The 109,766-nt window shown below is 63.9% G+C and carries 118 protein-coding genes, 1 tRNA gene and 1 pseudogene (1 of these 120 running past the window's edge); 51 read left to right on the top strand and 69 right to left on the bottom strand.

Annotation, left to right across the window (positions count from 1 at the left end; translation table 11 throughout):
• The first annotated feature begins 168 nt into the window (after positions 1–168).
• Complete coding sequence (locus NDI54_RS00005) at positions 169–990, top strand: YqcI/YcgG family protein (RefSeq protein ID WP_310894449.1); 822 nt, start codon at positions 169–171, stop codon at positions 988–990.
• A 1-nt stretch (position 991) separates the two neighbouring features.
• On the top strand, positions 992–1,549 hold the full coding sequence (locus NDI54_RS00010; protein ID WP_310894450.1) for a cysteine hydrolase family protein: 558 nt from the start codon (positions 992–994) through the stop codon (positions 1,547–1,549).
• A 48-nt stretch (positions 1,550–1,597) separates the two neighbouring features.
• Here the strand turns inward: NDI54_RS00010 and NDI54_RS00015 are convergent, their stop codons facing one another.
• The gene (locus tag NDI54_RS00015) at positions 1,598–1,861 is read right to left on the bottom strand and encodes a winged helix-turn-helix domain-containing protein (RefSeq protein WP_004514919.1); all 264 of its coding nucleotides are present in this window, start codon (positions 1,859–1,861) and stop codon (positions 1,598–1,600) included.
• Positions 1,862–1,986: 125 nt separating this feature from the next.
• Here NDI54_RS00015 and NDI54_RS00020 point away from each other — a divergent pair, with 125 nt between their 5' ends.
• Positions 1,987–2,283, top strand: coding sequence for an EMC6-like membrane protein (locus tag NDI54_RS00020; RefSeq protein WP_406600159.1), 297 nt, complete (start codon positions 1,987–1,989; stop codon positions 2,281–2,283).
• Between the two features lie 2 nt (positions 2,284–2,285).
• Entirely contained in the window at positions 2,286–4,115 is a 1,830-nt protein-coding gene (locus NDI54_RS00025) for a ribosome biogenesis/translation initiation ATPase RLI (RefSeq protein WP_310894451.1), read from the top strand.
• Between the two features lie 41 nt (positions 4,116–4,156).
• Here NDI54_RS00025 and NDI54_RS00030 read toward each other — a convergent pair whose 3' ends face one another.
• A complete protein-coding gene (locus tag NDI54_RS00030; protein ID WP_310894452.1) occupies positions 4,157–4,372 on the bottom strand; it encodes a hypothetical protein in 216 nt (71 codons plus the stop codon).
• Between the two features lie 69 nt (positions 4,373–4,441).
• Entirely contained in the window at positions 4,442–4,963 is a 522-nt protein-coding gene (locus tag NDI54_RS00035) for an archaemetzincin family Zn-dependent metalloprotease (protein ID WP_004514915.1), read from the bottom strand.
• 30 nt (positions 4,964–4,993) lie between these two features.
• Here NDI54_RS00035 and NDI54_RS00040 point away from each other — a divergent pair, with 30 nt between their 5' ends.
• From NDI54_RS00040 to NDI54_RS00060, 5 genes are all read left to right on the top strand, one after another.
• On the top strand, positions 4,994–5,407 hold the full coding sequence (locus NDI54_RS00040; protein WP_310894453.1) for a UPF0146 family protein: 414 nt from the start codon (positions 4,994–4,996) through the stop codon (positions 5,405–5,407).
• A gap of 19 nt (positions 5,408–5,426) precedes the next feature.
• A complete protein-coding gene (locus NDI54_RS00045) occupies positions 5,427–6,299 on the top strand; it encodes a TIGR01548 family HAD-type hydrolase (RefSeq protein ID WP_310894454.1) in 873 nt (290 codons plus the stop codon).
• Positions 6,300–6,377: 78 nt separating this feature from the next.
• A complete protein-coding gene (locus tag NDI54_RS00050) occupies positions 6,378–6,767 on the top strand; it encodes a hypothetical protein (RefSeq protein WP_310894455.1) in 390 nt (129 codons plus the stop codon).
• Positions 6,768–6,820: 53 nt separating this feature from the next.
• Positions 6,821–7,489 carry an NADPH-dependent F420 reductase gene (npdG, locus tag NDI54_RS00055; RefSeq protein WP_310894456.1) on the top strand — a complete coding sequence of 223 codons (669 nt, stop codon included), beginning with the start codon at positions 6,821–6,823 and terminating at the stop codon, positions 7,487–7,489.
• Positions 7,490–7,884: 395 nt separating this feature from the next.
• Positions 7,885–8,637 (top strand): response regulator, encoded by a 753-nt coding sequence (locus tag NDI54_RS00060; RefSeq protein ID WP_310894457.1) that lies wholly within the window; start codon positions 7,885–7,887, stop codon positions 8,635–8,637.
• Positions 8,638–8,686: 49 nt separating this feature from the next.
• Here NDI54_RS00060 and NDI54_RS00065 read toward each other — a convergent pair whose 3' ends face one another.
• Positions 8,687–8,953 (bottom strand): thioredoxin family protein, encoded by a 267-nt coding sequence (locus tag NDI54_RS00065; RefSeq protein ID WP_310894458.1) that lies wholly within the window; start codon positions 8,951–8,953, stop codon positions 8,687–8,689.
• 115 nt (positions 8,954–9,068) lie between these two features.
• Here NDI54_RS00065 and NDI54_RS00070 point away from each other — a divergent pair, with 115 nt between their 5' ends.
• Genes NDI54_RS00070 through NDI54_RS00080 form a run of 3 tightly spaced genes read left to right on the top strand, consistent with a single transcriptional unit; the run spans position 9,069 to position 11,046 of the window.
• Positions 9,069–9,230, top strand: coding sequence for a preprotein translocase subunit Sec61beta (locus tag NDI54_RS00070; RefSeq protein WP_137683819.1), 162 nt, complete (start codon positions 9,069–9,071; stop codon positions 9,228–9,230).
• 44 nt (positions 9,231–9,274) lie between these two features.
• Complete coding sequence (locus tag NDI54_RS00075; RefSeq protein ID WP_310894459.1) at positions 9,275–9,649, top strand: DUF7532 family protein; 375 nt, start codon at positions 9,275–9,277, stop codon at positions 9,647–9,649.
• A complete protein-coding gene (locus tag NDI54_RS00080; RefSeq protein WP_310894460.1) occupies positions 9,646–11,046 on the top strand; it encodes a DUF402 domain-containing protein in 1,401 nt (466 codons plus the stop codon). Before NDI54_RS00075 ends, NDI54_RS00080 begins: the two co-directional genes overlap by 4 nt.
• 30 nt (positions 11,047–11,076) lie before the next feature.
• Here NDI54_RS00080 and NDI54_RS00085 read toward each other — a convergent pair whose 3' ends face one another.
• Together NDI54_RS00085 and NDI54_RS00090 are read right to left on the bottom strand one after the other, a co-directional pair.
• Entirely contained in the window at positions 11,077–12,495 is a 1,419-nt protein-coding gene (locus NDI54_RS00085) for an LVIVD repeat-containing protein (RefSeq protein ID WP_310894461.1), read from the bottom strand.
• A 43-nt stretch (positions 12,496–12,538) separates the two neighbouring features.
• Entirely contained in the window at positions 12,539–13,120 is a 582-nt protein-coding gene (locus tag NDI54_RS00090) for an LURP-one-related/scramblase family protein (protein ID WP_310894462.1), read from the bottom strand.
• A gap of 134 nt (positions 13,121–13,254) precedes the next feature.
• Here NDI54_RS00090 and uvrA point away from each other — a divergent pair, with 134 nt between their 5' ends.
• The 4 genes from uvrA to NDI54_RS00110 all read left to right on the top strand — a co-directional run bounded on the left by uvrA (position 13,255) and on the right by NDI54_RS00110 (position 20,405).
• The gene (gene uvrA / locus NDI54_RS00095) at positions 13,255–16,236 is read left to right on the top strand and encodes an excinuclease ABC subunit UvrA (RefSeq protein ID WP_310894463.1); all 2,982 of its coding nucleotides are present in this window, start codon (positions 13,255–13,257) and stop codon (positions 16,234–16,236) included.
• Positions 16,237–16,317: 81 nt separating this feature from the next.
• Positions 16,318–17,085, top strand: coding sequence for a hypothetical protein (locus NDI54_RS00100; RefSeq protein ID WP_310894464.1), 768 nt, complete (start codon positions 16,318–16,320; stop codon positions 17,083–17,085).
• A 173-nt stretch (positions 17,086–17,258) separates the two neighbouring features.
• A complete protein-coding gene (locus NDI54_RS00105) occupies positions 17,259–19,391 on the top strand; it encodes a pentapeptide repeat-containing protein (protein ID WP_310894465.1) in 2,133 nt (710 codons plus the stop codon).
• A 39-nt stretch (positions 19,392–19,430) separates the two neighbouring features.
• A complete protein-coding gene (locus NDI54_RS00110; RefSeq protein WP_310894466.1) occupies positions 19,431–20,405 on the top strand; it encodes a beta propeller repeat protein in 975 nt (324 codons plus the stop codon).
• A 40-nt stretch (positions 20,406–20,445) separates the two neighbouring features.
• Here NDI54_RS00110 and NDI54_RS00115 read toward each other — a convergent pair whose 3' ends face one another.
• Positions 20,446–20,832 carry a hypothetical protein gene (locus tag NDI54_RS00115; RefSeq protein ID WP_310894467.1) on the bottom strand — a complete coding sequence of 129 codons (387 nt, stop codon included), beginning with the start codon at positions 20,830–20,832 and terminating at the stop codon, positions 20,446–20,448.
• A gap of 132 nt (positions 20,833–20,964) precedes the next feature.
• Between NDI54_RS00115 and NDI54_RS00120 the strand changes: the two genes are divergently transcribed.
• Together NDI54_RS00120 and NDI54_RS00125 are read left to right on the top strand one after the other, a co-directional pair.
• Positions 20,965–22,047: a geranylgeranyl reductase family protein gene (locus NDI54_RS00120; protein ID WP_310894468.1), complete on the top strand. Its 1,083-nt coding sequence runs from the start codon at positions 20,965–20,967 to the stop codon at positions 22,045–22,047.
• Between the two features lie 98 nt (positions 22,048–22,145).
• Entirely contained in the window at positions 22,146–23,150 is a 1,005-nt protein-coding gene (locus NDI54_RS00125; RefSeq protein ID WP_310894469.1) for an AI-2E family transporter, read from the top strand.
• A gap of 16 nt (positions 23,151–23,166) precedes the next feature.
• Here NDI54_RS00125 and NDI54_RS00130 read toward each other — a convergent pair whose 3' ends face one another.
• On the bottom strand, positions 23,167–23,961 hold the full coding sequence (locus tag NDI54_RS00130; RefSeq protein WP_310894470.1) for a sulfurtransferase: 795 nt from the start codon (positions 23,959–23,961) through the stop codon (positions 23,167–23,169).
• Positions 23,962–24,226: 265 nt separating this feature from the next.
• Here NDI54_RS00130 and NDI54_RS00135 point away from each other — a divergent pair, with 265 nt between their 5' ends.
• The 3 genes from NDI54_RS00135 (at position 24,227) to NDI54_RS00145 (ending at position 27,375) form a co-directional block, all read left to right on the top strand.
• Positions 24,227–25,087, top strand: a complete 861-nt coding sequence (locus NDI54_RS00135) for a sulfurtransferase (RefSeq protein WP_310894471.1) — start codon at positions 24,227–24,229, stop codon at positions 25,085–25,087.
• A 357-nt stretch (positions 25,088–25,444) separates the two neighbouring features.
• The gene (locus NDI54_RS00140) at positions 25,445–25,729 is read left to right on the top strand and encodes a hypothetical protein (protein ID WP_310894472.1); all 285 of its coding nucleotides are present in this window, start codon (positions 25,445–25,447) and stop codon (positions 25,727–25,729) included.
• Positions 25,730–26,139: 410 nt separating this feature from the next.
• Positions 26,140–27,375, top strand: coding sequence for an MBL fold metallo-hydrolase (locus NDI54_RS00145; RefSeq protein WP_310894473.1), 1,236 nt, complete (start codon positions 26,140–26,142; stop codon positions 27,373–27,375).
• Positions 27,376–27,391: 16 nt separating this feature from the next.
• Here NDI54_RS00145 and NDI54_RS00150 read toward each other — a convergent pair whose 3' ends face one another.
• On the bottom strand, positions 27,392–27,571 hold the full coding sequence (locus tag NDI54_RS00150; RefSeq protein WP_310894474.1) for a ribbon-helix-helix protein, CopG family: 180 nt from the start codon (positions 27,569–27,571) through the stop codon (positions 27,392–27,394).
• A gap of 155 nt (positions 27,572–27,726) precedes the next feature.
• Here NDI54_RS00150 and NDI54_RS00155 point away from each other — a divergent pair, with 155 nt between their 5' ends.
• Together NDI54_RS00155 and NDI54_RS00160 are read left to right on the top strand one after the other, a co-directional pair.
• Positions 27,727–28,959 (top strand): hypothetical protein, encoded by a 1,233-nt coding sequence (locus NDI54_RS00155; protein ID WP_310894475.1) that lies wholly within the window; start codon positions 27,727–27,729, stop codon positions 28,957–28,959.
• 130 nt (positions 28,960–29,089) lie between these two features.
• Positions 29,090–29,293: a cupin domain-containing protein gene (locus NDI54_RS00160; protein ID WP_310894476.1), complete on the top strand. Its 204-nt coding sequence runs from the start codon at positions 29,090–29,092 to the stop codon at positions 29,291–29,293.
• 5 nt (positions 29,294–29,298) lie between these two features.
• Here the strand turns inward: NDI54_RS00160 and NDI54_RS00165 are convergent, their stop codons facing one another.
• The 3 genes from NDI54_RS00165 to NDI54_RS00175 all read right to left on the bottom strand — a co-directional run bounded on the left by NDI54_RS00165 (position 29,299) and on the right by NDI54_RS00175 (position 32,222).
• Positions 29,299–30,081, bottom strand: a complete 783-nt coding sequence (locus NDI54_RS00165) for a hypothetical protein (protein ID WP_310894477.1) — start codon at positions 30,079–30,081, stop codon at positions 29,299–29,301.
• Between the two features lie 39 nt (positions 30,082–30,120).
• Positions 30,121–31,197, bottom strand: a complete 1,077-nt coding sequence (locus NDI54_RS00170; RefSeq protein WP_310894478.1) for a hemolysin family protein — start codon at positions 31,195–31,197, stop codon at positions 30,121–30,123.
• An 83-nt stretch (positions 31,198–31,280) separates the two neighbouring features.
• The gene (locus tag NDI54_RS00175) at positions 31,281–32,222 is read right to left on the bottom strand and encodes an oxidoreductase (RefSeq protein ID WP_310894479.1); all 942 of its coding nucleotides are present in this window, start codon (positions 32,220–32,222) and stop codon (positions 31,281–31,283) included.
• Positions 32,223–32,306: 84 nt separating this feature from the next.
• Between NDI54_RS00175 and NDI54_RS00180 the strand changes: the two genes are divergently transcribed.
• Positions 32,307–32,561, top strand: a complete 255-nt coding sequence (locus tag NDI54_RS00180) for a glutaredoxin family protein (protein WP_310894480.1) — start codon at positions 32,307–32,309, stop codon at positions 32,559–32,561.
• Here NDI54_RS00180 and NDI54_RS00185 read toward each other — a convergent pair whose 3' ends face one another.
• From NDI54_RS00185 to NDI54_RS00235, 11 genes are all read right to left on the bottom strand, one after another.
• On the bottom strand, positions 32,562–32,843 hold the full coding sequence (locus tag NDI54_RS00185; protein ID WP_310894481.1) for a flagellar motor protein MotB: 282 nt from the start codon (positions 32,841–32,843) through the stop codon (positions 32,562–32,564).
• Between the two features lie 9 nt (positions 32,844–32,852).
• The gene (locus tag NDI54_RS00190) at positions 32,853–33,227 is read right to left on the bottom strand and encodes an ArsR/SmtB family transcription factor (RefSeq protein WP_310894482.1); all 375 of its coding nucleotides are present in this window, start codon (positions 33,225–33,227) and stop codon (positions 32,853–32,855) included.
• Between the two features lie 124 nt (positions 33,228–33,351).
• On the bottom strand, positions 33,352–33,987 hold the full coding sequence (gene thiE, locus NDI54_RS00195; RefSeq protein WP_310894483.1) for a thiamine phosphate synthase: 636 nt from the start codon (positions 33,985–33,987) through the stop codon (positions 33,352–33,354).
• Positions 33,988–34,077: 90 nt separating this feature from the next.
• The gene (locus NDI54_RS00200) at positions 34,078–34,422 is read right to left on the bottom strand and encodes a DUF5615 family PIN-like protein (RefSeq protein WP_310894484.1); all 345 of its coding nucleotides are present in this window, start codon (positions 34,420–34,422) and stop codon (positions 34,078–34,080) included.
• Positions 34,415–34,717: a DUF433 domain-containing protein gene (locus NDI54_RS00205; RefSeq protein ID WP_310894485.1), complete on the bottom strand. Its 303-nt coding sequence runs from the start codon at positions 34,715–34,717 to the stop codon at positions 34,415–34,417. Before NDI54_RS00205 ends, NDI54_RS00200 begins: the two co-directional genes overlap by 8 nt.
• A gap of 69 nt (positions 34,718–34,786) precedes the next feature.
• Positions 34,787–35,848: a PhoU domain-containing protein gene (locus NDI54_RS00210; protein ID WP_310894486.1), complete on the bottom strand. Its 1,062-nt coding sequence runs from the start codon at positions 35,846–35,848 to the stop codon at positions 34,787–34,789.
• Positions 35,849–35,850: 2 nt separating this feature from the next.
• A complete protein-coding gene (gene phoU / locus NDI54_RS00215; RefSeq protein WP_310894487.1) occupies positions 35,851–36,528 on the bottom strand; it encodes a phosphate signaling complex protein PhoU in 678 nt (225 codons plus the stop codon).
• A 3-nt stretch (positions 36,529–36,531) separates the two neighbouring features.
• Positions 36,532–37,473, bottom strand: a complete 942-nt coding sequence (gene pstB / locus NDI54_RS00220; RefSeq protein WP_310894488.1) for a phosphate ABC transporter ATP-binding protein PstB — start codon at positions 37,471–37,473, stop codon at positions 36,532–36,534.
• Positions 37,466–40,120, bottom strand: coding sequence for a phosphate ABC transporter permease PstA (gene pstA / locus NDI54_RS00225; RefSeq protein ID WP_310894489.1), 2,655 nt, complete (start codon positions 40,118–40,120; stop codon positions 37,466–37,468). Before pstA ends, pstB begins: the two co-directional genes overlap by 8 nt.
• Entirely contained in the window at positions 40,117–41,238 is a 1,122-nt protein-coding gene (gene pstC / locus NDI54_RS00230) for a phosphate ABC transporter permease subunit PstC (RefSeq protein WP_310894490.1), read from the bottom strand. Before pstC ends, pstA begins: the two co-directional genes overlap by 4 nt.
• A gap of 59 nt (positions 41,239–41,297) precedes the next feature.
• Positions 41,298–42,461, bottom strand: coding sequence for a PstS family phosphate ABC transporter substrate-binding protein (locus NDI54_RS00235; RefSeq protein WP_310894491.1), 1,164 nt, complete (start codon positions 42,459–42,461; stop codon positions 41,298–41,300).
• A 332-nt stretch (positions 42,462–42,793) separates the two neighbouring features.
• Between NDI54_RS00235 and NDI54_RS00240 the strand changes: the two genes are divergently transcribed.
• Positions 42,794–43,798, top strand: a complete 1,005-nt coding sequence (locus NDI54_RS00240; protein WP_310894492.1) for a PhoU domain-containing protein — start codon at positions 42,794–42,796, stop codon at positions 43,796–43,798.
• Between the two features lie 55 nt (positions 43,799–43,853).
• Here the strand turns inward: NDI54_RS00240 and NDI54_RS00245 are convergent, their stop codons facing one another.
• From NDI54_RS00245 to NDI54_RS00285, 9 genes are all read right to left on the bottom strand, one after another.
• A complete protein-coding gene (locus NDI54_RS00245; RefSeq protein WP_310894493.1) occupies positions 43,854–44,639 on the bottom strand; it encodes a DUF7260 family protein in 786 nt (261 codons plus the stop codon).
• Between the two features lie 522 nt (positions 44,640–45,161).
• Positions 45,162–46,427 (bottom strand): Fic family protein, encoded by a 1,266-nt coding sequence (locus NDI54_RS00250; protein ID WP_310894494.1) that lies wholly within the window; start codon positions 46,425–46,427, stop codon positions 45,162–45,164.
• A gap of 421 nt (positions 46,428–46,848) precedes the next feature.
• Positions 46,849–47,232, bottom strand: coding sequence for a rhodanese-like domain-containing protein (locus NDI54_RS00255; RefSeq protein ID WP_310894495.1), 384 nt, complete (start codon positions 47,230–47,232; stop codon positions 46,849–46,851).
• Between the two features lie 38 nt (positions 47,233–47,270).
• A complete protein-coding gene (locus NDI54_RS00260) occupies positions 47,271–47,813 on the bottom strand; it encodes an NUDIX hydrolase (RefSeq protein ID WP_310894496.1) in 543 nt (180 codons plus the stop codon).
• Positions 47,810–48,223: a hypothetical protein gene (locus NDI54_RS00265; protein ID WP_310894497.1), complete on the bottom strand. Its 414-nt coding sequence runs from the start codon at positions 48,221–48,223 to the stop codon at positions 47,810–47,812. The genes NDI54_RS00260 and NDI54_RS00265 overlap by 4 nt, the downstream gene beginning before the upstream one ends.
• Positions 48,223–48,636: a DUF5809 family protein gene (locus NDI54_RS00270; RefSeq protein ID WP_310894498.1), complete on the bottom strand. Its 414-nt coding sequence runs from the start codon at positions 48,634–48,636 to the stop codon at positions 48,223–48,225. The genes NDI54_RS00265 and NDI54_RS00270 overlap by 1 nt, the downstream gene beginning before the upstream one ends.
• Positions 48,637–48,659: 23 nt before the next feature.
• Positions 48,660–49,124, bottom strand: coding sequence for a DUF5810 domain-containing protein (locus tag NDI54_RS00275; protein ID WP_310894499.1), 465 nt, complete (start codon positions 49,122–49,124; stop codon positions 48,660–48,662).
• Positions 49,125–49,219: 95 nt separating this feature from the next.
• Positions 49,220–49,717: a ribosomal protein S18-alanine N-acetyltransferase gene (rimI, locus tag NDI54_RS00280; RefSeq protein WP_310894500.1), complete on the bottom strand. Its 498-nt coding sequence runs from the start codon at positions 49,715–49,717 to the stop codon at positions 49,220–49,222.
• 653 nt (positions 49,718–50,370) lie between these two features.
• On the bottom strand, positions 50,371–52,344 hold the full coding sequence (locus tag NDI54_RS00285) for an aconitate hydratase (RefSeq protein WP_310894501.1): 1,974 nt from the start codon (positions 52,342–52,344) through the stop codon (positions 50,371–50,373).
• A gap of 102 nt (positions 52,345–52,446) precedes the next feature.
• On the opposite strand from NDI54_RS00285, the gene NDI54_RS00290 reads away from it, so the two are divergent.
• Positions 52,447–52,962 carry a deoxyuridine 5'-triphosphate nucleotidohydrolase gene (locus NDI54_RS00290; protein ID WP_310894502.1) on the top strand — a complete coding sequence of 172 codons (516 nt, stop codon included), beginning with the start codon at positions 52,447–52,449 and terminating at the stop codon, positions 52,960–52,962.
• Between the two features lie 127 nt (positions 52,963–53,089).
• On the opposite strand, the gene NDI54_RS00295 is transcribed toward NDI54_RS00290, so the two are convergent.
• Entirely contained in the window at positions 53,090–53,533 is a 444-nt protein-coding gene (locus NDI54_RS00295) for a type IV pilin N-terminal domain-containing protein (RefSeq protein ID WP_310894503.1), read from the bottom strand.
• 297 nt (positions 53,534–53,830) lie between these two features.
• Here NDI54_RS00295 and NDI54_RS00300 point away from each other — a divergent pair, with 297 nt between their 5' ends.
• The 3 genes from NDI54_RS00300 (at position 53,831) to NDI54_RS00310 (ending at position 55,799) form a co-directional block, all read left to right on the top strand.
• Entirely contained in the window at positions 53,831–54,490 is a 660-nt protein-coding gene (locus tag NDI54_RS00300) for a helix-turn-helix domain-containing protein (protein WP_310894504.1), read from the top strand.
• Between the two features lie 580 nt (positions 54,491–55,070).
• A complete protein-coding gene (locus NDI54_RS00305; RefSeq protein ID WP_310894505.1) occupies positions 55,071–55,349 on the top strand; it encodes a HalOD1 output domain-containing protein in 279 nt (92 codons plus the stop codon).
• A 66-nt stretch (positions 55,350–55,415) separates the two neighbouring features.
• A complete protein-coding gene (locus NDI54_RS00310; protein WP_310894506.1) occupies positions 55,416–55,799 on the top strand; it encodes a methylglyoxal synthase in 384 nt (127 codons plus the stop codon).
• A gap of 36 nt (positions 55,800–55,835) precedes the next feature.
• Here NDI54_RS00310 and queC read toward each other — a convergent pair whose 3' ends face one another.
• Genes queC through NDI54_RS00325 form a run of 3 tightly spaced genes read right to left on the bottom strand, consistent with a single transcriptional unit; the run spans position 55,836 to position 57,785 of the window.
• On the bottom strand, positions 55,836–56,534 hold the full coding sequence (gene queC / locus NDI54_RS00315) for a 7-cyano-7-deazaguanine synthase QueC (RefSeq protein ID WP_310894507.1): 699 nt from the start codon (positions 56,532–56,534) through the stop codon (positions 55,836–55,838).
• Positions 56,535–56,553: 19 nt separating this feature from the next.
• Positions 56,554–57,336 (bottom strand): 7-carboxy-7-deazaguanine synthase QueE, encoded by a 783-nt coding sequence (locus tag NDI54_RS00320; RefSeq protein WP_310894508.1) that lies wholly within the window; start codon positions 57,334–57,336, stop codon positions 56,554–56,556.
• Positions 57,336–57,785 carry a 6-pyruvoyl trahydropterin synthase family protein gene (locus NDI54_RS00325; protein WP_310894509.1) on the bottom strand — a complete coding sequence of 150 codons (450 nt, stop codon included), beginning with the start codon at positions 57,783–57,785 and terminating at the stop codon, positions 57,336–57,338. The genes NDI54_RS00320 and NDI54_RS00325 overlap by 1 nt, the downstream gene beginning before the upstream one ends.
• Before the next feature lie 88 nt (positions 57,786–57,873).
• On the opposite strand from NDI54_RS00325, the gene NDI54_RS00330 reads away from it, so the two are divergent.
• Positions 57,874–58,566, top strand: coding sequence for a hypothetical protein (locus NDI54_RS00330; RefSeq protein ID WP_310894510.1), 693 nt, complete (start codon positions 57,874–57,876; stop codon positions 58,564–58,566).
• 462 nt (positions 58,567–59,028) lie between these two features.
• Here the strand turns inward: NDI54_RS00330 and NDI54_RS00335 are convergent, their stop codons facing one another.
• Positions 59,029–60,357, bottom strand: coding sequence for a M28 family peptidase (locus tag NDI54_RS00335; protein WP_310894511.1), 1,329 nt, complete (start codon positions 60,355–60,357; stop codon positions 59,029–59,031).
• 64 nt (positions 60,358–60,421) lie between these two features.
• The gene (locus tag NDI54_RS00340; RefSeq protein WP_310894512.1) at positions 60,422–60,754 is read right to left on the bottom strand and encodes a hypothetical protein; all 333 of its coding nucleotides are present in this window, start codon (positions 60,752–60,754) and stop codon (positions 60,422–60,424) included.
• Positions 60,755–60,865: 111 nt separating this feature from the next.
• Between NDI54_RS00340 and NDI54_RS00345 the strand changes: the two are divergent.
• Positions 60,866–60,991, top strand: a pseudogene (locus tag NDI54_RS00345) (alcohol dehydrogenase); the annotation flags it as partial.
• A gap of 98 nt (positions 60,992–61,089) precedes the next feature.
• On the top strand, positions 61,090–61,326 hold the full coding sequence (locus NDI54_RS00350) for a hypothetical protein (RefSeq protein WP_310894513.1): 237 nt from the start codon (positions 61,090–61,092) through the stop codon (positions 61,324–61,326).
• 86 nt (positions 61,327–61,412) lie between these two features.
• Here the strand turns inward: NDI54_RS00350 and NDI54_RS00355 are convergent, their stop codons facing one another.
• The 4 genes from NDI54_RS00355 to NDI54_RS00370 form a co-directional block, all read right to left on the bottom strand.
• On the bottom strand, positions 61,413–62,315 hold the full coding sequence (locus tag NDI54_RS00355; protein WP_310894514.1) for an NAD-dependent epimerase/dehydratase family protein: 903 nt from the start codon (positions 62,313–62,315) through the stop codon (positions 61,413–61,415).
• A gap of 68 nt (positions 62,316–62,383) precedes the next feature.
• Positions 62,384–63,268, bottom strand: coding sequence for an NAD(P)H-binding protein (locus NDI54_RS00360; RefSeq protein WP_310894515.1), 885 nt, complete (start codon positions 63,266–63,268; stop codon positions 62,384–62,386).
• Between the two features lie 351 nt (positions 63,269–63,619).
• Entirely contained in the window at positions 63,620–65,125 is a 1,506-nt protein-coding gene (locus NDI54_RS00365; protein WP_310894516.1) for a phosphoenolpyruvate carboxykinase (ATP), read from the bottom strand.
• A 422-nt stretch (positions 65,126–65,547) separates the two neighbouring features.
• On the bottom strand, positions 65,548–65,895 hold the full coding sequence (locus tag NDI54_RS00370; RefSeq protein ID WP_310894517.1) for a hypothetical protein: 348 nt from the start codon (positions 65,893–65,895) through the stop codon (positions 65,548–65,550).
• A 471-nt stretch (positions 65,896–66,366) separates the two neighbouring features.
• Between NDI54_RS00370 and NDI54_RS00375 the strand changes: the two genes are divergently transcribed.
• From NDI54_RS00375 to NDI54_RS00390, 4 genes are all read left to right on the top strand, one after another.
• A complete protein-coding gene (locus NDI54_RS00375) occupies positions 66,367–67,902 on the top strand; it encodes an alpha-N-arabinofuranosidase (protein ID WP_310894518.1) in 1,536 nt (511 codons plus the stop codon).
• Positions 67,903–68,045: 143 nt separating this feature from the next.
• Positions 68,046–68,666 carry a helix-turn-helix domain-containing protein gene (locus NDI54_RS00380; protein ID WP_310894519.1) on the top strand — a complete coding sequence of 207 codons (621 nt, stop codon included), beginning with the start codon at positions 68,046–68,048 and terminating at the stop codon, positions 68,664–68,666.
• A gap of 39 nt (positions 68,667–68,705) precedes the next feature.
• Positions 68,706–70,217: an alpha-N-arabinofuranosidase gene (locus tag NDI54_RS00385; RefSeq protein ID WP_310894520.1), complete on the top strand. Its 1,512-nt coding sequence runs from the start codon at positions 68,706–68,708 to the stop codon at positions 70,215–70,217.
• Positions 70,218–70,337: 120 nt separating this feature from the next.
• Positions 70,338–71,879, top strand: coding sequence for an alpha-N-arabinofuranosidase (locus tag NDI54_RS00390; RefSeq protein ID WP_310894521.1), 1,542 nt, complete (start codon positions 70,338–70,340; stop codon positions 71,877–71,879).
• Positions 71,880–72,375: 496 nt separating this feature from the next.
• On the opposite strand, the gene NDI54_RS00395 is transcribed toward NDI54_RS00390, so the two are convergent.
• From NDI54_RS00395 to gnd, 3 genes are all read right to left on the bottom strand, one after another.
• Positions 72,376–72,448, bottom strand: a tRNA-Arg gene (locus NDI54_RS00395).
• Positions 72,449–72,497: 49 nt separating this feature from the next.
• The gene (locus tag NDI54_RS00400) at positions 72,498–73,082 is read right to left on the bottom strand and encodes a 2Fe-2S iron-sulfur cluster-binding protein (RefSeq protein WP_310894522.1); all 585 of its coding nucleotides are present in this window, start codon (positions 73,080–73,082) and stop codon (positions 72,498–72,500) included.
• A 125-nt stretch (positions 73,083–73,207) separates the two neighbouring features.
• A complete protein-coding gene (gene gnd / locus NDI54_RS00405) occupies positions 73,208–74,107 on the bottom strand; it encodes a phosphogluconate dehydrogenase (NAD(+)-dependent, decarboxylating) (protein ID WP_310894523.1) in 900 nt (299 codons plus the stop codon).
• Positions 74,108–74,447: 340 nt separating this feature from the next.
• Between gnd and NDI54_RS00410 the strand changes: the two genes are divergently transcribed.
• Entirely contained in the window at positions 74,448–75,545 is a 1,098-nt protein-coding gene (locus NDI54_RS00410) for an aminopeptidase (protein WP_310894524.1), read from the top strand.
• 268 nt (positions 75,546–75,813) lie between these two features.
• Here the strand turns inward: NDI54_RS00410 and flaJ are convergent, their stop codons facing one another.
• From flaJ to NDI54_RS00495, 17 genes are all read right to left on the bottom strand, one after another.
• Positions 75,814–77,562 carry an archaellar assembly protein FlaJ gene (gene flaJ, locus NDI54_RS00415; RefSeq protein ID WP_310894525.1) on the bottom strand — a complete coding sequence of 583 codons (1,749 nt, stop codon included), beginning with the start codon at positions 77,560–77,562 and terminating at the stop codon, positions 75,814–75,816.
• Between the two features lie 2 nt (positions 77,563–77,564).
• Positions 77,565–79,238, bottom strand: a complete 1,674-nt coding sequence (locus NDI54_RS00420; protein WP_310894526.1) for a type II/IV secretion system ATPase subunit — start codon at positions 79,236–79,238, stop codon at positions 77,565–77,567.
• Positions 79,239–79,252: 14 nt separating this feature from the next.
• Positions 79,253–80,014: an ATPase domain-containing protein gene (locus NDI54_RS00425; protein WP_310894527.1), complete on the bottom strand. Its 762-nt coding sequence runs from the start codon at positions 80,012–80,014 to the stop codon at positions 79,253–79,255.
• The gene (locus NDI54_RS00430; protein WP_310894528.1) at positions 80,011–80,457 is read right to left on the bottom strand and encodes a flagellar protein G; all 447 of its coding nucleotides are present in this window, start codon (positions 80,455–80,457) and stop codon (positions 80,011–80,013) included. The genes NDI54_RS00425 and NDI54_RS00430 overlap by 4 nt, the downstream gene beginning before the upstream one ends.
• Position 80,458: 1 nt before the next feature.
• Positions 80,459–80,893: a flagellin gene (locus NDI54_RS00435; protein WP_310894529.1), complete on the bottom strand. Its 435-nt coding sequence runs from the start codon at positions 80,891–80,893 to the stop codon at positions 80,459–80,461.
• Positions 80,877–82,529 carry a FlaD/FlaE family flagellar protein gene (locus tag NDI54_RS00440; RefSeq protein ID WP_310894530.1) on the bottom strand — a complete coding sequence of 551 codons (1,653 nt, stop codon included), beginning with the start codon at positions 82,527–82,529 and terminating at the stop codon, positions 80,877–80,879. Before NDI54_RS00440 ends, NDI54_RS00435 begins: the two co-directional genes overlap by 17 nt.
• A gap of 273 nt (positions 82,530–82,802) precedes the next feature.
• The gene (locus NDI54_RS00445) at positions 82,803–83,324 is read right to left on the bottom strand and encodes a chemotaxis protein CheD (RefSeq protein WP_310894531.1); all 522 of its coding nucleotides are present in this window, start codon (positions 83,322–83,324) and stop codon (positions 82,803–82,805) included.
• On the bottom strand, positions 83,324–84,541 hold the full coding sequence (locus NDI54_RS00450; RefSeq protein ID WP_310894532.1) for a chemotaxis protein CheC: 1,218 nt from the start codon (positions 84,539–84,541) through the stop codon (positions 83,324–83,326). The genes NDI54_RS00445 and NDI54_RS00450 overlap by 1 nt, the downstream gene beginning before the upstream one ends.
• Positions 84,542–84,901: a chemotaxis protein CheY gene (gene cheY, locus NDI54_RS00455; RefSeq protein WP_310894533.1), complete on the bottom strand. Its 360-nt coding sequence runs from the start codon at positions 84,899–84,901 to the stop codon at positions 84,542–84,544. It abuts the gene before it with no gap.
• Positions 84,902–84,975: 74 nt separating this feature from the next.
• The gene (locus tag NDI54_RS00460) at positions 84,976–87,027 is read right to left on the bottom strand and encodes a hypothetical protein (RefSeq protein WP_310894534.1); all 2,052 of its coding nucleotides are present in this window, start codon (positions 87,025–87,027) and stop codon (positions 84,976–84,978) included.
• On the bottom strand, positions 87,024–87,506 hold the full coding sequence (locus NDI54_RS00465) for a hypothetical protein (RefSeq protein ID WP_310894535.1): 483 nt from the start codon (positions 87,504–87,506) through the stop codon (positions 87,024–87,026). Before NDI54_RS00465 ends, NDI54_RS00460 begins: the two co-directional genes overlap by 4 nt.
• 46 nt (positions 87,507–87,552) lie before the next feature.
• On the bottom strand, positions 87,553–88,122 hold the full coding sequence (locus tag NDI54_RS00470; RefSeq protein WP_310894536.1) for a DUF7500 family protein: 570 nt from the start codon (positions 88,120–88,122) through the stop codon (positions 87,553–87,555).
• Positions 88,123–88,212: 90 nt separating this feature from the next.
• Complete coding sequence (locus NDI54_RS00475) at positions 88,213–88,836, bottom strand: archaellin/type IV pilin N-terminal domain-containing protein (RefSeq protein ID WP_310894537.1); 624 nt, start codon at positions 88,834–88,836, stop codon at positions 88,213–88,215.
• 328 nt (positions 88,837–89,164) lie between these two features.
• Positions 89,165–89,440 (bottom strand): DUF7521 family protein, encoded by a 276-nt coding sequence (locus NDI54_RS00480; protein ID WP_008307830.1) that lies wholly within the window; start codon positions 89,438–89,440, stop codon positions 89,165–89,167.
• Positions 89,441–89,523: 83 nt separating this feature from the next.
• Complete coding sequence (locus NDI54_RS00485; RefSeq protein ID WP_137683703.1) at positions 89,524–89,859, bottom strand: ArsR/SmtB family transcription factor; 336 nt, start codon at positions 89,857–89,859, stop codon at positions 89,524–89,526.
• 156 nt (positions 89,860–90,015) lie between these two features.
• Positions 90,016–90,741, bottom strand: a complete 726-nt coding sequence (locus NDI54_RS00490; protein ID WP_310894538.1) for an RAD55 family ATPase — start codon at positions 90,739–90,741, stop codon at positions 90,016–90,018.
• 88 nt (positions 90,742–90,829) lie between these two features.
• A complete protein-coding gene (locus NDI54_RS00495; protein ID WP_137683701.1) occupies positions 90,830–91,264 on the bottom strand; it encodes a chemotaxis protein CheW in 435 nt (144 codons plus the stop codon).
• Positions 91,265–91,434: 170 nt separating this feature from the next.
• On the opposite strand from NDI54_RS00495, the gene cheB reads away from it, so the two are divergent.
• The 9 genes from cheB (at position 91,435) to NDI54_RS00540 (ending at position 100,728) form a co-directional block, all read left to right on the top strand.
• Complete coding sequence (cheB, locus tag NDI54_RS00500; protein ID WP_310894539.1) at positions 91,435–92,541, top strand: chemotaxis-specific protein-glutamate methyltransferase CheB; 1,107 nt, start codon at positions 91,435–91,437, stop codon at positions 92,539–92,541.
• 2 nt (positions 92,542–92,543) lie between these two features.
• Entirely contained in the window at positions 92,544–94,535 is a 1,992-nt protein-coding gene (cheA, locus tag NDI54_RS00505) for a chemotaxis protein CheA (RefSeq protein WP_310894540.1), read from the top strand.
• A complete protein-coding gene (locus tag NDI54_RS00510; RefSeq protein ID WP_310894541.1) occupies positions 94,532–95,341 on the top strand; it encodes a CheR family methyltransferase in 810 nt (269 codons plus the stop codon). Before cheA ends, NDI54_RS00510 begins: the two co-directional genes overlap by 4 nt.
• A 6-nt stretch (positions 95,342–95,347) precedes the next feature.
• Positions 95,348–96,580 carry a HEAT repeat domain-containing protein gene (locus NDI54_RS00515; RefSeq protein WP_310894542.1) on the top strand — a complete coding sequence of 411 codons (1,233 nt, stop codon included), beginning with the start codon at positions 95,348–95,350 and terminating at the stop codon, positions 96,578–96,580.
• A gap of 59 nt (positions 96,581–96,639) precedes the next feature.
• Positions 96,640–97,503 (top strand): CheF family chemotaxis protein, encoded by an 864-nt coding sequence (locus NDI54_RS00520; protein ID WP_310894543.1) that lies wholly within the window; start codon positions 96,640–96,642, stop codon positions 97,501–97,503.
• 83 nt (positions 97,504–97,586) lie between these two features.
• Positions 97,587–98,861, top strand: a complete 1,275-nt coding sequence (locus NDI54_RS00525) for a response regulator (protein ID WP_310894544.1) — start codon at positions 97,587–97,589, stop codon at positions 98,859–98,861.
• A gap of 64 nt (positions 98,862–98,925) precedes the next feature.
• Positions 98,926–99,315, top strand: a complete 390-nt coding sequence (locus tag NDI54_RS00530; RefSeq protein ID WP_310894545.1) for a 30S ribosomal protein S6e — start codon at positions 98,926–98,928, stop codon at positions 99,313–99,315.
• Positions 99,316–99,320: 5 nt separating this feature from the next.
• Positions 99,321–99,749: a DUF7112 family protein gene (locus tag NDI54_RS00535; protein WP_310894546.1), complete on the top strand. Its 429-nt coding sequence runs from the start codon at positions 99,321–99,323 to the stop codon at positions 99,747–99,749.
• Positions 99,750–99,849: 100 nt separating this feature from the next.
• A complete protein-coding gene (locus NDI54_RS00540; RefSeq protein WP_310894547.1) occupies positions 99,850–100,728 on the top strand; it encodes a CheF family chemotaxis protein in 879 nt (292 codons plus the stop codon).
• Between the two features lie 22 nt (positions 100,729–100,750).
• On the opposite strand, the gene NDI54_RS00545 is transcribed toward NDI54_RS00540, so the two are convergent.
• Complete coding sequence (locus NDI54_RS00545; RefSeq protein WP_310894548.1) at positions 100,751–101,170, bottom strand: dCTP deaminase/dUTPase family protein; 420 nt, start codon at positions 101,168–101,170, stop codon at positions 100,751–100,753.
• A gap of 115 nt (positions 101,171–101,285) precedes the next feature.
• Between NDI54_RS00545 and NDI54_RS00550 the strand changes: the two genes are divergently transcribed.
• Positions 101,286–101,717, top strand: a complete 432-nt coding sequence (locus tag NDI54_RS00550) for a DUF5807 family protein (protein ID WP_310894549.1) — start codon at positions 101,286–101,288, stop codon at positions 101,715–101,717.
• A 1-nt stretch (position 101,718) separates the two neighbouring features.
• Here the strand turns inward: NDI54_RS00550 and NDI54_RS00555 are convergent, their stop codons facing one another.
• The 3 genes from NDI54_RS00555 to NDI54_RS00565 all read right to left on the bottom strand — a co-directional run bounded on the left by NDI54_RS00555 (position 101,719) and on the right by NDI54_RS00565 (position 104,054).
• Positions 101,719–102,114 carry a hypothetical protein gene (locus NDI54_RS00555; RefSeq protein ID WP_310894550.1) on the bottom strand — a complete coding sequence of 132 codons (396 nt, stop codon included), beginning with the start codon at positions 102,112–102,114 and terminating at the stop codon, positions 101,719–101,721.
• A gap of 340 nt (positions 102,115–102,454) precedes the next feature.
• Positions 102,455–103,546 carry a DHH family phosphoesterase gene (locus NDI54_RS00560; protein WP_310894551.1) on the bottom strand — a complete coding sequence of 364 codons (1,092 nt, stop codon included), beginning with the start codon at positions 103,544–103,546 and terminating at the stop codon, positions 102,455–102,457.
• 43 nt (positions 103,547–103,589) lie between these two features.
• Entirely contained in the window at positions 103,590–104,054 is a 465-nt protein-coding gene (locus NDI54_RS00565; protein ID WP_310894552.1) for a universal stress protein, read from the bottom strand.
• Between the two features lie 119 nt (positions 104,055–104,173).
• Between NDI54_RS00565 and NDI54_RS00570 the strand changes: the two genes are divergently transcribed.
• Positions 104,174–104,605, top strand: coding sequence for a universal stress protein (locus NDI54_RS00570; RefSeq protein ID WP_310894553.1), 432 nt, complete (start codon positions 104,174–104,176; stop codon positions 104,603–104,605).
• Here NDI54_RS00570 and NDI54_RS00575 read toward each other — a convergent pair.
• Positions 104,602–105,123 (bottom strand): GNAT family N-acetyltransferase, encoded by a 522-nt coding sequence (locus NDI54_RS00575; protein ID WP_310894554.1) that lies wholly within the window; start codon positions 105,121–105,123, stop codon positions 104,602–104,604. The genes NDI54_RS00570 and NDI54_RS00575 overlap by 4 nt on opposite strands.
• Entirely contained in the window at positions 105,120–105,491 is a 372-nt protein-coding gene (locus NDI54_RS00580) for a universal stress protein (protein ID WP_310894555.1), read from the bottom strand. Before NDI54_RS00580 ends, NDI54_RS00575 begins: the two co-directional genes overlap by 4 nt.
• 115 nt (positions 105,492–105,606) lie before the next feature.
• On the opposite strand from NDI54_RS00580, the gene NDI54_RS00585 reads away from it, so the two are divergent.
• Both NDI54_RS00585 and NDI54_RS00590 read left to right on the top strand, forming a co-directional pair.
• A complete protein-coding gene (locus NDI54_RS00585; protein WP_310894556.1) occupies positions 105,607–106,335 on the top strand; it encodes a DUF5806 family protein in 729 nt (242 codons plus the stop codon).
• 9 nt (positions 106,336–106,344) lie between these two features.
• Positions 106,345–106,770, top strand: coding sequence for a hypothetical protein (locus NDI54_RS00590; RefSeq protein WP_310894557.1), 426 nt, complete (start codon positions 106,345–106,347; stop codon positions 106,768–106,770).
• Between the two features lie 16 nt (positions 106,771–106,786).
• Here NDI54_RS00590 and NDI54_RS00595 read toward each other — a convergent pair whose 3' ends face one another.
• A complete protein-coding gene (locus tag NDI54_RS00595; RefSeq protein WP_310894558.1) occupies positions 106,787–107,311 on the bottom strand; it encodes a DUF7529 family protein in 525 nt (174 codons plus the stop codon).
• A gap of 85 nt (positions 107,312–107,396) precedes the next feature.
• On the opposite strand from NDI54_RS00595, the gene NDI54_RS00600 reads away from it, so the two are divergent.
• A protein-coding gene (locus tag NDI54_RS00600) for an ABC transporter ATP-binding protein (RefSeq protein ID WP_310894559.1) crosses the window boundary here: on the top strand, positions 107,397–109,766 show its 5' portion. 297 nt of this gene lie beyond the right edge of the window; only the first 2,370 of its 2,667 coding nucleotides appear in the window; it begins with the start codon at positions 107,397–107,399; the stop codon falls past the right edge of the window.

The raw sequence follows: 109,766 nt of genomic DNA on the forward strand, positions 1-109,766 counted from the left end.
AACGTCTCGGTCTCCGCGACATTGAAGAACGACTCTACCGAAGGCTCATTCTGCAGGGTCGCTGAGTCCATACCACCTCAGCGTTCACCCTGCTCTTTGGTGTGGTAACCGTTCTATGACACCCTCGGAAACGACAGCTAAATTCCGGGGGAGCCCGACCACTCGACCATGACCGACGCAGTCGTCGGTAACGTACAAGACCAGGCGACACTGGCCGCCCGGGTAGAGCGCGGCGACGCGCCCGACTGGGTTGGGGCCCACTGGCGGACCTTCCGCGAGGGGCTGACCGGTGAGCGAAACGGCTCCCCGTTCCCCTGTTTCTTCGGCGCGGAATCGGTTCGAGACGGTGAGCCGCTGTACACGGCTGTGCCGTCGATGAGCGACGCCGACGCACTGTTCGACCTCGGCCAGACGGTCCTTGAGTATCTGGACACCTATCAGGACCACAGCGAACGGGCGTCGCTGGTGACGTTCTTCCGGCCGCCCGACCGACCCCTGACAGAGGCTGAGTACCACGACCGGCTCTGGCACATCCTCCAGTTCCTCCACGTCCACGACCCGGAACCGTGGCCCGAAGATATCCCGACCGATCCCGAGGACCCCTACTGGGAGTTCTGTTTCGGCGGCGAGCCGATGTTTCCCACGTGTCGCGCACCGTTCTACGACACGCGAAAGAGTCGCTACTGCCCGGTCGGGCTGGAGATTACCTTTCAGCCCCGGGCGCTGTTCGAGGATCTGAACGTCACAGCCGACACCGAGACTGGCCAGCAGGCCCGCGATGTCATCCAGGGACGGCTGGAGGAGTACGACGGTGTCTGTCCCCACGCCGACCTGGGCGACTGGGGCGTCGACGGCGACCGCGAGTGGCCCCAGTACATGCTGTCGTCGGACGAGGACGCGTCGCCCGACGAGTGCCCGATCACCGTAACGCGCGAGCATCCGAAATCGAAGTGGCTCATCGAGACACCCGAGCCGGAGCCGGCCGACTGAGATGGTTCGTCTTCCCGATGAGCCGGTGCTCGTCCTCGTGGACTTCCAGCAAGGCTTCGGCGAACCGCTGTGGGGAACGCGGAACAACCCCGACGCCGAGACGAACGCGGCGCGCCTCCTCGCGGCGTGGCGAGAGCGTGGGCTCTCGGTCGCTCACGTACGGCACAACTCGACGGAACCGGACTCGCCGCTGCGACGTGGCGACCCCGGGTTCGCGTTCGTTCCCGAACTGGAGCCCGAAGCGGGAGAAGCGACGTTCGAGAAGCGCGTCAACGGCGCGTTCGTCGACACCGGATTAGAGGCGTGGCTCCGCGAACAGGGCCACGGGACGCTCGTCGTCTGCGGGCTGACGACCGACCACTGCGTCTCGACGACGGCGCGGATGGCCGAGAACCGCGGGTTCGACGTTGTCGTTCCGGGTGATGCAACGGCGACGTTCGACCGCACGCTCGATGGCGAACGCTTCGAGCCGGCCCTCGTCCACCGGACGGCATTAGCGCATCTGAACGGTGAGTTCGCGGGGATCGCGACGACAGACGACGTAATCGCATCGCTGTGAGCGGCGGCTGCGTGATCGCCGTGCAACACAGCCTGGGGAGAAGGCGTGTCAGTCCGAGACGGCGGCGTCCGCTTCGGCCGGTTGGTCGATGATCTCGTAGAGGTTCTGCCGTGCGTCGGCGAAGTACACGTCTTCTTCGATGACACCGACTTCGTCGAGTCGTTCCAGAGCGTAGCGAACGGTTCGGGCCGAGAGCATCGACTCCTCGACGATGCCTTTCTGTGTCAGCGGGCCGTCGTACTCCAGAACCTTGTATACGAGCTTTGCGCTCGGCGGAAGGTCTGCGATGGCCTCCCCATCAGAGTCCGTCATTACCCGTAATCACAAGCGCCGGGCGCATAAAGATTGAGGAGTCCGTCTCGACGGCACGGGCGCTCGCGGCCGCGTCACAGTGCCGAACCGCGCACCTTTTGGTTGCGGGTAGTGGAAGGTGTGGTATGGCTACGGAAACGGCGGACGGGATGAGCTCTCATATGCGAGGGCTCACTGTCACGACGCTGACGGCCGTCGCTGGCATCGCCGCCGCGTTCGGTTCTAACGCGTTAGCGACAGCGCCGAGCGACCCGCAAGGCGTGCTGGTCGTCGCGGTCGCTATCGCAGCACAGTTCCCGATCCTGCGGGTGATCGGCATCGACACGGACGACCTCTCGGCGAAGGACGTGCTCTACATCGGCTTCATGACCTTCTCGCTGTGGTTCGTCTCGTGGGGCATCCTGCTGACGACGGGAGCATAACGATGGCCGAGGACAGCATCGCAGTCGTCGACCTAGAGCGGTGTCAGCCCGACCGCTGTAACTACGAGTGCATGAACTACTGCCCGCCAAACCGTAGCGGGAAAGAGTGCATCGTCAAGCGCGAAGACGAATACGAGGAGGACGAACCCTTCGAGGGCCAGCCCGACCAGGTCCGCATCTCCGAGGAGATCTGTCTGGGCGAATCTTGCGGGATCTGCGTGAACAAGTGCCCGTTCGACGCCATCGAGATCATCAATCTCCCACAGGAACTGACCGACGAGCCGGTCCACCGCTACGGGGAGAACGCCTTCGCGCTGTACGGGCTCCCGAGCCCAGCCGAAGGGCAGGTCACCGGGATTCTCGGCCCGAACGGCATCGGGAAGACCACCGCCGTCCGCATCCTCGCCGACGAGATGCAGCCCAACCTGGGCCAGTACGGCGAGGAACCGAGCTGGGACGAAATCCTCGACGAGTACCGCGGGACTGCCCTGCAGGAGTACCTCGAACAGATGCGCGACGGCGACGTGAGTGTCGCCCGTAAGCCCCAGTACGTCGACCGGATCCCGGACCAGTTCGACGGCAAGGCCATCGAACTGCTGGACCAGACCGACGAGCGCGGGGACCTCGACTACCTCATCGAGCGAACCGGCATCGAGCCGGTCGTCGACAATCACATCGACGACCTCTCGGGCGGGGAACTCCAGCGGGTCGCACTCGTCGCCACGCTGGCGCGGGACGCGGACTTCTACTTCCTCGACGAGATCACACCGTATCTGGATATCGGCCAGCGGATGACCGCCGCGCGGCTCATCCGCGAACTCGCCGAGGAGGAGGACCGCTCGATGCTCGTCGTCGAGCACGACCTCGCCATCCTGGACCTGCTTGCCGACAACATCAACGTCGCCTACGGGACCCCCGGCGCGTTCGGTATCATCACGCCGCCCAAGTCGACGAAGAAAGGCATCAACGAGTACCTCTCGGGCTACCTCGAAAACGAGAACATGCGAATCCGCCAGACGGAAATCGAGTTCGAGGAGCACGCGCCACGGAGCGCTTCCACCGGCGACGTGGTCATCGAGTACCCCGAACTCCAGAAGAGCTACGGCGACGGCGAGTTCTCGCTCGATGTCGAGGCCGGGACCATCCGCGAGAGCGAGGTGCTTGGCGTCGTCGGCCCGAACGGCATCGGGAAGTCGACGTTCGCGAAGATGCTCGCCGGCCGGCTCGAACCGACTGCAGGCGAAATCGACACCCGCCTCGACATCGCCTACAAGCCTCAGTACATCGAGATCGACCAGCCGATGCGGGTCGACGCCTTCCTCGCGTCGATCACGGACGACTTCGGCAGCTCCTACTGGAACACCGAAATCGCACAGCCGCTTCAACTGGAGTCGGTGATGGAACAGCAACTCACCGACCTCTCGGGCGGGGAGCGCCAGCGGGTCGCCATCGCGGCCTGCCTCTCGAAGGACGCCGACCTCTACCTGCTGGACGAGCCCTCGGCCCACCTGGACGTGGAACAGCGGGTCATGGCGACTTCCGCCATCCGGCGCTACGCCGAGAACCACGACGCGACGGCGATGGTCATCGACCACGACATCTACATGATCGATCTGTTGGCCGACCGCCTGCTCGTCTTCGACGGCGAGCCGGCCAAAAACGGCCACGCTGCGCCGCCACAGGGCATGCGCGAGGGGATGAACGAGTTCCTCAAGAACCTCGATATCACCTTCCGACGGGACGAACGGACCTCCCGGCCGCGAATCAACAAGCCCGACTCGCAACTGGACCGCGAGCAGAAAAACGCCGGCGAGTACTACTACTCGCCGTAGACCGTCCGAACAGGGAGAGGCCGCGTGCCAGAATGCCGTCGTCAGGCCGCAGGATCACTGTCACCGCTCGGCTCGGACCCCGCAACCGCATCATCGAGACCGTCGGGGACTTCCGTCGGATCGAACTCCTCGTCAGGGTCGAGTTCGCGGTCGGTCTGCTCGTCCGACTGGGATTCAGTGACCGATTCGTCACCGGTGACCGTCACGAAAATGTCTCGCAGTTCCGCAACGCGTTCGGGGGACTGACTCTTGCTCATCGCGTCTGTGTACAAGTACCACAGAACTGTAGGTGCTGTACCGAATCAGTTTGGTACCGATTAGCAAACTTACAGCACGTTTCGCTGGCAGGAACCACACAGCGAGACTTCTTTTACGTCGACTTGCCGGACAGTGGGGGAGAAGTTCATCACACAGCGCTTGTTGTCACAGTGCTCCAGTCCGAGCGTGTGGCCGACCTCGTGGACGACCTCCTTGCGAACTCGCTGGGAGAAGATTTCGCCGGCCGAGCGGTTCGAGAAGCCGCCGTCGGAGGATGTCTGGAGCCGATACGTGGAGATGACACTGCCGGAGCCGCCGAGGTACGCGAGCCCGAAGACGTAGTTGCGGCGGCGGTAGAAGAGGTCCTTCGGTGTGATAGCGATGTTCTTGCCGCCGGAGCCGACCCGGCGGGCCAGGTCGATGAACTCCTCGGCGCGGTACTGGTCGCGGTCCCCATCGTACGCACCGGCGGGGATGGACTGTGGCTCGTGCATCGAAACTTCACAGTCGTAGACGGACCGGAGTCCGTCCGAGGCCTCGCGTTTGACCTGGGCAGAGACCTCGCCCACCGGCACGATGTCGACGTGCATGGGAACGCATATGCGCCCACATCTCATAAATTGTACGACGTGACCGACACCACCGAGGCGCTCGTCGACCGACTGGCGTCCGTCGATTCCGTCGTCGAAGTCGGCATCGGAAACCACCCTGACATAGCCGGCCGTCTGGCCGATCAGGGCGTTGACGTGACGGCGACGGATATCGTCGAGCGGGAGGTCCCCGACGGCGTCGCGTTCGTCGTTGACGACGTACTCGACCCAGACCACTCGGTGTATGCAGGGCATGACATCGTATTCGCTCGGAATCTGCCGCCGGAACTGCATCGACCAACGTTGACGGTTGCCAACGCCGTCGGGGCGGCGTTCTGGTTCACGACGTTGGGCGGCGACCAGCCGACAGTCGCCGTGAGCCGGGAACAGCTCCCGGGCGGGGAGACGCTGTACCGGGCGAGAGATAGCAAGGCGCTTGAATAAGGACCCCGTTCGCCCGCCTATGCAAGTCGACGCGGTCGTCCTCGACATCGACGGCGTGCTGGTGGACGTGGCCGACTCCTATCGCCGAGCCATCGTCGAATCCATCGACCGGGTGTACGGCGACACAATCGAGAAGGCGGCGGTCCAGCAGTTCAAGGACGCCGGCGGGTTCAACAACGACTGGGAGCTGACCGACGCAGCCGCGCTGTTCGTCCTCGCCGGGCGGGAGTCAGCCGTCTCCGATCTGGCGGCCTTTACCGACGCCATCGCCGAGCGTGGCGGCGGCCTCGACGCGGCCGAAGCCGTGGTTCGTGACCTGCTCGACGACTCGGTCGAGAGTCGCGTCTTCGACGCCTGGGACCCCGAACAGCTCCGGGACGTGTTCCAGGCGCTGTATCTCGGTACCGACCTCTATCGGGATATCGAGGGCGGCGAGCCGCCGTTCGACGCGCCGGGGTACATCCACGACGAGCCGCTGCTGGTCGATGACGAAACACTGACGGACCTGCAGGAGCGCTTCGCCGTCGGCGTCGTCACCGGCCGCCCCGCCGCCGAGGCCGACATCGCGCTGGAGCGCGTCGGCCTCGACCTGCCGCCGGAGCACCGCTTCACCATGGACGACTGGGAGGAAGGCAAGCCCCACCCCGCCGCCCTTATGACGCTTGCCGAACGGTTCGACGCCGAGCGGGTCGCTTTCGCCGGGGACACCCTCGACGACGTGGCGACGGCGGTCAACGCCGACGAAGCCGACGACGACCGCGTGTACTACGGCATCGGCGTGCTCACCGGCGGGCTGACCGGCGACGCCGGCCGTCGGACGTTCGCCAACAACGGCGCGAGCGCCGTCGTCGAGTCGGTCACCGACCTCCCGGACCTGCTCGACGCCGCGTAGCCGGCGTCGTCGGTTCTCCAGCGACATCGCTCGACCGCAAACGGCAACGGTTTCACCGCCGAAACAGAGTCCCCGAATATGCGACGACTGCCGACCTTTGGTTGGGCGTTCCTGGTGAGCATCTGGGCCGGGCTCGTCGGGGGCGCGATCATCCGCGAGCCGTCGGTCGACTTGGTGCCGCTGTACGCCATTACCTGCCAGCTTATCGGCCTGGGCGCGGCCTACTGGACGATGCGCAACCACGGCGACATCCTCGAATCCATCCACCGGCCGGGCCGCGTCGGGATGTTCATCATCGTCCTGTTTTTCGTGACGGTGCCGCTCTCGACGGTCTTCGATTTCGCGCTCGGACACACCTCCGCCCTCGGCGTTGGAACCCAGTGGCTCAGCTATCTGGTCGGGCTCGGGAGCGCGCTGTATATCACCTTCGCCGGCGGGTTCGACTGGGCTTGGGAAGAGTACACCTGATCGAGTGAACCTGTCACACAACGTTTATTCAGTGGTCGGCCTACGCCGTAGATATGGACATCGCGTTGCTTGGCGGTACCGGAGACATCGGCCAGGGCCTCGCCCTCCGCTGGGCCGAGGATACGAACCACACGATCATCATCGGTTCGCGGAAGGCCGAGAAGGCCGCGAACAAAGCCGAGGAGTACGAGACGGAACTGGCCAGTCGCGGCCGCGACGACGTGACAATCACCGGTCTGGGTAACGAGGACGCCGCGGCCCGCGCCGACGTGGTCGTCGCCGCTGTCCCCGCCTACCACCTCACCGACACCGTCGAGGCCGTCGCCGACGAACTCGACGACAGCACGCTCGTTGCCCCTGCCGTCGGGATGCAACGCGACGAGGACGGCTTCCACTACAACCGGCCCGGTGCCGGCAGCGTCACGCAACTCGCCGCCAACGCCGCCCCGGACGACACCCCCGTCGTCGGCGCGTTCCACAACCTCGCGGCCGGCCGCCTCGCCAACCTCGACGCCGACCTCGACTGGGACACCATCGTCGTCGGCGACGACACTGACGCCAAAGACACCGTCTGTGAACTCGCTGAAGGTATCGAGGGGATTCGGGCGCTGGACGGCGGTCCGCTCGCCAACGCCGCCGAAATCGAGGGACTGACCCCGCTGCTCATCAACGTCGCCCGCCACAACGACGGCCTGCACGACCTGGGCGTCAAGTTCCAATAGTACCTTTTTACGTCACCCCCTCTCCTCGCGCGCTCTGTGAGCGCGCTGTGGGCACCACTCTCTGCTCACGGGCGCAAAGCGCCCGTTCGCACGGCCAGCGGGACCGTCGGTCCCGCTCGGCTCGCAAAAATCTACGCTAAAAACGACCTCCGAGTCGCGGCCTGCGGCCGCGCTCGGAGTGAAACCGCGCTCGCTCCGCTCGCGCGGTATGCCTGCCGCGACTGCACAGCCGCCGGCAGCACTGTCATCGCTGGACCGACTTCGGTGGCAGCCCTGCCCGTCCCCGACGCCACCGACGGGACACTGGCGCGGCCCGTGGCTGATCGCACAGTTAGTTATCAAATACTACAAAGTAGCCGCTAACTACTTGCGTATTCTATTCCTGATAGTAGAGAATGGAGTCAGAAGCCCCGCTCTCAATCCTCCATGTCGACGACGATGCGGCGTTGGGAGCGCTCGTCGAACTGTATCTCGAACGAGACGACAGCGGCCTCGACTGTACCGTCACGACCGAGACAAACCCCGAGACTGCACTGTCGCTGATCCGGTCGTCGGAGACGGACTTCGACTGTGTCGTCAGCGATTACAGCATGCCGGAAATGAACGGGATTGACTTCCTCGAAGCCATTCGGAAGACCAATCAGGAGTTGCCGGTGTTGCTGTTCTCCGGCGAGGAAACCGGGGATGTCGCCGCCGAGATCATCCAGGCCGGCGTCACCGACTATCTCAAGAAATCGGTCGGGACGGACCAATACACGTCGCTCATCCGCCGGGTCGAACACGCCGTCGACTCGGACGGGAGCTTCGAGACGGACAGCGAGGTCAAACTCAGCGGCGTCGGCGTCATCGGGACGGACGAGCGCTTCGAGCGAGTCGACGAAACCTACGCCTCGTATTACGGCTACGAGTCGGAGGAACTCGTCGGCACGCACTGGTCGGAACTCCACCCGAGCAACGAGGTCCAGCACATCAGGACCCACGTCATTCCCGTCGTCAAAAGCGGTGGGAAATGGACCGGCCAGAGCAAAGGGTTGCGGGCCGATGAGACCACCTTCACCGAGTCGAAGATGGTGACGGCGCTCGACGGCGGACGGATGCTGATCGCCGTCGACGAAATCGATGACACGGGGCTGTCCGAGCAGGAGTAACCCAGGGGCCGCTATCGGGACGTGTGACGAACCGCAAAAAGCAGCTACGTTACGCCGAGGCCTGCTGCAGCGCGTCGTCGATGTCGTCGGCCTGCGTGACACCGACAAAGCGCTCGACGATACCGTCGTCGTTCTCGATGATGAGCGTCGGCAGGGAGCGGACCTGGTACTCGTTGGCAACGTCCTGTTCCTCGTCGACGTTGATTTTCTCGAACTCGACATCTCCCCACTCCTCCTCGAGGTCCTCGAGGATCGGGTCCTGCGTTTTGCACGGGCCGCACCAGTCTGCGTAGAAGTCCTTCAGTGTAACCGTCATAGTACTCTGTTCGTGTTAGCCCGTGGGATCTGATAAGGGTTGTCCATGTGTACTCGGCACATGCAATCGCGGGCGACCCGAAAGGCTTAGTGTCGGTGCTACGCGACTCTGAGGTATGAGTGGCAGCGACGGCGGCGGACTGATGTCCAGTGCCGGACTGGTCCGATATTTCGACGCCGAAGACCAGAACACGATCCGAATCGACCCCCGAACAATCGTCGCGACCGGCGTCCTGTTCGGGCTGTTGATGCTCGTGCTGAACGCGATGATCGTGTAGGCGATTCCGCACTGTTTTCCTCCCCCCGCCACTGACTCGCGGGTATGCACTTCACGCAACGCGAACAGCAGGCGCTCCGCGATGCCGGCGTCGACCAGGACACTATCGAAGCGGCCTCCGACGCGGTGGTCGCAGCCACCGACGACGCGGCCGCGGACCTCGAAGCCTTCTTCGACGGCCGCGAGACGGTGTACTCGAATATGGACATCGCCCACAGTGCCAGCGAGATTCAGGAACACACCGTCGAGTACTGCGACCTATTCACCCACGCCGACGACATCCGGGGCTATCTGCGCTTCGACACCTGGGGCGTCCCGGTCGAGGGCGGTCGGGTCCTCAGCGACGAGAAAGTAGAGCTCTCGCTGGGGCCGACGGTCCACGGGCGGGTCCGCTTCGCCGCCGACGAGGACGCGCTATGACCGTCCGGGTCAGGGGCATCTACGCGACGGCGCTGACCCAGTTGCTGCAAGATGCGGGCCACGAAGTCGTCCAGGCGTCGGGGCCCATCGAGGACCGCTTCGACGGGGAGTTTGCCGACGAGCGAGCGGCGGTCACCGTGACGACGACGGGCGATCAGCAGGGCGTCGGCGTCGTCGGCGACAGCGACATCGCCGACACAATCACGGACCGCCTGACCGCGGTCGGTCGAGACACGCTCCACTGGACGGACCCGACGCCGGAGGGCGCTATCTACGCCGGCACCGTGACCGAGACGCTGGGGAGCGGCGCTGTCGTCGACCTCGGCGACGGCGAGGGGTTTCTCCCGTACTCGTCGTCGGACGAGCGCGTCGAAACGGACGATGCGCTCCGGGTGCAGGTCGTCGAGGCGAGCGCACCCTGGACGGACGGCCGGCCCGTGCTGGACACGACCGTCGCCGTTCGGGGGTCGCTGCTGACGCTGGTGCGTGGCGGGACCGCCAGCACACCGGCGACCGGCGGCCCGGCCATGCTGGACCTCATCGCCGCGGATCCCCGAGAGGGATGGAGCGTCTCGTGGGAGTCAGCGAGCGATGACGCGAGTTTCGACGCGCTGGCCGAGGCCCTCGACGCCGCCAACGACCGCGGGACGGCCATCGACGACGCGCTCGACGGGGCCGACGACCCAGCGGACTGCGCCCCCGCCTGTCACGACGAGGGGCTGGCAACGGCGTGGCTGTGGTTCGGCCGCGAGAGCCGGTTCGCCCTCGACGAGGCCCGCCGCGCGGTGACGGCGACGATGCCGGGCCACCACCGCGTGAAGGCCGGCGACCGCGCCGCCAGCGCCGCCGTCGACTACGTGGAGGCGTTATGTGACGACCTGGAAACCGGCGAGACGGACTTCCCCTTCGCCGTGACGGCCCGGCAGTTCGGCCCGCAGGTCGGCGGGTCGCTGTCGCTGGGCCACGGCAAGCCCGACGGCCGGCTCATCACGCTGGGCAGCGGCGAGGTCCAGTCCGTCGACGACGACGGAACAGTGACTATCGAGCGCGAGATGCACGCCGGCGGCTCCTACGACGGCCTCGGCGTCCCAAAGGAGGCCGGCGACATCGCCGAGACGAAGGTCAAGGAAGGGCGGTGGTGGTACCCGACGGTCTACCGCGACAGCGACGGCGAAAAGAAAGGGACCTACGTCAACGTCTGTACGCCCGTGGAGATATTCCCCGACACGGCCCGGTACGTCGACCTCCACGTCGACGTGGTGAAACACGCCGACGGCACCGTCGAACGGGTCGACGACGACGAACTCGACGCGGCCGTCGAGCAGGGGCACATCTCCGAGCCGCTGGCCGAGCGCACCCGGAGCGTCGCCGCCGCTGTCAAAAGCGCGCTGGAGTGACGGAGCGAGGGTCAGTCACGTGACGCGGCGTCAGTCATCTCGGCATCGGGCGCGCCAGGCTGCGAGTCCGACCGCCGCGACCGCCGACCCGACGCCGAAGCCGGGGCCGCCGACACCGAGAGAGGTGCCATCAGTGTCGGTCGCGCTGCCGGCCTCGTCGCCCGTGCCCGACGGGTCCGCCGTCGGCGTTTGAATCTGTGGGTCCGGAAACGTGTACAGCCCGGGCTGGACCTCCGTCCCCTGGCTCGCGTTCGTGCTTCCGGCGACGAAACAGCCGGCGGCCCGCTGGGCGGTCCAGAACGAGGTCGCGTCGGTGTTTCGCCACTCGAAGACCTGTTCGGGGGCCGCCGGGTCCGTCAGGTCGTGGACCCGGACGCCGCCGTTGTACCACGCGGAGTAACAGCGGTTGTCGGTCAGTTCGAAGTTGTGCGCCGTCGTGAGGATGCCCCCCGGCGACGGGTCCGAGGTCGGCGGCGGGTCGAGTGTGGACAGCAGTCGGGCGTCGTCCGGGTCGCTGATATCGTACAGTTCGATACCGCTCGGGCCGCCGCTGTCATCGTCGCCCAGGTCCCACGATTCGCCGCCGACGCCCAGCAGCGACGCGTCCTCGTTGACCGTCACGAAGTGATCGTTGCCCGGCGGTTCGCTCCGCTCGGTCCCTGGGTCCTCGATGGCGGCGAGGGCTTCGGGAGCCCGACCGCGGATCTTCGCTACCAGTGAGATGTCACCCGGGTCCGACACGTCGATGATCCACGTCCCGCCGTCCCAGTACGCCAGATACGCGCGGTCGTCCTGCACCCACACGTCGTGCAACGGCCAGAGACTCGTCGGCACGTCGCTCCAGGCGTCACCGGCGTCGAGCAGCGACCACTCGCCGGCTTCCTGCTCAGTTTCAATGTCGACGACGAGCAAGGGGTTGCCGTCGCGGTCGTTCGCCGTCAGATAGGCGTAGCGACCGTCGAAATGACAGTTGTGGATACGCGTGTCCAGTTCGAGGCCCGCGATTCGCTCCGGGTCCTGCCGGTCGCTCACGTCGAAGACAACGAGGCCGTGGGCTCCGTCAGCGGGGTGAGCGGGGCCGGCGGCAAGCAGCCGCGAACCGCTGACGGCGAGGTCCTGTACGCGCTGTATCGGGCCGTCGTCACTCTCGGCCAGCAGGTCCGTCTGTTGGCTGAGCAGTCGCGGACTGGTCGGCGTGACGAGGTCGACGAGCGCGATGCCATCGCCCGTTGCGACGTAGGCTGTGTGGCCGTCGGGGCTGGTAACGACCTCGTACACCGTCTCCATCTCCAGCACGCCAAGCGGGTCCTCGCCGGTCGGGGTGTCGGAGGCCCCGGGCTCGGCCGTCCCGTCACCGGTGGGCGTCGGGTGACCGCGGGTCGTTCCCGTCGCGAGGCCGACACCTGTGCCTGCGAGGGCGAGTCGTCGGAGGACCGTCCGGCGGCGCATAGCCGTCCCTGGGGGAGCCAGGGCAAGAAGGATTCCGGTGGCGTCAGTTCCCCTGGATCGCGTCGATGACCATCGCCGCCGCGATGATCGGCTCTTTGGGGACCGTACTGGCGTCGTCGATAGTGATTTCGTAGCGGTCTTTCAGCGAGAACTGGCCGTCGATGTTGCCGACGTGGTTGCCGTCCTGGTCGGTGATCTCGTACTTGTGGGGGATCCACCCGCCGAACGGGACGACGTTGCGAGCGATGGTCACGAGCGCGCCCTGGGAGTTGATTTCGGCGATTTTGGCCTCGGTGCTGGCGTCACGGATCTTCCACGTGTCCTGGAAGATAGAGTAGTCGTTGTCGAGGATAACGATGTCCTCGCCGGTCTTGGAGTCCGTGAGGACGTAGTTGCCGGCCACGTCGATGATGCCACCGGCGTTGACTTCGAACACTTCGTCGCCGTTTCCGTCGACGAACGGGAACTGTTCTTTCATTTTCAGCATCTTCTGTTTCCCGCGGAGGACGACGTTCCCGGCGGCGTCCATCGCTTTGTACTTGTTGCGTATCAGGCTCTGCTCGACGGTGTAGCTGTCATCAGAGAGGTCGATCCCCTTGATGTCGTAGTCGCTCGTCGTGCCCATACCAATCTCATATCCAATATTCGTGGTAAATCTTTCGCCACACTGTTCAAAATAAAAATAGCCCAGCACGGGGAATCGTTCACCGGGACCGGAACCGACAGGGTTTCCCCCCTGCCGGCCAAGTAAAATCCAAGATGAGCAAGGATATAATCGAGGTCCGAGGGGCCGAGGAACACAACCTCAAGGACGTCGACGTGGAGATTCCCCGCGAGGAACTGACAGTCGTCACCGGGCTGTCGGGGTCGGGCAAATCCTCGCTCGCGTTCGAGACGGTGTACGCCGAGGGCCAGCGGCGCTACATCGAATCGCTCTCCGCCTACGCACGGAACTTCCTGGGCCAGATGGACAAGCCACAGGTCGAGAACGTCGAGGGCCTGTCGCCAGCGATCTCTATCGACCAGAAGAACGCCGCCAACAACCCCCGCTCGACGGTCGGGACCGTCACCGAACTGCACGACTACCTCCGTCTCCTGTACGCCCGCGTCGGCACGCCACACTGTCCGGAGTGTGGCCGCGAGGTCGGCGAGCAGTCCGCCCAGAACATGGTCTCACGGATTCTCGAACTCCCCGAGGGCACCCGCGCCAAACTGTGTGCGCCGGTCGTTCGCGACCAGAAGGGCGCGTTCGAGGACCTGTTCGATGACCTCGTGAGCGACGGGTACAGCCGCGTCGAGGTCGACGGCGAGGAGTTCGACCTCACGCTGGACCGACCCGAACTCGACGAGAACTACGACCACACAATCGACGTGGTCGTGGACCGCGTGAAGATCTCACCGGATGCCCGCTCGCGCATCACGGACTCGGTCGAGACCGCACTGGAAGAGGCCGACGGCACGCTGAAGGTCATCCTGCCGGACCCGCCAGAGGGTGCAGCCGAGACCCTCGGCGGGTCCGACGCCCGGGCAACGGGAGACCTGGCCGACGGGGACGAGGACGGCGACGGGGCCGCCTCGGACCGCCTCGTCGTCGAACTCTCCGAGGACCTCGCCTGTACCCACTGTGGCATCGACATCTCCGAGATCGAGACGCGGTCGTTCTCGTTCAACTCACCGCACGGGGCCTGCCCGGAGTGTGAGGGGCTGGGCGAAACCAAGGAGGTCAGCGAGGACCTCGTCATCACCGACCCGACGAAGCCGCTCAAGCACGTCTTCGAGCCCTGGAGCTACGACCGGACGTACTACTCGCGGCAACTGGACAACGTCGCCGAGCACTTCGGCGTGGACCTCTCGACGCCGTTCGAGGAACTGGACGAGTCCATCCAGCGGCAGTTCCTCTACGGGACCGACCGCATCGTCGACTTCCAGTGGCGGACCAAGAACGGGACCCGCGAGAAGAGCGAGCGCTTCGAGGGCGTCATCCCGAACCTGGAGCGGCGGCACGTCGAGACGGATTCGGACCGCGCCCGCGAGCACATCGAGGAGTTCATGGCGACAACGACGTGCCCGGCTTGCGAGGGGACGCGACTCAAATCGGAGTCGCGGGCGGTACTCGTGGACGGGACCTCGATCACCGAGGTCAACGAGATGTCCATCAGCGACGCGCTGGCACACTTCGAGGGGATGGAGGAGCACCTCTCGGCCCGCGACCGGAAGATCGCCGAGGAGATTCTGAAGGAAATCCGGGCCCGTCTGGGCTTCATGACCGAGGTCGGCCTGGACTACCTGACGCTGGACCGCGAGGCGTCAACGCTCTCGGGCGGCGAGAGCCAGCGGATTCGCCTCGCAACCCAGATCGGCAGCGGCCTCGTCGGGGTGCTGTACGTCCTCGACGAGCCTTCGATTGGCTTGCACCAGCGGGACAACGACCGCCTGCTGAACACGCTCGAAGAGCTCCGGGACCTCGGGAACACGCTGCTCGTGGTCGAACACGACACCGAGACGATGCGCCGGGCCGACCAGATAATCGACATGGGTCCCGGCCCGGGCAAACGCGGCGGCGAGGTCGTCGTCAACGGCCCGATGGACGAACTCATCGACACCGAGGCGTCGGTGACCGGGAAGTACCTCTCGGGCGAGCGGACGATTCCGGTCCCCGAAAGCCGCCGCGAGGCCGACGGCGAACTCACGGTTCGGGGCGCTCGCCAGCACAACCTCGCGGACCTCGACGTGTCCATCCCGCTGGGGACGTTCACCGCCATCACGGGCGTCTCCGGCTCGGGCAAGTCAACGCTGATGCACGACGTGCTGTACAAGGGGTTGGTCCGTCGGATGAACGACACCGACGTGAACCCCGGCGAGCACGACGCCATCGACGGCCTCGACGACATCGAGACGGTGCGGCTCATCGACCAGTCGCCCATCGGCCGGACCCCCCGCTCCAACCCGGCGACCTACACCAACGTCTTCGACCACATCCGCGAGCTGTTCGCCGAGACCAGCCTGTCGAAGCAGCGCGGCTACGAGGTCGGCCGGTTCTCGTTCAACGTCAAGGGCGGCCGCTGTGAGGGTTGTGGCGGCCAGGGAACAGTCACCATCGACATGAACTTCCTCTCGGACGTGACCGTCCCCTGCGAGGAGTGTGGCGGCGCGCGCTACAACGACGAGACGCTGGACGTGACCTACAAGGGCGCGACCATCGCCGACGTGCTCGACATGACCGTCGAGGAGGCCTACGACTTCTTCGAGAGCCACGGCGGCATCCGCCGCCGGCTGGAACTCCTGAAAGACGTGGGCCTGGACTACATGCGGCTGGGCCAGCCATCGACCACCCTTTCTGGTGGGGAGGCCCAGCGCGTCAAGCTCGCCGAGGAACTCGGCAAGAAGGATTCGGGCGAGACGCTGTACCTGCTCGACGAGCCGACGACCGGGCTCCACCCGGAGGACGAACGCAAGCTCATCGACGTGCTTCACCGGCTCACCGACGACGGCAACACCGTGGTCGTCATCGAGCACGAACTCGACCTGGTGAAAAACGCCGACCACATCATCGACCTCGGACCGGAGGGCGGGGAGAACGGCGGCCAGCTCGTCGCCGAGGGCACCCCGGAGGACGTGGCTCGGACCGAGGCGTCCTACACCGGGCAGTACCTCCGTGACCTGCTGCCGAACGTCGACCTGGAGGGGCCGCGGACGGACCGTGAATCGGCGGCCGAGCAGCCGGCGGCAGACGACGACTGAGGGCGTCTGGACCGCGAGAGCGGCGAGATCCCAAACGGCCACCAACGTTTTTGATGCCAGAGCAACCTGATAGAGCCAGCTATGGCGCAGTCAACAGCGGACCGCGTCGAGCGGAAACGGGGTATCGGTGGCCTGGCAAAGCAGGCGAACCCGGCTTTTGCCGCGGGAGCGGTCGCCGTCCCGCTCATCGCCTTTGCGGGGGCTCTCGCCAGCGGCAACATCCGGGCGCTGACCTACGTCCACGTGATGGCCGGGGTGCTGTGGACCGGCATCGACCTGTTCATGGGGCTCGTGTTGGGACCAGTGCTCGGCGGTCAAGAGCCCGAGGCACGAGCCGACTTCTTCGCGTCGTTCACGCCGAAGATGACGTTCCTGATGCCGACGCTGGCGACAGTAACCATCTCCGGCGGAATCCTGCTGGCGCTCCGTCTCGGGAAGTTCCCCAACGCCGACCCGTGGCTGGCGCTTTTGACCGCCGCGACGCTGATTCCGGTCATCCTCCTCATCGGCTCCCAGTTCGATGCGCTGACCGACCCGCGAACCCTGGGCGTCCTCGGCGTCGCCGTCCTTGGCTCCGGCGCGTATCTCGCAACCACACTACCTGCCTTCGCGATGACCTCGTGGTGGATCGTCGCCACGCTCGCTATCGTGACCCTGCTGTCCGTGCAGGGCTTCGGCGTGATCCTTCCCGGTGAAATTCGCATCTATCGGCAGGTCGTCTCCGAGAACCCCGACGTTGATCTCGTCTCCGAGATCGGGATGCGAAACGCCAAACTGGGCGGCCTGCAGGGGCTGCTGCAACTGGCTATCGTCTTCGTGATGGTCGGCCTGCGCTGGTGGACGCCATAACGGCATCACGAACCGAGGTGAGCAGACGGGGTCGGAAAGGGCCTCCCAGGAAACCCGACGCCGATCTGGCAAGGTAGGCTGAGTGGCTGTCGGGCGACTGGAGGTGTCTTCCGATCACGACTGCGGGGGTGTAGAAGCGCTTATCACCCTGTCTGTCAACCGTTTCTTGCAAGATGGTCTGGTCGGGACGCGCCGAGCGCCGCTGTACATTCACGTACGACCGCACAGCGGTGGGCGGCGAGCACGAGCAGGGGTGGGCGTGTCCACACGGCGCTCTCGCGAACAACGAGTGCTGCCCGTTTCACTGTCGACCCGAGGCGGTCCCCGACGACGTAGACGTTTCCGAGGCGTTCCTCGACGCGATAGCCGCGGGAGACGACGGGAGCCGACAGGACCGCAAGCGAGCGAAGCAGTTCGTTGGAGCCACAATCGACGTACTTGACCTATCCAGCGCGGTCGTCGACGCTGCCGACAACCATCCGGTCGACCTCCGCGGGGCGACGCTCGGTCGGCTGGATTGTACCGACAGCGAGTTCGGCCAGCGGCTGGCCCTCCGGGGCGCGACGATCACCGGGACCGCGCGGTTCGATGGCCGGTACCACGAAATCGACGCGAGGGACGCCGAATTCGAGGCGGCGGTGTTCACCGGGGTGACAGCGGACCGGGTCGATCTCCGGGACGCACACCTGAACACCGCCGGATTCGAGAGCGCGACGCTGTCCGAGATTGATGCCCGGGACGCAACGATTGGGACCGCGACCTTCGACCGTGCGTCGGTGACCGACGCCGCCTTCGACCGGGCGACCGTCGAGGAGGGATCGTTTCAGCACGCCACGCTGGAGATGGCCGACTTCGACGAAGCGCAGTTCGGAACGGGGGACTTCTATCACGCGAGTTTCGACGAGGCGGACTTCCGGTGGGCGGCGTTCGGGACGGCGCGGTTCTACGGCGCGACGTTCAGCGGCGGGTACTTCAACGGGACCAGCTACGACGAGGCCGTCTTCGAGCGGGTCGAGGCCGAGCGGCTCTACCTCCCGGACGTGCGGTTCACCGACGCGACCTTCGTCGACGCGGCCGTTTCGATGAAACTCGTGGTCCACGACTCGGTGTTCGTCGGCACCGACTTCGCCGGTGCGGACATCGGGCGACTCGACGCCACGGACACGACACTGGTCGGGGCGTCGTTCGCCGACGCGACCGTCGCCGACCTCCAACTGGACGGGGCAACGCTGGCGAGTCCGAAGTTCGAGGACAGCGAAATCGACCGGCTACGCGCGGCGGACGTGACCTGTCTGGGCACCGTTCGAATCCGCGACTGTACCGTCGGCACGGTCGACCTGAAACCGGCGGCCGTGGGGCCGGGCGAGGTCGCGGTCGTCTCGCTTGCCGAGACGACGGTCGAGGACGGCGCGTTCGGCCAGCCGGGCGCGGGAGCCGCCGTGTACGACCTAGAGCGGGCCACGCTTGGCACGGTCCGATTCGAGAGCAACGGAACCGGCACCGTCCTCGACCGGGTCGCGTTCTACCGGACGCGGTTCGCAGGCTTTGACTTCCGTGATGACGACGAGCTCGACCTGGAGACGGCGAACTACCGTCTGCACGAACTCGACAGCGAGCTACGGGACGGGCTGCGGACGGCACTGGCGTATCCGGCCGCGCTCGACGATGCAGTCGAAACCGTGGCCAGTGATGCGGCTCAACCGGCCGACGAGACGCCGACGGTGACCGAGCGTGCAGCCGAGCAGGCTGGAAGCCGGACGCTCGAACCGGACGCCAGCGTGACCTTCGAGCGGCTTTCGACGGCTACGGCGGGGCGAATCGAGGCCGCCGCCGGCGAGGTGACGTACCTCCGGGCGAAAAACGGCGCGAACGATATCGCTGACAACACCGCGGCCTCCGAGTTCTTCATGTCCCAGCTGGCCTACCGGCGGCGCTGTCAGTCCCAGCGCGTCCGCGATAGTGGGGCGTCCCTGCGAGAGCGGGGACGGGCGCTCGCCCGCTGGGGGATGAACGCGTTCCTGTTTGTGACGACCGGCTACGGCGAGCGAGCGTCGTACACACTCGCGTCGTCCGCGGCGCTCATCGCCGCCTACGCGGGCCTGTACCTCGCTATTGCGCCCGACCTGTTCGGGAGCGTGGGGCAGTACGCACAGCTCAGTCTCGGATCGTTCATCGCCTTCTTCCTCGGCGGCGTCGGCGAGGTCAGTGATCCCACCGTGAGCCTTCTCGCCCAGTCCGAGGCGTTCCTCGGCGGCTTCTTCGTCGCGCTGTACGTCTTCGCGCTGACGCGGTCGGTCAGTCGGTAACACCGCCAGCTTTCTTCGCCCTGCGCCCGTAGTGCAGATATGCACACCGCCTACGCCGCACTCGGAGACCGCGTCCTCGTCGGCGACGGCGACAGCGCGTGGCACGACCGTCTGCTCGGTTACGACATCGAATGCGTCGCCGCGGGCGGCGTCGAACCGGAGCGTGCCTTCGTGGGCACCGTTGACGCTGGTCTCCAGCGGACCACCGACAGCGGCGCGACGTGGACGCAAGTCCTCGATGCCGGCGACCGCATCACGAGCGTCACGGTCAGCCCACACGACGCCGATGTGGTGTGGGCCGGGACGGAGCCGAGCGCGGTCTACCGGTCGACCGACGGCGGGGAGACCTGGACCGAGCGCCCCGGTCTGACCGACCTCGAATCGTCGTCGCGGTGGTCGTTCCCGCCGCGGCCCGACACTCACCACGTCCGGTGGATCGCCCTCGCGCCGGACGACCCGGACCAGGTGTACGCCGCCATCGAGGCCGGCGCGTTCGTCCGCAGTCGCGACGGCGGCGAAACGTGGGTCGACCATCCCGAGGGCGCACGGCGGGACAACCACACGCTGGCGACCCACCCCGACGCCCCGGACCGGGTGTACACCGCCGCCGGCGACGGCTACGCACTGTCGACCGACCGCGGCGAGACGTGGACCCACCCACAGGACGGATTGGCACATCGGTACGTGTGGGGGCTGGCTGTCCATCCCGATGACCCGGACCGCGTCGTCGTTTCGGCCGCCAGCGGCCCCCGGTCGGCCCACAGCACCAGCGGCGAAAGCTACGTGTATCGATGGGAGGGCAACCGGTGGCGACAGTCGATGGACGGCCTGCCGGGACCAGCGGGGCTGGCCCGGCCGGTTCTCGCGTCGGACCCGGCCGACGGCTTTCTCGCGCTGACGAACCACGGCCTGTTCCAGTCGAAGCGCGGGGAGACGTGGAGCCGTCGGTGGCCCGACGGTACGGATTGGCCGGCCGACTACGAGCAGGTTCCGAGCGGGCTAGCCGTCGTGTGAGGAGCGGCCGAACGAGAGACGGCGCGGAATCCGTCCACAGCTACAGCAGTCGGAGAAAACCGGCTCCGAGGCCGCTCGTCACGGCCGTCGCAACGGCAGCCAGCAGGAGGATTTTCGCGGCCTGTCGCCGGTCAGCGCGGACGGCCTCGCTCGCATCGACACGGCCGCTGGCCCCGCCCGACCCCGAGAGATCGTAGCGGGCGAGCGCGCCGAAGGCGACACAGAACCGGAAGTAGTCCTGAAATGCGCCGACGAACCCGCCGAAAATGAACGGAACAGTCGCCCACAGCATCGTTCCCGGTATCGCGCTGAGTGCAACAGCGAGCACGATACAGACGGCGACCGCAAACGATGCGACGGCCGACAGTCGACGGGCGCGGCGCTGGTCGGCACCGATGTTACACACTCCGGGCTGGTACTCCGCCATGGGCAGTACCAGGGGTTAGACCGACAAATACGCCCTGCTTCGGCTGGTGGCCCCTCGGTCGTCTCGGAGAGCAGTGACACCACCCCGTCTGAATCGAGAAGCTATTTGGTTCGTGACACCGAGAGAACGTGTATGCACGATGTTGTGGTGGTCGGCGTGGGTCCGGCTGGGTCCCGGTACGCGCGCCAGGCGGCGAGTCGGGGGCTTGACGTGGTGGTGTTCGAACAGGGAGAGATCGGCAAGCCGCTGGCCTGCTCGGGCCACGTGAGCACAGATATCTGGGAGTTTACCGAGGACGCCCGCGCGGAGCTGTTCCAGAACGAGATCTCGGGCGCGCGGTTCCACACGGGCGGTCCCGGCAGCCAGGACCACCCCTTCTACAAGGACGAGGCCATCTCGAACGTCATCGACCGCGTCGGTCTGGATAAGCACCTCGCGGGGCTGGCCCGCGACGCCGGCGCAGACGTTCGCGAGGAGCATTCGGTCGTCGGCGTCACCGAGGACAGGGACGGCGTCACCGTCGAGGTCCGCGGCCCCGACGGCGTCGAGACACACCGGGCGAAGATGGTCGCGGGCTGTGACGGCCCAAAGAGCCGCGTCCGGCGGGAACTCGACCTGCCCGAACCCGACGAACTGCTCCACGGCGTGCTCGGGTTCAGCGACGAAGTAGACCACAGTGATTTCGTCGACGTACACCTCACCGTTCCGCGGTTTTTCGCCTGGCGCATCCCGCGGGGCGAGGCCGGCGTCGAGTACGGGCTGGCGGTGCCGCCGGGTGACGACGCCCGCGGTCGCTTCGAAGAGTTCGTCGACGGCTACGGGGTCGAAACCGACCGCCGCTGCTCGGGGCTCATTCCCATCGGCCCGCCGAAGCGGGTCACCGGCCGGCGGTCGTTCCTCGTCGGCGACGCCGCGGCCCAGACCAAGCCCTTCACCGGCGGCGGCATCCGCTACGGCATGACCGCGGCCGACCACGCGGCCCGTGAAATCGACCCCGAAGACCCGGGGACGCTGGGCGAGTACGAGCGAGCGTGGCGCGACGACCTCCGGCAGGAAATCCGCCTCGGCCACGCGGTTCGGGCCGGCTACTCCGCGCCGGAACCGATACAGAAAGCCGGGATGAAAGCCTTCGAAGGCGAAATCGGCGTCCACATGGACCGGCCGACGACGCTGTTCTCCCGTGAGCAGCTGGCGGCGTTGTTTTCCCGCTCCTGAACGACCGATGGCGGTGACTCCGTTCCGAGTTCCCGTAACGTGTTAGCGACTTGGCGTCTGCAGATAACGTTTTTACCGACCGATAGAAAAGGACGGGCGTGGCAACACGTCGACGGACCTACGTCCTCGCTGGCTTGCTCGTGCTCACCGGCTGCCTGACGACAGTCCTGCTGGCGCGGGTCCTATCGACGATTTTCTTCGCAATCACGGTCGCATACGTGCTGTTTCCGGTCTCGGAGTGGCTCGTCGGTCGCGGGCTTCACAAGCGACTCGCAGCAGGGGTGACGACGACCGTCGCCTTCGTCGGCGGCACGCTCGTGTTCGTGCCACTGGGTGCCGTCCTCTACCTGCGCCGGCGCGACCTGTTTACGTTCTTTCAACAGCTCCCCCCGACGGTGACCGTCGAACTCGGCGAGTTCAGCTACGCCATCGAAATCGCTCCGACGCTGCTGTCGGCCCGTCGGGCGGTGACGGATTTCGCAGTCGGGCTTGCCGCCGAATCCCCCGTGCTAGCGCTGAAAGCCGTGCTGTTTGCGATTCTCGTCTACGCGATGCTCTGGCAGCCACAGGCACCGAAAGATGCGGTCTACCGGACGGTGCCGTCGTCGTATCACGATATCATCGACCGCCTCCACCGGCGGCTCCGGGGGACGCTGTACGCCATCTACGTCCTGCAGGCGGCGACGGCGTTCGGGACCTTCGTCGTGGCGTGGGTCGTGTTCTGGTCGCTGGGGTATCAGGGCGCGTTCGCGCTGGCAGTCGTCGCCGGTATCCTGCAGTTCATTCCGGTCATCGGCCCCAGCGTCGTGGTGCTCGCCATCGCCGCCGCCGACCTCATCAACGGTGACATCACGGGGGCGATACTGGTGACTGTGTTCGGTCTCATTTTCGTCGGCTTCCTGCCCGATGCGGTCATCAGGCCGCGGCTCGCCCGCTCGACGACGGGGTTGCCGGCCAGCCTCTACTTCGTCGGTTTCACCGGCGGCGTGCTCACGCTCGGCGTCATCGGCTTCATCGCCGGGCCGGTCATCATCGCGATTCTCGTCGAGTTGGCGTCGCTTCTGGCGACCGCACAACATCCGGAGCAGCAGAAACTGGGCTGAGGCGGTCGCGACAGCGTCAGTTCGTCTCCAGGGGCCGCCCCTGTGCTTCCCACTCGGTGAGGCTCCCCTCGTAGAAATCCACCCGCTCGAAGCCGAGATGCCGGAGGACGACGTACGTGTGGCTGATCCGCCGGGCGGTGTTGCAGTAGAGGACGACACGTTTCTCGGGGACGATGCCCGCACGTTCGAGCACGGACAGCGCTTCCTCCCGCGGGAGCAGGCCGCGCGTCTCGTCGTCGACGAGGTCCCGCCAGTCCAGCAGGACCGCACCGGGGATGTGGCCCGCGTCGTACTCCTCGTCCTCGCGGGTATCGACCAGCACCGCGTCGGGGTCGTCCCCCGCGTCGGCGACCACGTCCGGGCCGACCAGTGGCGTCGAATCGGGTCGTGTCACCCCGTAGTCAGTGGGTTCGACGGCCGGCGTCTCGCTCGTCGTTTCCCGTTCGAGTTGCCAACTGGAGAAGTCGCCGTCGAGGAGGTGCAGGCGCTCGGGGTCGTGACCCAGCAGTTCCGCGGTGACCAGAAACCGCGCGGCGAAGACGCCGTGGTGGTCGTCGTAGGCGACAATCTCGCTCTCCGGCGTGATGCCAGCCTCCGAGAGCAGCTGTGCCCAGTCGTCCTCGTCGGGGAGCATCCCGTCGCCGTCGTCGGACTCCGCGCCGTGTTCGTCCGCACGGAACGAATCGAAGGGGACGCTCACCGCACCGGGGAGGTGACCCAGCCCGTCGTACTCCCAGGCGTCGCGCACGTCGACGATTCGGATGGCCTCACCCTGGCTGGCTACCCACTCCGCGGAGACGAAATCAGTCATTGTCGTGGCGTTGCCGCTCCGGTCGCTTGAACGCTCTCATCGCCTCCGGTCGAAGGTGGTTGCAAATATTGCTTGTTCTTGCGGGGAGGTTGCCCGATACGCGGTCGGACATGCCATTCCATGGTTTCGTGTCCGCGACACCGGCGACGTGTTATATTTCTATACTTTCCAGTAGGGGCAATATATGCCGTCAGGGTGGACGAGTGGCCGAACATGCCGAAAGTCGTGGTAATATATGTCTGGTAGACTTACGCTTCGATGCATTATGACTGAATACGCTAACGACGTGCTCGTCTCGGCCGACTGGGTCAGCGAGCACCTGGACGAGTTCCAGAGCGACGACCCCGCCCACCGACTGGTAGAGGTGGATGTCGACACGGAACTGTACGACGAGAGCCACGCGCCCGGCGCGATCGGCTTCAACTGGGAGACGGACCTGCAGGACCAGACCACACGGGACATCCTCGACAAGGGCGACTTCGAGGACCTGCTCGGGTCTCACGGCATCAGCGAGGACTCGACGGTCGTCCTCTACGGTGACAACTCCAACTGGTTCGCCGCCTACACATATTGGCAGTTCAAGTACTACGGCCACGACGACGTGAAGCTGCTCGACGGCGGCCGCGAGTACTGGGTCGAGAACGACTACGAACTCACCGACGAAGTGCCCGAGTTCTCCGCGGTCGACTACGAAGCTGCCGGCCCGCGCGAGTCCATCCGCGCCTACCGAGAGGATGTCGAGAACGCCATCGAGCGCGAATTGCCGCTCGTCGACGTTCGCTCGCCTGAGGAGTTCTCCGGCGAGATCCTCGCACCTCCTGGACTCCAGGAGACCGCCCAGCGCGGCGGCCACGTGCCCGGCGCACAGAACATCTCCTGGGCGGCCGTCACCAACGACGACGGGACGTTCAAGGACTACGACGAACTCGAAGAGCTCTACGCCGAGTACGGCATCGACGGCGACTCCACGACGGTCGCCTACTGCCGCATCGGTGAGCGCTCCTCCGTTGCCTGGTTCGCCCTGCACGAACTGCTGGGCTACGAGGACACCATCAACTACGACGGCTCCTGGACCGAATGGGGCAATCTGGTTGGTGCGCCGATTGAGAAGGGCGAGGCTGAGTAAGCGAAGCGCACGAAGCCTCGAATCGAAGCGGCGACCAACGGGAGCCGCGGAGAAAGGCGAGGCCGACTCCGTCGCTCCGCTCAGTCGTCGACCTCGTAGTGGAACGGGGAGCCCACAGGGCGACCCGTGAAGCAGAGCGAAGCTGAGTAAGCGACACCGCAGTCAGCCCGGTTTCGAATTTTTCACCGCGTTCGGGCAGCGGCGTAACCGCAGCGCCGGTAGCAGAGCGCAGTAAGACGGGCCGGTCGGTAGCAATGACGCGGCGCTTTCCAGCGGTTCAAGCCATCAGCTACGACGGAACTACTAGCTCGCTGACCAACCGTACATTCAAGTCAGACGAGCATCTTACACCCGGTTGTGGACCGAAAGGAACTCGAACGGGAACTCCGCGACGCCTTCGACGCCGACCCCGACATCGTTACCGTCGTGGCCAGGCAGGCACGGGACCTCTCGGAGGCGGATCAGTTCGTGACCGATTTCGGCGCGGAGCTGACGGTGGAAGATGTTCTCGACAACCTCGCGGACGCGCCCGAGGACTATCGACTCGCCGAGCGATGGAACTGGTGGCTGGGTGCACTGGACCTCTCACACGGCGGCTACGCGCGGTTCAGCGTGCGAGAGGACATCGACAAGACCTCCTGACGCGTCGCTGTGTGCTGTTTCTGCGTCTAAAAAAACGGCGTGACGCCAGTCAGTGTACGCTAAGCCCGTGTGCCTCTCGTGCGTGTTCAAGGAGTTCCTCCGTCGTGTCAAACTCCTCACCGCAACTGCACGTGTGGTACGTCGTCGGTGTTTGCTGGCGTGTCGCCATGACAGATAGACTATCGATCCGGAGTATAATAATTGTTTATGCTAGTGTGGTAGCACTGCCCAACCGACATGTTACGCACACACAATGTGATATTCGAGAATATCGTTCTGACTGCGCATGGCCGCTACAGCCCGATATACCATGGTGTTCTAATTCATGAATATCCCGGCCGACCGGGGACGGTCGACGTAGCCCGGGCAAACCGACGGACGGAAACGGACAGGTCGCCTCCGCTCGTATAATGGATGTGCAGTTTCTCGGCGGCGCGGGTGAGATCGGTCGGAGCGCCGTCCTCATCAACGAGTCACTTTTACTTGATTTCGGGATGCTGACCGACTCGCCGCCGCAGTTCCCGGTTCGAACGCCGTCGCCGGACGCCGTCGTCGTTTCCCACGGCCACCTCGATCACGTTGGGAATATTCCGGCGCTGGTGTCGGGCGATGCGCGGCCGCCGATTCACTGGACGCCGCCGACCTACGAACTGGCGATGACACTCGCGCGGGACACGCTCAAACTCCACGGCGGGACGCTCAACTGCCCGTTCACCGAGACCAACGTCAGACGGGTCACGCAGGTGTCGGAGACCCACGGCTACCGGGAGTCGTTCGAGGCCGCCGGCTACGAGGTCACGTTCTACAACGCCGGCCACATTCCGGGGAGCGCACACGTCCTCGTGGACGACGGCGAGACGCGGCTCCTCTACACGGGCGATTTCCACACCGACGACCAGCGCCTCGTCTCGGGGACGACGGCGCGCCCCGATGCGGACGCGATCATCTGTGAGAGCACGTATTCCGATGTCGAGCACGAACCCCGAGAGACGGTCGAGGACCGATTCGTCGAGAGCGTCGAAACGACACTCTGGGAGGGCGGGACAGTCGTTGTCCCGGCGTTCGCCATCGGCCGGACCCAGGAGATGCTGCTCATCTGCGAAGCCCACGACATCCCGTGTTACGTCGACGGAATGGGCAAGGAAGTGACCGAGATGCTCGGGCAGTACCCCGCGTTCGTCCGCGACGCGGACGCGCTCCAGCGGGCGAAATCCCACGCCCGGTTCGTCACGGGCAAGGACGGCCAGCGCAAGCGCATCACCGACCAGAAGGCGGCAATCGTCACCACCAGCGGGATGCTCTCGGGCGGCCCGGCGATGACGTACATCCCAGAAATCCGGGCCAATCCGATGAACAAGATCACGATGACCGGCTACCAGGTCGAGGGGACGCCGGGACGGGACCTCATAGAGACCGGCAGCGCCGAAATCGACGGCCGGGTTATGCCCGTCAGCGCGCGGGTCGAACAGTACGACTTCTCGGCACACGCCGACCGCGACGGCCTGCTGGAGTACCTCGAAAGCTACCGTGACACGCCGGTAGTCGTGAACCACGGCGACCGCTGTGGGGCGTTTGCAGAAACGCTCCGCGAGGACGGCTACGACGCGACAGCGCCCGAGGTCGGCGCGACCGTCACGGTATACTAAACGGCTACAGGCGTGTTCAGCTGCTCTCGTCGCCGTCGTCGGCGGCACGCTGTTTCAGCCATTCGTCGAGCAGGTCCCGGACCGCGGCGTCCCGGTTGTCGCGGTGGTCGGCGAACGCCTTCTCGTCGATCGCATCAAGCACCTCCTCGTCCAGTTCGACTTCGATCGCTTCGAGGTCCAGAAACGCTTCGTCCATTGATTACGGGGAGTGGGACGGCCAGAGAGATATATCCTCGTCAGACAGTCGTCAGTCAGTCGCGTGACAGCGGCCGCACGAGCAGAACGCAGCGGGCAGGGTGGCAGGAAACCGCCATGCTTTGATTACGGCTCGAGTCGTATCCCGATCCAGTGATGGTTTCGCTACAGTCTCTCATCGGCCCCCACCGCCTCGACGCGCTCGGTGCATGGACGGTCACCGGCGTTCTCGTGGGTGGCGTCGGACGGTTCGCGGCCGGCGGCGAGTTTGATTGGGCAGTACTCACGGCGCTCCTCGTTGCTATCGCAGTCGGGGTTCCGTTCGCCACGCGAGACCTTGAGACGACGGTCCCTGCGGAGTTGCTCGGCCTGGTCGCGGTGCCGGTGCTCGTCCGGGTGTTCGGCGGCTTCCCGCAGGTCACGCCGTTTCTCGTGATCGCCGGGGTCGCGCTATTGCTGGCCGTCGTTCTCGATGCGTGTACCTCGCTGACGATGACGCCGCGGTTCGCAACCGTGTTCGTGGTCGTCGTGACGATGGCCGTCGCCGGCGTCTGGGCGGTCGGTATCTACGCGGCCGATACGCTACTGGGGACCGCGTTCCTCGACGGACAGACCGAGTTGATGTGGGATCTCGTCACCGCAGCAGCCGCCGGTATCGTCGCCGGCGTCGTGTTCGAACTGTACTTCGAGCAGTCGGACCGTATCGCCCGGCTGCGCGTGTCGAAACCGGATTCCTCGGCAGGTGACCACTCAGGAGCATCTATTCCCGGAGACGGCCAGCACCACCGCCTCGCGGTCCGGGCGCTACAGGCTGTTCTGGGGGCAATAGCCGTATTCGCGCTCGTTCGGGGCAACGCGACGCTGTTCGTCAACAGCGGCGGCCCGCTGGCGATAACGTTCCTGCCGGCACTGTTCCGCCGGCAGTACGACTACGCGATGGACACCGGCCTCGTGCTGTGGATCACAGTGGCGTCGACCCTGCACGCGGCCGGCGCGTTCGAACTGTACGAGGCGTTTGGCTGGTACGACAGCCTGACCCATGCCGTTTCGGCGTCGCTCATAGCCGGCGTGGGATACGCGGTCGCACGGGCTGTCGAACGCCACTCCCGGGCAGTCGATTTCAACCGCGAGTTCCGCGCGACCTTCGTCGTCCTGTTCGTCCTCGCGGTGGGCGTCGGCTGGGAGATCCTGGAGTTCGCCAGCGGCGGCCTCGCGTCAGTTGTCGGCGGCGAGGCCGTCCTCGCCCAGTACGGAACGGGCGACATCGTGAACGATCTCGTGTTCAACACGGTCGGCGCATTCATCGTTGCGGGCTGGAGCACCGCCCACTTCGAGGGTATCGCGGCCCGGCTCACTGGCCGGGTCGGGAGTCTCGCGGGGAGGGATTGAGCCCCGAAGGTCACTTTCCCGAAAGTCACTCTACGGTACAGACAGACCGCCCCGTATGGAGCGGGCACACCTCGATTTCGACCGCTACTTCGAGGTCGTCATGGAGACCGACGAAGCATAGGCCGCGGAGATGACCGTCAAGACGGGCCGGTCCGTCGGCGGACCGGAGAACTACCACGCCGACAGCGACCAGTGGCTGTTCGTGGTCGGCGGCACCGGTGTCGTCACTGTCGACGGTGACACCCAGCGGATCGAGACCGGCGAGCGCCACGGCATCGAAAACGACAGGAACGAGCCGCTGGAAACGGTCAACTTCTACACGCCGCCGCGGTAGCCGTCTCAGGACCCGGTTCGGTCGGCCGGAACAGACAGTTCGTAACAGGAACCGTCCCGAAGGACGAACCCCACACCCGAATCCGCGAGTGTCCGAGCCAGCGTCCCAGTGACAGCCCGCTCCCCGTCGGACCGGAGCGCCGTATCGAGCGTCTCGACCTGGGTATCATCGACTGGCAGCGGTTCGAGCGCCACACACCAGTTGTCGTCCGTCTCTTCGACCGCGTACCTGACTACGATCGGCTTGTCACCGGTGACTTCCAGCGTGAACGCGTAATAGGACCCGTTGTAGACGTACACCGAATTCGTTGGTTCGAAGCCGCCCTCGTCGGAGTCGTACCGGTGCTTCCCCGATGCTATCGCGTCAGTGACGGCGCGGCGGTCGCTGTCCGGGAGGTCGCCCACGCGAACTGCCGATTTGTTCCTCGGCCCGTCGATTTCGGTCACGCTGTACTGTTTAACGTACCCACCTGAGCCGCTGGTCCGCTCGACGACTGCGTACGTCGTACCATCGAACGCAAAGCAGTCGAATTCGCGAAGTACGTGTGCCCACTCGTGGGACATCTGGCCCCCCGAAGCGTCGCGGGTGGCCGCTTCGAGTTCCTCGGCTGCTTCCGAAACGACGCCAGCGGTCGCCGTTTCGGGTACGGCCGCGGCATCGACCGGTGACAGCACGACCGGGGCTGGCGTCGCTGTCGTCGTAGCTCCTTCCGAGGGGTCGTCGCTGGGTCCGGAACACCCGGCAACGAGCGTACAGGCAACTGCGAGGACGGTCCGGCGGGAGGGCATGGTCGTCGGTTCCCGAGCGAACGGTAAATGCTTTCAGCGTCAGTCGACACCGGCCTCGGCGTCCATCGGGTCCTGTATGTCCCCGACGACCTCCTCCAGCAGGTCCGTGACCGTCACCAGCCCGACGACTTCACCGCCATCCAGCACGAACGCGAGTTCCTGGCGTTGGGCCTGGAACTGGTCGATAGCGTCGCTGACGGTCGTGTCCGGCGACATCGTCATCGGTGGCGAGGCGACAGCTTCGAGGTCGATGCCGTCCAGCAGACCGCCATCGCCGGCCTGCTCCTCGCGCTCGTCGACGAGGGCGGGAATGTAGACGATCCCGATGAAGTCTTCGAGCGTCTCGCCGACGAGCGGGTAGCGGGTGTGTGGCGTCTCGGCGATGCGCTCGGCGTTGGTCGCGTCGTCGTCGGTTGGCGACAGCGCGACGATGTCGTCCCGGGACACCATCACCGCACCGACCTCGCGGTCGCCGACCTGAAACGCCGCCAGCACCTCCTCGCGGCGCTCGTCGGACACGTCGCCGCGGTCGAGGACAGAACCCAGTTCGTTGCGCAATTCCGCGCGGGATTCGAAGGTGTCGACCTCGGTTTCGAGCCACGCGCCGGACATCTCGACGCCGAACAGCCCCAGCGTCCACTTGGCGACCCCGTCACCGACCTTGATGATCGGTGAGATGACCCACGCGAAGTAGTACAACGGCGTCGCGCCGTACCGGCAGACGAACTTCGCGCGCTCGACGCCGAGATACGTGGGCGTCTGCTCACCGTGGGTCAGGTGGACGAGGTTAATGAGGAGGAAGGCAATCGCACCACCGAGGCCGACGCCGGCCAGGACCGACGACTGGAAGTACGGCTCGAAGATGGCCGCCAGCGCCGGTTCGGCGATGATACCGACGGCGATACTGGAGGCGGTGATGCCGACCTGACAGCTCGTCAGGTAGATCTCCAGGTCGTCGGTCATCTCCCAGGCCCGACGGAGGCCGGGCTCGTCGAACTCCGATTCGGTGTACTGTCTGGCTCTCGTCAGCGCGAACTCGATAGCGACGAAGAAGCCGTTTGCGAGGATCAGGGCGAGGCCAGCAAGCAGTCTGACAGCAATCTCGACTGGTTGCATGTATCGCCGGGGTTCACGTTCCGGGTGTGAAAAAGTAGGGATTGCCGACTCCGTTCGCGCCGGAGCTGCGCCATCGGCCGTTCTCAGGCGCTCTCGAAGTCGTACTCGACGCCGGTGAGGTCAGTCGAGACCGCCCAGAGCCGTTCGGCAGTCGCCTCATCGCGGGAGGCCTCGTTGGACTGCTGGAACTCTGGTGCACCACGCATGTCGAACAGACCGCCGGGACCGACGTACTCCCCGCCGATAACATCGTCCGCGGTAGCGGCGTACAGCATCGGCAGCGCGCCCTGTTCGGCGGACTGGGCGAATACGGCGTTGGCGATGCCCATGAACGCAGTTCGGAGCGTCGACCCCATCTCGCGTGGTCCTTTGAACTGCAGGTCCGTGTCGGCGTAGCCCGGGTGGCAGGTGACGCTGATTACGTTGTCCCAGCCGTGGTTGCCGAGGCGGCGCTGGAGTTCGTAGGCAAAGAGGAGGTTGGCGAGCTTGCTCTGGCCGTAGGCGTCCCACTTGCCGTAGGAACGCTCGTGCTGGAGGTCGTCGAAGTCGATCTCGCCCATCTCGTGAGCGCCGCTCGACTGTGTGACGATCCGGGATTCGCCGTCGGCGGCCCGGAGCAGGTCGAGCAGGTGTCCGGTCAGGGCGAAGTGTCCCAGATGGTTGACGCCGAACTGGGTCTCGAAGCCGTCGGCGGTCTCGCTCCGGGGGATCGCCATGACGCCGGCGTTGTTACAGAGGACATCGACGGCGTCATAGTCCTCGTGCAGGCCGTCAGCGAACGCCTCGACGTTCGCCAGGTCACCCAGATCACACTCGCGAACGTCCAGCGTCGCGTCGGGAACGGCGCCGCGGATCTCCGCGGCCGCCGATTCACCGCGCTCGACGCTTCGGCAGGCCATCACCACCGTCGCGCCCTTGCGAGCGAACGCCTCCGAGCCTTCGAGCCCCAGTCCGCTGTTCGCGCCAGTTACGACCACGGTTCGGTCCGTCAGCGAGGGCATGTCCTCGGCAGTCCAGCCTGTCATCACCGTGGGTACGAGCGCGAGACACTGAAACCCATCGCCGGCAGAGGGTGAGAGTCTTATGCTGTCGTCACTGTATTTCCGGTGATGAGCGACGTGTCGGTCACCGTCTACACCCGCGAGGACTGCCATCTCTGTGCGGAGGCCATCGAGACCATCGAACGGGTCGCCGACGACGAGGGGATCGGCGTCGCGCTGGATCTCGTCGACGTTGACGAGGACCCCGCCCTCCGCGAGGAGTACGGCGAGCGCGTCCCCTACGTCTTCGTCGACGGATCGCCGGCATTCAAATACCACGTCGACGAGCGACAACTCCGTGAGAAACTGCGGAACTCAGCGTAGTCAGTTAGAGTTCTCGACCTGGCTGATCGTGATGTGGACGCTCCCGAACGGCCTGAGCGTGAGCGCGTCGCAGTTGTAGAAACAGCGTCGCAGTCTTACGGCGCGTCTCGCGCCGACGAACAGCGCTGCGAGCGCCGCGAGGGTCCCGAGACCGACCAGCGGCTGGCTAATCGCCCACAGCAGCACAAAAAACGCGAGTACCAGCGCATAGCTCGCTACGATTCGCCGCCACGTCGGATTCAGCCCGGGACGTTTCCGCGGAATTGTCGGTGGTTGCTGCATTGGTTTGCGTTAGTCGCTCGCTCCCTCTCTCGTCTCGTCAAGGACGCCCAGGAGTCGCTGGGCTCGCCGCGTCGCGGTGTAGTACCGCCAGCGGCCCTCTTTCCGTCGTTCGACCAGACCTGCGCTGAACAGCCGCGAGAGTGCCTGACTGACTGCGCCCTGGCTCACACCGAGGGCCGGCTCTAGCTCGCAGACGCACACTGCCTCGTCGGCTCCGGCGATCAGCCGCAGCGCCTCGTAGCGGGTATCCGTCCCGAGCGTCGCGAGCGTCTGTACGTCCGCGGCGAGGTCATCTTCCGACAGTGAGTGGTCGACCGACGGACAGCAGGTCGATTCCTGGCTGTCCCGCTCGGGAGACTGTGTCTCTGGCCTGTCTGCAGACATATTAGTATACTCTAATATTAGTGTTCGCTAATATAATACTTTCGCAGCTACCGGTCAACGTCAGTGGTCCACGGAGAACCGCGAGAAACGCACTTGGCTCAGTCCGAGCGGGGTTAAAAGACGGTTAGCGGCCGCGCTCGACGGCATTCCGCAGCTCTGCCGTTGCCGCGGCCGGGTCGTCGGCCTTCGTGATCGCTGTGATAACAGCCACACCGTCGGCCCCGGCTTCGACCACCTCGGTAGCGTTCTCGGCTGTGATGCCGCCGATACCGACGAAGGGAATGTCCACCGCCTCAGCGATTGCGGCGACGCGGTCAGTGCCGACAGCGTGTTCCTCGTCGTCGATGTCGTCTTTCGAGCCGGTGGCAAACACCGCGCCCACGCCGAGGTAGTCCGCGCCGGCCGCCGCCGCTTCCCGGGCATCGTCGACGGTCGAGACGGAGCGGCCGATGAGCGCATCGTCGCCCAGCAGATCGCGGGCGACAGAAACAGAGAGGTCGTCGTCACCGAGGTGGACCCCGTCGGCGTCGAGGGCCTGCGCGAGGTCCACCCGGTCGTTGACGACGAACGTGACCCCGGACTCGCGGGTCAGTTTTCGGATTTTTCGGCCGATTTCGTACCGTTCGCGCGCCGTTCGGTCCTTCTCGCGGAGCTGAACAACGCCGACACCGCCCTCGATAGCGGCTGCGACGATTTCGTCGGTTGACCGGCCCGCGGAGAGCGACGCCTGCGTGACGAGGTACACGTCCCAGTCGACCATAGCGGGTCTCGGAGCCGACGGGTCTTGTGTGCTTGCATCCGGCGGATATGTGCGGGCTGACGATTCCGGAGCGGTAGGTTCCGAAGACACTCATACCCACGCATCGAGTTCTTCGCGTCCGGGAAACGCCCCACGCCCGGGATACGCATCGACCATTTCGATAAGGCCCGAAGCGACCTGATACGCCGGCATTGTGTCGTCGTACAAGAGGACAATTCCTGCATGAGACTCCGCGGGGAGACGACCGAAATCCGTGACATCACTGGTGACGACAATACAGTCACGTTCCAGTGCATACGGGAGGACATCGGTCTCGTCTGCGGCCCCCTGCCAGAGCGCGTCACGGACGTGTTCAGCAGCCAGGTCTTCTTTCTGAAGGTAAGTGGCGGTCTTCGGGTCTATATTCTCGTCAAGCAAGAAGCGCCATTCACTCATTGCGGCCAGGATCGGGTTCGACACCCGCAGGCCGGTCGATTTCGCTACGGATCGTTTCCATCGCGTCGTCCCGTTCCTGTTCTACGGCGCGCATTTCGCGTGGATGGTCGTGGTAATACGCAAGCGCGTGGTAGACAGAAGCGACATCTAAATCGTAGCGGTCGGCCACAGCCACAGGGTCCTCGCCGCGGTCTTCGACAAGTGCGTATATTTGCCGAACACTGATCCGCCGCCCGGAGATATGTGGCTCGTCCAGGCGCTCGTGAACGATCCGACGCGTATCACGCTTGGCCATGCCAGCACTACTATTCGCAATCGCAAAAGGATACTGCCGGGTGACTGCCTGAAAGTGGAACCGGACGTGTCAGGACTCCGTCTCGGCCGCCGACCCTGACGTGTCCGCGTCGTCGGTGCCGGTCGCGGAATCGGCGAGTGCGCCGTCGCGAACGGCCATCCGGAGCCCGAACTCGGCGATGTTGCCGCCGTGTTCGGCCGTTCTGGAGAGGCTATCGAGAGCGCGTGTGAGCCGGTAGTCGGCGTCGCCGGCTTCGAACAGCTGTCGGTCGAGGTCGGTTATCCGCTGGCGCACGGCCCGGCGCTTGGCGAGGGTCTGTCGGGCGGTGGCGACGCAGGCGTCGTCGATGATGATGCGGACGGCGTCCTCGACGACAGTCCGAACGTCCCGGGCGATATCGTCGAGGGCCGTGACGATGGTGCCTGCGGGCTGGCCGTCGAGCCGGTCAGCGATAGTGCCGATTCGTTCGGCGTGGTCGGCCACCCGTTCGAGTTCGTTCGCGGTCACCCAGAGGCTGAACAGTTCCGAGCGTGTCAGCCCGAGCGCGTCGATCTCGTCGAGCCGTGCCAGGCCCCGCTCGAAGTAGCGGTCGATCATGGCGTACAGCCGGTCGGCCTGCTCGTCGCGGTCGGCCCACCGGTCGCTGGTCGTCCCGGCCGTGAGCGCGGCCATCGCGTCCCGGTGCATCGACAGCGCGACGAACTGGAGCTGGCGGACCGACTGCCTGACGGATACCTCGCCGGCATCGAGCAGCGTCTGGACCGTCACCGCCGTCTCGGTCTCCTCGGCAACGGTCACGCCGGTCAGGTTCCGCGTGACCCGTTCGATAGCCCGGAGTTGGTCGTCGGTGTAGCCGTCGGGGACTTCGAGGACGACGGACTCGACGCCGGCGGCGTAGGCTGCCCGGAGCAACTGCTCTATCTCGGCCGGGTCCTCGGTTCCGGCTTCGAGCGTGACGCGGTTCCGCGCCCCCGTCTGGGACTCGGGGGTCTGGATCACCAGTAGGCCGTCGATGTGCGTGTGGAGATTGATCGTCGTCCCGGCCGTGCAGCCTTCCGACTCGGCCCATTCTTTGGGCAGCGAAACAGTGTAGGTCCCGCCGCCGACGGTCTGTATCTTTCGGGTTTCCATGCTTAGTAGATGAGTTCCGAATCAGTTTCGACCAGGTACAGCGTGCGTGCGGCGATGTTGACGGCGTGGTCGCCGACGCGTTCGAGGTCCCGTACGGTTAGGAGGAGCCGTGAGACATCGTCGAGGAGTTGCTCGACTGCCCAGCCGTCGTCGCTGTCGGCCTCCCGCTCGATGAGGTCCCGGGCGACGGTCTCACTGGCCCGCTGGCACAGCGTATCGAGTTCGTCGTCGTCAGCCGCGATGGCACGACATGCCTCGATATCCTCCCGTTCGTAGGCGTCGATGCTGCGCTCGACCATCTCAGTGGCCTCCCGGCCGATAGTATCGACATCGATTTCGAGGCCGAGCCGCTGGTCGGCCGACTGCGCGTAGGCTGCGAGGTTCGTCGCGAGGTCACCGACGCGTTCGAGGTCGGTGATGATCTTGAACGACGCAGCGATAAAACGGAGATCGGTAGCGACCGGCTGCTGGAGGGCAAAGAGGTCGATACAGTCAGCTTCGAGGTCCAGATACAGCTCGTTTATGTCGTCGTCGCCGTCGATGATCGACTGTGCGGTGTCCAGGTCGACCGTTCGAAGGGCGGTAAGCGCCGCTTCGAGGCGCTCGACGACGAGGTCACCCATATCGACCACGTTCGCCCGGAGTTCGTCCAGTTGCTGCTGGTACGACTCGCGCGACATGGGTCACCCGAACTTGCCGGTGATGTAGTCCTCGACGCGCTGGCTCTCGGGGTTCTCGAATATCTTGTCCGTGTCGTCGTACTCGACGAGTTCGCCACCGGTGAGGAAGACGGCGGTCTGGTCGGAGATACGCGCCGCCTGCTGCATGTTGTGGGTGACGATGACGACGGTGTAGTTCTTCGACAACTCCTCGACGAGGTCCTCGATTTTCGAGGTTGCGATGGGGTCGAGGGCGGATGCCGGCTCGTCCATCAGGATGACTTCGGGGTCGACAGCCAGACAGCGGGCGATGCAGAGCCGCTGTTGCTGCCCGCCCGAGAGGCCCAGCGCGTTGTCGTCTAAGCGGTCGCTGACCTCGTCCCACAGCGCGGCCTGTTTCAGCGAGCGTTCGACGAGTTCGCCCTCCTTTTCCGTGTCGTCGCGGCCGAACAGGCGCGCGAGCAGGCCCTTGTTGATGTCGCCGTGTTTGCGCGGGCCATACGAGATGTTCTCCCGGATGGACTTCGGGAACGGGTTCGGCGACTGGAACACCATCCCGATGCGTTTGCGGAGTTCGACGAGGTTGGCGTTGGGATCGTAGATCTCGGTGCCTTCGAGTTCGACCGAGCCGTCGATGCGGGCGGCCTTAATGCGGTCGTTCATGCGGTTCAGACACCGCAGGTACGTCGACTTCCCGCAGCCGGATGGCCCGATGAGCGCCGTGACGCTGTTTTCGGGGATCTCCATTGAAACGTCTTTCAGCGCGTGGTCATCGCCGTACCAGACATCGAGGTTTTCGACCGAGAGCTTCGCGTTGCCGTCGAACTCGTACCGCCGCCACTCCTCGCGGACCTGCTCGTCGCTCTCGCCGGCCGTCGTCTCAGTGTTGGGCGAGGCGGTCGTGACCGTCTGCTCGCTGTTCGTTTGCGTCTCCGTGCTCGGCTCCGTGTTGATGCTATCACTCATAGTTGAGTTTCCTCCGGAAGTACGTCCGCGCCGTGATACCGACCGCGTAGAACGTCAGCACGACCATCAGCAGGATGAAGGCCGTCGCCCACCCCATCTGGGGGGACCCCGACACCCCCGCCGCGATGACGGCCCACACCTGCGTCGGCAGTGACGCCGAGGCCGTCAGCAAGGCGTCGTTGGCGATGAACGGTGGCCCCGAGACGAAGCGGAAGCCGTCGATAACGTTGACGGCAGCCGTCGCGTTCAGCGTCGACCCGAGCACGAGGATGAGCGGGGCAGTCTCGCCGGCAATGCGGCCGACGCCGAGGATGACGCCGGTGATGACCCCCGGCATCGCCGCCGGCAGGACGACGCTTTTGATCGTCTCCCACCGGGTCACGCCAAGCGCCGCACTGGCGTCCCGGTACTCGTCGGGGACGGCCTTGATAGACTCCCGCGAGGTGATAAGGACCAGCGGCAGGAGCATGAATCCAAGCACCAACATTCCGGCCATGAGCGACTCGTCGCCGCCGAGTCGCGGAATCAGGAACGCGGCCCCGAACAGGCCGAAGACGATGCTCGGCGTGGACCAGAGCGCGTTCGTCGCGATTTCGACGAGGGCGGTGAACCGGCCCTGCTCGGCGTACTCGGTGAGGAACACCGCCGCACCGACCCCCAGCGGGACGGCGAACAGCGTCGCGCCGACGACCAGCCACACCGTGCCGACGATCGCGGGCATGATCCCGCCGGGCTCGGCCCCAAGCGGGATGTAGGCCTGCATCACCATCGGCCAGGAGAGGCTGCCCGCGTTCGAGACAGAGACGCCGAGCACGGTGAACGAGACGCCGGTCGCGGCCACGTGCAGGCCCACCAACGCGGTGAAGCCGGCCGCGCCGACGAGGCCGAGCCGCGTCTCCTCGGTCAGCAGCCGGCGGGTGATCGGCTCCTCGCTGGAGCGCTTTGCGACGGTCGTGAGCGTCGCCAGCGCCAGTGAGGCGACGGCGGCCGCGAACGCCACCGCCGGCACGAGGTTCACCGGGCCGACCCGCGGATTGACGCCGGCGACGGGCTGGAGCAACAGCGCGGCCAGTAGTAATCCGAGCCCGCCGAACACCCCCAGCGTGAACCGCGGGGCCTCGCGCTGTGCGCTGTCAGCCAGCGTCGGTCCGTCGCTTGCGAGCACGCCGACAAGTGGGTAGACGGCGAGGCCGCCAGCCGCGACCGCACCAGCGACGACGGCCACGAGGCCGAGCGTGCCACCGAGGGGCAGGCCGAGCGGAGCGGGACCGAGCAGCAGGAAGAGGCCGAGAAGCACGACGAGTGCGAGGACCGCGGTCGGGACAGCCTGTCGGATCGACCCGGTCCGCTCGGACTCCGTCCCGACCTTCCGGAGCGAGCCGAACGAACGGAAGAAGAGGACCGCGAGCAACAGCGCCGGCGCGATCAGCAGGAGCGTCCCGACCGTCGTGTCGGGCGTTACCGCGATTGCCGTGTCGATTGACTGCTCCTGTCGGTTGACGAGTACCGTGTAGGTGAACGGATAGCGCAGCGGGGATCCGGTGAGAGGCACGCTCGCAAACACCGCGGCGAGAGCGCCGACCGTCGCCAGCGGGAGGACCCGGAACAGCTGTCGAGCGCCGGTGTGCCAGTCGTTCGTGCCCGCGGGCGACCGGGCGAACTGGATCGCGGCGAGGAGTGCAGGCGTCAGCAGGACCAGTGCGGTCAGCGCGCCGACCGAGAACCCGTGGATCGCGTAGCCGACGCCCTTGATGGCCACGAACACGACGATCGTCGCCATCACGGCGACCATCAGGAAGGCGTTGAGGTTGATGACGAGGAAGGCCCCGTACTCGCGGCCCCGGGCACCGAACCCGGCTCGACATTTCGCGGCCGACCAGGCCGACAGGAGCGTCCCGACCAGGAGGAACACGGGGATGACCGCGCCGCCGGTGAAGCCGCCGGAAAGGGTCTGTGGGCTCCACTGCCAGCCGACGCCGATAGTGCCGGTCACGATTGTGAGCCCGAGCGCGCCGACGACAAGCGCCGTCGGGAGCGTCGAGCCGAGGTCCTCGCGGGGGAGAATCGCCAGCAGGAACAGTCCGAGGCCGGCGACGACAGCGCCGACGAGCCACAGGAGCGAGCCGAACCCGGCGAGGGCACCCCCGACGGCCGCGCCCATGGCGAGGCCGATAGCGCCGAAGACCACGCCGGAGAGCAGCCCGGCGCTCATGTTCGGTTCCGTGTCCACGAGTTCGAGTCGGGAAGTGACGCCGGCGGCAGTGATAGCCAGCGCCTCCACCAGCAACACGGTTCCCAGCAGCGTCGCCATCGTCACCGGAAGGACTGCCGCGAGAACAGTCAGCGCGACCATCGAGACGACGAGGCCCAGCCCGATGCCCCGCACCCGCTGTGAGGTGACCGGGACGACGTTGGTGGAGGAGGCGAGGCCGGTGATCCCGACTGCCCCGACGACGACAGCCAGCAGCGTCCCGAGCGCCGTGGTGAGGGAACCGCCACTGGCACCGGGCGGGACCAGGTTCACGAGCGTAACGAGCCCGAGCGTGAAGCCGATAATGCTGAGCGCGATTGCCGCGTCAAGTCCCCGGTCGTAGCTGTTCGAGTCCGCACTGACGAGTCGGTCCGTGGTCGCGTAGGCGTCACTCATTGTTGCCCCTTCAGTTTCCGCTGCATGCGTCGCTCGATGTACTGCGAGACGATGCTCATCCCGGCGACGATGACGAACAGCATGACGCCGGCGACGAACAGCACGTCGACGGTGCTTTCGGACGCGCTCCCGTACTGGGTCGCGATCAGGCTGGTCAGCGTCGCGTTGGCGTCGAAGATGTCGAACAGCGGGTCGGCGAACTGCGTCCCCGAGGCCATGATGGCGGCGACGGCCATCGTCTCACCGATGGCCCGGCCCAGGCCGAGGATGACGGCCGCGGAGATGCCCGAGAACGCCGCCGGGATGGAGATGCTCTTCATCGTCTGCCACTCGGTCGCGCCCATGGCGACGGAGCCATCGCCCATCGACTGGGGGACGCTAGAGAGAGCATCCTCGCCGACGGAGACGACCGTCGGCAGCGCCATCACGCCCACGACGATGCCGGCGATGAGGAAGCTCGCCCCGTCGTCGAGGAAGTTCGTCTGGATGAAGCCGTTCAGCACCTGAAAGCCGATGAACCCGTAGACGATGGAGGGGATGCCCGCCAAGATCTCCACGCCGGGCTTGATGAGTTCCCGCATGCGGTCGCTGGCGACTTCGGCGATGAACAGCGCGCCGAACAGGCCGAGCGGCCCCGCGACTGCGCCAGCGATAATGGTGACGACCACTGTCGCCCAGATCATCGGTATCAGCGAGTAGGCCCCGCTGAGCGGGTTCCAGTACGTCGAATCCGACGGCAGGACGGTATCGAGCCAGAAGAACCAGCGGACCGCCCCGCCCTGTTCAGGGATCAGGAGGAGACCGAGCCCGTGTTCGAGAAACGCCGGAAACGCGCTCATGAACAGGAAGAACGTAATGAACGCGACCGTAAGCACCGTCAGAATCGTCGCCACCAGCGTGAGCAGGCGCGCGACTTCGGCCTGGTAGGTCATCCAGCCGACCACCGTGACAAACACGAACGCAAGCAAGATTGGCAGCGCCAAGGCTGGCCGAAACAGGAAGACGAGAATCGTCGCCACCAGCGTTGTCGCTATCGTGCCCACAGCGAGTGTCGATCCGTCGACTCGCTCCCCGCTCGACACCGTCTCGCTCTCCGTCGTAGGTATGTCCTCTGTCATAGTATGGAAAATCGACCGACACGGTCGACAGTCGTCCACCTGTTCGCAGTCGCGGTCGATTACACCTGGTCGGGGAGCTTCGCGCGCTGTTCTTCCTGCCGGCGGGCGCTGAGCTTGAAGTAGTTGTTCGGGGCGACGAAGGTGTCCTGGCCGAAGTCGGAGAGGATCATGTTGATGACCGCGGCCTCCTTCATCGAGGTGCCTTCCCACGTGTACATGTGGAGGTCACGGGAGAGCGGGTAGGCCTTCGAATCGAGCCCGTTCTCGTCGTCCTGGTAGGCGTAGGTCGTCCCTTCCCACTCCAGGGCGATGGGGGCCAGCCCGTCGGTGTCGATGAACGCCAGCGCGAGGTAGCTGATGGCGTTGTCGGCCTGTGCGATGGCCTGTGCGAGGCGCTGGTTCTGCCCGTAGCGGTTGGCGACGCTGGTGTCTTCTTCGGGGTTGCCGAAGACGTTGGAGACGAACGAGGTGCGCGTTCCCGAACCCTTGACGCGACCCAGCACCTGAATCTCGCGGTCCGGACCGCCGAGTTCGCTCCAGTTGGTGATTTCGCCCTTGTAGAGGCCCTTGAGCTGGTCACCGGTGATCTGCTCGACACCGGCGTCGGCGATCTCCTGGGAGACGACCAGCGGCTGGCCGTCGACGCCGACGACGTGGTCGACGAAGCTCTCGTAGGAGTCACGGTCCGGCAGTTCGTCCTCGACGTTCCCGGAGGAGTTCCCGATGTCGTTCTGGCCATTCATGACCTTCTCGACGCCGGTCCCGGAGTGGGAGAGGCCGACGGTGAACTGGAACGGCGGGCCCTCCTCGCCGCCGGCTTCGAAGCCGTACAGGCCGGCCCAGTAATCCGCGAGGTTCTGGTCCGTGTCAATGTCGTACTCGCTGTGGGGCCAGTACTCCGTGTCGCTGGCCGGCCGGTTGGCGTTCCAGTAGGACGCCGCGGTGTTGGCGATGGGGTACACCGTCGAGGAACCGCCGGATTCGAGCGCGCTGGTGTCACTGGAGCTGCCACCCTCATCGGTCTGCTCCGTCTCTTCCGTCTCGGTCGATTCCATCTCCGTCGACGCCTCGGTGGCCGTGTTCCCGCCGGAGCTGCCGTCCGACTCTGTGTCGCTGCTCCCACTGGAACAGCCAGCGATTGCAGCGATACTGGTCGCACCTGTCGTTGCGATGAATTTCCGCCGTGATACCCGGTCTGACAGTCGCGTTGGGTCGCGTGCCATCACCAGAGTCCAGCAGGACGGTTAATAAGTAACCTGCTAAGATCCCTATATCGTTTGGCATATTACTATATAGTTGTAGTGTGTTAAACACTCCCGAACAGACGAAAATATATAATCGTATTCACCGTAATTGAGCCGTTCTCTGCCTGAATACATCCCGTATGAGGAGACACTCAGATAAGGTCGTATTAGCTATTCTGAGCCGGCTTCACCGGGGAATATCATCGATTCAACGGCACTTAGCCGGCGAATATGTCCCCAAATATTAGAACTCCAATACAGTATATAGATATGAGTGGATTTATATCATCCCGTGAACGAGTGCCAGTCACATGGAGACACGCAAGGTCCAGGTGACTGGCGGGTCGACATACACCGTCTCACTACCCAAAGAGTGGGCGACAGAAAACGACGTGAGCGCGGGCAGCGTCGTCGAGTTCCACGCCGAGCGGGACCTGCTGTTGCTCGCCCCCCAGCGGGACAACGGCCGCGTAGAGGGGAGTCTCAACGTGGAGGGACTGGAAAACAGGCACGAACTCACGCGGGCAGTGATGACGATGTACGTCAGCGGCTTCGACATCATCCAGCTCGAAGCTTCACGTATTACCGCCGAACAGCGACGCATCATCCGCGACGCCACGCAGGGGCTTGTCGGTCTTGAGATGATCGAGGAGACGACCGACCGGGTCGTCCTGCAGGACCTGCTTGATTCCTCTGAACTGTCGGTCCACAACGCTATCACGCGCATGCGGCTGGTCTCGCTGACGATGCTTTCGGACGCCGTCGAGGCACTCATTGAGGACAACGACGACCTCGCAGCGGACGTGATGCAACGCGACGACGACGTGGATCGGCTCTGGTACATGGTCTCGCGCGTGTTCCGTACCGTCCTGCGGAACCCGACGGCGGCCGATGAGATCGGCTTCCCCCGGGAGACGGTGTTCGATTTCCAGTCCAGCGCCCGCCAGCTGGAACGCATCGCCGACCACGCCACCAAGATCGCCAGTCTCTCCCAGGAGATCGGGGAGATCACCGGCGAAACCGCCGACCTGCTCGACCAACTGGAGGCTGAGGCCATCGCGGTCCCCGAGACAGCGATGGACGCCCTGTTGACCGAAGACTCCGATGAAGCCGTCAAACTGGCAAACGAGGCTCGGAGCCGGATCCCCGATGTCGACGAAACAGCCCGCGAAGTCGACGGGGAGATCCGCGAGTTCGATCCACAGAGCGCACAGGTCCTTGGCCTCGTCGTCGACTCGCTGTCACGGACCGCCGACTACGGCGGCAACATCGCCGAGAGCGCGCTTCAGAAAGCGGCACCGCGACCACAGTCCTGAGAGAGCGACAGTACCGGCCACCACGAAGAAACGCCAGTCGGTCGTCTCGCCGACCTCAGCTCGTCGACACCAGACAGTGCCGGCGGTGTCGCCTGATCGTATCGAGGCAGGCGACGATGTCGGCAAGTGCCGGACACGTCACCGAACGGTCGCCGTAGAGATACCGGACGAGACTGGTCCCGTCGATACCCGAGAGAGCAGCGGCCGACCGGCTGTGGAGTTGCCGCTGGCGGGTCGCTGCCACCGTCTCGCAGTCGGATTCGATTTCGGCCAGCTGGTCGTCAATATCGTCGAGGCGAGCGGGCTCGGTCGTCCGGCGTGCGTTCGAACCGAGGGCGGCCGCCCGGCGCTCACAGTCGTCGAGTTTGTTCCGCACCGACTGGAGCGACTCGCGCTCCCGTTCGAGCGCCGGCAGCAGCGTCTCGCGCTCGTCGCGGGCGTCCTCGCTTGCGGTCAGCAGTGCCTCGTACAGCTGCGGTGTCAGGCGTGTGCCCGTAGCGATCTGCGTGCCCAGTTCCGGCCCGAACTCCGTCGACATGTTCGCTTCCAGCGAATCGTCGTATTCGGCTTCGAAGTGTGGCACAGCCATGACCGTCTCTCGGTAGGCAGCTCGGACTGCACGCAGGCTGGCGTCGGGTTTCGGCTGGTGGGCACCGAGTGCCGACACCCCGCCCGCCGACGCATCGACGGCCCCCGCTGCGGGGACCGTTGGTTCGATAGCGACGATTCTGGTCCGAAAGCGACTGAAAGCGGTCAGTTCAGCCTCGATACAGTCGATCTCTCGCTGCACGTCGGCGAGTGCCTGCTCGGTTCGCGGCTGGCTTGTCTCGGTGTCAGACACGGGATATTCGACCGGAAAGTCACAGATCAACGTATAGTTATTTTATATGTTCAGTATATAGCTGATACTATCGATATATTCAGTCGGGTCCCAGCCCATGCAGGGTCAGCCTTCCACTCGCTGGTACTATGAGTAATTCAACACTGTGTTATGACCGAGACAATACTGACTGGATGTAGATATAGGCATCTGTACTCCTGAATACTGACATTCGAGTCGACACTACTGTGTTGCGGTATGGCGGAGTGTTAACAACTTAATAACTTGTCGCCACACAACAGTTATATAGTTGACAGCTGTTTATCGACGCGTATGCCTGCAACTGCCTCCGAGGGGGCTACTGAGAGCCGCACCGACGAAACTGTCAGTTGCCCGCTGTGCTCCCTCAATAGGGCGACGCAGACGGACATCTATTCCCATCTGTTAGTGTCACACCGGAAAAGCGCAATCACATCAGCGCTCCTCGAAGCGACGGAAGCGACCGAGTAAGACAAAGCAACGGCTACAGCGACCGGAGGTGACTCATCGCTCGGGTAGCTTCCACGCCTGCTCAACATCGACAAGTTTGCGGGACTCGGGCAGTTGGTTCACTGGCCGTTCGACGATATCCATGAGTTCGGTAGCTCTGAAGACGCGGTTCTGGTCGTTTCCGGTTACTTCCTCCACAACGCCATCCATTGCGAGTGTTTCGATAGCGTTGTTTGCCGTCTGATACACCACGTCGATTCGTTCGCTGGCTTCTCGGACGGTAACATACGGATCTTCGAACAGTGCAAGCGAGAGGCGACGGACAGATTTCGCTGCGTCCGAGTATCGAGACTCGTACTCGTTCCGCTTGTCGATGAGCAATTTTGCTCGGACGAACGCCTCTTCTGCTTGCTCGCGGATACCCCGGAGGAAGAACTGAAGCCACCCGTCCCAGTCACCGTCCTCGCTCACGGCAAGCAATCTGTCGGCGTATTCCGTTCTGTGTCGTTCGATGTACGAACTGAGATAGAGCATTGGATAGTGGAGGATGCCACTCGAGACCAGCATGAGGACGACAAGTAGTCGTCCCACCCGTCCGTTCCCGTCTTTGAACGGATGGATCGTTTCGAACTGATAATGAGCGATTGCGACATCGACCAAGACCGGCCAGTCGGAACCGTGCTGGACAAATCGTGTTAAATCGTCCATCAGTCCCGGAACCGTATCTGGCTTCGGCGGGACGAACCGAATCCGTGTCCCGACGCCGCGTGGTCCCTCCTCTTCGATTGCGGTGTATCCAGGCCGAAATTCGCCCGGTAATGGGTCTTCTCCGTCCGACCGTCCCCTACTTAGTAACTGCTCGTGAAGCGACTTGATGAGTTCCGTCGTGATGCTCTGCCGTTCGATACCGGCTGTCTGGAGAAACGAAATCGCATCGTCAAGAGAGGTAATGTAGTTTCGAGCCTCCCTGACATCGGCCTCGTGATCACTCTCAACTGTCTCCCGAATCTGGAGTTGGTCGACATCGTATCGATAGAGGTCAGACACAGTCACCGCTGTTCCTTCGACCTGCGACGACTGTTCCGCTTCTTTGTAGACAAACGAACTGAACACAGCACCTGGATTGTCGATCTCACTACCAAGCCCCTCCAGTCGACCGAGGGACCACATCGCCCGTGATACTTCGTCAATAACGTCAGCAGACAGGTCGAATGTCGGTGGGAGCTTGTCTGGAAAGTACGCCTTCGGGATCCGTTCGTCGGTCCGAAGCGGCATATACTGTCCTGGTGCATCTGGCGGGAGATCGTATCCGTCTCTCATTGCGTGTGCTTGAACCACACCTGATTAAAAAATTTCCGTTTATTCTGGAATTGCGATCTCATCTGAGGGTCCGAATAGTAATATTTCGATAGAAATTGAAATTCGTTTCGTAGTAGCTCTTGGCTATTGTCGGGTGAGCCGAGATCGGTAGTATCGGTTCGACTGCGTCTGACCAAACACGTCGGTCCGCTCGCCGACGGCGGTAGAAGCAGTCAGGATTGTTGCGTTATCTCGGCCACTGTCGATTCTATGCAACGGGAAAGAGACTACGCAGTAGATTAAACCGCCACCCCAGGAACGGGTTGCTTTTCAGCCCCGGCTTGCTACAGCCCGATGGTGGCGATGACGAGATGTTACCCCCGCTGAGCCCCTTGTGACGATGGACTTTTCCTGAGCCACCATTTCGACGTTCGAGCAGCGGCTAAAACGGTGCGGCAGGACCCTCGTCGGAATCTCCCTCAGCAGTCACAGCGTCTGCCGGTTCCTCGTCAGCGGCACCGCGTTCCAGCGGCCCCTCCCAGCCGTCGAGGCCGGGTGCGAGGCTCACGACATCGCCGTCGAATCCCTCGTACGAGGCGATGAGGCGGGCGGCCTGAACGCTGGATTTCCCGTGCGGACAGACCGTCACGATCCGGTCGTCGCCCTCGAACTGTTCGACCTCGTCGACGAGCGAGGGGAACGGGACGTTCTCGCTCTCGGGGATGTGGCCCCGTTCGAACGCACCCGGTGAGCGGATGTCGACTACCCGTACTGCCCCGTCTTCGAGTTGTGACTGCAGTTCGTCGGCGTCGATTTCGCCGTCCATATCCAGCCGCTAGCGGGCGATACCTAAACCTTCACCGGCTACAGCAAGCCGTCAGCCTGTGCCAGCAGGATTCCCTCGATAGTCGCGTCGTTGGCCGGTTCACGGCGGGCGACCTGTAGCGCCTCGTCGATGGGCACCGTCGTCACCGAGAGGAACTCGTTGTCGTCGAGCTCCCGGTCGACGGGCTCCAGCCCCTCAGCGAAGACGATGCCGCGGCGGTGCCGGAGCACGCCGGTCGAACACGAGAACGCCTCGATGAGCGAGACGCCGGCGGCCTCGAAGCCGGTCTCCTCGCGGAGTTCGCGTGCGCCGGCGGTCGTGTAGGACTCGTTGTCCTCGACGATGCCGGCGGGGAGTTCGAGACACTGCTCGCGGATCGTCGGGCGGTACTGGTCGACCATGACGAGTTCGTCGCCGGTCGTGGCAACGACGACGGCTGCATCGGGCAGTTCGGCCCAGTAATAGTCCTTCTCGGAGCCGTCGGGCTGGCGAACCCGGTCGTAGCCGCCGGTGTACCAGCCGGTCTCGTACTCGCGTTCGCTCTCGACGACGGGCCACTCGTGGGCGGGTTCGCGGGTCATACGTCCTGTCGGACCGCGACGTGGTAAAACGTGCCGTTGTATCTGACGACGACGCCGTCGTCGGTCACTGCGCCGCCATATTGCTGGCGGAGCGCGTCGCGTTCGTCGAACGGCGAGTGGGTGAACGCACCCTTGAATCCGAACGGTCCGCGCCAGTACGGGTCGGACTGCCCCGCCGCCGACGGCGATGCGTCGGCAAGCGCCCCGCTCGTGTACGGGAAGCGCCGATCGGACTGGGTACTCCAGTTGACTGCCGTGCCGTTCTCGACGCTGTACTCGCCGTCTGTCGGGGTGGCGACGGCGTAGTAGGGATCACCGCTCTTGAGAAAGCCCGGCAGCGCCCCCAGGGCCAGCAACAGCACGACGACGGCGATAATACCGAGCAGGGTGTTCCGTGTGACCGGTCGCATCAGACGACCTCACGATAGATACGGCCGAACGCCTGCCGGCGGAGCGTCCCAATCGCTGCGCGGCGCTTGTCCTGAAACGTCGCCGCGACGGCCTGCTCTGCGAAGGACGCGGCGTGCCAGACCACGTTGTCGACGTTCTCCGCGCCGACCAGCGTCACCTCGCAGTCGGTGTCCGCGCGCCACTCCTCGAACTCGGCCATCGACCCGACCTGGACCGCGAGCGATTCCGCGAACAGCACGTCGCGGGCGGTCTCGACCACCTCGCTGGTGACTCGCTCCTCGTAGGCCTCGGCGTCGAGTCCCATCGCCTTCGCGACTTCCTTGACGACCACCTGTGCCGTCGGCCCGAGCGCCTCGTAGCGCTCGCGGGCCTCGCCTGCCGATGCCGGCGCGAACTGCCCCTCGGTGTCCATACCAGCACTTGCCGCCGGCGGGACTACTCGGTTTCGTCTCCGTCGTCGGCCGCGCCGTCATCGGACTCCGACCCATCGCTGGCAGTGGTGTCGTCGTCGCCCTCACGCAACATCTCCCGCGTCAGGTCCCGTGCCTCGGCCAGTACCTCGCTGTCGTGGTCGCTGAGGGCGTTCGACCCGCGGTGACGGTCCGCGCCCTGCGGGAAGTCACCGTCGCCGTGCCCGTGATCGTGGTCGTGTTCGTGGCTGTGACCCTCGTCGCTGCGGTCGACGGTGTCCTCGAACACCTGCGGGAACTCCGTTTCCTCGGCGTATTCGATGACTTCCGTCGAGAGTTCGCTCTCCCCGAGTTGCCCCCAGTCGGGGACGTGCTCGTCGAGCCACGCCTCGTGGTCGTCGCCGCCGGTCATCGCCGTAAACGCGAGGTGGTTCGCCAGATGTACGTCGTCGGCTTGCGGGTCCTCACACACTGGACAGGCGTATCCCATCGTGTGCGAACCGTGGATGCGGAGCCGTATATGCGGTCGGGGTCTCGGAGAACTGTGCGGCCCCGAAAGCGTAGCTGTGAGCGGACAGCCACCACTTACAGCAGGCGGACCATCACAAGCGCGTCCTCGCCGTTGCTGTAGTAGTTCGGGATGGTTTTGCGGTGCTCGAACCCGAAGCGTCGGTAGAGCCGTCGTGCCCCGTCGTTGTCGGCCCGGACCTCCAGTTTGACCGAGCCGGCACCCGTCTCGTCGATGACCTCCATCGCACGGGTCAACAGCGCGCTCGCAACCCCCTGCCGCCGGTACGCTGGCCGAACCGCGAGATCCTTGACGTGGCCGAGTGGCGTGCCGTGGTTCGGGACCGTATCCGCGATGACGTAGCCCGCGACGGCGGGCGGGTCACCGTCGTCGTTGCCGGTCTCGGCGACGAGGAACCCCGCTTCGTCGAGGTAGCTCTCCAGCGCCGAAAACGGCCACGGCTGTGGAAACGACGCCTGCTCGATGCGGTGGACTTCGATGAGATCCGCACGAACAGCGCGCCGAACCGGCGGCGTATCCGGCAGGTCCGGTCCGTCAGGAGCAACCGTTGTCACATGCGTTATTCGGTGCGGACCTACATATGCGTTGTCGCTGACCGAACCGAGCCCGAGATTTGACTGTTTGTCGATAGGATCTGATAGTTCATGCATCGATACACCCCAGTCGAGAATAGGACGCCGGAAGGTTCTTTAGTCCGACGGGCCTACTTTTGACTGCACCCGTTTTGGGTGCCACCACCCCCACCCCCACCCCTCTTTCCAATCTTTCCACCGGTGCCAGGTTTTGCTACTACTGCTAAGTATCGAATTAGCGGTGTGGAGAGCCGTAGATCGGGTATATGTGTTACTCGGTTGTGTGTTCTGCGCGAAAACGAACCGTTCGTGGTTCGCCAGCCATCGCTGACGATAGATCTGTCTGCTACACCAGCAGTTGCGCAGCGTTGTCGTCAAAAAACGTGATCGAAGCGTGGCCGCGCGATACTCGAGATTTCACGGCGCGAAGCGCCGTTCGACGTACAAGAGACCTCTCGCTGTTCGCGGCTTCGCCGCTCACAAAAAACCGCGGTCGCAAGGCGACCGCGCTCCGCTCGAGGTCTCTCCGTCGCGGGTCGTTCCTCCCCGTCGTCGGGCGGCGATGCCGCCCGACTGCCTGCGGGACCTACGGTCCCGCTCCGCTCCGGAATTCGAGGTCGCTCCGCGACCTCGCTTTAGTCGTCAGCAGGTGCAGCGCCACCGTCGTCGTGCTGCATCTTCGTGTGCGAGAGCTTGCCACCGGCGGCGAGGATCTCGCGTTCGCGGTCGGAGGCATCGAGGTAGCCGGTCGCTTCCCAGTCGTCGTTGACACGGATGGTGAACTCCTCCTGGCCGGACTTGACGGCCTCGGCCGCGTCGTCGACGACCTCGATGTCGTCGCCCTGCTCGATCTTCTCGTAGGTCTCCTCGTCGATGGTGAGCGGGACGATCCCGAAGTTGAACAGGTTCGCCTTGTGGATGCGGGCGAAGCTCTGTGCGAGGACCGTCTCGATACCCAGATACATCGGGCACAGGGCCGCGTGTTCACGCGAGGAGCCCTGGCCGTAGTTCTCGCCGGCGACCAGCACGCCGCCGTCGGCTTCGAGTGCGCGCTCGGCGAACGTGTCGTCGACACGCGAGAGCGTGAACTCGGAGAGCTTCGGGACGTTGGACCGGTACATCAGGATGTCCTGCGTGGCCGGGATGATGTGGTCCGTCGTGATGTTGTCCTCCATCTTCAGGAGGGCTTCACCACCGACTTCGGTCTCCAGCGGGTCCTTCAGCGGTACGTCGCCGATGTTCGGGCCTTTGATGAGCTCGTCGTCGACGGCGTTTTCCGGCGCGATGAGGTCCGATTCGGAGTTGCCGATGTAGGAGTCGGGCATCTCCAGACCCGGCGCTTCGAGGTCGCCGAGTTCGTCGGCGAGGTTGCGCGGGTCGACGATTTCGCCCTTGATGGCCGCCGCGGTGGCGACTTCCGGCGAGCAGAGGTAGACGTTGTCGTCCTCGATACCGGAGCGACCCTCGAAGTTGCGGTTAAAGGTCCGCAGCGAGACCGAGTCGGAGGCCGGGACGTGGCCGATACCGATACAGGCACCACACGTCGCCTCGGAGAAGTTGACGCCGGCGGCCATCATCTCCGCGGTCCAGCCCTCGCGGGCCAGCATCTCAGAGGCCTGCTTGGAGCCGGGGGCGACGATCATCTCGGTCTTCTTGTCGATGTTGCGCCCTTCGAGCATCTTCGCGCTCGGGAGGATGTCCTCGTAGGCACCGTTCGTACAGGAGCCGATCATGACCTGCTCGACATCGACGCCCTCGACCTCGCTGACGGGCACGACGTTGTCAGGCATCGACGGCTCGGCGATGAGCGGTTCGAGGTCCGAGAGATCGACGACGATCTCGTCGGCGTACTCGGCGTCCTCGTCGGGGCCGATCTCCTCGAACACGTCCTCGCGGCCGAGGCGCTCGAGGTAGTCCTTGGTCTGGTCGTCCGTCGGGAAGATCGAGGACGTGGCACCGAGTTCGGTCCCCATGTTGGTGATGGTGGTCCGCTCGGGGACGGTCAGCGTCTCGACACCGGGACCGGTGTATTCCAGCACCTTGCCGACGCCGCCCTTGACGGACAGCCGGCGGAGCAGCTCCAAGATTACGTCCTTGGCGGTGGCCCATTCGGGCAGTTCGCCTTCGAGGCGGACGTTGACGACTTCCGGCATCTCGATGTAGTAGGCACCGCCACCCATCGCGACGGCGACATCGAGCCCACCGGAACCGATAGCGAGTTCGCCGAGGCCACCGGGGGTCGGCGTGTGGGAGTCCGAACCGAGCATCGTCTTGCCGGGCTCGGCGAAGTTCTCCTTGTGGACGTTGTGACAGATACCGTTGCCGGGGCGCGAGAAGTGGGCCCCGAACGTCCCTGCGGCCGAGCGGAGGAAGCGGTGGTCGTCCGTGTTCTTGAAGTCGAACTGGTAGGTCTGGTGGTCACAGTACTGGGCGGCCAGCTCCGTCTGGACCTCTTCGAGACCCAGCGCCTCGAACTGCAGCCAGACGAGCGTCCCGGTCGTGTCCTGTGTCAGCACCTGATCGATCTCGATCCCGATCTCTTCTCCGGGTGTCAGCTCCCCTTCGACGAGATGGTCGTCGAGAATCTTTTCCGTAAGCGTCTGTCCCATAACGTGCGTCAATGGATGGCGCGCCGGTATAAATCCCGCGTATTCCTCCCTATTTTGCATTTATAAAAACCCCGTCCCGTCCGCCACTCAGAAGCGAGTCAAGTGGTCGATCAGACCGGCAAGTCTTTCCACGACACCCGCACAGAACCTCGTATGTTCAAAAGCGGGCAGTTCGTCGCCGATGCTCTCGGTGACCTGCGTGAATCGCAAGTCCAACCGAACGGCGTCGATCTCACGCTCGGTGCAATATACGAACAGGTCGAACCGGGGCGCATCGGGCGCGAGAGCAAGACCGTCGGCGACCGACGGGAAGTCGAATCTGACGACGGGATCTATCGGCTCGACAAGGGCGGCTACATCATCGAGTACGCCGACCGCGTCGTCATTCCGGAGGGACATATCGGCTTTCTCCTCCCGCGGTCGTCGTTGCTCCGCAACTCCTGTATGCTCGATACGGCCGTCTGGGACGCCGGCTACGAGGGGCGAGGCGAGGGACTGCTGGAGGTCCACCATCCGATAGAACTCGAAGCGGGCGCGCGGATCGCACAGCTCGTTCTGGCCGACGCCGCCCACAAAGGGACCTACGAGGGGTCGTACCAGGGCGAGAACCTGGAGTAGCACCGCTACGGCGTCGCGGTGAACGTCAGTTCGCTTCCGTCGCTGAATGGCTATATGGACTGGGTCCCCGGAGTTCAGGGGATCGTATATCCGACGATCAGCCGTCAAACCGTCACAGCGTCGAATGCTATAGCCGCCTCTCCGGTTCGATAGCCGGCATCCCCGCGGCCGCCGCTGTCTCGGTATCCGGCCTCGTGCTCTCGCGGCCGAGAACGCTGTTGCTCCCGGTATCAATCACGAGCACGGTGACAGTACCGGTCAGAGTGTGTGGCAACGGCACCGTGTCAGTCGGTGTGAACTGTCCGGTGACGACGGACTCGTAGCGCTGGCTCGCGGTTTCGTTTCGGATACCAACGTCGAGTGACGCACCGTCAACGGTGTCACCACCGCTGTGGGTGATGTTGACGTTGTTTGCCGTGATATCTATATCGAGGTTCACAAGCGGTCTCTCGGCGGGTTGTGGCCCGGACGAGAGAATACCGGCTCCGAGTACCGAGACCAGTACGACGATGACGGCCGTCAGCAGTACGATGCCGACGGTCTCTGATTGGCCGCGGGAAGAGTCAGTCATATAGATTCAGGCCGCAACGCCCCGGATGATGCCGTCAACCGAGTTTGGCACCCCCATCACAGCGGTTGCTATACTAATACTCGCACCCGCCCAAAAGGGTGCTGGTAACTGAGACATGGTAGACCATGCTGGGAATTTAAGTGTATTTCCCGAGTGCTACCGATTGGTGCTTGAAGCAACTATACCCCGGCCCATACTGCCGTCAGCCTTCAGTACCCGGAAATTATACAAGCACCGTTTTCAGGTACGACAACTGTCTGACCGGGGTTTATGATTGTTGCTGTGTGACAGTGAGACATGATAGTAGAATTTCACATCGATGCCCCTCTCTTGCAACGAACAGCTGAGACGCTGAGTAAAACAGCGATACGAATACAGCGGCTGCACTGCGAGGGCGATGACTGCCGTGCCGTCGCCTGGATCGGCCCCGTCGAACGGCCCGCCATTGAAGCGAACCTGGCCCAAGACGAGAGTATTACCGACTACGCCCACGTGGCGTCCGAAGGAGATGGTCACTGGTATACATTACATACAAGTGACATGGTAATCGATTCGATTGGACGGGCGTTGTTGAATGCAGACGGGTTCCTCCTCGGTGCCGCACAGACCGGGGACGACTGGGTGTTTCGGGCCCGGTTCCCCGAGAAGAGTTCAGTGCTGTCGTTCCGTGATTCGCTCGTTTCAAGCGACATCAATATCGACATTCAGACGATTACCGATGACACGGAGGCGTCCCCGCAGTTCGGCGTGACAGACCCGCAAAAGGAAGTGCTGTTGCTCGCGCTCAACCGCGGGTATTTCACTGTGCCACGGGAATCGTCCCTCTCGGACCTCGCCGCGGAGCTGGGTATCTCCAGTCAGGCTGCCTCGGAGCGACTCCGTCGCGGCACGCGAACGCTGGTCCAAAATACCTTAGCGGCCCCCGAGCGTCCGCTCGTCGGCTCGCCACCGGAGTAGACTGTCATAGAACCGGTAGCAAACCACTTTGAGATAGTAGACAGGGAATCGACGGCTCAGAGTCCGTCAGCGTCTTTCAGTAACCGGAGGAGCAGACCAAGAGTCAGCGTCATCACGACAAAGACTGCGAGTAGTATGAGTAGAGTCCCCAGCCCAACCATACGTGATTTCGAGCGGTCGGTCACAAGAGGCTACCGCCATGGCATCCCTCTACTCGGTATCGGCGAAGTAGTTTTCACGTCACTCTCAGCAGACTATAGCATGAAAACCAACCAGCACAACGTCACACGGCACTTAACAGGGACTTACGTATTGGAGCCATAGTATTCACTGACGGTTGAACAGTACGCAGATCTACTGTGCAGGTTAGTCAAATTCTCCGCACTGAACGCACCACCTAAAGCGTTGTATGCGACCCCGAACAGAGAATTGGGGCGAGATAGTGACGAACGGCTGTGTCCTGGGTTGCTAGAAAAACGTAGACGGACACAAAACGGACGGTTCTCGGCAGAATCGCGGTTACTTCAGACAGTGAAACAGCCCATCCGTGGTTATAAGAGACGGGAGCGTACGCTGGAGTATGAGCTACAACGAGGGAACCGTGTATCTGCTGCGGAACCGGGCCATGGAGGGGTCCGACGACTGGGTGAGTCCCGAACCCGCGAGTGACGTTATTGCCGATGCAGTTATCGAAGCAACAGAGCTATCGGCCGATGATATTGACACCCTCGATACGTACGTCGACAGCGAGTCACTCCGTGCGGTCGTCGAGGAGGGGACAACGGAGTCGCTGACGTTCGCTGTCGAAGGCCACGACGTGACGATTACCGCCGACGGGGAAGTCGCGGTCGACGGGTGACTCGTCCGGCGCTAGGGCGGCCAGTCTGTCCCAATGACATAAGACGGTGGCCCGAGTGCCCCCGGTATGACCCGCGTCGCACTCATCGCACACGACGACGAGAAGCCCGAGATGATCGACCTGGCACAGAGCTACGAGGCCACGCTGTCGGCGTTCGACCTCGTCGGCACCGGCACGACGAGCAAGCGCATCATGGCTGAGACCGGCCTCACGGTCGAGCGCAAGGAGAGCGGACCGATGGGGGGCGACATGCAGATCGGCGCGGAGGTCGCCGAGGGCCGAATCGACGGTATCGTCTTCCTCCGGGACCCGCTGACGGCCCAGCCCCACGAGCCGGATATCTCCGCACTCTTACGCATCTGTGACGTACACGACGTGCCGCTGGCGACGACCCGGACCTCGGCGGAGTACGTGCTGGAAGGGCTGGCCCGGGACGAAGCCGACGACTAAGCCGGGGGGAGCGAAAAACGAGAGTCGGCGCGAGGATTACTCGGTGTACGCCGGCCGCTCCGCGTACTCGATGGGGTCTCGTTCGCCGATGCGCTGGAAGGCTTCGAGCCGGAACGCACAGGCGTCACACGTCCCACAGGCCGGTTCGTCGTCCCGGTAGCAACTCCAGGTGTCCTCGTAGGGGACGCCGAGTTCGACGCCGCGCTCGGCGATGTCAGTCTTCGACCACTCGACGAAGGGCGCAACGAGGTCGATGTCGGTGTCGGGCTTCGTGCCGGCGTCGATGACGCCCTGGAAGGCGTCGAAAAAGGCGGGCCGGCAGTCGGGGTATCCGGAGAAGTCCTCGCTGTGTGCGCCGATGAAGACGGCCCCGCAGTCGTTGGCTTCGGCGTATGAGACCGCCATCGACAGCAGGTTCGCGTTGCGGAACGGGACGTACGAGGTCGGGATTTCGTCGCTGTCGGTGTCGGCGTCTTCCACGGCCATCGAGTCGTCGGTCAGCGACGACGCCCCGATCTGCGTGAGATGCCCGGTTTCGACGTGGAGGAAGTCCGCCGCGTCGACGTGGTCGGCCAGTGCGCTGGCACATTCGTACTCTCGGTCCTCGGTGTTTTGCCCGTAGCTGGTGTGGAGCAGGTACAGGTGGTCGTAGCCGCGGGTCTGTGCTTCGTAGGCCGCCGTGGCGCTGTCCATGCCGCCGGAGGCGAGCACGACAGCGCGGGTGTCGTCAGTCATCTGTCGTTGGTCAGGTCAGTCAGGTACCCGGTGCGTCGTTCCAGAGGTCGACGTGGAGCCGCGGCGTGTAGCGGTAGCCGAACTCCAGCGCGAGGTCCGCAACGGTCTCCCGGGTCGCTTCGAGTTGGTCGCGCGTCTGGCCTTCCGGCATCAGTAACACGTCGTCGTCACGCACGCGGGCGGACGCGGCATCGCGGAGGCGCTCAACGAGGCGCTCGATTTCGGCCATGTCCTCGCGGCCGGTGACGACGAACTTCAGTTGCGTGTCGTAGGTGTCGACGAGGTCGGCCAGCGCATCCAAGTCGAGTCGGCGCTCCTCGTGACGGTCCGCCCACTCGCCGTCGCCGTCGGGGTCGCGGTCGGCCGTCGGCGTACTGGAGGCCAGTTTCGGGCTGACGCTGGCGAGGTCGATGGGCGCGTCGGGGACGACAGTTCCGTTGGTCTCGACCGTCGTGTGGTAGCCCCGGTCGGCCAGCCGCTCCAGCAGGGCCTCGCTCGAATCGTGAATGAGCGGTTCGCCGCCGGTGAGGACGACGTGGTCGGCGTCGTAGTCCTCGATAGCGCCCAGTACGTCGTCGACGGCGAACCAGTCGTGGGTCGGTTCCCACGAGGTGTGATAGGAGTCACAGAACCAGCACCGCAGGTTACAGCCGCTGGTCCGGACGAACACGCTCGGGACGCCCGCCAGTCGCCCCTCGCCCTGGAGGGACTGGAACAGTTCGTTGATGGGGAGGTCGCCCGTCTCCGCGTCGCCGTCTGTCCGCTCAATGTCGACCCCCGGCGCGTCGTTTGCGACCGGCATCAGCGGACACAGAGTTCGCCCGTCTCCCGGACGGAGACGCCGACATCCGAGACCGTCTCCGGGAGGCGGTCGGCGAGGCGCTGTTCCAGAATCGTGGCCATGACCTCAGCCGTCGGGGGATGGTCGAGGACGACCACGGCGTCACCGTCGCCGCTGGCGTCGAACGCCTCGACCAGCGGGTCGCCGGCCTCCAGCAGGAAGCGGTGGTCCCACTCGTCGATCACGTCCGTGACCTCGCCCTTGTCGACGACCCACCCCTCGTCGGTGAGGTCGCCGGTAATGCGGACGGTGACCTCGTAGTTGTGTCCGTGCGGACGCGAACACTTCCCGTCGTGATGGAGTAGTCGATGGCCCGCAGAGAGACGGAGCGGCCGGTCGCCGCCGACGACGAGTTCGCGTTCGCCCGCGTCGGCGAGTGTGTCATCGGCCTTCGATAGTCGCTGAGACATATCTGGATATTATCGGTCGGTGGTTTAACTCTCACGGGAGCTGGCCGTCGCCGCAAGGGATAGGTCACTGCGGTCCACAGAGTCGGGTGTGTCACGACGTGCCGTCGAAGGGGAGTTCGAACGCTACCTCTCGCAGTTCGTCGACGAGACGTACGCAGCTTTCGACGTGGCGGCCGTGCTACGCGGGTCAAACGGGAGCGGCGGCCGGGTCGCGAGCAAACTGCTGAACAACAGCCGCCCGCTTGAGCGCCACGTCATTCGGCCGAAACTCCAGTCGTATCAACAGCAGATACTCGCCCAGTTGGACCCGGTGTTGGATTACGCTGAGGCCACTGACGCGGCGTTCGAGACGTATGCCGACGACGTACTGGCCCGCGATATCTACTGGAACGGGCTCCGGGACACCGTTCGCGGTGACCGCCGGGACCGGATTCGGGAGCGGCTACTGGCCCGCCAGCGCTCGTTCGGCGACGACCTCGCGCCGCTGGTTGCCGCCGACAGCGACGACTTCTGGACCGCCGTCACCGAATCCTACGACCAGGAGACGGCAACGGAGATACTGCAGGAACACCTCGAATTCACCGTTCCGCTGCGGGAGGAACGAGACGCCTTCGCCTTCGAACTCACCATCGACCCCGGCGACGTGCTGGGCGGCCTCGCGCGGGCGCTGCCGACACTCGACGTTGAGTTCACGGACGAGGCGCTGCGGTCGATGCGGCAGGCCGAACAGCAGGTCATCCCGGCGGCGAAAGCCGACGTACAACAGGCCTACGAGTCGTAGTCAACGGCGCTGCTGTCCGTCGTTTTGCACAGGATCAGGACCGACAGGTGGTCCTCACGAGTTCGGTCCGAAAGTGGACACGGTGGCCGTCTTGGCACGTGGACGGCCGTCGTGTCAGGTATTGGTGTTGGTGTTGACTGACGACGGCAGGTGTGTTCTCACGTCGACTCGGTCCCGGACTCCGCGAGACCGATTAAGCATGGGAGCTTGGCAGCGAACGCCGGTGACGGCGTTCACATGTGGGCTACTGTACGTAGACCGATTACCCTGCCATCGGTTTCCAAGGACCCATATGGTAAATAACCTACGGAATATGTTACTTCTATACCGAGTAAATCATTACAACCCATCAGCAGAGACTGGAACGCCTGAACACGGGAGGGGACGAAAATACTAGAATTCTGGTAAGTCTTTGTCACAGGTCGTGGGAGTTGGACATCGCGGGAACGGTCCGGCTTCGCGTCAATCGTCGAAGGGCCAGTCGCCCGTAATCCGCATCCCCTCGGCGAGCCCCTCTGCTTCGAGTGCATCCGCTATCTCCGCGGGGTCCTTGTGGTCCGGCGCGACCGAGCCTCCAGCCAGCGTCACGGCGAGTTCGGTCAGGAGGACGGCCTGCTCGCGGAACGTCCGGGGGTCCAGTTTGTCCAGCGTATCGGCGTGGGTGTGACCCCAGCCGCGTCCCTCGCCGTCGGTTTCGCTGGTCACGTGATAGCCGGGGACACCCCGCTGGACGAACGGCCAGTGGTCGCTGTGGGGGCCTTGCTCCGGCGTAAGCGAAATGGGGTGATCGAAGCGGTCGGCCACGGCCTCGGCGGCGCTCGCCAGCGCGTCGAAGCCGTGAGTGTAACACCGCAGCGTCCGGCCCTGGACGACGCCATCGAGGTTGAGCACGGCCGTCACATCGTCGAGAGCGGTTGCCTCGGCCAGCCGGTTCGAGCCGACCAACCCGACCTCCTCGGCACCGAAGGCGACGAACTCTATCCGCGTCGCCAGCTCGTCCTCGCGGCCGGCCAGCGCGCGGGCCACCTCGACAACCATCGCGGTTCCGGCCCCGTTGTCCATCGCCCCCTCCGCGATGTCGTGGGCGTCGACGTGGCTCGTCACCAGCAGTCGCTCGTCGGTGTCGGGGCCGAGTTCGGCGTGGACGTTCTGGCTCGTTGCGGCGGGTGTCGCACACTCGACGCTGATAGTGATGTCCGCCCCGGTGTAGCGCCGGGCCAGTCGCGCGCCCGTCTCGCTGGCGACACCGATGGCCGGAATCTCGCCGATAGGTGCCTCCGCCGTGCCAACGCTTCCGGTTGGCGGCAGCACGCCCTCGACGTGATTGCGGTAGATGAATCCGACTGCGCCGGCCTCGACGGCGTGGTAGTACTTCTCCCGCCGGTGGATGTACCGGTCGTACCAGTCGGGCACGTCCGAGCGGACCATCACTACCTGGCCCTCGCAGTCGGCGTCCTCGAACTCCTCCGGGAGGCCGTGACCGACATCGACCAGTTCGCCGGTCACCTCGCCGGCCGGCGACCGCGGCAGGGCGATGCACTCGTGGGCCTGCGCCGCGACCGGTGATCCGTCGGCGCGGACGGCGCTGTCGCCCCGCTCCCAGCCCTGTATCTCGAACTCGGAGAGCCGAGCGTCGCGGGCGTACGCCGCCAGCGCGTCCCGAGTCGCTTCTGCGGCCGCCCGTTCGCCATTGCTGCCAGCCATCCGGTTCCCGATGTCGACCAGCGTCTCCAGGTGGTCCCACCCGGCCGCGCTGGTGAAGGTCTCGCCGATCCAATCGGTGTCGTCCATACCGCCCGGTGGGACCGTAGCGGGTTTGAAAGTAGGGGTGGCCGTCCGGGAATCGACGCGGCGATTACGAGGGCGCGAGCGGGCCGTACCGACTGGCGACGCCGTATCCCAGGACGGCCAGCGCGGTGACGGCGAGGCCGAAGCTGACCAGCGAGAGAATGAAATCCAGCGGCGTGACGACTATCACCGGTCGGTTCAGGAGGCGATAGTACACGGAAAACAGTCCGGTACCGAACAGGGCTGCGACGAGAAATCCGCCGAAGCTGGCGAGGCCGACGGCGGAGGCGGCGGCAGTGCAGTGCCGCCGGGACAGGTCGCGTCGCCTGGCGTCGGCGTACACCAGCGCGGCGGCGGCCGGCGACACGAACAGGGCGACGGCAACCGGGAGGAGGGTCATATCGGGGGTATAGCTGCAAGGATACATAAACTCGGCTCTCGGCGGGTGATCCGCACCGGCATAGCGGCCGCCGTCCCCCGGTATTTTGTCCGGGACGCGCGAAGCCAACCCATGCACGCCGCAGTGCTTGAAGCGTACGGCGAGCCGCTCGCGGTCCGAGACCGGGACCCGCCGACGCCTGACCCGGACGGAGCCGTCGTCGCAGTCGAGGCGTGTGGGGTCTGTCGAAGCGACTGGCCGCGATGACCGATTACGGAACCGAGGGTATCGAACTGGTGACGGAGTTCGGCCGATAGCGGGGTACGCTTTTGCCGATCACGGTCGACTGTTCCGGTATGTCCGACACGCTGCGCGAAGCAGTCACCGAACCGATCCGGGACGCCGTCCCGTTCCTCGTCATCACCGCCCTGTGGGTCGTCGTGATGGGTGTCCTCTACGGTCTGTTTCTCGTGACAAAGCCCGGGAACAGCACCTACGACGCCTGGGTCCACGCATCGGTGTTCGCCGTCCCGGCCATCGGATTTCTGGGACAAATCCTCCAGCAGGCACTGTCGGGCCGGCACCGGGCGTAAGCGGCTGTCGTCGCGTCTGGGGGTTCGGTTTCAGTTCTGCGAGACAGCACAGAGCGTATCCAGGCGGTACAGGCCCGCTGCCGGCGTCACGCCAGTTGCCGCCAGCTCCAGGTCGGCTCCCAGTCGAGCAGCCGCTCGGCTTTGCTCGTGTCGATCAGCGCCGCATAGGGGTTCTCGTCGTCGCCCGTCGATCCCCGGTAGTCGGCGTCGGGGTACAGCTCCGCCGCGAGTTCGGCACTCGGCGTCTCGGCGCTCGTGTCCGGGGCCGACAGCCAGAGCCGCTCGTGACCGGTGAACGACGCCTCGACGGCCGCCTCGACGACCGTGACGGCGTCAGTGGCGTGGAGGTACGCGTACAGCGTGTTCCGCTGGGTGTGGAAGTCCGCCGACGCCTTCGAGCCGGCGAGCGTCCGGTCGGCTTCAACGAACGTCTCCCGGGCCAGGTCGTCGTCGACGACCCACGGGAACCGCAGCGACGTGATGGTGCCGGGCGCGTCCTCGCTCCGGCGCGCGAAGCCGTCGGCGGCGGCCTCCATCGCCTGTTTCCCCATTGCGTACGGGTTCGACGGCGTGAGGCGATGATCCTCGTCAATCGGGAGGTAATCGACCGTGATCGGGTCCGGTTCGAACCCGCCACCGATGGCGCTGAAACTCGACGCCAGCGCGACCGTGTCAACCCCGAGTTCGCCGGCGGCCTCCAACACGTGATAGCTGGACATGACGTTGCTCTCGTAGGTCCGATACCCCGGCGTGTGGTCAGGTGTAGGAATCATCCCGAGGTGGACGACGGCGTCGGGGTCGCTCGTTGCGAGTGCGCCGTACACCTCCCCGGCATCGAGCAGATCCGTCCTGACGTAGGCGTCCGAGTGCGCTTCGTCCCGTTTCCCGCGCGAGAGATTGATCGTTCGATACCCCACCGAGGCCAGGTGTTCGAGGACGTGCTGGCCGAGACGACCGTTTCCGCCGGTGACGGCGACCGATTCGGGCATACGTACGAGTGCCGCGTGCAGGGCCAAAACAGTCCCGCAGCAGGGGCCGCCTGCGCTGAGACCGGCCTTCAGGCCGACATGAGGGCAGTCCGAACCGCGTCCTCTATCGGGGTTTGGTCGATGGGGACGACGCGCTGGAGGTCCATCTCCGGGTCGACCGTGACCGGGTTCCGCATGCTCTCGGCCAGCGGGCGGGCGATGGCGTACTGCACGTCAGTCGTCAGGCGAAGCCAGTGCGAGGACAGGCCCGGCGTCATCACCGGTACTGGGACAATGAACACCCGCCGGCCCTTTTCGGCCGCGGTGAGTTTCAGCAGCGACTCGTAGGACCACACCGACGGCCCGCCGATGTCGTACGTCTCGCCGCGGGTCTCCTCGGCGTCCAGTAGTTTCACGAGATACGTAATGGCGTCGTCGACGCCGATGGGCTGGCAGGGCGTCCGGACCCACTTCGGCACGAGCATCAGCGGCAGCCGGTCGGTCAGGTCGTCGACAATCCGGAAACTCGCGCTCTCAGCGCCGATGATGACGGCCGCCCGGAGCACCGTCAGATCGAACGAGCCTTCGGCCAAGACGGACTCGACCTCGCGCCGCGACGCCAGATGGGGCGAGAGGTTCTCCTCGTCGCCGCTGATGCCGCTCAGGTATACCACCCTGTCGACGCCTGCATCCGACGCTATCTCGGCGAACCGTCGCGCGTAGCGACGGTCTAGCTCGGCGAAATTCTCGGCGGTCAGTGAATGGATCAGGTAGTACGCCACGTCGACACCGTCACAGAGCCCGTCCAAGGACTCCGGGTCGCCGAGGTCGCCCTCGAACGGTTCGACACCGTCCGGAAAGGACTCCTGGCTTGCGCTGCGGGAGAACGCCACCACCTCGTGGCCCGCGTCAGCCAGGGTACGAACCAATCGTTGTCCAATGAATCCGGTCGCACCCATGACGAGCACACGCATGTGTTCGTATCTTGTCTCCAATCCCCAAGGACGTTGCGGCGGTCGCTCGTGAGCCACTGCGGTAGTGCCGAACCGAGCTGTAGTCGGAACCAACATCGGCGGATACCTCGCTAGCATGATCTACTTTCCTCCCTATTCCTTTGTCGAAGACAGAAATCGAGGTCCGAAATAGAAGTATATTTGCATATATCGTTCCAGAGAGAAGATATATTGTCCAAAAAGATCCTATTTCAATATATTGGGACCATATTATCTATTATTTCTACACATTTGCCATATATAGAATTAGATGTTCAAAAGATAGATGCATTTTCTCGAAAGCAGATAGTAAGCAACACCTGGTTACTCAGATCAGTACAGGGCGTCGGCAATCGAGTCGTCGAGAGCCTCGAACTGGTCGAGATACGTCTCCCGCTCGGCACGAAGCGTTGCGAGTTTCGACTCGGCGTCGGAGAGGTTCTCCTCGACGGCGAACTCCTCGATGTCCATTCCCGGAACGGAGTTCGGGACGGTGAAGCCAGTCGTCTCGTCCGTGGTCCACTCGAGCGTTCCGCGGGAAATTGCACGGAGGAGCGTGATCGTGTCCTCGACGCCGATGTCTCGGCCGCCGACGGAGCCGGTGTTCAGCACGTAGCAGTCCACGTCGAGGTCGTCGATCAGATCGCGGAACCGGTTGCCCTCCTCGCCTTCGGACCCGACAATGAACGGGTTTGTCCCGACGACGCGGACGGACTCACCGGCGGCCGAGGGGTCCCCGGCGCTGGTCTGGATCGATTCACCTAACATGAACGCGACTGCCGCCTCCTCGGGCGTGAGTTTCGCAACGGGCGGCATCGCCGGATGGCGCGTGATGAAGAATATCTGGTCGACACCGGGCAGGTCGATGTCGTCGTCGGCCGAAGCCAGTTCGTCCCGCTGGATGATGGCCCGGCCGTTCGTGGAGTACCGGTCGCTGTCGAAATCAACCGTGCCGTCTTGGTCGACATCGACGTTCTCAAGGACTGCTGATTCGTCGGTCGTCGCGTCGTAGATCGCCGGCTCGGTCTCGCGTTCCAGGCCGTGCGTTTTGATGAACAGCCCCTGTCCCTCGCTCCCAGCGACCGTGCCATCGGGGCGGAGCGCACACACGTCGTCCTGCAGCATCGTCGCGTCCTCGGGCTCGTCGAGCCAGAGCCCGTGTGCGGTCAGCGTGGACTTGCCGGTCCCCGACAGACCGAGGAACAGCTGCCCGACCGTCTCCAGTCTGTCGTCGCCCTGGAGCCTGACCCGTTTGCTCCCGGCGTGGAGCCCGAGTCCGCCCTGCTGCTTGGCGTAGTACATGAACAGGCGGAGGAACGACTTCTTCGCTTCCCCGGTGTAGTCGGAGCCAGCGACCACGGTGAGTCCCGCCTCGGGGCGGATGCGGATTGCGGTCCGGTCCCAGTCGGGCAACTGGACAGTGTAGAAATCGGGTTCGGCATTCGGGTCGGCCGGTTCGAGGAGTTTCGACAGGCTCAGGGCGATCCGGCCGTACTCCTTCGGGACGTAGAGCCGGCACACGTAGCTGTTGTCGGGGTGGCGGCCGACTCGTCGGTCGACGCAGACGAGGTCCATGTCGGCTGCGGCCGAGATGACATCCGAGATGAGTTGCTCGTCCTCGGGGCCGAACGCGTCATCGATATCGTTTTTCGTCTTGTCGGCGTTGCGCGAACGCTCGCGGCTGACGTACGACGGCGCACCGAACTCGGTGGTCGTCTCCTGGGACGCGGAAAACGACCGAAGGAGATCGATCGACGGGTTGTAGGTGACGTTCTCGGCAGTTTCAGGGTCGGGCAGTGCCTGAGCTGGTCTGTCGGTTACCGACAGCGGATCGGACATCGTATCCACTGCTACACCGGGAGCGATTATAAACGCACAGGGACTCTCATCGTAGTGAATTCCTTCATTCGCCGGTGTAGCGACAGTGTTCTTCGCCCGTAGTGAGGCCCTACGTCTCAGCCACAGCCGTACCGTGTGACTAACCGAACGTACGAGAGCAGCACAGATACCGCCCGTTCACCGTCTCGGCCGGTTCGCCTGAAGAGACGTTCACTCATTTGGAACATGTCGGATAACGAGTGTACGGTCGTTAGATCGGACGAGTACAACCGGAATCCAGCGGAACAGGTCGTCATCTCGTGGTCAATCCGTAGACGGCGGCTACTCCAGAATCGGTCGACGAGTGACGATCGAAGTCCGGTCGGTGTCCCTCGATATGGAACCGGTAACTGCCGCGGTACGGTCTCGTCCGCAGAGGGGCCTCAGGAGTCGAGGCCCTGTTGTTCGAGGATATCCACGAACCGGTCGGCGAACTCGACCGTCCGCGTCGGGAGGCCGTACCGGTCCGTCGCCATGTCGTACTCGGTCAACTCCGTGACGAACTCTTCCGTGTGTGTCATCGTGGTCACGGCGTCCCGCACGTCGATTTCGAGGCCCCCGTCGTCGGTGTCCAGCCAGGGTTGCATCCGCTGTGCGTCGTCGTACTCGATCCGATACGTTTCGCCGCCGACAGCGGCGACAATGTCATCGAGGGATCCGACCGTGACCCGGGTATCGTCGTGACAGAGGGCCAGCGTTCCGTCGCGGCAGTCCGGTTCGAACTGTGTCATAGTCCACAGGTAGCGTGTCGCGGCTACATAATCCTGTGGGGGTCAACACCCGCAACCGGGCACGCTCTCCAGCAAAAGCTCCCGACAATCCGCCCGTCTGCTGACAGGCGCAGACAAGTAATTAAACAGAACTGGTAGAGCGGTCCCACAGTCTCCCTCAGATTACCGTTTCAGCCCGTCTATCTGTGGATCATTCGCTTATGTTTGCCCTCTGATTTGAATGAGACGACGATATCGGACCCGAGACCGTCGCTAACCTGGAAGTAGAGAGTCAGAGCAGGGTTTCCACCGGATCGCGGCCGCTGCGGGACATTGTGTTAAATTACTTTTCGCCATCTCGGCGAGGGAGCGGTATTGAACGGACGAAGCGACCCCGTACCGGCGCTGACGAGTTGTCCGGCGGTATCCGTGTACGGGGTATAGCGCCCGATATCACAATCATTATTAGCGCCGGATGGCAGATCAGGGTATATGCCAGCGAGTATCAGCGTTCACAGCGACCACTCCATCGACCGGATTTCCGAGAACATCTACGGGCACTTCGCGGAGCATCTCGGCCGATGTATCTACGGCGGCGTCTGGGTCGGTGAGGATGACGACCGCGTCCCGACCGAGGACGGCATCCGCATGGACACCGTCGAACTACTGCAAGACCTCGACATGCCCGTGCTGCGGTGGCCCGGCGGCTGTTTCGCCGACGACTACCACTGGGAGGACGGTGTCGGCCCGCGCGAGGACCGGCCGAAACGACGGAACCTCTGGTGGGCACAGGGTCGTGAGGAGCGTTTTATAGAGACCAACGAGTTCGGGACCGACGAGTTCCTCGAACTCTGCCAGATGATCGATACCGACCCGTATCTGGCGGTCAACGTCGGTTCGGCAACACCTGAAGAAGCCCTCGACTGGATCGAGTACTGCAACTCCGACGCCGACACGGACCTGACCAGGCGGCGCGCCGAGAACGGCCACGAGGAGCCATACGACGTGACTTACTGGGGCATCGGCAACGAGAACTGGGGCTGTGGGGGCCGCTTCGCGCCCGACGAGTACGCCGACCAGTACCGCCGCTTCGCGAACTACCTCAACGGCTTCGACGACCACATCAACCCCGGCTCGACGGAGTTCATCGCCTGCGGGCACATCACGGACGAGTGGAACGAGGCGTTCTTCGAGCGCCTCGACGGCGGAATGGAGTTCGGCCCCGGGACCTTCCTGGGGATGGGGTCGCCGTACAAACTGCTGGATCACTTCTCCGTCCACCGGTACTACCAGGCCGGCGACGACGCCGACTTCTCGGACGAGCAGCACTACCGGCTGTTCGCCAGGGCGCAGAAGATCGCCGACGACATCGACAGCGCGGCCGAGACCATCTCGACGTACGTCCCGCGGGAAGATGTCGGGATCATCGTCGACGAGTGGGGGACCTGGCACCCACAGGCAACGCCGGACAACGGCCTCGAACAGGCAAACACCGTCCGGGACGCGCTGGCGGCGGCGGGCGTCTTCGACATCATGCACGAGCGCGCCGACGTGGTGTCGATGGCGAACATCGCCCAGACGGTCAACGTTCTCCAGTGTCTCGTCCAGACCGACGAAGAGAACGCGTGGGCGACGCCGACCTACCAAGTGTTCGATCTGTACCAGAACCACAGCGGGAACACGGCCGTCGAGGCGAACATCAACGCTGACAAGAAGTACTTCGACGAGGAGGACCACGACGTGCCGCTGGTCTCGGCATCGGCGTCGGTCGGCGACGACGAACTGTTCGTCACCGCGTCGAACCGTAGCCTCGACCAGACCGAGACGGTCGAAGTCGAGGTCGACGAGACCTTTGGCAACCCCTCGGGAACGGTTCTGTTCGAGGAGAAGGGCTCGCGAGCGTACTCGACGGCGGACAACGCAGCCGAGTTCGAGGCTGACGACATCACCGTCTCCGAAGCCGACGACGGGCGCTTCACCGTCGACATCCCGGCATCCTCGGTCGTCGGCGTCACGTTCACGAAGTAACGGTCGGGCTACTGGTAGCCTGACTGGCGCCCTTCGCGGGATCGCCGCCGCGGCCAGCGGGACTGCTCCGGTGTCACAGTTCGGGACCTACCCGTCGACCGAACGCCGAAAAGTAATTAAACACTCCAATGCAGTCATCGTCCATGGCTAATGCAGAACGCCCCGGCGATGCGAGCGCGGCCCACCCGGAGAGGCCCCAATCACGGGCGGACGACACGGATCCGGACGGCGATGCTCGACCCGAGAACGTGAGCGTCGCGGCCCTCCGCGAGTATCTGACCGAGGTCGAAGGGAAGACGGCGACCAAGCGCATCATGGTCGGAATCAACCACAAAGAAGGGGTCTCCCAGACGGAGCTCGCGGACTGGTACGGCGTGTCCCGGACGACGATCCACAACTGGCTGAACCGCCTCGAACGGCTGGCCGACGAACCGCTCGAAAACGTGGTCTACGACGACGACCGGCCCGGTCGCCCCTCGAAACTTACCCATAGCCAGGAGAATCAGCTCGAAGAGGTCCTCGGCAAGCCACCCGCCGAAGCCGGCTACGAGGCCCCGGAGTGGACGCCCAAGCTCACTCGCACGTATATCAAGGAGATGTTCCACGTCGAGTATACGCTGAGTTACGTCCGCGAACTGCTGCACGACGCCGGCGTGTCGTGGGACACCGAAACTGACCGGACCGATCACGTGCAGGAAGCGTTCAAGCGCGGCTTCGAGTCAGCCGACGACGGCCATCAGTGGATGCACGGCTGCCGCCGCTGACCCAAATCATTTTATATCCAGTTTGCGGACTGTGTAGCGATGGGTGCAGAGATTCACGTCCACCGGCATGATCCGATAGACCAGATCGATCCGACCGTTTACGGCCACTTCGCGGAGCATCTCGGCCGGTGCATCTACGGCGGCATCTGGGTCGGCGACGACGACCGCGTCCCGACCGAGGACGGCATCCGCATGGACACCGTCGACCTCCTGCAGGACCTTGATATGCCTGTACTCCGGTGGCCCGGCGGCTGTTTCGCCGACGACTACCACTGGGAGGACGGCGTGGGGCCGCGCGAGGAGCGGCCGACACGGCGAAACATGTTCTGGACGCAGGGCCGCCAGGACATCCCCGAGGAGCCAAACACCTTTGGGACGAACGAGTTCGTCCGCCTCTGTGAGATGCTCGACACGGAGCCGTACCTCGCCGTCAACGTCGGCAACGGCTCGCCGTCCGAGGCGGCTGACTGGGCGGAGTACTGCAACTACGACGGCGACACCGAACTGGCGAACCGCCGCGAGGAACACGGCGTCGCGGCGCCCCACGACGTGACCTACTGGGGCGTCGGCAACGAGAACTGGGGCTGTGGCGGCCGCCTCAGCCCCGAGGAGTACGCCGAGCAGTACCGTCGCTACGCCACCTATCTCCGCAGCTTCAACGGGATGATGAGCGACGCCGAGATGGAACTGATCTCGGTCGGGCACATCTCCGAGGACTGGAACCGCCGGTTCCTCGATGCGCTCGCTGAGTGTTCCGAGTGGGTCGAGAGCCCGTATGAACTGATGGAGCACATGTCGGTCCACCGGTACTACGAGGCCGGCGGCGACACGGAGTTCGACGACGAGGAGTACTACCGCCTGCTCGCCCGCTCCCGGCTGGTCGCTCAGGACATCGACGACGCCGTCGAGACGCTGTCCGTGTTTGCGCCGGACCACGACATCAGCATCGTCGTCGACGAGTGGGGCGTCTGGCATCCCGAGGCCAAAAACACCAACGGCCTCGAACAGGCAAACACCGTCCGTGACGCCATCTCCGCCGCCGGAGTCTTCGACGATTTCCACGCGCGGGCCGACGTGGTGTCGATGGCGAACATTGCCCAGACGGTCAACGTCCTCCAGTGTCTCGTCCAGACCGACGAGGACAGCGCGTGGCCGACGCCGACCTACCAGGTCTTCGACCTCTACAGGGACCACATGGGCGCAACGTCGCTGGAAACGGTCGTCGATGCCGAAACCGAGACCGTCGAGGATGAACCCGTCGATGTGCCGCTTGTCAGCGCCTCCGCATCCGAACAGGACGGCGAGGTGTTCGTCACGCTGTCGAACCGAGCCCTCGACGGGAGCGAGGCCGTCGAAATCCACACCGACCTCGACGACGCCTCGGTCGTTGAATCAGCGGTCCTGTTCGACGATCAGGAAGTCAGCGAGCACTCTACCGACGACACCGCCGACACGTTTGAAGCCGACGACATCGGGGTCGAGAACCACGGCGACGGCACAGTAGTGGTCGACGCACCGGCCAGCTCCGTGGTGAGTGTGACGCTCGAATAGCGGGGTTCAGATGGCGGTCCGGCGCATCCGTTTCGGTTTCCATTTCCGGCAAGCGTCGGTGCCCGAACGCACCGACGGCAAGACCCTATCTATATCACCATCTAGCTGCAGGGATGGGATATGCAAACGGAAGTCCACGTGGCGCGGCACGACCCGGTCGGGCGGATCGACCCCAACGTGTACGGCCAGCTCTCCGAGCATCTCGGCCGGTGCATCTACGGGGGGATCTGGGTCGGCGACGACGACCGCGTCCCGACCGAGGACGGCATCCGCATGGACACCGTCGAACTGCTGCGGGACCTGAACACGCCGGTACTGCGGTGGCCCGGCGGCTGTTTCGCCGACGACTACCACTGGACGGACGGGCTGGGACCCCGCGAAGCGCGGCCTCGGCGACGGAATATGTGGTGGACGCAGGGGCGGGATAACGTCCCCGAAGAGTCCAACGCGTTCGGAACCGAGGAGTTCATGCATCTCTGTGAGATGCTGGGGACGGAGCCGTACTTAGCCGTCAACGTCGGTGCGGGCAACCCCGACGAGGCCGTCGACTGGGCGGAGTACTGCAACTACGATGGCGACACGGAGCTGACGCGGCTCCGGGCGGACAACGGCAGCGAGGAGCCACATAACGCCACCTACTGGGGGATCGGCAACGAGAACTGGGGCTGTGGGGGCCGCTTCAGCCCCGAGGAGTACGCCGAGCAGTTCCGCCGCTACGCGAACTACCTCCGGGGATTCGACCGCGTGATGGCCGACGAGTCCCTCGAACTGGTCGCCTGCGGACACATCACGGATAGCTGGAACCGGCGGTTCCTTGAACACCTCGCCGAATGTGTCTCCATCGGCCAGGGGACGGTGTACAACCTGATGGACCACCTGTCAGTCCACCGCTACCACCACGCCGGCAGCGATACGGAGTTCACTGACGACCAGTACTACCGCCTGCTGGCCCGGGCGCAACAGGTCGGCGAGGACGTAGACCGGGCGGCGGAGGCCCTCGAACTGTTCGCCCCCGGCACCGACATCGGGATCATCGTCGACGAATGGGGCGTCTGGCATCCGGAGGCGGTGTTCGACAACGGACTCGAACAGGCGAACACGGTCCGTGATGCACTCTCCGCCGCCAGCGTCCTCGATGACCTCAACGAGCGCGCCGACGTGGTGACGATGGCGAACATCGCCCAGACGGTCAACGTCCTCCAGTGTCTCGTCCAGACCGACGAGGACAGCGCGTGGCCGACGCCAACCTACCAGGTCTTCGACCTCTACAAACGGCATATGGGCGCAACCGCGCTCCGGACGGTCGTCGACAGCGAGGTCCGCGCGGTCAAGAGCATCGGGAACGAGTTCAGCACCGACGGCGAACACGAGGTCCCGCTGGTGACCGCCTCGGCCTCCGAGCGGGACGGTCGGGTGTACGTCACGCTGTCGAACCTCCACCGGGACGACGCCCGCGAGGTCACCGTCACCGTCGAGAGCGATGACGTGAAACTCGACGACGCACAGGCGCTGTTCGGCGGCCTGCCCGCGGACCTGTACTCGACCGAAACCAATGCCGAGCGGTTCACGCCCGAGCGAATCGAACCGGAGAACCACGGCGACGGCACGGTCGTCGTTGATGCGCCGGCCGGCTCCACGCTGGGGCTGTCGCTCCAGGTGTGAGATCACAGGAGGTCGATCATGCGAAAAGCCGCCGGGGAAACGGGAATATAGTAACGAGCCATCCATATCCTCCGAAATACCGTTGGATAGGACAGAAGCACCTCTTATTCTCCCCAAAGCGGTTCTATATTGAGTGTTTTATACCTATGAGAATATATTTCTCAATTCATATCGTCTATTCCTTTATTTTACATTCGTAAATGAGAATCTGCTCCCAAATCGGTATTTTCAGTTATATTCATGCACGCTACTGTCAGTACATACCGTTATTCGAGAAAGAGCAGGCGATAGAGAGCGGCCGAGTTATAGATGTGTTACTCTATTGTGCGCCGCTGGCAAGGTTCAAACCGCTCTTGTGTTGCTATTCGCTCGTCATGTCCGTTCCTCGCAGAATAGCGGGCGGCGAGGGATTTGAACCACGGTCGTTCCGCTTCGCTCCACTCTCTGATTCAAATCCTCGGACCGCTTTCACGGCTCACGTTCGTTCGCCGAAAAACGGGCGGCGAGGGATTTGAACCCCCGACCATCTGGTCCGGAACCAGGCGTTCTGTCCGCTGAACTAGCCGCCCGCAAAATACGGTATCAGGCAGTCCGTCTTAACGGTTATGAACCCCAGCGTCAGGGCGACTCGCCGGTTTCGAGTGTGAAGTCGCTGGTCGGATAGGCGACACAGGTCAGGCAGTACCCCTCTTCCATGTCGTCGTCCATCAGCGAGTCGTTGTTGCTGTGGCGGATGTAATCCTCAGCCGGGCCGTCCTCGATGTGGCCGGCACAGGAGATACACTGGCCCTCGCGGCAGGCGTAGGGGAGGTCCCAGCCTTCCTCTTCGCCGGCGTCGAGAAGCGGCTCGTTGTTGGCGACTTCGATCGTCGTGCCTTCCTTGGCGAATTCGATTTCGTAGTACTCGACCTCGTCGTCAGCGATATCATCGGGGTCGAAGCCTGCGTCCTCCTCTTCGGCCTCCTCGCCTTCGCCGAGTTCGCCTTCGGCCTCGCCGGCCGGAATCGCTGTGGCACCGCCACCGCCGATAGAGCGGTTGTACGGCTCCGGAAAGTCCGTCTCGGGGACTGTCGCGGCCCGCTGCTCGAGGACCTCCTGGGAGATGTCTTCCGGTGCCTCCCAACCGGTCCCTTTGGCGTAGTGGAGCGCGACCACTATCAGGGTGAGCGTGGCCCCGGCGGCGAGTCCAACGAGTTCTACCATGTGTCCGGCTATGGAATACTGGTTTAATTAGCTGTTGTTTCAGCGCGCAAACGCCGCCGACACCGCTGGACGGGGCAGCCCTCGGCCAGAGCGGGACACGAAAATCCAGCCGCTACGAGTAGACCCTACTCGCGGCGCGGGACATCGTGACGGCCGAAGCCGTACCGGAGTCGGCTGGCGAGCCGCCGCGAGAACCGACCGTCGTCGGCCCGCGAGCCGAACCGCTCGGCCAGCGCCTGGTAGATGAGCGGCACCGGGATCTCCTGTTCGAGCGCCTCCTGAACCGTCCAGGTCCCGGTCGACCCGCCTTCGACGCGGTCGGCCACGTCCCCGAGGTCGTTGCCCTCCTCGCGGAACGCCTCCTCGCAGAGTTCCAGCAGCCACGAGCGGATGACGGCCCCGTTGTTCCAGGTGTTGGCGACTGATTCCAGATCGAGGTCGTACCGGCCGTTTGCCAGCAGTTCGAAGCCCTCGCCGTAGGTCTGCATCAGCGCGTACTCGACGCCGTTGTGGACCATCTTGACGTAGTGGCCGGAGCCCGCCGGTCCCATCCGGTCGTGGCCGTCGGGGCCAGTTGCGACGGCGTCGAAGACGGGGACCAGTTCGTCGTAGGCCCACTCCGGGCCGCCGACCATCAGCGAGAAGCCCAGTTCCGCACCGGCCGGGCCGCCGGAGGTACCACAGTCGAGATATGCAGCAGCAGTCGATTCGGCCCGGCGGACTGAGTCCTCGAAATACGAGTTGCCGCCGTCGACGACGATGTCCTCGTCGTCGAGTGTCGAAGCCAACTCGTCCAGCGCGGCGTCGACCGGGTCTCCGGCCGGGACCATCAGCCAGATGCGCTTCTCCGAACCGAGTTGCTCGGCGAGGTCCTCGATTGAGGACGCAGGGCGAGCCCCCGCGTCGGCCGCGTCGGCGACGCTCTCCTCATCAATGTCGAAGACGACGACTTCGTGGCCGGCTTCGAGTACGCGGTCGACGACGATGCGGCCCATGCGTCCGAGTCCGATGACGCCAAGTTCCATACCGGGGGGTCGCCGACCGAACAGGTAGGGGTTGCGGTTCGTCGTACTGTTGGTCCTGCCTTCGTGTAGCTATCCGCCACCACGAGGAATGGTCCGCATGTGAGTACAGCCGACAGTATCCGGAAAAGCGCGGCACGAACACCAGCCGTGCCGTCGTCAGTCATGGTGCCGTTGCCAACCGGCTGTCGTGGGCGTGGAGAGAGTTCCTGCCACGAGTTCTGTCCCGTACTGCACAGGTAATTCCCGTTCACGGACGCAAAAAATACACGGAATACGCTCAGTGCAGACGGTGCTGTCCGGCGATCACCGCCGTTTTGACCCGGCCGCCCCTGGTGGAAATATGGACGATCGCATACGCGAACACGCCCGGACCCTCGTCGACTGGAGCGCTCGCATCGAAGCGGGCGACGACGTGGTCGTGGCCGTCGAGGACGGTGCCCGCGACCTCGCAGTCGCCGTTGCCGAGCAGCTCGGCGACCGCGGCGCGAACCTCCTGTCGACGTACCAGTCCGACGAGCTCACGCGGGCCTACCTCAATGCCCATGACGGATCATTCACCGAGGACCCCGAGTACGAACTGGCGCTGTACGAACGGGCCGACAGCGTGCTGTTCCTGAAAGGGTCGAGAAACACCACCGAGACGGCCGACGTGGACAGCGACCAGCGGCAGGCGTATTCGACGGCTCGACAGGCAATCAGGGAGGCCCGTCTGGATACGGACTGGGTGTCGACCCAGCACCCGACGCGGGCGATGGCCCAGCAGGCCGGGATGGCCTACGCCGACTACAAGGACTTCGTCTACGACGCGACGCTACGGGACTGGGAGGCGCTGGCGGAAGAGCAGGCCCAACTGAAGGACATCCTCGACGACGGCGAGCAGATCCGAATCGTCGCCGACGGCACGGATATCACGCTGTTCATCGACGGCCGCATCGCCGTCAACTCCGCCGCCAGCGTGGCCTACGACTCGCACAATCTCCCCTCTGGCGAGGTGTTCACCGCGCCCTACGACACCGCCGGCGTCGTCACTTTCGACGTGCCGATGACGATACAGGGCCGCCGCGTGAAAAACGTTGAGATGACGTTCAAGGACGGCGTCGTCGTCGACTGGTCGGCCGAACAGGGCGAATCGGTCATCGACGACATTATCCAGACGGACGGCGGCTCCCGCCAACTGGGCGAACTCGGGATCGGGATGAACCGCGGCGTCGACCGCATCACCGACAACATCCTCTTCGACGAGAAGATGGGCGGAACGGTCCACCTCGCGCTCGGGCGCGCGTACGACGCCTGCCTCCCCGTGGGTGAATCGGGCAACGACAGCGCCGTCCACGAAGACCTCATCACGACGATGGGTGAGGGGTCGCGGCTCGAAGTCGACGGCGAAGTCGTCCAGAAAGACGGCCTGTTCCGCTGGGAAGACGGCTTCGAGGGGTAGCTGTCGCGGTACTGCTGTGGCGTTGCTTTCTGGGAGTTGCTGTCGCGGTGCCGCAGGCCGGGAGCGCCCTGCGTGGCGCGACCCGGGGAAGGGCAGGCATACGGAAGGCTGTGCTGAGGCTGTTGTGATGTACCGCGAGCGGAGCGAGCGGTTTCACTCCGAACGCGGCCCCAGGCCGCGACTCGGAGGTCGTTTTTGTACTAAATTTTTGCGAGTGGGGGTGCCCGCAGGCCGCAAAGCGGCCGAGGACACCCTCCGAAGTAAAAATTTAGATGGACAGGAACTGCGACACCAACCACTTCGTAAACGTCCCGGTAATCGCGCCGATCCACGTGAGCATCACGAAATGCATGTAGGTGTTGGCGTTGTGGCCGCCGTCGACGGTCCGGATCATCAGCGACGACAGCATCGCGCCGAACATGATAATAATAATCAGGAGGAACTCGATGAGCGGGATGTTGTAGACGCTCGTGTTGATAAGCGAAGCGGCATCAAGCCGACTGCCGGTGCTCAGATTGAGCGACATGTCGGCGAGGATGTTGACGACCTGCAAGCCGATAAAGAAGGCAAACGTCGAGGCGGCGGTCATCCCGTACAGGAGGCCAACAAGGGTCGTCGTCGCCTGTTTGCGCTTCTGACGGAGTTGCAGCACTTGGTTCATGTTCTCGGAGATGAGTTCGCCCAGTTGCTTCGGCGACCCACCCATCTCGCGGCCGATGAGGTACATCTCCGAGAAGGTCTGGATGAGGTAGGAGCGACAGTCTGCCGTGAAGAACCGCCAGGCGGCCGTCGGCTCGATACGCATGTTCAGTCGCTTGTAGAGGTTGTCGATGTTGGGTGACAGCGCACCGAAGTCCTTCTTGCGGAGGGTGCGAAGCACCGCCCCGGTGGTAGACTGCTTCGCGCCCTCGGTCGCACCGAGCGCGCGGATGAAGTTCGGGAACTCGGAGTCCCGGTCCTTGATACGCTGTTCCTCCTGCCGGAAGACGATGCCGGGAATGAGCATCGGGGTTATCGGCACGGCGGCATAGAGGGGCAGCGGGACTTCATCGAACATGAAAAGGAGGTCGTTCAGGATGATCGGCGAGATGCCAAGCATCCCGCCCAGCGTGATGAACACGAGCAGCATCGACAGCCCCACGCCGGCAGCCATCGATTTGTTGAGCTTGGACTCAATCGGCGACGGATAGTCGACCGGGTGGAACCACACCGGGTCGTAGGGGGCCATCGAGCGGATGGCGAGGTAGAAGCCGGTCTGGACGAAGACGAACATCACGATGACGGCGCTGACAGTCATCGTCGGGTTCGTGCCAGTGAGCACCGGGAGGACGACGGCGAACACCAGCGCGAACGTCATCGAGAGAATCATCGAGAGGTAGAGGTCCTTCATGACTTCCAGGCTGTCGAGTGAGCTCTTGTACACCGTCGAGTAGTGCTGGATGATCTGTTCCTGTTCGGTCAGGAGGTAGTCGTCGAGTCCCTGGCCGGCCCCAAGGGTGTATGCGAGGCGGTCGAAGAAGTCCGACACGGCACGGCTCGGGACCTGTTTCGCGCGGCGGCGGCAGGCGTCGTCGAGACTCAGGTTCCAGGTGTCGACCAGTTGGACGATTCGGTGCATCTCCATGGCCAGTTCGCCGTACTCGTCCTCTTTGGCGAGGGTCCGAAACACCTCCATCCGGTCGATCTTCGTCGTCGCCAGCACGGTCATGTGCGTGATGAGCAGATGAAACCGGTTGTTGAGTTCGCGCTTGCGCTGGCTCAGGAGGATCTTCGGGTAGAAAATCGCCGAGGCCATCACCAGGAAGCCAAGCAGCGGGATAGGTGCCCGGACCGCGAAGGGCTGGTTCAACACCAGGGCGACAACCGTCGAGATGACGAAGAAGGCGACGGCCGGCAGCAGGATCATGAAGAGATACCGCTCCAGCGGGATCGGCATCTGGCGATAGGATTCGACGAGCGACTGTATCGTCTCGGTGATCGTCAGGTCGATGTCGCTCTCGGCTTCGCCCTGTGCCATCGTTAGTCGGGTCTGGCGATGTTGAACGGGATCCCTTCGACGCCGTCACGCTGGAAGTCCGAAATGAAGTCGTTGACTTCGTGATACCCCAGAATTCCCTCCTGAATGGCCCGCTCGATCATGTCGGCGCGGAACTGGAGGTCGTCGTAGATGTCACGCGTGTCCTCATACCCCAGAAGGGTCGCGATCTGCTCTTCGAGGACGAAGGAGTTGTTCATCCCCTGGAAGATGATCTCGTCCTCGACGGGGTCCCAGTTGAACACCTGCCGGGTGACGACACCGTCCATCTCCTTGGAGTACCCCTCGATCTCCTGCACGCTGGTCACGCGGCGCAGGACCTGATCGCCCTGTTTGACGCGGTTCTGGAACAGCGCCACGTCGGCCACGTCCATGAACGTCTCGGGGACGTTGATCGGCTCCCCGGTGAAACGCTGAATCATCGAGACGATGTCGCTCGCGTGGAAAGTCAGCATGACAGGGTGACCGGTCTGGGCGGCCTGGAACGCCATCCGCCCCTCCTCCCCACGAACCTCCCCCACGATGATGTAGTCGGGGCGGGAACGCAGCGCGGCGGCGACCAGGTCGAACATATCGATGCTGGTCCCCTCGTCTTCGCCCTCACGGGTGAGGAGTTGCTGCCAGGTGTTGTGCGGGGGCAGCACCTCGGCGGTGTCCTCCGCGGTGTAGATCTTGGCGTCGTCGGGGATGAACGAGGTGATGGCGTTCAGCGTCGTCGTCTTCCCGGACGCCGTCTCCCCGACGACGAACACCGTCTGCTCGTTTTCCAGACAGAGCCAGAGATACGCGGCCAGTTGCGGCGACAGCGTCATCCACTTGGTAATCTGGAAGATTGAGAGGGGAACCTCGTCGCCCTGACGGATGGTGAGCGAAGGGCCTTTGAGACTCACGTCGTCGGAGTAGATGAGGTTCAGACGCGACCCGTCCGGCAGCGTCGAGTCGACAATGGGGTCCGAGTCGGAGACGGGGTCGCCCATCCGTTCGCCCATGTTGCGGAGCCACTGGTCGAAGTCTTCCTCGCTCTGCCACTCGACAGTGGTTTCGAGCATGCCGTACACGCCGTGGTCGACGTGGCACTCGCTGCGGCCGATGACGTGAATGTCCTCGTTGGCCGGGTCACGCATGACCGGCTCAAGCGGGCCGAGCCCGACGATGTCGCGGTTCAGCCGGTAGAGGATGTTCTCGTAGGTTTCCTGTGTGACCTCGACGCTGCTCACGTCAGTCAGGTTCGAGAGGCGCGTGAGGACGCCGCTGTCGCTGTCCTCGTCCCGGACCTTGGTGGTCTCTTGCAGGAGTTCCTCGATGCGGTCGTCGAACTGGGCCTCGTTTTCGGGCGCGGGCTTGTTGACGCTGCGCTGGAGCAGGCGGTTCCGGACCTTCCCGAAGACGGTCCGCTCGTCCGCGTCCAGCTCCGGCTCGATGGCGTAGTACTTCATGTCCTGGCCCACGTCGCCGTAGATATGACAGAAGATGGGGCCGCCGACCGGGTAGAGTACGTTCGGCCGGTTCGTCTCGTACTCGTCGTCGGCCTCGTCGATGAGCATCGGGAACTCACCGGTGATCTGCTTGAACTTCTTCAGGTGGTCCCGCAGGTGGGGCCGCCGTGCTGCTATCTGTCGAAGCTCGTCCGACGGTTTCGCACGTCCGTGATCTGTCATATCTTAGGTCACCTCTAGGCGACGCTCCGTGATTCGATGACGATGCCGGTCCCCGAACGCACCGAGAACCCGATCGTGTCACCGACCTGTTCGCCCATCCCCGCAAAGCGGAGGACGTTGATCTGCCGGCGCACGTCGTTGCCGACCTCGATCATCTCCAGTTCGATGAACACGTCGGCGATGGCCCGGAACGGGCCGATGGCCTCCTCGTCCAGCGTCGACGGGTCGACGGTGAGCATGATGCATTTGCCCTGTGAGATCACGTCCCGGAAGTAGGAGATGACCTCCAGGGCGGCCTGTCGCTCCTCGTTTTGCCGGACGAGGGCCTCGAACTTGGGATCGTTCCGGAGGATGGCGTCGAAGGTGTCGATGACGATCACGTCGGCGTCCCACATCACTTCGGCCTCCATCAGTCGCTTGAGGAGTTCCTTCCGGTCGGTCTGGTCGTCGCCGCCGGTGAGCGCGTTCGACTCGCCGATATCGGCGTGGAGGAACAGCACGTCCTCGTCGAGGATGTGGTCGACCATGTCGTACGACAGCGAGTGCATCTGATCGAGGAAGCTCCCGACGGTCAGCTCCGTCGAGAGGTAGGTCACCTCGTGGCCCTCTTCACAGAGGCCGTAGGTGAACCGCTGGCTCATGGCTGATTTGCCGGCTCCGTAGTCACCCTCAACGAGGATGATACTTCCCGGCGGGATACCGCCGCCCAGTTCCTTGTTCAGTCGGTCGTGCTCGTCCAAGCCAAGCGAGAATAGGTCAGTACTTGCGATACTCATTTGTGGAACTCGAACACCTCCTCGTCGCCGTTGACGATGAGTTTGATGCGGTGGTCACCGTCAGCCAGCGACTGCGCGATCTCGATGCGGACGACATCGCCGGGCCGCCAGCTGTCTCCCCCATCGGGCTCCAGCGTCACCGTGTAGTCGGTGGCGAAGGCGCCGTCAACGAACAGATCCATCTGCCCGGGGACTGGCGCTAACGTCTCTGAGCCGGTATTTTTGACGTGGATCGTGATCGTGTCGCCGGTGCTGATGGTGTTGCTACCGCTGTCGGAGATGATTTCAATGTCGCTACGCACGTCGCTGCTCACGTCCAGCCCCTGTTCGGCGACGGCGTTGCTCAGCTCGCCGATACTGCTCGTAAAGACGCCGGCCACGCTCGCGGCGATGGCCATCGACGCGATGAACAGGATCAGGTGTGACACGGAGACGCTCGCCATGTTAGGTCACCACCATCGTGTCGGCGACACCGTTTTCCGTGACGATTTTCACCCGGTCGGGCTGACTGATCGAGGAGACGGTAATCTCTAACCGCTCCTGTGACGCCCAGATATCCGTCGAGCGCTCGTCGTCGACAGTCGTTTCGTAGCCCGAGAGGTAGTCGTTGTCGACCAGGAGATCGGTTTCTTCCACAGAGAGGGTCTCGGAGCCGGTGTTGTCGACGGTTACGACGAGGTCCTCGTCGCCGGTGGTGTTCCAGGTTGCCGACACAATCGAAATGTCGGTGTTTTGCTGGTCGAGCAGCCGGTCGCGCTGGTCCTCGCGGGCGTCGTTGACGCGCTCGAAGCTGTTGGCGGTCGCGGAGTAGAACATCCCGAAGCCGATGAACGCGGCCACGAAGATGAGGGCCGCCGAACCGCTAACGCTGAATCCCATCGGAACCACCTCCACGCACCAGTTTCGAGAGCGCAACGGCGTCAGCGCCGCTGTCACTGTCGAGCTGCGAGATGTAGTGCAAGCTCTCCGTGTGGTGGTCGATAGATAGCCCCTCCCCGGTGTCGCTCACGTCGTCGAAGCCCCGGAGGTACTCCTTGAGCTGGTCGGCGACCGACTCGTCGATCCAGTCGATGGTCTCGTAGTAGTCGATGGCCCGCGCCGTCTCGCGGTAGCCCGAGCGCTGGACCAGGAACTCCAGCCACTCGACGACGATGAGGTCCGCCGCGAACCCTTCCGGCATCGTCGAGAGGTACGGCTTGCCGTCGTCATCAGCGGCCGCGTCGGAATCGCTGTCTGCCGTCGATCCCTGGTCGCTGTCAGTTGCGGTCGTCTCAGTCTGTGTCGTCGCGGGCTCTGGATCCGGCTCCGGTTCGGGCTCAGGCTCCGCGACCGGCTCTGGATCAGGCGCTGGCTCCGGCTCGGGTTCTGGTTCTGGTTCGGCCGCCGCAGCCGCTTCACCCTCGTCAACTCCGTCGTCATCGAGGACCTCGTCGAACAGATCATCGTCTTCCAGCGCGTCCGCATCGTTGCCGTCGTCCTCGGCGAGTAAGTCGTCGTCCTCGTCGGCCAGCAGATCATCGTCCTCATCGCCAAGCAGGTCTTCGTCGTCCGCTTCGCCCTCGGGTTCCTCGCCCTCGGCCCACTCGGCGTCGCCGGACTCGTACTCGTCTTTGAGTTCCGCGAACGACTTGCCGCCATCGCCGTCGTCGCCGTCCTCGTCCATGCTCTCCCCGTCGTCCATGCTCATCCCATCGTCCATACTCATGTCGTCCTCCGTGTCGTCGAAGTCGTCAAATTCCTCGTCGAACGACCCGCCATCGTCCTCGAAGCCGCCCATGTCGTCGCCGTCGTCGTCGGGGAACATGTCGTCGACGCCGCCGTCGTCCATGGACATGTCACCACCAGAGTCCTCCGTCAGATCCTCGTCGAAAAAGCCCTCCGCGTCGGCGTTGGCGACATCGTCGTCGATATCCTCCTCGGTCTCGTCGCTCCCGTCGTCGTCGAACAGGCCGAAAGAACCCCCACCTTCCATGCCGCCCATGCCGCCGTCGACATCGTCGGCGAAGGGGTTGACACCGCGGGTGACCATCTCGTAGATATCGAGCAGCTTCCGGACGTTCTCCTCGGTCTCCTCGACGGATTCGGAGATACTCTCGTTTTCCGTCCGGACCGTGTTGACCGTCGAGGAGAGGCTGCCGACCTCGTTTTCCAGTTCGTCGAGGCGGTGTTCCAGTTCATCGGTATCGGGGCCGCTGGCGTCCTCCATGTCGCCGAACTCGTCGTCGCCGAACCCGCCCATGTCGTCGCCGCCATCGTCGAGCCCACCGAGGCCGCCGAGATCATCACCGCCGCCACCGCCGTCATCGGCCATCAGGCCGCCGCCGTCGGCCATTTCATCGCCACCGCCGCCGTCGCTCGCGTCCCCGCTCTCGTCGTCCGACAGGATCGAGTCGAACATGTTCTTGATGCTCATACCGACCAGCCCGCCAGTCAGCAGGACAAAGAGGACAGGAGCGAGTCCAACCAGGTCCGGCGAGACGGCTGGGGCCAGTGGCACGAGAGCGAGACTACTCATCTCCTCGAATTTAGGCTACTTCTACTCTTGAATATTCCCCTTAGCGTATCATATTTGATAATAATAAGCCATTTTCCCAATCGAGATTTGCTAAATAAACTATCCAAGTACTAGCTGATTACATTTTAAATTAATTTCGGGGCGTGAGGTGGAGAACAGAGCCGCGCCGATGCGCCCCCGACAGACGGGCGGCAGCCGTCCGTCTGACGCAGACTGAGCCTGTCTGACGCCCAATTTCACACAGTAGCCGAGAAATGAGATCGTCCGCACCACTCACAGCGTGATCGATTCGGTGTTCGCACTCTTGACAACGAGGTTGCCGGTGTCGGCTTCGAGTTTGACCGAACGGCCGTGGTCACCGCCGAGGTCCTCACCGACGACGGGCACGCCGAACGCTTCGAGCGTCTCGCGCACTTTCGCCGCGTTGCGCGAGCCGATAGAGGACCCGCTTTCGGAGAAGTCGAGCATGTCGCTCCCGCCGGCGATCTTGGCCTCCATCGTGCCCGTCGACGCGCCGGCGTCCTCCATAGCCTCGATGAGTGCCTCGACGCCCGTGTCCGCGAACTTCGCGCTGTTCCCACCGTCGATGTCAGCCGCCGACGGAAGCATCACGTGAACAAGCCCGGCGACCATGCTACGTGTGTCGTGTATCGCGATACCGATACAGGAGCCCAGCCCGCTGGTGGTCAGCAGGGCCGGCTCAGTGGTCACTTTGTACTCAGCGATACCGACTTTGATGCGCTCCGGGGTGCTCTGGGCAGCACTGTCCGTTTGGCTACCATCGTATACTTTCATTATTTGAAGATCTGTTCCACGTCCGCGCTCGTCTCGTCCGCCCGCTCGACATCGAGGTCGTCGAGGGCGGCGCGCAACTCTTTCTCGTTGGGCAGGGCGTGAATCTCAGCCTGAAACTCGATGTCGTCGGTCCGCATCTCGGAGTCGATAATAAAGGCGTGCTCCTGGTGCTGACCGACCTGTGCCGCCAGCGGGTCCATGATCGCCCGCCCCATGTCGTGGACGACCCGCGGCGGCGTGTGCTCGACGGAGGTCTGGAGCACGTTCGCCCAGCCGTCGACGAACCCGCTCGTCATGATGTTCCCCAGTTCCTCGATAGCGGCCTTGTGCTGGTCGGTCAGCTCCTCGCTGTCCATCTCGATCGGCATCATCGCCTCCGCGACGTTGATTGCCGAGACCTCGTCGAACAGCACCATGAGGTAGCCACTGGGCGTCCCGGTGAACTCCACGACCGTTCCGACGAACGTGTCCGTGCCGATCTGCTTTGGCACGTCCTCGATGGGGGCGAAGCTGATCTGTGTCACCTCCGCTGCCGTCGGGATACCGGTCATCATCTCGACGTTGTCGGCGGCCTGCTGGGTGCCGCTTGTCGTCATCTCGTTGAACGTCTGGAGCTTGTCGATGGGGATCGCATCGCCGTCCGTGTCGACGTGCTCTACCATCATCTCCGTGAGCGATTCGTACTCAGGGAGCATGTAGATGTAGAAATTCACCGATTCGTCGATCCATTCGATCTCCGATTTGAACACGAACACCTGCTGATGGTCGCCGTTCTCGGGCGCATCAGGGAGCACGTCACTACCGGATTCCTCGATGTACTCCGGCGGCGAATGGTCGATGGTCGCACCGACGTAGTCGGCCCAGCCGTCGATGAACCCGCTCATCATGATGTTGCCGATCTCCTCGATGCCGCTTCTGGCCATCGCCTCGTCGTCGCCGCTGCCGGGAATCATCTGTTCGGTGATGGTCCCGGCACTGTCCACGTCAAACGCGAGGACAGTATCGCCCTCCAGAACGCCGTCGAAGGAGAACTGGACCCCGACGAAGTCCCGCCCAGCCAGTTCCTCACCGACATCCGCTCTGTCGAGCAGCGTGATCTTGGTCACGTCGACGACGGCGTCGATGCCGGTCATCTGACCCATCGACTGCGTGGCCTGTTCCGCTCCCTCGTGAGCGAGTTGATTGAAGGTACCCAGCGACTGAATATCGACGTTCATCTATGACGGGACAACGTCCTCGATAGCCTCCATCACGCTGGGTTTCTGGAACGGCTTGGTGATGTACCCGTCGGCCCCCGCCTTCACCGCCTCTTTCATCTTCTCTTCCTGGCCGACGCTCGTACACATGATGACGTTCGCGTCGGGGCTGGAAGATTTGATCTCGTCTGTGGCCTCGATCCCGTCGCGGATGGGCATCACGATGTCCATCATGACCAGATCCGGGCCTTCCTCTTTGAACACTTCGACTGCTTCGACGCCGTTTTCGACCTCTCCAACGATCTCGTGATCTTCTTCGAGAATTTCGCGGAGGAGGTTACGCATAAACTCTGAGTCGTCAGCGATCAGTACGTCTGGCATGCTTATCAAGGCTATATATCGCGATGAGTTAGATAAAGGTGTCCCGTAAATTATCGCGTGTGATATCCGAGGGGCTAGATCGCCGGGAGATGCGTAGCGAGAACGCGAACGAAATCGAGTGCGAAGGGGCCGTACTGGAAGTACACGACCCCCGAAAGCAAGAGGTACGCCGTTGTCAGTCCCGCCGGGAGCGCCAGGCCGACCGCGACGGCTCTGGACGGAACGTGATCGGGAGCCAGCGTGCAACTCAGCACGGTACCGCCACAGACCGCTGCACCGGCCAGATTAACGAGCGCGTGGAACTGCACCGCCTCTCCCAGCGCCAGATCGAGTCCGGCAATGACAGCCAGCCCGAGGATGAGACCGCCGACGGTACTTGCAACGTACCCACCGGCCAGCCACCGCTTTGCATCCCCGACAGCTTCGTGTACAGCCGGAATCCGAACAACCCCATACATGATGAGCGGAACCGTCGGCAGTATATACCGGACAGTGAGCTGTGTGTGCAGTGGCAGGCGGCTCAGATAAATAATCGTGAAGACGGCTGCGAGGGCTGTAACAAGCATATCGGTCTGCGTTCGAGGCGAGTACCGCGAGGGGAGAACGCTCCAGTGCCGTATCCGCTGGTGGACTGCTCGGGCCAGAACGACGGGAAGCGCCGCTACCGCGCCGAACAGCGGGACGGACTCGAGCATCGTCAGTTCGATTGCCTCGTAGCTATTCGGGGCGTAGCGGATACCTGAAGCGGTGCCGCTCCGGAGGAAAATCTGAGACAATCTGCCTGGGTTCGACAATACGCCGAGACCCCGACCAACTGCTTCGGAAATAAATCCCATCACAGGCGCTACAGGACCCGTCATTCGGTCAAACAAATCAAGAAGGGGCGTCACAATCGGGGTTCCGGTGTCGCCACCTGCTCCACCAGCACCACTCCCGGTACCGTCATCACCACCACCGGAACCACCAGTGCCACCATCACTTCCACCAGACCCTCCACCAGTCCCGCCGTCAGTCCCAGAACCCCCAGTACCGCCCGAACCACTACCGCCAGTTGTTCCCCCATCACCGCCGGGATCGGGCGTGAACTCGACGTTCGCACCGCCGACAGAGGGGAGCAACCGCGGCGTTTTAACGGGGTTGCCAGATATCAGGTAGTTCGTCACAAGCATCGGGAGCGAGCCAACGAAAAGCGCGAGCGCGACGACAGCGAGATGCAGGAGGGAGTTCCGCCTGGCAGTGACAAGATCGACGAGAGCTAGCGTCGCCACCAGAAAGAACCCCTCGAAGGCGTGCGTCCAGGTGACCAGTCCGGCTGTCAGATACGCACCGGCGCGAAATCCAAGCCCGAGTCGGAATCTGGCGTCGGCGTACGCAACGCGACTCCGAGCAAACAGGTACACTGTTGTCAGTATAAGCAATCCCACCAGAACGTGCCGTTTGGGGAGCGAGGCCCAGAACCCGATAGACGAGGCGAGACCGACTGCGACACCGGCCGCCAGCGCGACCGAGCGGTCGTGCCAGAGTCCGACAAGGCGATAGAGGACGACCCCCATCGTCGCCGCCGCGAGCATCGTGGAGACCTGGAACGCAGCTATCGGAAGCGGCGTGTCCGGGAGCGCTGTCGCCGTTGCAACGCCGATCACGAACAGGATCCCGACGAGAGCGCTGCCGGCCCACAGGATCGTTCGCTCGGCAGTATCTGTGTGTCGCTGTCCGAGTACGCCGAGCTGGGACACCAAAGCCAGGGCGGTGCCCGACCAGAGTCCGAGGAGCAGCAGCCGCGGCGTAACGAACACGGACAGGGCTTGAAACGCCCAGACGAGCGGGACAGCGAAAAGGACTTGCCCGTAGTTTCGCCCGTAGAGCCTGCCGCCGGACTCGTGCAGGCCCGGCTGCGAGCCGAGTGTCAGCGTGTAGGGCGTCTCCGTGATGTGAAGCTGCCCGTTCGAGACCGCGACGAGCGTGTTGGCCGTGGTGTACGTGTCAGTGATGAAGATACCAACGCGCCAGTAGAGCCCGAAGGTCACGAGCAGGCCGAGCCAGAGAACGTAGCCGTAGCGGTCGCCGAAGACGGACTTCCCGAACCGTCGGCCCCGGGCTCCGAAACGCCGCAGGGTTTGGCTCATCGCTCCACCCGGACCGTCACGTTTTCGGTGACTATCGTCTGGTCAGTTTCGAAGCTCTGGACCCGAATCTGAACGCTCCCATTGTACGCATCCTGATCGGGTAATGACAGCGCAAGTCCTTTATCGCCGGGAGCGAGGCGGTAGGTCCCAGTCTGCCCCGCTGAAAGAATCCGCTCGTCTTCGAGAGAGACATCGAGTGCAGGAACCGAAACCTGATACAGCAACCGTGGTCGGCCGGAGACGGCGTCGACGGTCACACTGGCATCGGGCACCCGGAGATACGCCACGTCCGCACCGAACCGGCCGTCCGTGATCCGGATCTCCGTGGTGGGTACATCTACAGAACTGACGGATGCCGTCCCGTCGCCGATAGTCGTCGGCTGTGTCTTGACGGCGTCGACGCCGATAAGCGGTCCCGTCACGACGAGCGTTACCACCACAAACAGGGCAACGACTGTCGGCGGATGGCGCGGGACCATGATCTACCCTACACACTGCTGTGCCCGGATTTAAATCCCTCGTCGCTCAGAGTTCGGCCCCGTCAGCGTCCTCGACGGCCTGTAAGAGGTCAGCGATGGAATCGTCTGGCGTCAGCTGCGTCGACCGAACGAGCTGTTTGATAACTGCCGGCGGATAGCGAACCGGGACGTTCGATTCCGACAGAAGGATGCCCAGTACTTCTTCGACAGGTGTGGAACCGTCCATCTGGCGACCGTACCAGAGCATGAAACTCTCGAAGACGGTGACGATGTCGTTCGAGGTGAGTTGTTGCTGGTCGACATCGCCGTCGAACTTTGCGGTCACGTCGAAGCCGTACCTCGCGTTCGAGTCGGCCATCTGTTCGGCGAGCCACTCGTGGACGTTTGCATCGGAGAACTCGGGCGTTGACGGCTCCGGTTCGGGTTCAGGGGTCGGTTCAGACGCCGAATCCGACTGGACCTGGTTCCCGTAGGAGTCGTCAGTACGGACATCCGACGAGACGACGTAGCGACCCTCGTCGATCTCAGTGACGTGCTCGTCGTTGGCGATATCGAGCTCTTCGGGCGAGAGTACCTTGCCCTCTTCCGGATTCGGTTCGTCTGACCGCCGAGCCATACGTGCTATTGTGTGAGGCTACGGTATAACTCCGTCGCTGGTCAGGGTGTTCAAGAAAAGAAACGCGTCGAAACGAAAAGATCCGAAATCTTAGAGCGTGACTGCGGAGTTACCAGACAGGGTCTCCGGAACGACCAGGCGGACGGTCGTCGTGCCACCAGACTGGGTGTTCAGTCGGATCGTTGCCGTGGACCCCTCGGGTAGCGCATTGTCAGTGTCTTGTCCGCTCCGAATGGACTGTGCATTGAATGTCAGTCGGGCCCGGTCAGACGGGTCGTTGAGAACCTGACTATCACCGATAGAGCTGTCATCGTCTTGGACTTCATCAACACCGAAGTATTGATAATCCGCAGTCGTTGGGTCCCCTTCATCATCGACAGTCAGGTCGTACGAACCGGTCGAGTCAACCCACTGTGCGATTGTGCTTCCAATATCAATATTGGCCGCACCGGGCGCGCGCTTGACAGTTAGACGCACCGTCTCAATACCATTATCGTTTATATTTTCACCGACAGCATTGACGAGCTGGAGCCGGTTCGTCACTTGGTCACTGCTCTGTTGTCCGGTTTCCTCCGCACTGCTCTGGAGGAAGCCAGCCGTGTTGATGAGGACGCCCGCAGCAATCGCCGCCACCAGCACCATCGCGATGAACACGATGAGGGTGCCGATACCGACCTGCCCGCGGTCGTCGCCGTTCGTTAGTTCCGTTAGCATTGTTGATCCGGGTCTGTCTGACCCTATGCAACCGTTCTTTTCGTTAGTAATAATACCTCCCCCCAAATTACATCTCTTGATAATAGCGGTTTAAGCACCTGAGGAGAGTATTTTGTGGCTGAAGAGGGTGTGAATCAAGGTTTGTGGCTGAGTCTGCCCTGGTAGTCGCTAGAAATCATATTTGAGACAGTCTGAGCAGAGCTATCAGCGGTAGAAATGAGAGTGCCGCAGTAATCTTACCCTACCTACGGGCGGGCAGTCAATGGACGGTGGCCGCGTACGAAGAGAGTGACTGAGGCGATTACAGGCATGTTCGGAGGATAGGTCGTCACTCGTACGTGACAAGACTGTACATCACGAACAGATAGCCGAACGTCGTGAGGCCGCTGTTAACCAACAGCAGCGACCGCACGCCCTCGAAGTCGTTGATAAACGCACTAATCATCGTGGCGGCCGCCCCCGCAATCGCCAGCGAGAACCCGACCGAGAGGTGGAGCATCGCCTGTCGGGACGTTTGGACGTACGCCCGCATGGCCATCCCGACCATTGTCAGCCCCGCCACGACGAACACCAGCGTCGAAATGGCGTAGAGAAGTTCTATCATCAGTCCTGTGCATGGCTACAGCGAACCCGGTATTAAATCCACGCTCGAAAATATCTCTCGTGATAACGCCTGTTTGAGCCGCTCTACCGCTCGGAAAGGGTCCGCCACGCCTCGTCGAGCTTGTTGGTCACTTCCGACCGTTCCTCGATGTGGACCGTTAGTTCGTCCTCGAAATCGACTCTGACTTCGTCGACGTTCCGCCGGTACACCTTGATACGGCGGCGGTCGTCGGAGAGGATATTGTCGTGGAGTTCCAGAAGGTTGTGTTCTGTCAGTTCGTCGATCCGTCGGTAACACGTCGCAATGGGGATCCCGAGTTCGTCGCTGAGTTCCTGTGCGGAAACCGGTTCGTCCGTCGCATCGAGAATCTCGGCGCTGTATTTATTGCCAAGCGTCTGAAGAATCTCCCCTGAATCCATCGTTATCAAATCATAAATTCAGTCGATAATAAAGCTATCGCCTGTGATATCGAGTGCAGGGGAGACAAACATGCGTCCCGGGGCGTTCGTGCGGAAACAGCGTTCTGTGTGTCTGTACCGTCCGTTCTACGGACTAATAATGGGAGATTTTTGTTCTTAAATTGGTGATTCTTCCTCGCTCATCATCGAGAAGGCACTGGCGTTCTCGTGGACATCGATACCGCCGTGGTCGATCTCCATCGGATAGATGTCTGTCTCGATGTTCTGCTTTCGCATCTTTGCAACCCAGACGTACCGGTTGACGCCAGTGTCGGTCGGCGTCTGGATGAGGTAGATGTTGCCGTCGGTCAGGTAGTTCTCCAGTCCGATCTCGGTATCGGGGAAGACGGCCCCCTGTTCGTTGGTCATCAGCGTCGTGAGGCCACTGTCGCTGAGAATGTCGGTGAACTTCAGGAGGTACGTCCGCTTTTCCTTCTCGTTTTCGAAGAACAGTTCGAACATGGCGAGCGAGTCAAGCACCAGCCGGTCGTAATCGCCGTCTTCGAGTTCTTCGAGCAGGATGTCAAGCGAGGAAGTGAAATCGTTCTCGCGCAGGAGCACCTGCTTGTCGTACACTTTGATATTGCCGTTGTCGACGTGGTCCTGCCAGTTTTCGAAACCGAGGGATTCGGCGGCTTCCCGGAGGTCCGACTCGTCTTCCTCGAAGGAGAGGTAGATCCCTTTCTCGTCGTACTTTTCGACGCCGTTGTAGATATACTGGAGACAGAGAATCGATTTCCCGGCTCCGGGGTTACCACTTACCAGTGTCGTCGAGTTCTTTACAATGCCGCCGTTCAAGATGCCGTCGAGGCCCTCGATCCCCGTTTTAGTTTGCTCAATCATAGTTTCGGTAGGAACTGGAAGTTGATTAGATACTTGTCCGTCGGGAATGTTAAAAAGTCTTGCTGGTATGTCGCTCAGAGAACCGGAATCAGTCACCAGCGTGGACGACGGCGGGGTCCACCCAAATAACGAAACTGTCATCTCGCTTTATGACGCCCCGAATGGAACCCGCGTCGTTGGCGGGGGACTGGTCGACCTGCTCCGGCGTGACCTGGACCACCTGGTACACTTCGTCGACGAGCCACCCCGCTGCGCCCTGTTCCTCGACGATTTCGGGGTCGAAGACGATGATGCGCTTTTCCGAGCCTTCGTCCTCGATGCCGAAGACGACTTTGGGGTCAACAATCGAGGTAGTGCGCCCGCGGAGGTCCATGACGCCCCGGACGTGTGGCGGGGCGTTCGGAACGGACGTGAGTTCGCCGATGTCGACGATCTCAGTCACGTAATCGATACTCACGCAGTACGTCTCCGAGCCGAGCTGGAACTCGAGTACTTGGCCGGTGGTGGCTGACTGGGCTGCCATAGCGGTTCTTATCCACACTGTCGCGGACAGGGGCGCATAAAGGTGCCTGCTGGGCTATCAACTTTGATTACGTGGGCGGAGTATTTATTTCGGGGCCGACCGCGAATTGGAAGTAGGTATGAGGATGTCTCGTTCGCCGATGCCTCCTGTCGGACGGGAGCGTTGGTGACATGGCAGACGGTGTCCGCGCCGTAGTCGCAGACGACTCTCACTTCATGCGGAGTGTCATCTCTGATATCCTCAGCGATGGCGGTATCGACGTTGTCGCGCAGGCGCGTGACGGCGAGGAGGCGGTGTCGGCCGTCATCGAACACAAACCGGATGTCGTGACGATGGACGTTGAGATGCCGGTGATGAACGGCATCGAGGCGACGGAACGCATCATGGCGGAGTGTCCGACACCGGTGTTGATGCTGTCGGCTCACACCGACGAAAACGCCGACGTGACGTTCGAGGCGCTCGATAAGGGCGCGGTCGATTTCTTCACCAAGCCCGGCGGTGAGGTGTCAATGGAGATGTCGCGTCTGAAAGACCAGCTCGTGGAGATAGTCGTGTCCGTCGCGGCCGTCGACGTGGGCACGACGAAAAGCGGCGGGGCAAACAGCGGCGACGGAACAGGGTCGACGGCGGCCGGCGGTTCGGCCACTGACCGGACGGGGGCTGGAGCCGCGGCAGGCCAGACGACCTACGTTGCGAACCCGACGCTCGTCATTGGCTCCTCGACCGGTGGCCCGAAGATGGTCGAGCAGGTGATGGAGGGGCTCCCCATCGAGGCCGACCTCCGGGTGCTTATCATCCAGCACATGCCGGAGGGGTTCACCGGCCGGTTCGCCGAGCGGATCAACACGCGAAGCGAGTACGAGGTCCGGGAGGCCACGGACGGGGCGCGGATCGGCGGCGGTGAGGGACTCGTCGCCGCCGGCGACCGGCACATGGTCGTCAAGAACTACCGGAACGGCCGACTGCGGACGAAGCTGACACAGGACGAGCCGGTCAACAGCGTCCGCCCGGCGGTCGACGTGACGATGCGGTCGGCCGCGGAGACAATCGACGACCCGCTCGTCGGCCTCATCCTCACCGGGATGGGCGAGGACGGTGCCGACGGGATTCGACGGATCAAGCAGGCCGGCGGCGAGACCATCGCACAGGACGAGGCCACGTCCGCGGTGTACGGCATGCCAAAGCGTGCCGTCGAGACGGGCTGTGTGGACACTGTCTTGCCTATCGACGACATTGCGGACGGCATTATCGACGCGATTACCACTGAGGTGACCTGACAATGGACGACCAGTATCTAGACGCATTCATCCGTGAAAGCGAGGAAGCGATTACCGAACTCAACAACTCACTGCTCGAACTCGAATCCGACCCCTCCGACACGGAGGCGATGGATTCGATATTCCGGACAGCCCACACGCTGAAGGGCAACTTCGGCGCGATGGGCTTTGACAACGCGGCGAATCTCGCGCACGCGATGGAGGACCTGCTCGACGAGATGCGCCAGGGCGAGATGGAGGTCACGCCGGACCTGATGGACCTCATCTTCGCCGGCGTCGACCAGATAGAAGTTATCGTCGGAGAGATCGAGGAACACGGCGAATCGGGAACGGAAACAGACGAGGTGGTCAGTGAGCTCCGCGCGGTCCTCGAAGAGGGAGCCGTCGCCGCGGACGACGCCGAACCAGCTGCGGACACAGCGCCCGCAGACAGCGACGACTCACTCACCACAGCGGTTAGTGTCGCCGATGCCGACATCGACGGAGCCACCGTTGACGGGCGGGTCCTGCAGGCCGAAATCGACGTTGGAGAATCGGACATGCTCGGCGTCGACTCGATGCTGGCCGTCGAGTCCATCGAGGGGCGGTTCGACATTCTCGATTCGAATCCAAGTCGGGCCGATATCGAGGACGGCGAGTTCGAGGACACGTTCGTCCTCTACCTTGACGGCCCCGACGCGGCCACCGTCGACGCCGAACTGGGGACGACTGGGAAGGTCGACAGCTTCGACGTGACCGACGTAACAGACGAACTGGGAAGCGACACGGACGCCGGCTCCGCTGCTGTCGACGATAGCGACGCGGGGTCGGATTCAGATTCGGGGCCGGACCCGGACACCGAAGAGGAACACAGCGTCGACGAGATCAAATCTGTTCGCGTCGACGTGGACCAGCTCGATGACCTCCACGGACTCGTCGAGCAACTGGTTACGAGCCGCATCAAGCTCCGCCGGGGCGTCGAGAAAGACGACCTCGACTCCACCGGCGAGACGCTGAACGAACTGGACAAGATCACGGCGAACCTCCAGAACACCGTGATGGACATGCGGCTCATCCCGCTGAAGAAGGTCGTCGGGAAGTTCCCGCGGCTCGTCCGGGATCTCGCACGCGAACTCGACAAAGACATCGAGTTCGAGATCGAGGGCGAGGACATCGAACTCGACCGGACCATCCTCACGGAAATCTCGGACCCGCTGATGCACATCCTGCGGAACTCGGTCGACCACGGTATCGAGTCGCCCGCGGAGCGCGAACAGGCGGGCAAGGACCCGACGGGCCACATCACGCTCCGGGCCTCCCGCGAGCGCGACCACGTCATCATCGAGGTCGAGGACGACGGAGCCGGACTCGACGTGGAGGGCATCAAGAACAAGGCCATCGAGAAGGGCGTTCGCTCGCCCGAGGAACTGGACGCGATGGACGACTCCGCGATCTACGACCTCGTGTTCCATCCCGGCTTCTCGACGGCCGACGAGGTGACCGACACGAGCGGGCGCGGCGTCGGCATGGATGTCGTCCACGACACGGTCTCCCAGCTCGACGGCTCGGTCAACGTCGACTCGGAACCGGGCGAGGGGACCACGGTCTCCTTGCGTCTGCCGGTGACGATGGCTATCGTCAAGGTGCTGTTCGTCAAGGTCGGCGGCGAGGAGTACGGCGTCCCGATCAAAAACGTCGACGAGATCACGGGGACAGAGGAGGCAAAGCAGGTCAACGGCCAGGAGGTCATCAAGCACAACGACGAGATCTATCCGGTCATTCACCTCGACGACACCTTCGACATCGAAGGGGAGACTGCCAACGGCGACGGGATGCTCGTCCGCATCCGCGAGTCCGAGCGCCAGGTCGCGCTCCACTGTGACTCGGTCAACAGCCAGGAGGAGGTCGTCGTCAAGCCGCTTGAGGGCATCCTCTCGGGGACACCCGGTCTCTCGGGTACGGCTGTTCTCGGTGACGGGAACATCGTCCACATCCTCGACGTGGTGACCCTATGAACAAAGGCAGCGAGCGCACCTTCGAGGACCTCGTCGAGTTCATCGGCGACGAGATGGACTTCGAATCGGGCTTTTACAACGACTCCTATCTCGACCGCCGCATCACCGCGCGGATGCGCCGGACCGACACCGACGACTACCAGTCCTACCAGCGATTGCTGGAACGCGACGACGGGGAGCGCGAGGCGCTGCTCGACTCGCTGTCGATCAATGTCACCGGCTTCTTCCGGAACCCGGAGGCGTGGGAGCGACTGCGCCCGGTCCTCCGCGAACTCACCGAAAACAACCGCACCGTCAGGCTCTGGTCGGCCCCCAGCGCCGACGGTCGGGAACCGTACTCCGCGGCGATGCTAGCGCTCGACGACCCCGAGATCAACGCCCGCAGGATCGAGATTACGGCGACAGACATCAACGCCGACATCCTCGAAGAGGCCCGCACGGGAACCTACGCGACTTCCCAGACGACGGATATCGCCGACGAGCTGGAGCCGCTAGACGATTACAGCAAATACATCCAGCAGGACGGCGACACGTTTCAGGTCCGGGACCGGGTCAAGGATATGGTCACCTTCGAGCAACACGACCTCATCCGGGGCGACCCCAAGCGGGATTTCGACCTGGTGTTCTGCCGGAACCTCCTCATCTACATCGACTCGGAGTTCAAGGTTCCCATCTTCGAGACGATCCGCGGGTCCCTCCGCGAGGGCGGCTATCTCATGATCGGCATGACCGAGACGCTGCCGACGGAGTGTCGAGATTCTTTCGAAGCGGTCGACAAACGACACCGGATCTACCGGCGAGTGTAACGACCGATGAGCCTCTACGAACTGGAACGGGACGGCAAGGCACAGGAACTCATCCGTCTCCTCAGAGAGACCGACAACGAGCGGGTCAAGACCCGCGCCGCGGAGCTACTGGGGAACTTCGACGACCACGACGACCGACGGGACGTGGTCAACGCGCTCGTGGACGCGGCCCAGAGCGACAGCGACGCGGTTACCGGCGCAGCCATCGACTCGCTGGACGAACTCGGCGACGACGCGATCACGCAACTCATCGGGAGCATGGCCGGCGTCGACCTCGAAGACGACGCCGCCGACTGGGTGAAAGCGAAGGCGTACATGCAGGTGCTCGACGCTGATGTGCCGGAGCTCCGGATGGCGGCCGCGAACGGCCTCGGCAACCTTGACCAGGCCGACGCGGTCCCGAAGCTGACCGAACGCTTCCAGGACCCCGACCCGCGGGTACGGGCGCGGGCGGCCCGGTCGGCCGGGAAGATCGGCGATTCGCGGGCGACGACCCCCCTCGAAAACGTCCTGACGGACTCGAAAGCCGCCGTCAGGCGCGAAGGGGCGGACGCACTGGGGAACATCGGGAACCGGCAGGCACTGCAGGCGCTGTTGCCACTGTACGAGGACGACGACGAGCGAGTCCGGCGCATCGCCGTCGGCGGGTTCGGGAACTTCGGCAACGACCGGCCCGTCGACTACCTCATCGAAGCCCTCTCGGACGAGTCCGCCGCCGTCCGCCGGACGGCCGTCTACTCGCTCATCGAACTCCTGTCGAACGTCCCGACCGACCAGAGCCACCAGATACGGGACACCGTCGTGGAAAAGCTCTCGAACACGGACGACCGCAGCGTCGTCGTGCCGCTGGTCGAGATTCTCGAAGAGAGCACGCAGGCGGCCCAGCGGCGCAACACCGCCTGGATGCTCGGCCGGGTCACCAGCCAGGAGGAGCGGGACCGGGTCATCGAATCGCTGGTCGATGCACTCAGCGAGGACGACCAGATGCTCCGGCAGTTCGCCGCCACCAGCCTCGCCGAACTCGGCGACGACGACAACATGGTGGAGCGGCGGCTGCTCAAGATCGTCCAGGACGACGGCGTCGACCCCGAGGTCCGCGGGCAGGCCATCTTCACCCTCGGGAAAGTCGGCGGCGAGCGGTCCCGGAAGACGCTGGACAAACTCATCGACGAAACCGAACACGACGTGGTCCGGAAGAAGGCGTTTTCGGCCATCTCGAAGCTCGGTGGCCGCGGATGAATCGTCCGAGTGGATTAAGACGGGCCAGGGCGTACACTCGAACGATAGCTGGCTAACCGATGAGTGACGGAGAACACGCACTGGTCGATACGAAGGGGAAGTTCGTCCAGGTCGTCTCGGACGGGCGCAAGCGAAACGACATCGAGTGGCTACCCGGTCGGGTCCTCCTCTCGAACAAGCGCCTCGTCCTCGCGACCAACGACGGCAAGCGGACCATTCCGCTGTCGAAGGTCAGCAGCGTCACGGCCAGCCAGATGAACCAACCTCTGGCACAGGTCGACAGCTACATGAAGATACAGGCTGGCCAGGATGTGACGCTGATCTCGGCGAAAAAGGCCGACGAGTTCCAGGAGCAACTCTACAGCACACTGCTTGACCAGACCGTCGTTATCGTCAACCATCCCGCAGTCAAGGGCGGCGTCGTCCAAGACGGCGGGTGGGAGAAGGCGCGGCTCAAACTTGACGGCGACTGCATCAATTTAGCCATCACCAGCGGTACGTTCGTCGAACTGGACATCGACGACGTAGGGACCGTCGAAGCCAAAAAGAAGACGATTCGTGGGGACGAGCGTCCCCTCCTGGAAGTCGAACACACTATCGACGGGACCAGCGTCGAGACCCACATTTCGGGCACGCCCCGCCACGTCTCGCTCATCGAGGGCTTGGTCCGGCAGGGGGAACAGCGCAACACCGCCGACGACGTGGACCTCTCCGACAAGGAGACCCAGGTTCTGATGGCGCTGTACTCCGGCATCTCGCCGTTCAAGATCCCGGACTTCGTCGACATGGAGATCGAGGAAGTCGAAGAAGTGTACGACCGGCTGATGGAGGCCGACATCCTCGAACCGGTCCGGACCCGCCGAGAGGTCCAACTCGAAGCTCGCGGGCGATCTATCGCGAGCGACGCGATGGCTGACCAGTAGCGGGACCGGTAACCCTGAATCAGCGTGGTTGCCAAAATAGCGCACCACAAAAGGGACGTATCCTCATATTGTTAGAAGGTGGCATGGAAGGGCCCGAAAGCCCCCGGATCTCGGTGTTGCACGTCGATGACGAACCGGGACTCGCAGAGACGGCGGCGGGATTTCTCCAACACGAGAACGACGGGTTCAGCGTCGAGACGGCGACAAGCGCCAGCGAGGGGCTTGCGCGTCTCGCCGAATCCGCGTTCGACTGCGTCGTCTCCGACTACGACATGCCGGAGATGAACGGCATCGAATTCCTGGAGGCCGTCCGGGCGTCGTATCCGGATCTCCCGTTCGTCCTGTTCACCGGGAAAGGGAGCGAGGAGATCGCCAGCGAAGCGATTTCGGCCGGTGTGAGCGATTACCTCCAAAAGCGGGGTGGAACTGAGCGGTACACGCTGCTTGCGAACCGCATCGAAAACCTCGTGGCCCAGCACCGCGCAGAGGCCGGTCTCCAGACGCGGGTGCGACAGCAAGCGGCCGTCGCAGACCTGGGACAGTACGCGCTGACGGGCTGTGATCTCGATACGTTGTTCGAACAGGCAATCGAGTCGGTGTCGGCGGGTCTAAACACGGAGTACAGTAAGGTACTGGAGTACCGCCCGGAGAACGACGACCTGCTGTTGCGGGCCGGCATCGGCTGGCAGCCGGGGCTGGTCGGCGAGGCGGCGGTCGGGGCCGGCGACGAGTCACAGGCCGGTTACACGCTGCAGACGGAGGAGCCCGTCGTCGTCGAGGACCTGCGTGCTGAGACGCGGTTCAGCGGGCCGCCGCTCCTGCTCGACCACGATGTCGTGAGCGGCATCAGCGTCATCATCGGAACGCCTGCGGATCCATGGGGCGTGCTCGGTACGCATACGTCCAAGCGTCGGGCTTTCACCGAGGACGACATCACGTTCGTCAGAGGCGTCGCAAACGTTCTCACGGACGCCATCAAGCGCGAACAGCTCGAAGGTGACCTCCGACGGGCGGAGCAGCGGTACCGAGCGTTGCTGGAGAACTTCCCGAACGGGGGCGTGTTCATGTACGACAACGATCTGCGATATCTTGTCGCCCGTGGCGAGGGCCTGGATGTACTCGGCCTTTCGCCGGACAACATGGAAGGGAAGACGCTCGAGGAGGTGTTCCCGCCGGAGGTCGTCGAAATACAGGAGCCCAGATACCGCGCCGCACTGGACGGTGAAAAGCAGGTCTGGACACAGGAGTACAAAGGCAGGCGGTATCGCGTGTACGCGCTTCCTGTCGAAACTGATGGCGAGGGACGTGTCGGGATGGTTGTCTCTCAGGATATCAGTGAGCCCTCACCCGGCGAGTGAGGGACCCGGTACGAGCGAAAGACGGTTCGACGCGTTTTTGAAGCGCGGTTGATTGAGAACAGGTATGGCAGAATTCACGGTCGCCGTCTCCGATCCGGAGGACGGCCACACCTACCAGATCGACGTTGACGGACAGGACGCAAACCGCTTCATCGGCCGCGAGCTCGGCGACGAGGTCGACGGCGGCGCTGTCGGCCTCGACGGCTGCACGCTGGAACTGACCGGCGGCTCGGACACCTCCGGCCGACCGATGCGACCCGACGTTCGCGGCGTCGCGACGAAGGAGATCATGTCCGACGGCGGCGTCGGCTTCAAGCCGACCACCGACGGCGAGCGAAAGCGCATCACCGTCCGCGGCCGCGAGGTCAGCGACGACACGCGCCAGATCAACGCGAAGATCACCGCCCGCGGCAGCGACGACGTGGCCGACCTCCTCGGCGACGACGACGAGTAAATCACGTGCCGGACCGCGTTCCCAGTGATCACGAAACCGTCGAGACGCATCGCGTTCCCGTCGAGTCGGTCGGCCGGACCGACCGACCGCGGGTCGTCCTGCCGACTGGTCTGGACCTCGAAGACGGCGATACCGTCCGTCTCGCACTGGACGGCGACCAGTACCACGCCGTCGTGGAGACGAACCTCGACAGCGAGCCGGTGATTTCCCACGTCGCCGACAACCGCCGACTGGCCCGCGAACGCGACGGAACGAACCGCCTCGCGGCGTGGGTTACCGACAGCGATGTCTCCCTCGGTGGCTCGGCACACCTCGACGTGGTCACCGATGGAACCGAGTACGGCCTCCGAACGCCGGGCAAACGTGTCGTCTACACCGCGACCGACGGCCCGGACTCGTCGCTGTCAGATATCGCCCGAAATCTCGATAACTGACACCGTCGGCCCCTGTTCTCACGAGCGAAGCCGATTTTTGCTGTTGATACTCGCGCGAAACGCTCAATATCAGTGCTTGTGTACACCGGGTAACGGACGAATGTCGGAATCAGTGATCGCGGACTTCGTCGGCAAATTCAACTCCGAGGTGGCCGGTCGGGGCGACCCAATCAAGGGTCGGGTCGTCCTCTCGCAAAAGCGGCTGGTCCTAGCCGCAAGCGAGGACGATAAGCTGACGATCCCGCTGGATTCCATTTTCGACATCGCTATCGGGCAGGTCCCGCCCGATCTGGGTGATTTCTTCGACTCGACGGTAACGATTGCGTTCGAGCACAACGGGAAGCGCCTCGTCGCAGCCATCGAGGCCGGCGATGAAAAGATCGAGAAGTTCGGGACGGTGCTGTTCAAGGCCGTCATCAACGGTACCGAAACGACAGTCAAGGAGCGCGCCCGCGTCGGTGGCCGCGTCACCGACGAGTCGTTCAAGACCGCGAAGTTGTTCCTGGGGCCCGGCAGCGTCGAGTTCCGGCGCAGCGACGGGTCGTTCACGATCGACCTGAAGACGGTCTCTGACTTCGACCGGAACACGCGGGAGATCAACGGCAAGGGCCGGCCGGTGCTGACGGTCCGACACATGAAAGACGGGACGGCCATGACGACGCTAGCCGCGATGGCCTCGAACCGCAAGATGTCCATCCTCGGGCGCTATCTCCGCCGTGAGTACGCCGAACTCATGGAGGAACTCAAGGATGTCGAGCTCACGAAAGACAAGAAGGAGGTGCTGGTCGCCATGTACTCGACCGGCGATATGGACGGGATGCCGCTGGCGAGCATTCTCGGCAAGGACTCCTCGCAGGTGTCGATGATCCTCCAGGACCTCGCCGAGGACGGCCTCGTGCAGGACGCCTCGGACGGGCCGACGCTCACGCCGACGGGGAAGGTCGTCGCCAGCCGCCACCTCGAAGACGTGAACGCCTGAGACCGCTTGGTGTAGCTGTTTACTACGTGGCCTCGACAATCGTACTGATCCGAGCGTTGGCTTTGAGCTTCAGCCCTGCGCCGCCGACCGACAGTGGCACGCGCGGAAGTGCTGCGACGTGCAGCGTCGGATGGGTCGCCCCGCGTTCGAGCAGTTCCGTCCGGGGCTGGAGCGTCACCGTCGCCTCGCCGGTGAGCGACTCGTTGTACTCGATGAGGTACTGGCCGCCCCGCAGCGTCCACCACTCGTAGTCATCGTCCGGATTCCGCTTCTCGCTTGTGTGGGGCGTAACTCTGGCGGCCGCCAGTTCGCCGCCGCCGAAGTCGATTCGCCCCGGTTCGACGACCTCGTACACCTCGGCGACGGTCAGGTCAAACCCAGGACTGTCAGTCTGAGTCGGTTCGTGGACGACATCCGTGACGTACTCGCCGTAGTCGGTCATGGACGACCATACCGGACGAGAGGGCCTAAAGATGTGGCTGACAGGGGCGACCACACCGCACCTCGGTCCCGGTCGGAGCGCGGCACTTTTGCCCGGCGAGTGACTCCCTCTCTGCATGACCAAACACGCGGAGTTCCTGGCCGGCGAGCGACCCGAGGACGTGCTGTTTTTCCTGCATGAGGATGCCGTCTCGAACCCTGGCGCACTTGCCCAGTACGCCGACGAAGTCGAGGACGGCCACGTCCTCGTCCTGCCGGGCGATGACGGCCGCAGTGCGTTCCAGTCGGCGACGGGCATCGACCCGATGGGGCTGGCCCAGCAGGCGATGGGCACCGACGGTGACATCGACGACGACCTGACCGACGCGCTCTGTCCGGTCGCCGAAGAAGAGCCGGAAAGCGACCACACGACACGGTTCGTCTTTGCCTTCGCCGAGGAACAGAACGAAGAGGTAGGCGGCCTCTACGCCGAGGGCGACGTGATCCACGCCTACGCGGTGTGTGCCTGCGGGGAACGGTACAGCGACAAGTGGGTCGTCGGGGAGTAGCTTACAGCAGGAACGGTTCGGCCAGCCGGACGAGCAGTGCCTTCGGGAGGCCCGTGATGGGACTGCCGTCGTGCGTGTACGGCACCCCGACCTCGTCGCGGGTGACGCCATGGCGGAGGTGCTGGACGCCGTCGAGAAGGAACCAGCAGCCGAGGAGCGCCACCGGGACGAGGACCCACGCCGGACCACCGGTCGCCGACCAGTATCCCACGAAGCCGAAGATAAGCAGTCCGAACACGACGTGGTCGGCGTAGTCGCCGACAGCGGCTTGGGCGGCGTCGACGACCAGCCAGACGCAGAAGGCGATAACCGCCGAGGCCGCGGCGTACCGTATCGAGCCATCGAGAACGTACAGCGTCACGGCAACGGCGACAGCGCTCCCGAAACGCTGTCGCACGGCCGTTCCGCGCGCTATTCGAGTATGGAGGGACTCGGGCATCACTCGAAGGTGATGCCGGAGAAGCCAATCAAGATTGCGCCACACCGGGACGATCCTATGTTCGCGGCTGACGCCGCTTACCGATCAGTGTCTACGCCCTCGTCTTCTTCTTCGGGCAGCCGCCGGAACGCGTCCACGATAGCCTGTTTCGCCACCGCTCCCTGCGTCGTCCGAGTCCACCTTTTTCCGGACCGGGTGGCTCGCTACGCTCGCCATCGCGGCCCGCAAAAACGTGGGCGAAAAAGGCCGCGCTCTCTCGATGTTCGAACGCGAGTGCTGCCGGCGTCTATCGCCCGCGTTACCGCTCCGTATCGACGCCTTCCTCTTCTTCTTCGGGCAGTCGCCGGAACGCATCGACAATCGCCTGTTTCGCAACGGCCCCCTGCGTCGTCCAGTGATGGGCGTAGTCCATCATGTCGTCGTAGATAGCGGGCTTACAGCCCGCAGCTTTCGGGTGGCCGCCGCCGTTGACCTGCTGGGCGACCTCGTGAGCGCGCTCGAAGCTATCCGTCCCGCGAATCGAGGCGGAACCGGCGGGTTTGACGATGACAGCGGCGTCCGCGCCCTGCTCGCGGAGCGCCTCGGCGACTTCGTTCTGTGAGCAGCGGCCGTAGGTGACGCCGACCGTCCACTCACCCACGTCGCGGAGTTCGGCGCGGTCGACGGCCTTCTCGATGAGCGCCTCCTTCTCGACGCGTTTCTCGTCGAGAAAGTCGTGGAACTCCGGGGAGAGGTCGGGGCCGTGATCGCGGACTGCCTCGATGTACTCCTCGGGTTCGCTCCAGTACGACAGGTCCGCGAGGTCGTCGCTGCGGGGGTCGTCACGGATCCAGAGGTCGTGGTCGCGGGTGACGGCGGCGAGGTCGGCCCACTGCTCGTCGAAGTCGTAGTCGAGTTCCGACAGCGCCACGTCGGCGGTACACACCTCTTCTGAGTCGCCGACGGTGCGCTCGACGCCGGCCGCGTCCACGTCGGCGGCGAGGTCGTCGGGCCACTGGTGGTGGTCGAACCAGACGACCCGTTCGACGCGCTCGATCAGCGCATCAAGGGGGGCGATGTCGGACTCGCGGTCGGGACAGAGGTCACAGATGAAGACGGTCGCGTCGGGATCGGCGTACTCGGCGGTCCATTCGAGCGCCTCCGTGAGTTCGTGCGGGCCGGCGGGCAGCAGCGCGCCCTCGCCGTGAGCCTCCCGGATCAGCGCGGTACAGGCCAGGCCGTCGGCGTCCGGGTCGGCGATAACGATGACGCCGGCGTCGTCAAGCGTCTCGGCGGCTTCGGCTTCGGCTTGCTCTTCCTCGTAGGAATCCGGGATAAAGAACCCCTCACCGGGGAGTACGGATTTGCGGCCGATAGAGAGACGGTCGTCGTCGATGAGCCAATCGTCCATGCCCCAGCAAGCGGGCGGGGCGTCAAGAAGCCGTCGGGTTCCGTTACACGTCCTCTCGCTCTGGGTTCGCGTCGCCTTCGAGTTGGCGGACCGTCAACACCGGCATCGAGGCCTGCCGGATGAGTTCCTCGGCGACGCTGCCCAGCAGGAAGCCGTGTTCGCCGTGGCGGCCGCGGGTCCCGCTGGCGATGACATCGGCGTCGTGTTCCTCGGCGTATTTGCAGATTTCGTCGGCCGGGTCACCCTCCCGGACGGCGGTAACGAGTTCCTCGTCGGCCTCGGCGTTGGCGGCCTCCCGGATGAACGAGAGGGCGCGGCCGCCAGTGGTTGCCAGCGCGCGCTCCAGCGCTTCGCGGACTTCTTCGGGGGTTGCCTCGACCTCACCGGTGTCGACGACGTACAGCCCGTGGACAGTGGCGTCGAAGCGCGCGGCCAGGTCCAGCGCTGCTTCGACGGCCCGCTCCGCGCTCCCGGAGCCGTCCGTGGCGATGACCACCGTATCGAACATACACCACGCATCGAAGCCGCGACTAAATACACTGTTGGTCATAGGCGAGGGCTCGGTGCATGGCACCGCCGACTCGGACCTCGGTGGATTTTTGCCGGCCGGGGTCACAGATGCGAGTGATGGATATCGACCTCGTACTCGCGCCGGTCGACGGTAGCGACCAGTCGGAACGAGCGGCCGAGTACGCAATCGCCGTTGCAGAGCGGTACGACGCCGATCTCCACCTGCTGTTCGTTATCGACGAGCGGCTCCACCGTGATATCGACAGCGGCGAGGTGAGCGCAGACGCTATCGCTAACGAACACCAGGCCTTCACCGAGAGTATTCGAGAGCAGTTCATGGCCGTCCACGACGGGACGTTCGAAACGTCGTCCGCGACCGCGTTCTCCGAGACGCGGTTGATGCAGACGCCGGGCAGCGTGGTTCTGGACGTGGCGGAAGATATCGATACGGATTTCATCGTCGTCCCGCGCGAGGAAGGCGAGGAGGCCGTCGGTCGGGCGGCGATCTACGTCATCGAATACGCCAGCCAGCCGGTACTCACCGTTTAAAATAGAATCGCCATCTCGACCTCGAAGCTCTCGGCGCTGCTCGTCTCGAACCCGACTTTCTCGTACAGCGCTATCGCCGGCTCGTTCCAGCGCTCGACCGTGAGCCAGACGTGATCGATGCCCTCGGCCTGGCCCTGGCCCAGCAGCGTCTCGACCAGCGCCGTCCCGATGCCAGCGCCCTGGTAGGCCTGTAACACGAAGATAGCCAGTTCGCGCTCGCCGTCGTTGTCCGGAACTAGCGTCGCGTGGCCGGCGACGGTGTCGTCGTGCTTGGCAACGACGTTGACACAGTCGTCGTCGAGTATCGTGTCGAGCCACTCGCGGATGGCCTCCTCTTTGACCGGCGGGATCCCCTGCGCTCGGTCCGCGGGATCAAAGTCGAGGTACATCTCGACGAGGCTCTCCGTGTCGGCGTCGTCGGCGGATACCACGTCGATAGGACGATCTTCACGGTCGGTGATCGTCCGTGGCGGCCGCGGGAACTCCCCTGCCGGTTCGTCTGGATACGTGCGGGTCATCGGATGAGAGTCACCGGAGTCTGTGCGTTCAGCAGGACGAACTCGACAATGGGGCCGAGCTGTATCTTCCCGAGCGGGGAGCGGCCACCGCCGCCGAGGACGATCCTATCGAACGCCTCGCTCTCGGCGATGTTCACCAGTTCGCTCCCCGGCGACGCGCCCTCGATGTGCCTGATCGGCGGTGCAAGCCCGCTTTCGTCGATCTGCTCTTGCACCCGCTGTTGGACCGTGTCGAGGTCGGCGTCGATGTCTTCGTTGTCGAAGATAACGATAGTCAGCTCATCCCCCGTTTCCGAGACGCGTTCGAGTGTTTCAGTCAGTGCCAGATAGGACAGTTCGCTGCCCCCGACACCGAGCAGTAGTTTCATACTCGGGCCATGTATGGCAGCGGTGAAAAAGCCACCTGGCGGACGTGTCACCAATAGCCAATGAGCGCGGGACGGCGGCGATACCCTTTTTCACCGCGGGCACGCATGCTCGGCTATGACTGAGGGTGCACCGCCGGACGAGACGGCAGACGACGGGTCGACCGGACAGCAGTCGGACGAACCGGCGGCCGCGGAGAACGGGACCGACGCTGCGGGGGACGGCCCCGCCGACTCGGCCACCGAAGGAGCGGAACCGGTCGAGTCAGATAGCGACGGGGCGGCCAGCGGCGGCGAGGCAGCCAGTCCAGATAGCGACGTGCCGGCCGACGTACAGAAGTACGACCGCTTTAAGAAAATCGAGGGCGGGACCTACGACCGCGCGAACGACTTCCTGCGGGACCGGACGTACATCACCGCCCGCGAGTGGGCTATCGCCCGCCTCTGTGCGGACTTCCGGACCGAAACAGGCGTCGAGATGACGAAGATCGGGGAGAACCTCCCCGAGCTCGTCCCGTTCATGACGGACACGTACACGCCACAGGCCGTCAACCAGGCCCGTTCGGCCTTCGAGGACAAGGTCCGGAAGGCCGGCGCGACGTTCCTCTATGGTGCGATGTGTGACTTCTTCACCGCCGAGGACCTCGACGACGTGATGTACGAGGCCACGGAAGTGGCGAAGTTCCTGCTCGAAGTCGAGGGCGTCGACCTCGCCGTCGAGGACGAGATGGAGGCCGAAGACCGGATCTCCTCGGTGATGCGAGAGGTCCGCGAGCAGTCGGCGGCGCTGCGACACGACGAGGTGTGTTGTCCGGAGTGTGGCAACGAGTTCCAGGTCGACGAGTAGACGGATGCGATGAGCGACATCGACCCCGACGCACAGCCCCCGATATCGGACCGCGAAGCGACACAGAAGGTGCTGCGGACGGACCTCGCCGTCGGCATCGGCGGGGCGGTGCTGGGCTACGCGGAGGCCGGTAGCGCCCTGGTCGACGTACTGGCGGTGGTCGCAGGGGTCGGGCTGTTGACCGCTGTCGCGGTGGCCGTCGTCGAACACGACGCGGTACCGGGCGTGTACCCGGAGGTCGTGGCGGTAGCGGCGTTTCTCGTGCTTGCAGGAGCTGTCGCCGGCCTCGTGACGCTTTCGACGGCCCCGATGACGGTCGATCTCGCCGGCGCACTCTCGGGGTTCGGGGTCGGTGTGCTCGGCAATCGGCTCCTCTACGGAGTCGTCTTCGAAGTGCCGCCGTACCGGCTGACCCGAGTCCGCGAACAGTCGTAGTCTGGCGGTCGAGGAGTCAGCTGAAATCGGGGAAGAACGGCTCGGCATCGTCGTGGGCGACGGTGACCACCTCGTCGTCGGAAAGGGGTCGAATATGGGAGTACAGGCCGTGCTCCGCAGCGACCCGTTCCAGGGCCTCGCGGTCGCTGCGGTCGTAGTACAGCGGCACGAGCACGGCGAGGTCGTCGCCACATTCCAGCGCCACGAGCAGGAACACCATCCCGTCGCCGGTCGCCCGAAACACCTCGTAGCGGTCGACGGTACGGTTCCCGAGCGCGTCGGCGACTCGCCGGAACTCGTCGCCGGGGACCACGACATCGAACCCGAGTTGTCGGCTGTCGGGCTCGTACTCGCCAGCCCGTTCGGCCATCGTCCGCGGCTCGCCTGTTAGCACCGTCACGTCGCCGGGGTGGAGTTCGAGAGTCTCGCGGCCGGCGTCGCGGTACTGCGCTGCCGTCGCCGCCATGTCGTCGATGACCTGTTCCCAGTGACCGACGACGCGGTCGAAGGGGTTCGATTCCGGGTCGGCGGGGTCGTCCATACGTCGTGTGGGACGGCCGCACCCATAAACTGTCGGCGAGGTTTCAGCACAACACTTTTGAAAGTATTTCGAGAACAACAGATAGATGCGTGACTTGTTGACACTGTCCAGACTCCGGACCCAGTTCGAGACGGACCGGGGAACGGTCAAGGCCGTCGACGGCATCGATCTCACGGTCCGCGAGGGAGAAACCGTCGGCTTGGTCGGCGAGTCGGGATCTGGGAAGTCGGTGACCGCGCTGTCTGCCATGGGGATCGTCGACGACCCCGGCCACATCGCCGGCGGACAGGTCCGCTTCGGCGCGCTGGAGACGGTCACGCGACTGGCGCGGCAGTATCCGAACGCAGTCACGACCGACGCCGACGGCTCGGGGTTCATCCACGTGGACGCGGCGACGGTCGACCGGCACGAGCTCCCCGAATCGCTGGACGCGACGGCCGACGACACCGCCTTGGCCCGGCAGTTCATTCGAGCGGCCCCGGACAAGGCACTACCAAAAGAGGGGGGCGGCCCCGTGACCGTCGAAGACGGCTACGTCGACCTGACGGCCGCCCCGGAGCGAGCGATGCGGGACATCCGCGGCGGCGACATGGGGATGATATTCCAGGACCCGATGACCTCGCTGAACCCCGCAATAACGGTCGGCGAGCAGGTCGCGGAGAGCCTGCGCCTCCATCGGTACGGCCGCAAGCGAAACGATTCGTGGTTCAACGCTCTCCGGGAGATAACTCCTTCGCTCGGTCGGGGTGGCGGCATGAGCGAGGCGGTCCGGTCGGACGTTATCTCGCTGCTGGAAGAGGTCGGTATCCCGGAACCGGCCGACCGCGTCGGTGAGTACCCCCACGAGTTCTCCGGCGGCATGCGCCAGCGCGTGCTCATCGCTATCGCGCTGGCTTGCCGGCCAAAGCTGCTGGTCGCCGACGAGCCGACGACGGCGCTCGACGTGACCATCCAGGCGCAGATTCTGGACCTCATCGACGGCCTGCAGGCCGACCTCGGGATGGCGGTCCTGTTCATCACACACGACCTCGGCGTCGTCGCCGAGACCTGCGACCGCGTGGCCGTGATGTACGCCGGCGAAATCGTCGAGGAGGGACCGGTAGAGGAAATCTTCGGGAACCCCTCGCACCCGTACACGTACACGCTGCTGGAATCGATACCCAGCGAGGAGACCGAGCGGCTGACTCCAATCGAGGGGAACGTCCCCAGCCTCATCGACATGCCCGATGGGTGTCACTTCGCCGACCGCTGTCCGTGGGCTCAGCCCGAGTGCCGCGAGGGGGAGATACCGTTCCTCCAGCACGGCCCTGAAGAGGTGTCCCACCGCTCGAAGTGCATCCTCGACTCCTTCGACACGAGCGAGTACGGCACCGGCGGCGCGGGCGTGGCCGCCCACGAGACGACGCGGACGGACAGACGGCTCATGGAAGTCGACGGGCTGAAAAAGCACTTCTCGCGAGCCGACGACCTACTGGACAAGTACATCGGCCGCGAGCCGGAGTCGGTCAAAGCCGTCGACGGCGTCTCGATGGACATCTACGAGGGCGAGACGCTGGGCCTCGTCGGGGAGTCGGGATGCGGGAAGTCGACGACCGGCCGGACCATCCTCCGCCTGCTGGAGCCGACCGACGGGACCGTGGTCTTCGCCGGCCAGGACCTCGCGGACCTCGACAAGGACGACCTCCGGGAGGTCCGCCGGGACCTGCAGATGATATTCCAGGACCCGATGTCCAGCCTCGACCCGCGGATGACCGTCGGTCAGACCATCATGGAGCCGCTGAAAATCCACGACCTGCCGGAAGACACCGGCGACGGCTCCCGCCGCGAGCAGCGAGTCGACCGGGTCGCGGAGTTGATGGAGGCGGTGGGGCTGGACCCAGACCAGTACGACCGGTATCCACACGAACTGTCGGGCGGCCAGCGCCAACGGGTCGGCATCGCTCGTGCGCTCGCCGTCGACCCTGATTTCATCGTCTGTGACGAACCCGTTTCGGCGCTGGACGTGAGCGTGCAGGCCCAGATAATCAATCTCCTCGAGGACCTCCAGCAGGAGTTTGGCCTCACGTATCTGTTCATCGCCCACGACCTCTCCGTGGTGCGGCACATCTGTGATCGCGTCGCGGTGATGTATCTCGGCGAGGTGGTCGAAGTCGCCGACACACCGGACCTGTTCGCCGACCCGAAACACCCCTACACGCGGGCGCTGCTGTCGGCGATTCCCGAGCCGGACCCAACTGTCGAAGCCGACCGGATCCTGCTGAAAGGCGATGTGCCCTCGCCCATCGACCCGCCCTCCGGCTGTCGGTTCCGGACCCGCTGTCCCGAGATCATCCCGCCGGACATCGACATCGAGCAGGAGACCTACCGGGAGGTGATGGACTACCGACAGCGGGTGGAAGACGAAGCGATTTCCCTCGACGCGGTACAGGCACAACTCCAGTCGGACGGCGACGCC

It is taken from the genome of Haloarcula terrestris, assembly GCF_031624315.1.
Taxonomy (GTDB): domain Archaea; phylum Halobacteriota; class Halobacteria; order Halobacteriales; family Haloarculaceae; genus Haloarcula; species Haloarcula terrestris.

What these genes read in the sequence shown, in the direction of transcription:
- NDI54_RS00005 (WP_310894449.1), top strand. Translation starts at nt 169, where the DNA reads ATGACCGACGCAGTCGTCGGTAACGTACAAGACCAGGCGACACTGGCC.
- NDI54_RS00010 (WP_310894450.1), top strand. Translation starts at nt 992, where the DNA reads ATGGTTCGTCTTCCCGATGAGCCGGTGCTCGTCCTCGTGGACTTCCAG.
- NDI54_RS00015 (WP_004514919.1), bottom strand. Translation starts at nt 1,861, where the DNA reads ATGACGGACTCTGATGGGGAGGCCATCGCAGACCTTCCGCCGAGCGCA.
- NDI54_RS00020 (WP_406600159.1), top strand. Translation starts at nt 1,987, where the DNA reads ATGGCTACGGAAACGGCGGACGGGATGAGCTCTCATATGCGAGGGCTC.
- NDI54_RS00025 (WP_310894451.1), top strand. Translation starts at nt 2,286, where the DNA reads ATGGCCGAGGACAGCATCGCAGTCGTCGACCTAGAGCGGTGTCAGCCC.
- NDI54_RS00030 (WP_310894452.1), bottom strand. Translation starts at nt 4,372, where the DNA reads ATGAGCAAGAGTCAGTCCCCCGAACGCGTTGCGGAACTGCGAGACATT.
- NDI54_RS00035 (WP_004514915.1), bottom strand. Translation starts at nt 4,963, where the DNA reads ATGCACGTCGACATCGTGCCGGTGGGCGAGGTCTCTGCCCAGGTCAAA.
- NDI54_RS00045 (WP_310894454.1), top strand. Translation starts at nt 5,427, where the DNA reads ATGCAAGTCGACGCGGTCGTCCTCGACATCGACGGCGTGCTGGTGGAC.
- NDI54_RS00050 (WP_310894455.1), top strand. Translation starts at nt 6,378, where the DNA reads ATGCGACGACTGCCGACCTTTGGTTGGGCGTTCCTGGTGAGCATCTGG.
- npdG (WP_310894456.1), top strand. Translation starts at nt 6,821, where the DNA reads ATGGACATCGCGTTGCTTGGCGGTACCGGAGACATCGGCCAGGGCCTC.
- NDI54_RS00060 (WP_310894457.1), top strand. Translation starts at nt 7,885, where the DNA reads ATGGAGTCAGAAGCCCCGCTCTCAATCCTCCATGTCGACGACGATGCG.
- NDI54_RS00065 (WP_310894458.1), bottom strand. Translation starts at nt 8,953, where the DNA reads ATGACGGTTACACTGAAGGACTTCTACGCAGACTGGTGCGGCCCGTGC.
- NDI54_RS00070 (WP_137683819.1), top strand. Translation starts at nt 9,069, where the DNA reads ATGAGTGGCAGCGACGGCGGCGGACTGATGTCCAGTGCCGGACTGGTC.
- NDI54_RS00075 (WP_310894459.1), top strand. Translation starts at nt 9,275, where the DNA reads ATGCACTTCACGCAACGCGAACAGCAGGCGCTCCGCGATGCCGGCGTC.
- NDI54_RS00080 (WP_310894460.1), top strand. Translation starts at nt 9,646, where the DNA reads ATGACCGTCCGGGTCAGGGGCATCTACGCGACGGCGCTGACCCAGTTG.
- NDI54_RS00085 (WP_310894461.1), bottom strand. Translation starts at nt 12,495, where the DNA reads ATGCGCCGCCGGACGGTCCTCCGACGACTCGCCCTCGCAGGCACAGGT.
- NDI54_RS00090 (WP_310894462.1), bottom strand. Translation starts at nt 13,120, where the DNA reads ATGGGCACGACGAGCGACTACGACATCAAGGGGATCGACCTCTCTGAT.
- uvrA (WP_310894463.1), top strand. Translation starts at nt 13,255, where the DNA reads ATGAGCAAGGATATAATCGAGGTCCGAGGGGCCGAGGAACACAACCTC.
- NDI54_RS00100 (WP_310894464.1), top strand. Translation starts at nt 16,318, where the DNA reads ATGGCGCAGTCAACAGCGGACCGCGTCGAGCGGAAACGGGGTATCGGT.
- NDI54_RS00105 (WP_310894465.1), top strand. Translation starts at nt 17,259, where the DNA reads ATGGTCTGGTCGGGACGCGCCGAGCGCCGCTGTACATTCACGTACGAC.
- NDI54_RS00110 (WP_310894466.1), top strand. Translation starts at nt 19,431, where the DNA reads ATGCACACCGCCTACGCCGCACTCGGAGACCGCGTCCTCGTCGGCGAC.
- NDI54_RS00115 (WP_310894467.1), bottom strand. Translation starts at nt 20,832, where the DNA reads ATGGCGGAGTACCAGCCCGGAGTGTGTAACATCGGTGCCGACCAGCGC.
- NDI54_RS00120 (WP_310894468.1), top strand. Translation starts at nt 20,965, where the DNA reads ATGCACGATGTTGTGGTGGTCGGCGTGGGTCCGGCTGGGTCCCGGTAC.
- NDI54_RS00130 (WP_310894470.1), bottom strand. Translation starts at nt 23,961, where the DNA reads ATGACTGATTTCGTCTCCGCGGAGTGGGTAGCCAGCCAGGGTGAGGCC.
- NDI54_RS00135 (WP_310894471.1), top strand. Translation starts at nt 24,227, where the DNA reads ATGACTGAATACGCTAACGACGTGCTCGTCTCGGCCGACTGGGTCAGC.
- NDI54_RS00145 (WP_310894473.1), top strand. Translation starts at nt 26,140, where the DNA reads ATGGATGTGCAGTTTCTCGGCGGCGCGGGTGAGATCGGTCGGAGCGCC.
- NDI54_RS00150 (WP_310894474.1), bottom strand. Translation starts at nt 27,571, where the DNA reads ATGGACGAAGCGTTTCTGGACCTCGAAGCGATCGAAGTCGAACTGGAC.
- NDI54_RS00155 (WP_310894475.1), top strand. Translation starts at nt 27,727, where the DNA reads ATGGTTTCGCTACAGTCTCTCATCGGCCCCCACCGCCTCGACGCGCTC.
- NDI54_RS00160 (WP_310894476.1), top strand. Translation starts at nt 29,090, where the DNA reads ATGACCGTCAAGACGGGCCGGTCCGTCGGCGGACCGGAGAACTACCAC.
- NDI54_RS00165 (WP_310894477.1), bottom strand. Translation starts at nt 30,081, where the DNA reads ATGCCCTCCCGCCGGACCGTCCTCGCAGTTGCCTGTACGCTCGTTGCC.
- NDI54_RS00170 (WP_310894478.1), bottom strand. Translation starts at nt 31,197, where the DNA reads ATGCAACCAGTCGAGATTGCTGTCAGACTGCTTGCTGGCCTCGCCCTG.
- NDI54_RS00175 (WP_310894479.1), bottom strand. Translation starts at nt 32,222, where the DNA reads ATGACAGGCTGGACTGCCGAGGACATGCCCTCGCTGACGGACCGAACC.
- NDI54_RS00180 (WP_310894480.1), top strand. Translation starts at nt 32,307, where the DNA reads ATGAGCGACGTGTCGGTCACCGTCTACACCCGCGAGGACTGCCATCTC.
- NDI54_RS00185 (WP_310894481.1), bottom strand. Translation starts at nt 32,843, where the DNA reads ATGCAGCAACCACCGACAATTCCGCGGAAACGTCCCGGGCTGAATCCG.
- NDI54_RS00190 (WP_310894482.1), bottom strand. Translation starts at nt 33,227, where the DNA reads ATGTCTGCAGACAGGCCAGAGACACAGTCTCCCGAGCGGGACAGCCAG.
- thiE (WP_310894483.1), bottom strand. Translation starts at nt 33,987, where the DNA reads ATGGTCGACTGGGACGTGTACCTCGTCACGCAGGCGTCGCTCTCCGCG.
- NDI54_RS00200 (WP_310894484.1), bottom strand. Translation starts at nt 34,422, where the DNA reads ATGAGTGAATGGCGCTTCTTGCTTGACGAGAATATAGACCCGAAGACC.
- NDI54_RS00205 (WP_310894485.1), bottom strand. Translation starts at nt 34,717, where the DNA reads ATGGCCAAGCGTGATACGCGTCGGATCGTTCACGAGCGCCTGGACGAG.
- NDI54_RS00210 (WP_310894486.1), bottom strand. Translation starts at nt 35,848, where the DNA reads ATGGAAACCCGAAAGATACAGACCGTCGGCGGCGGGACCTACACTGTT.
- phoU (WP_310894487.1), bottom strand. Translation starts at nt 36,528, where the DNA reads ATGTCGCGCGAGTCGTACCAGCAGCAACTGGACGAACTCCGGGCGAAC.
- pstB (WP_310894488.1), bottom strand. Translation starts at nt 37,473, where the DNA reads ATGAGTGATAGCATCAACACGGAGCCGAGCACGGAGACGCAAACGAAC.
- pstA (WP_310894489.1), bottom strand. Translation starts at nt 40,120, where the DNA reads ATGAGTGACGCCTACGCGACCACGGACCGACTCGTCAGTGCGGACTCG.
- pstC (WP_310894490.1), bottom strand. Translation starts at nt 41,238, where the DNA reads ATGACAGAGGACATACCTACGACGGAGAGCGAGACGGTGTCGAGCGGG.
- NDI54_RS00235 (WP_310894491.1), bottom strand. Translation starts at nt 42,461, where the DNA reads ATGGCACGCGACCCAACGCGACTGTCAGACCGGGTATCACGGCGGAAA.
- NDI54_RS00240 (WP_310894492.1), top strand. Translation starts at nt 42,794, where the DNA reads ATGGAGACACGCAAGGTCCAGGTGACTGGCGGGTCGACATACACCGTC.
- NDI54_RS00250 (WP_310894494.1), bottom strand. Translation starts at nt 46,427, where the DNA reads ATGAGAGACGGATACGATCTCCCGCCAGATGCACCAGGACAGTATATG.
- NDI54_RS00255 (WP_310894495.1), bottom strand. Translation starts at nt 47,232, where the DNA reads ATGGACGGCGAAATCGACGCCGACGAACTGCAGTCACAACTCGAAGAC.
- NDI54_RS00260 (WP_310894496.1), bottom strand. Translation starts at nt 47,813, where the DNA reads ATGACCCGCGAACCCGCCCACGAGTGGCCCGTCGTCGAGAGCGAACGC.
- NDI54_RS00265 (WP_310894497.1), bottom strand. Translation starts at nt 48,223, where the DNA reads ATGCGACCGGTCACACGGAACACCCTGCTCGGTATTATCGCCGTCGTC.
- NDI54_RS00270 (WP_310894498.1), bottom strand. Translation starts at nt 48,636, where the DNA reads ATGGACACCGAGGGGCAGTTCGCGCCGGCATCGGCAGGCGAGGCCCGC.
- NDI54_RS00275 (WP_310894499.1), bottom strand. Translation starts at nt 49,124, where the DNA reads ATGGGATACGCCTGTCCAGTGTGTGAGGACCCGCAAGCCGACGACGTA.
- NDI54_RS00285 (WP_310894501.1), bottom strand. Translation starts at nt 52,344, where the DNA reads ATGGGACAGACGCTTACGGAAAAGATTCTCGACGACCATCTCGTCGAA.
- NDI54_RS00295 (WP_310894503.1), bottom strand. Translation starts at nt 53,533, where the DNA reads ATGACTGACTCTTCCCGCGGCCAATCAGAGACCGTCGGCATCGTACTG.
- NDI54_RS00300 (WP_310894504.1), top strand. Translation starts at nt 53,831, where the DNA reads ATGATAGTAGAATTTCACATCGATGCCCCTCTCTTGCAACGAACAGCT.
- NDI54_RS00305 (WP_310894505.1), top strand. Translation starts at nt 55,071, where the DNA reads ATGAGCTACAACGAGGGAACCGTGTATCTGCTGCGGAACCGGGCCATG.
- NDI54_RS00310 (WP_310894506.1), top strand. Translation starts at nt 55,416, where the DNA reads ATGACCCGCGTCGCACTCATCGCACACGACGACGAGAAGCCCGAGATG.
- queC (WP_310894507.1), bottom strand. Translation starts at nt 56,534, where the DNA reads ATGACTGACGACACCCGCGCTGTCGTGCTCGCCTCCGGCGGCATGGAC.
- NDI54_RS00320 (WP_310894508.1), bottom strand. Translation starts at nt 57,336, where the DNA reads ATGCCGGTCGCAAACGACGCGCCGGGGGTCGACATTGAGCGGACAGAC.
- NDI54_RS00325 (WP_310894509.1), bottom strand. Translation starts at nt 57,785, where the DNA reads ATGTCTCAGCGACTATCGAAGGCCGATGACACACTCGCCGACGCGGGC.
- NDI54_RS00335 (WP_310894511.1), bottom strand. Translation starts at nt 60,357, where the DNA reads ATGGACGACACCGATTGGATCGGCGAGACCTTCACCAGCGCGGCCGGG.
- NDI54_RS00340 (WP_310894512.1), bottom strand. Translation starts at nt 60,754, where the DNA reads ATGACCCTCCTCCCGGTTGCCGTCGCCCTGTTCGTGTCGCCGGCCGCC.
- NDI54_RS00350 (WP_310894513.1), top strand. Translation starts at nt 61,090, where the DNA reads ATGTCCGACACGCTGCGCGAAGCAGTCACCGAACCGATCCGGGACGCC.
- NDI54_RS00355 (WP_310894514.1), bottom strand. Translation starts at nt 62,315, where the DNA reads ATGCCCGAATCGGTCGCCGTCACCGGCGGAAACGGTCGTCTCGGCCAG.
- NDI54_RS00360 (WP_310894515.1), bottom strand. Translation starts at nt 63,268, where the DNA reads ATGCGTGTGCTCGTCATGGGTGCGACCGGATTCATTGGACAACGATTG.
- NDI54_RS00365 (WP_310894516.1), bottom strand. Translation starts at nt 65,125, where the DNA reads ATGTCCGATCCGCTGTCGGTAACCGACAGACCAGCTCAGGCACTGCCC.
- NDI54_RS00370 (WP_310894517.1), bottom strand. Translation starts at nt 65,895, where the DNA reads ATGACACAGTTCGAACCGGACTGCCGCGACGGAACGCTGGCCCTCTGT.
- NDI54_RS00375 (WP_310894518.1), top strand. Translation starts at nt 66,367, where the DNA reads ATGCCAGCGAGTATCAGCGTTCACAGCGACCACTCCATCGACCGGATT.
- NDI54_RS00380 (WP_310894519.1), top strand. Translation starts at nt 68,046, where the DNA reads ATGGCTAATGCAGAACGCCCCGGCGATGCGAGCGCGGCCCACCCGGAG.
- NDI54_RS00385 (WP_310894520.1), top strand. Translation starts at nt 68,706, where the DNA reads ATGGGTGCAGAGATTCACGTCCACCGGCATGATCCGATAGACCAGATC.
- NDI54_RS00390 (WP_310894521.1), top strand. Translation starts at nt 70,338, where the DNA reads ATGCAAACGGAAGTCCACGTGGCGCGGCACGACCCGGTCGGGCGGATC.
- NDI54_RS00400 (WP_310894522.1), bottom strand. Translation starts at nt 73,082, where the DNA reads ATGGTAGAACTCGTTGGACTCGCCGCCGGGGCCACGCTCACCCTGATA.
- gnd (WP_310894523.1), bottom strand. Translation starts at nt 74,107, where the DNA reads ATGGAACTTGGCGTCATCGGACTCGGACGCATGGGCCGCATCGTCGTC.
- NDI54_RS00410 (WP_310894524.1), top strand. Translation starts at nt 74,448, where the DNA reads ATGGACGATCGCATACGCGAACACGCCCGGACCCTCGTCGACTGGAGC.
- flaJ (WP_310894525.1), bottom strand. Translation starts at nt 77,562, where the DNA reads ATGGCACAGGGCGAAGCCGAGAGCGACATCGACCTGACGATCACCGAG.
- NDI54_RS00420 (WP_310894526.1), bottom strand. Translation starts at nt 79,238, where the DNA reads ATGACAGATCACGGACGTGCGAAACCGTCGGACGAGCTTCGACAGATA.
- NDI54_RS00425 (WP_310894527.1), bottom strand. Translation starts at nt 80,014, where the DNA reads ATGAGTATCGCAAGTACTGACCTATTCTCGCTTGGCTTGGACGAGCAC.
- NDI54_RS00430 (WP_310894528.1), bottom strand. Translation starts at nt 80,457, where the DNA reads ATGGCGAGCGTCTCCGTGTCACACCTGATCCTGTTCATCGCGTCGATG.
- NDI54_RS00435 (WP_310894529.1), bottom strand. Translation starts at nt 80,893, where the DNA reads ATGGGATTCAGCGTTAGCGGTTCGGCGGCCCTCATCTTCGTGGCCGCG.
- NDI54_RS00440 (WP_310894530.1), bottom strand. Translation starts at nt 82,529, where the DNA reads ATGAGTAGTCTCGCTCTCGTGCCACTGGCCCCAGCCGTCTCGCCGGAC.
- NDI54_RS00445 (WP_310894531.1), bottom strand. Translation starts at nt 83,324, where the DNA reads ATGAAAGTATACGATGGTAGCCAAACGGACAGTGCTGCCCAGAGCACC.
- NDI54_RS00450 (WP_310894532.1), bottom strand. Translation starts at nt 84,541, where the DNA reads ATGAACGTCGATATTCAGTCGCTGGGTACCTTCAATCAACTCGCTCAC.
- cheY (WP_310894533.1), bottom strand. Translation starts at nt 84,901, where the DNA reads ATGCCAGACGTACTGATCGCTGACGACTCAGAGTTTATGCGTAACCTC.
- NDI54_RS00460 (WP_310894534.1), bottom strand. Translation starts at nt 87,027, where the DNA reads ATGAGCCAAACCCTGCGGCGTTTCGGAGCCCGGGGCCGACGGTTCGGG.
- NDI54_RS00465 (WP_310894535.1), bottom strand. Translation starts at nt 87,506, where the DNA reads ATGGTCCCGCGCCATCCGCCGACAGTCGTTGCCCTGTTTGTGGTGGTA.
- NDI54_RS00470 (WP_310894536.1), bottom strand. Translation starts at nt 88,122, where the DNA reads ATGGCTCGGCGGTCAGACGAACCGAATCCGGAAGAGGGCAAGGTACTC.
- NDI54_RS00475 (WP_310894537.1), bottom strand. Translation starts at nt 88,836, where the DNA reads ATGCTAACGGAACTAACGAACGGCGACGACCGCGGGCAGGTCGGTATC.
- NDI54_RS00480 (WP_008307830.1), bottom strand. Translation starts at nt 89,440, where the DNA reads ATGATAGAACTTCTCTACGCCATTTCGACGCTGGTGTTCGTCGTGGCG.
- NDI54_RS00485 (WP_137683703.1), bottom strand. Translation starts at nt 89,859, where the DNA reads ATGGATTCAGGGGAGATTCTTCAGACGCTTGGCAATAAATACAGCGCC.
- NDI54_RS00490 (WP_310894538.1), bottom strand. Translation starts at nt 90,741, where the DNA reads ATGATTGAGCAAACTAAAACGGGGATCGAGGGCCTCGACGGCATCTTG.
- NDI54_RS00495 (WP_137683701.1), bottom strand. Translation starts at nt 91,264, where the DNA reads ATGGCAGCCCAGTCAGCCACCACCGGCCAAGTACTCGAGTTCCAGCTC.
- cheB (WP_310894539.1), top strand. Translation starts at nt 91,435, where the DNA reads ATGGCAGACGGTGTCCGCGCCGTAGTCGCAGACGACTCTCACTTCATG.
- cheA (WP_310894540.1), top strand. Translation starts at nt 92,544, where the DNA reads ATGGACGACCAGTATCTAGACGCATTCATCCGTGAAAGCGAGGAAGCG.
- NDI54_RS00510 (WP_310894541.1), top strand. Translation starts at nt 94,532, where the DNA reads ATGAACAAAGGCAGCGAGCGCACCTTCGAGGACCTCGTCGAGTTCATC.
- NDI54_RS00515 (WP_310894542.1), top strand. Translation starts at nt 95,348, where the DNA reads ATGAGCCTCTACGAACTGGAACGGGACGGCAAGGCACAGGAACTCATC.
- NDI54_RS00520 (WP_310894543.1), top strand. Translation starts at nt 96,640, where the DNA reads ATGAGTGACGGAGAACACGCACTGGTCGATACGAAGGGGAAGTTCGTC.
- NDI54_RS00525 (WP_310894544.1), top strand. Translation starts at nt 97,587, where the DNA reads ATGGAAGGGCCCGAAAGCCCCCGGATCTCGGTGTTGCACGTCGATGAC.
- NDI54_RS00530 (WP_310894545.1), top strand. Translation starts at nt 98,926, where the DNA reads ATGGCAGAATTCACGGTCGCCGTCTCCGATCCGGAGGACGGCCACACC.
- NDI54_RS00540 (WP_310894547.1), top strand. Translation starts at nt 99,850, where the DNA reads ATGTCGGAATCAGTGATCGCGGACTTCGTCGGCAAATTCAACTCCGAG.
- NDI54_RS00545 (WP_310894548.1), bottom strand. Translation starts at nt 101,170, where the DNA reads ATGACCGACTACGGCGAGTACGTCACGGATGTCGTCCACGAACCGACT.
- NDI54_RS00550 (WP_310894549.1), top strand. Translation starts at nt 101,286, where the DNA reads ATGACCAAACACGCGGAGTTCCTGGCCGGCGAGCGACCCGAGGACGTG.
- NDI54_RS00560 (WP_310894551.1), bottom strand. Translation starts at nt 103,546, where the DNA reads ATGGACGATTGGCTCATCGACGACGACCGTCTCTCTATCGGCCGCAAA.
- NDI54_RS00565 (WP_310894552.1), bottom strand. Translation starts at nt 104,054, where the DNA reads ATGTTCGATACGGTGGTCATCGCCACGGACGGCTCCGGGAGCGCGGAG.
- NDI54_RS00570 (WP_310894553.1), top strand. Translation starts at nt 104,174, where the DNA reads ATGGATATCGACCTCGTACTCGCGCCGGTCGACGGTAGCGACCAGTCG.
- NDI54_RS00575 (WP_310894554.1), bottom strand. Translation starts at nt 105,123, where the DNA reads ATGACCCGCACGTATCCAGACGAACCGGCAGGGGAGTTCCCGCGGCCG.
- NDI54_RS00580 (WP_310894555.1), bottom strand. Translation starts at nt 105,491, where the DNA reads ATGAAACTACTGCTCGGTGTCGGGGGCAGCGAACTGTCCTATCTGGCA.
- NDI54_RS00585 (WP_310894556.1), top strand. Translation starts at nt 105,607, where the DNA reads ATGACTGAGGGTGCACCGCCGGACGAGACGGCAGACGACGGGTCGACC.
- NDI54_RS00590 (WP_310894557.1), top strand. Translation starts at nt 106,345, where the DNA reads ATGAGCGACATCGACCCCGACGCACAGCCCCCGATATCGGACCGCGAA.
- NDI54_RS00595 (WP_310894558.1), bottom strand. Translation starts at nt 107,311, where the DNA reads ATGGACGACCCCGCCGACCCGGAATCGAACCCCTTCGACCGCGTCGTC.